Below are 102782 nucleotides of genomic sequence, written 5' to 3' on the forward strand. Positions count from 1 at the left end.
TGTCATTTTGAAATCTCTCTTAATTTTTATTAGTAAATAAGATGCGTTTTCCCTAATTCTCAATGGCAGCATATTCCGATCATTATGGTTACAGCCTTGACGGCAAAAGAAGACTTAGTAAGATGTATGGCAGCAGGTGCGGATGACTTTATCAGTAAACCCGTGAATGGTTCGGAGTTACGTGCTAGGGTTAACTCGATGCTGCGGATTAAGCACCAGCATGACAAGTTGCAAACATTACTACAGCTCAGGGAAGACATGGTAAAGATGGTCTTGCATGATATGCGTAATCCCCTGACCTCTATTTTACTAGCCACCGAAATCTTACTGTTACCTGATTTTCCGATTCACAAGCAGCCAAACAAAATTAATCAGATTATTTCTTCTGTGCAACATCTGCAATCTTTGATTGATGACCTATTGCTGATGGCCAAGTTAGAATCTGGCAAAATGATGCTAAATTTTCTAGAAATAGACTTAAATCAACTATGTTTATCAGCATTAACTAATTTTGAAGCGATCGCAGATCAAAAAAATCTCCGAATCCTCAGTGAATTAACCCAATCTCATCTGATTGTCAATTTAGATGCTTTGATATTTCGTAGAGTTATAGATAACCTTTTATCCAATGCCATCAAGTTCTCACCAAAAAACAGTCAAGTGATCCTGCGAACTGATGATTTAGATACAGGGGGCGTGATAGTTGAGATTGCTGATTCCGGTTCAGGAGTTACTGAAAATCTCAAACAGGTCATTTTTGAAAAATACGAAGTGGGAACACTAATGCCAGAAGTTACACAACTGGGTTTAGGATTAGCATTTTGTAAAATGGCAGTGGAAGCCCACGGTGGCAAAATCACCGTTAAAAATAACCAACCCAAGGGGGCAGTATTTACAGTCTTTCTGCCAAAAGTATGAGAACTGGGGACTGGGGAAAAGAAAGTAGGGGAAGCAGGGGAAGCAGGGGGAGAAAAATACAATGCCCACTCATTACTCACTACTCACTACTCATTACTCATTACTCACTACTCATTACTCATTACTCTTTTCCCGATTAATCCAAATCCCTCTGAGTCCAGCCGTTTTTGATCCTTGATAGTCTTCTACAATACTGTCACCAATATGCCATGCTGACCCAGGGGAACAGTCATGCTTTTCTAAAGCAGCCGCAAAAATTTTGGGGTTGGGTTTGGCTGCACCTACTTGAGTCGAAATGGTCACAGACTTGAAAAAATGACTCAATTCTAAAGCTTGCAAGACTGAGTAAATCCGGGAATCAAAGTTAGACAACACACCTAATTCAATCCCTAAATGTTTCCAGTTGCTCAGAGATTGCAAAACATCAGGATAAATAAACCACGGTTCGGCTGTACCAAAGTGAATGTAAAGTTCTCCAAAAAAGTTAGAGAAGTCAGCAAATTGATTGATGATACCTGCACTTTCAAAAGTGTTTAAAGCAATAGTTCGCCACCACTCAAATTCTCGTTGGGGAATATCTTCTAATTCAGCATCAGGAAATATTGGTGGTGGTGCAGCTTTAAAGCTGTCCTTAAATGCTTGATCTAAAATCTCTGTGGAAGCTTCCACACCAAACTCTAGGGCTAACTGACTATAAACTTTACCGACGCTGCCTTTGACACCAAAGAGTGTACCCACTGCATCTAAAAAAATAACTTTGGGTCTTTCCATTAAACTTGCTGACAATGATGAATTTTAATTTGGCTAGTGGAAATTATAGTGGTTAAGATTTATCATCTGCCACTGAAGAAAGTGTTTCTATAATAGGACGGACTAACCAATTAAAACCAACTTTTAATTGATGATCAAAAGTTGGCATTCTATACAAGTAAGCTAGACGACGGGCAATATAGGCTAAAGAACCGTCTAACTTAATTCCTAATCCTGTTAAAGTGGCGTTATCTTTACCTAGTGCCATCATTTCCCCTAACTGTTGATAGCAAAAAGGTAGCAAGGGGCGATTTGTTAAAGAAGCCCAGATGTTCCAGGCTGTATAATCGGCTTGTTGAAAAGCGGCTTGGGCTGTAGCGGGAATTTGTTGACCATTCACATCAAGACAGTCGGCTAAGTCTCCCAAAGCAAAAATTTCTGGATGGTCAAGGACTTGTAATGTGGTGTTAGTCGTGATTTGACCGCGCTGGTTTTGTTTTAAAGGCAGGGCTTTGACTACAGGTGCAACCCGTGTCCCCACAGTCCAAATGACCACATCTACAGGGATTGTATCTACTTGACTTTTATACTCTAGGGAGATGGTATCTTGGGTAATTGATTCAATTTTGGTTTCTAAATCGAGAAATACACCCCGCGCCTCTAAAGCTTTTTTAGCGGCTTCGCGGTTAAATTCTGGGGAAGTCCTTAAAATTTGGTCGCTAATTTCAATTAAGCGAAAACGTCCTCTGTCGCCTAGCCTATCTGCCAATTTACAAGCTAATTCCACCCCACTGTAGCCACCGCCAACAATAGCTACTCTAATTTTCTCTGCATTGGATTCTTCCAAAATTCGCAGCCGTTCTTCGAGGCGATAAGCATCATTGATAGTGCGGAAAGGGAAAGCGTAGGATGTCGCACCAGGAACTAAATCTAGGGGAGTTTCTCCACCTAGGGCTAATACTAAGCGATCATAGGGAATAGCTGGGCCATCTTGTAAGTTGACCTGTTTCTGGTCAAGATCAATTCCAGAGGCGACTGCTTGATAAAAACGTACACCTGTGCATTGTAAAAGTTCTGCAAAAGGAGGGGCAATTTCCCAAGTTTGCAGTTCCCCGGTGAGTAATTCGTACAATAAAGGGGAAAATAGGAAGCGATGGCTTTGATCAACTAGGACAATTTCGGGTTTTTGCTCAGATTCCCAAGGTAATTGACTTAAACGCAAAGCTGTGTAGAGACCACCAAAGCCTCCCCCAAGGATCACAATTCTCATAGTCTGTTCAGTCATGGTTTCTACGGGATATCTATCCCAGCAAGGCAACTAACTCTCAGTGTAATGATTTATCGCAGTCTGTGACCATCAAGCAGAAATCTCTAAATTGAATGGTAGCGATCGCCTAATTTTCTGTAAAAATAAAAGACGCTACCTCACGCCAACGCTATTCTTGAATTATCTCCTCAACCTTAAAAGTTTTTCCGGCTACTGTTACTTGGTCTGCTGATACTAATTTCCGACCTCGCCGGGTTTCAATCATGCCATTGACTTTGACATCACCATCATTGATCATGAGTTTGGCTTGACCTCCTGTTGAGGCTATACCCACAAATTTAAGAAACTGGTCGAGTTTAATCATGTTGAAAGTTAAAAAATAGTAACTCACTATAAATTTTACCGAAGCGATCGCGACTAAACCAAGCATCCCAGCCATGAGGTATGCTGAAACTTGCGATCGCACTCCTAAATAATGCACCCAGAACACCACTAAATACAGCAATCAATCCAGTTAAGCTCACAATTCTAAGCAAAACCATGATATGAATTGCATTTCCTCTGCTCAATCATGGTAAGCCAAAGAATTTAGTAATCAAAGGCAACAATTTACCGCAGGCTTCAACTAACTTCTCGGTTGTAGGTAAGTCAGCAATTGTACCTTTCAAGAATTTAAGAGCCGTTTTTGCTATTTTCTGCATTGCTCCATCTTCCGGTTTTTGACCTGCTTCTGCAATTACTTTTAACTGTTCTAAAGCTTCTTCTTTGTCTTCATCACCTAGGTTTTTATCAGCTTCAATAGCAATTTGTAATTCAGTTAGGAGTTCCTTTATCCCTGGTTTATCTGGTTCAGGAGATGCGGGTAACTGATTAATAGTATTTGTCACACTGCCACTAATTGCGCCAATAGCAACACCTGTCATTGCAGAATTTTCACCCACGGCAGAAATTCCACTGATGTTCCCTTGAGAGCCACTGATATTGATATTTCCTTTACTTTGTGACATAAAAAACTCTCCTTGATTTTGATATGTTTCTACATAAAACTTAGGCTGATGTATGGCATTCTCTAGAAGTCTTTCTAAGCTTTGAATCCGTTCTTCTTTTTCCTTAATTCCTAAAAGTAGAGTTTGTAAATCACTATAAGGCAAAGATTGAATTTCAGCATATTTTTGAAAATATTCTTGATAAAGTTCTGAGCGATTCGCATCATTATTTACTATAGCTTGCAGGCGAATTTTGTCTTTTCCTCTACCTTCTAAAGCAACGATTTCTAATTCAGCTTCTGGGTGATTCTCTGCTAGTTGTGTAACAGCGATCGCCGCAGCAGTTGGATCAATTCCTTCATAATGAAATAAATCAAGAGTTTTGAACTTATTAGCTACTTGACGCGGATCAATATTTTGCGTCTGGTAGAGATCAAGCGTTTTGATAATCGGGGCGATAAATTCTGCAAAGTCACCTGCTTGAAAAGTTTCCCGCCGATTATCTGGTTTGCGGCAAGGATCGGGATCATCCTTGGTTGGTAGCTGCATATATATGTAATCACATTTGATATCTTCAAGTTTAGTATCAGTGGAAATTCCCCAGTTTTGAATATAAGCTCCTGTTAAACAAGCTTGATTTAAAATAGTTTGATATAGCTGTGCTTGGGCAAGTTTTGCCCCTACTAAATTAGCATTTTGTAAATTGGCTTCACTCAAATCTGTACCAATAAAACTAGCATCTTGCAAATTAGCATTTTCCAGATTTAATTCTCGGAGATTTAAGCGATCAAAGTTTTGTTCTCTACCTTCTTTGGTAATGACTAACTGCTGTAATTGGGAATTTTCTAAGTATGTATCTTCTAAACGAGCTTGAGCTAAATTTTGTGATTGAAACCAGCAGGTGCGGGTAAGTATAGCTTGGCGCAAGTCTACACTTTTGAGGTTAGCTTGGGTAAAATTAGCATCTGTTAAATTAGCACCGCGAAAGCTAGTTCCACCTTGGGAAACAATACTAATTGCCAAGGAGCGAATCAGCAAGTATTTTGGATTTCCAGTTATAGCTTGTCTTCCTACATAAAACCCAAAGGCGATCGCTACTAAACCAACTATGCCAGCCATGATGTATGCTGAAACTTGCGATCGCACTCCCAATAACGCACCAACAAAAGCACCAATTACAGCGATTAATCCCGTTAAATTCACAATTCCCGGTAAAACCATAGCTCTGGCGACAGCTACAGCTAAAGCCATATTCATCACACCAACAATTGAGCCAGCTATAGCCAGTATCACTAATATTGCTCCGACTGCCGAAGAAGTTCCTATCTCATTTTCGGGAAACAATGCTAATAAAATAATCGCGCAAGCAGCTACTACTTCCGCTAATGTTGCTAGTATTAACCCTAAACCTTGCCAGAGAATAATAATTAAAAAAATCGTTACAGTAAATATTGCTATTACTCCAAAACCAGGGGATATGTTAGCATTACCACTTAACAAATCCCCAATAATTGCACCACCATAAGCGGCAATTAATCCGGCAAATAATGATACAATTAGTGACAATAAAGCAGAAACAATTACCCGGAAAATTGGCAATCCAGCCTTAGCAGAGGTGAAATTTACACAAACGAGAATAGCATTACTAAAATTTGCGCCACGGATATCAGCATGACTGAAATCAACTCCCGTGAGGTTTTTTCCCCGGAAGTCTTTGCCCCTTAAATTAGCATTGGTAAACTCATTTGCCATTACTATTCAACCGTACTACTGAGGGGCATTTCCATCTCAGTACAGACCTGATTACTGGGATTTTACACATAATCGGTGGGTTGTTGCTGACATGAGTAGATGTTGCTTTTTTTACTAAAAATACACTTGTGGCTTCTCTTTCCTCCAGGCTAATAATCGCATAAACTGCGCGATCGCGAACATAACTATCTGGATCTTTGCTTGCGTTATTCAGAGCCAGATAAACATCTTCAAACAGATCCGCCGGATACGCATATTCTGCATAACGGTTAAGCTTCCCTAAAGTATCAGCCGCTTGAGCGCGTACTTGAGGGTCAGGATTTTGTAGAGCCAGAATTAAAGAGAGAACATGATCTTCAATTCTGCTCAACGCATAGGCTACATGAGCGACAAAGTCACGATTTGGATCTTGGAGTGCGTTAATCAGCACCGGAACAGCTTTTTTTGCTTCTGCTTCCATACCAAATTCGCCTAGAGCATAAGCCGCATAAATGCGCACATCATTATCTGGGTCTTTCAGTGCATTAATCAAAGCCGGAACAACATCTTTTGCTTGTGTGCCAATTTCTCCCAGTGCATCAGCAGCATGAGCGCGAACACTACTATCTGAATCTTGGAGTGCATTAATCAGAGCCGGAACAGCTTCTTTTGCCTCTATACCAAGTCTTCCTAAAGCATCAGCAGCCTTTTCGCGTACAGTAGGATATGTATTTCCTAAAGCGCGAATTAAAGCGGGAACAGGATCTTTACCAATTTTTTTGAGCGCATTAGCAGCGACTACCCGGACATCTTTGCTTTTGTTATCTAATAAATTATTCAACAAAGGTACTGCTGGTAATGCTTCCGCACCAATTTCACCCAGTGCAGCAATCATAGTGATGCGGAAGTTTTCATCTAAGGTATTTAGACTTTTGATGAGAGATGGAACGGCTTTAGACTTACAGGCTACCACGGCATTAAAATTAGCAGGTTCAGCCTGATTTAATTGCTGGATATGCTTTTGAATTTCTACCTCACTGCATGAAAGCTGATTTAATGGAGTTTGCGCGATCGCTTGAGTATTTGTACTGATTACAATCCCAATGAAAGCTAGAGTCGTCAAGATAGCAGTTGGATATTTTCTGGCATTTTTCAGCATAATCAACTCCCGACAGTCAACCGTCAACCATCAACATTTTTATTTACGTTGCACGTTGAGCAAATATGCTACTTAACGCTTCTAAACCATTCAGTTATTCCCTCTGCTAAAGTTTTGGCTAACTTTTTCTGTTCTTGGGGATTTGTCACCCACTCAAACTCATTGGGATTGCTCATAAAACCCAACTCTAATAATACTGACGGCGCGGCGGCGGGGCGTGTCAAGGCTAAGTTATTCCAAAATACACCGTAGGAAGGTCTACCGAGTTTCTCTACTAGATAGTTTTGCATAAAAATAGCAATACTATGAGCTTGGGTATGATACCAAAACATACCCACACCTTTAGTATTTTCCGCATCACCAGCATCGGGTAGAGCGTTGTAATGAATCGAAAGTGCGATCGCCGGTTCTTCTCGATTGATAATTGCTTGACGCTCTGGCAGAGATACTTCTTGATCTGTTTCCCTCGTCATCACAACTGTTGCACCCTTTTTAACTAATTCATCCCGCAACAGCTTAGATACAACCAAATTTACATCTTTTTCTAAATATCCAGTCGGCCCAACTGCACCAGATTCTTTACCACCATGCCCTGGATCTAGTAGAATCTTGATACCAGATAGGGGTTTTTGCCTATTTTGCTTGATAACAGGCGGATGACGTAAAACCAAAACCAGGGTTGTACCGTTATATCTCAGCTTATATCCCCACTGTTGATTTTTTTTGAGGTTGAAGGTGTATTGAACCTGTCCGGGGGCTACCTGCTGCCAATCTAGGCGAGAAATCAGGGGGTCATCATCCAGGCGAATGATATCAGTTTGGGCAGTGGTGTTGTAGAGTGTCAATGTAAAAGAGTTATTGCCTTGTTGCACACTCACAGGTACACGAGTTTGTAGGGGGAAAACCATCTCTGTTGCACCGGGAAGTCTTCGATATCCGACACTGCGAATAATTGAGCGTGGCGGAATAGCTCCTGGTAAAATGCGGGTTTCCTTACTATTAATCCAAGCACCATAGTCTAAACGCAACCATTCACCTTCTTTTCCTGTGACAGTTGCCCGTGTTCCCTGGGGTAGTGGAGTAAGTCGAGAATGATCGGTACTAGCACCAGTACGAGCCACACCAGCCTCTACTGTCACCTCTGCCACTGGTAACTGCGCCGGTGAGAGGATGGTAATTTTGCCAGTTCCTGGTTGAGTTATCGTCTTACCATTCAGCCTGAGTTGAAATTCCGGTTGACCCAGATCGATATTTTGACGTGAATCTGGGACAACAGTACCAGAGATGATGTTATTGCCGACAATTTGGGTAAAGGAATCAGAAGCAGGTGCTGGAAATGTAGTACAACCCTCATATTTTCCCACGCTAGACTGGGTAGTGGGTTGATTCTGCCCCGTCAAGGCTGCCAAATTGCTGGGTAGTTGTGCCTGTTGTGGTTGAGGCAAAAGTGCCACAGTCTGACTTGCCAATTTCACAGAGACACTGGCGTTAGGGGGTGCGACTGCGCTAAAACAAATTAGTTCTCCCGGTAGTCTGGCAATGTCGGCGACTGGAGTTAGAGAACCTTGAGCAAAGGCTAACCCTTGGGGTATCTCAGGCTGGGTGCTGATTCTGTTCACCTTAATCTGAAGCACTTGATCTTGGTGACGTATCTCAAAAATATTCTCTCCCAACTTTAACGGGAAACTTGGCGCAAAATGGCCAGACTGACTGCGGGTAATTGGCGTACCATTAATGAGAACTTGTCCATTAGGTGGTGCTGTGCCAATAAAAAAGATTTTTTCTGCACTAGTCTGGTGGTTGGTTGGGGGATAAACAACTTTCAGAGATGGATTAGGTTCTGCCAATGCTACAGAGGAGGAGATAAAGCAGCTTAAGATTACTGGGAGTAGGAATTTTTTCACAGCAGGATCACAGATAATTCACTATGTCATACCAATTCACAAAAATTCTGCAACAGATTCAAATTCAGAAAGCCTTGTCAAATCTGGGTTTCTGAATTGCGTTAGCGTAGCAGGACGCTAGTCCATTGCGAATTGCGAATTGATATGACTGTGGCACAATGTCGGGATGTTTTTTCGGAAGGTATTTTTAGCAGTCGATGGCAACTCAAACTACTATGACTAAGTTTATCTTTGTAACTGGGGGTGTGGTTTCCAGTATTGGCAAAGGCATTGTAGCAGCAAGTCTGGGCCGTTTACTCAAATCACGCGATTATTCAGTGTCGATTTTGAAACTCGACCCATATATTAATGTTGATCCAGGCACAATGAGTCCTTTTCAGCATGGGGAAGTGTTTGTTACCCAAGACGGTGCAGAAACCGATTTAGACTTGGGACATTACGAACGCTTTACTGATACCTTGATGTCGCGGCTCAACAGCGTTACGACTGGTTCAATTTATCAGGCTGTAATTACGAGTGAACGTCGTGGTGACTACAATGGCGGCACTGTACAGGTGATTCCCCATATTACTAATGAAATTAAAAAACGGATTTTATTAGTTGCTCAAGCTACTAACCCATCTGTAGTGATTACGGAAATTGGCGGTACTGTAGGCGATATTGAATCACTACCGTTTTTGGAAGCTATTCGTCAGCTACGCAAAGAGGTAGGACGGCAAAATGTGCTGTATATGCACGTTACCCTAGTACCTTATATTGCTTCGGCGGGAGAAATGAAAACCAAGCCGACGCAACATTCAGTCAAGGAACTGAGATCCATCGGCATTCAACCTGATATTTTAGTATGCCGGAGCGATCGCCCCGTCCCAATGGGATTAAAGCAAAAAATGTCGGAGTTCTGTGATGTGCCTGTAGGGTGTGTCATCACCGCCCAAGACGCTAGCAGTATCTATGAAGTCCCACTAATTCTAGAACGGGAAGGACTGGCAGAACAAGCTCTAGACTTGTTGCAGATGGAACAACGCCAGCCAAATCTAGAAAAATGGCAAACGATGGTAGAAAGATTATACAGTCCCAAACACACCGTAGAAATCGCCATTGTTGGTAAATATGTCCGGCTGAGTGATGCCTATTTATCTGTCGTTGAAGCACTACGTCATGCTTCCTTTGCCACACACGGAGATTTGCGCCTGCGCTGGGTGAACTCAGAAGATTTGGAAATCGAATCAGCAGAAAAATACCTTGCAGGGGTAGATGGTGTACTTGTACCGGGAGGTTTTGGCACGCGTGGGGTAGATGGTAAAATTGCCGCTATTAAATACGCCCGCGATCGCCAAATCCCCTTCCTCGGTTTATGCTTGGGAATGCAATGTGCTGTCATTGAATGGGCTAGAAATGTTGGCGATTTAACAGCTGCTAACAGTGCAGAATTTGATCCATCTACTAATTACCCAGTTATTAACCTGTTACCAGACCAACAAGATGTCGTAGATTTAGGCGGAACAATGCGCTTAGGTGTATATCCTTGCCATATTCTCCCCAATACTCTGGCATCCCAGCTATATCAAGCAGAAGTCATTGATGAACGGCATCGCCATCGCTATGAGTTTAATAACACATATCGCCAGTTATTATTAGATTCTGGCTATGTAATCAGTGGAACTTCCCCTGACGGACGCTTAGTAGAGATTGTAGAATTGCCGCAACATCCATTTTTTATCGCGTGTCAATTCCATCCAGAGTTCCAATCCCGCCCTAGCAACCCCCATCCTTTATTTAAAGGCTTCATGCAGGCTGCGATCGCTCGCAATCATCCCACTGCTAGTTTTCAAACACCTGTAGAGGTATCTTAAACAATTCTCAATACCCTACAGTAGCTAAAGGGCATCTACCATCCAAAATTCAAAATCTATTATTGGCATTTTGAATTTACACACAACAACATTAACTTAGGAAGTCTACCATTTTGGATTTGAGATTGTTTTTCCAATTAGTATTAGTAGACTTCATAAAATACAGGGTAAGCATCATTCATAAACTTGGGACTTGAGGAGAGGTTGTGACGTACTGGGTAAAAATTATTTATGAGAGGAAACAATATGTGATCAATTTTGACCGTGTTAATGCCTTTTGTTATGAAAAAAACGGCAGAGTTACCTTTTGGTTGCCTGATAGTGCTATTCCCATTGTGATTATCCCCCAAAATAATCTAGCAGATTATCAAAAAATTCTAGATTATCTAGACAAAGTAACGGGGTTGGAAGTAGAAAATGCCTATTGGGTAAAAATTTTTTATGAAAGAAACGAATATGTAATTAACCTCAATTGTATTAGTTCCTTTTGTCAAGAAACCAACGGCAGGATAACTTTTTGGTTGCCTGATGGTACTATCCCCATCGTTATTAATCCTGCAAGCAACCCAGAGTCATATAATAAAGTATTGCAATACGTGCAGAAGACTACAGGCTATTCTTTTTCTTAGTCATTAATCATTAGTAATTACAAATTACAAATTAATTTCCATGCTAATTTAGCAGCACCTACCATACCTGCTGAGTTACCTAATTGTGCTGGAAGAATTTGTAACCCAGCGCGAGATGTTGGCATGACGCGCTGTGCAATTTCTGCTTTGAGAGATGGTAAAAAAAACTCAAAGCTAGCACTAACACCACCACCAAGAATAATCGCTTTTGGTGTTAAAACATAAATTAAACTAGTTAAACCAATACCTAAATACCTGCCATATTCGTCCCAAAATGCTAAAGCTTTGACATCTCCTGATTGCGCCAGCATTCCTAATTCCGCAGGTTCTTTCCCAGTCAGGCGACGAATAGCTTTGACTGAGGTGTATTGTTCTAAAGAGCCTTGATTTCCACTCTTACACATTGGCCCATCTGTTTGAAGTGTGATTAACCCCAATTCTCCAGCCGCACCTTGATGTCCCACAAACAAATTGCCATTGAGAATAATTGCACCACCAACACCAGTCCCCAAGGTTAACAGAATAAAATTGTCAAATTGGCGGCCAGCACCTAACCAAGCCTCAGCGACACCTGCACAATTAGCATCATTCTCGATAATAGTCGGCTTGCCAATTTTAGCTTCTAACCAATCGGCCAGAGGTATATTTTGCCACCCTGGTAAATTAATCGCAATTTGAGCAATGCGTCCTGTAGCATCAGCCGGGCCAGGAGTACCCACACCAATAGCTATAGTTTGATTATCCGGGTCAATTTGTGCGATCGCATCCACCATAACAACAAACACAGCCTCCGGTGTTGCAGGTTGCGGAGTGGCGACAGTCAAAGATTGCAGACAACTACCATCTTGACTAAATCGCCCTAATTTAATCGCTGTTCCCCCCAAGTCAATCCCAATTACTTGAGAATTCCCCACTTTTCCATCCTCACACCGCAAATTCTCAGCTAGCTTTGACTAAGCTGATCAGAAATTCCCCGACTTGGGGTAATTTACAAAAGCATATTAGCTTTTTTGTGTTTCTCGACCAAAAAATTCTAAGTTATCGGTCTTTTTAGGTGTGATTCTTAAATCAGTGACAATATTAGAACGAACATTTGAGTGTTCTTGCCAAGCTGTAACTGGCGCACCGCGTAAAATGCCAGCCAAAGCCACCGAAAGCATAAATCCACCAGCCGCCGCCGCAATTAAAGAAATGTTATCTTTCACTCTAATCTCTCAATCATTAATAAAGTTATGTATCCCATTCAAAACGCTAAAATTCAAAACAAGAACTCTTAATTTTGAATTTTGACCCTTCACTTCGTTCGAGGGCAGGATTTTGAATTCCCTATAAGGGGTTGACTATTTCCGGTTTCCATTTTCTCCCCGTAATCGGGGATTGACAAATTCATTTAACCCCTCACCAAGTAGTGATAACCCTACCACCATAAAAGTCATCGCCAAACCAGGGAACAGGGTAGTCCACCAAACACCTGTAGGTAAGGCTTCTAGAGCTTGTTTTAAATCGTATCCCCATTCTGGAACTTCTTCCGGTAAGCCTAGCCCTAAAAAGCCTAAACCACCTAATACCAAAATTGCATCGGCGGAGTTCAGGGTGAAGAGTACAGGTACGCTTTGAATAACGTTTAAGAATAGATACCTAGAAAGCACTACCCAAGTAGAAGCACCCATTGCTTGAGCCGCTTCAATGAACACTTCTGTTTTGACGCTAACCGTATGATTGCGGACGACACGGTAATATTGAGGTACATATGCAATACTAATAGCGATCGCAGCATTTAATATCCCTCGTCCCACCACAAACGCTAGTGTCACGGAAAGCAGCAGCCCTGGCAAGGTGTAGATACTATCCATCATAAACAGCAACACCTTATCTAACCGACCACCAAGGTAGCCACTCAACATTCCCAGAGGTACACCAATTATCATACTCAGCGCAGTAGCTAGAATCACCACTTGCAGAGCAGCTTGTGCGCCAAATATCGTCCGAGAGAACACATCATGTCCTAAACGGCTAGTACCAAACCAATGTTTAGCAGATGGTGCTTCTTGTATAGGGTTCGAGAGAAATTCTTTCGGATTTTGTAGCCATCCCCAAGATTGCAGTACAGGCGCAAAGAAAGCCAGGAAAATGAAGAACAAGGTAATAGCTAACCCAATGAGCATTAATTTTTGGGAAAGACTAGGATTTTTAGCAAAACTGATCAACTTTGGCAGATGACGTTTAGTAATGGTCATGGGCAACACAAGAAGCAAAATATGCTGACCATTTTACATACCAGATAGGGAATTGTTAACAATTCGTAATTCGTAGTTAGGTTGAAATCCAATGATTTTGCTCTACAGCTTGAATGACGCTGAGATATTTTTCTTGCAAGTCTTGGCGGTCTTGTGGTTCTGGTAATCCTTCTTTTCCTCCCCGTTCAATCATGTCAGCATGACGACGCAGGACAGCTAGGTATTCGGGATTGTGGGTATACTGGGCAATGTGGGCGATCGCTTCTAAAAGATGAATTGTCACGGCTGCATCAGTACGGGCATACTGGCGAATAGGGTTGAAAGCACTATCCATCACTCCAGCAAAGGTGACGGGTTCAGCGATGATGCGTAATTGGCGATCGCGATCGTAACGATAGGGTGAAGGACATTTTCTTTGGACTAAATAGCACATCCCCGCACACAATCTATCAACGCACCGGATAGCCGTAAAAGGATCGTTAATTCCCGGAGACAGCGCACGCACTGCTATTTCTACCAACTGATTCACCGGAAACTCTACATCTTGCTGTTCGGTGCGTTCTCTACCCAAGATAAAAGCTTTGTTGATTTCATCAATAAGTTTTTGATTGACTCGTTTACCAGGGAAAGCCAAGACGAGAATACTATCTTCAATCACAAACTTTCCTGGTCGTAATTCCAACCGTAGTAGTAAATTATGCTTACAGGCAACCTTCAGTAATTGTTCGTCATCGATAAATTGCAGATAACCACTGTGTTTAGCACCAATGGGACTAACCAAGGACTCGAAATCTTCAGGAAGTATTTCTGTGTGTTGTGGGTTTGGTGGTGGACTTATGCCAATTTTTTCGGGGAATAAACGATCAACGGCTTTGTTGAAATCCTCACTCACACTATGAATCACATGGGAAGCTTGAATGATTGTTGAGGCGTGATGGATGAAGTAAATTAACACTCCAATACTGAAGATAGCTAACACAATGCCAAATGTCACCGACAAATGAGGTATAAACGGGTTATAGTCTTCACCGTAGATAGTCCGCAGTACCAGTAAGCAGTAAATAAAGGTAGCAATAAATGTACCTAATACTACTTGATTACCTGTGTCCTGCATAAAATTGCGTAGCAATCGGGGGCCAAAGTTAGCAGCCGCTAGTTGCAGTGCAACAATGGTAATTGAGAAAGCTGTAGCCGCTACACTTACCATCGAACCGGCGATGGCGGAAAGTACCTCTCTTGCACCATCGGGGCCGCCTGTATAAATTAAACTCCAATCTCCAAACCCGATGGAGCGATCAAGGGTAAGCATAATAAATGATAAAGCGATCGCCATCAAAACCATCAAGCTGGGTAAAAACCAGTAGCTAGAATGGAGTGCATCCCATAACTTTCTCAACCGCACGTTATTCATGACTGTTCCTTGGCTGTGGGAGTATCTACCTTACCGTTACCCGCCTCAGCCAACCGTCGCAGCGAACCGCTAATACTGCGAGGTTTGGGAACTTCTTTCTTACCCGCCGGCCATCCTTCACGTTGACGGGAGCGATCGCCGTCTGTTTCTTCGGTTTGGTCATGGAATAAAATTTGTCTGGTAGGATAGGGCAAATCTATGCCATGTTCTACATACAGTTTTTGCTTGATTGCAGAGATGACTTTATCCCGTGACTCTAGTGCATCTAACCTAAAAGGCGGTTTTATCCACCACCTAGCACGAATATTCACACTACTTTCCGCTAGTTCCATCACCAATACATCCGGGGCTGGATCTTTTAACACTACATCTACACTATGTATTGCTTCCAGCATTAACTGCTTAGTCTGCTCTAAATCATCCCCATAGCCAACACCAATATCATATTCCAATCGCCGATGCTCAAAGGCAGTATTCACAGTCACAGAATTAGTAAATAACTCAGAATTTGGGATCACAATCCGGCGACCATCATAAGTTCTAATAGTGGTAGCCCGTGTTTCAATATTTTCTACTGTCCCCTCAAAGCCTTTAAAAACAATTTGATCATCAATTTGAAAAGGCTCTGTCAATAAAATTAAAATACCCGCTAAAAAATTTTGCAGAATATCCCGAAATGCAAAACCGATTGCTACCCCACTAATTCCCAACAACTGCACCAAATCCCCTGCTCTGAGTGAGGGAATCACAATAGATAAGGAGATAAATAACCCCACTAAAACCGTCGCACCTTGTGCCAATCTTCCTAACACCATACCCAAATTACGAGCATAACGGCGATGACGAGTTAAGCGTTTGACTAGACGCTTAATTTGCCTACCTATAAAAATAAATACTGCAAATACAATTAACGCCAGGATGATATTCGGTAGTAAGGCTATGAAGCCATTAAACATTTTTTGCACTTTCTCCAAAAGTGCAGATATCTCAACATTCATTCAGTTTCCTCACTCATCAATCGTAGCTGATGATACTGAAAAATACAGAAGATAGAATCTGTCTATGGTTTGTAAATCAGTGTTCCACAAGAAGTAAATGTAAGGGAACTCCAAAAAATCAATTATCCCAAGTTAGTAGGGTGCGTCAGGATAAGTATTTTTTTGGTGTAGTTAGAATCTATCGCACTGACGAACCCTACATAGTAAATATTAATACATGAAAAATATTCCTAGAATATTGTCTTTAAAAAAATGTAAGTTTTTGATAAAAATCTAGTGAATATAATAAAAACCTATTAATCATCTGTTAGCTTATGTACGTGTTCTACCAGAAATAGGATTTATCAGGTTCAAATCAATAAAAAATTGCTAATCTATTTGAACTGTGGATATTGATGAATTAAAACTAATTAAAAAATCAACCTAACTATGGAAAAAAGATTAGGAACACAGTTGAGTAACTTGTATCAAAATTGTAGTCAATATATCAATAAACTCTCTCGTAATAGAAATTTTCGTGGTTTAAAAACATATCTTTTTATACTAGTCTTAGCTATGGCAGTGATTGTTGCTCCCATAGGCAATCCCATATCTGGGACTTTAAATACAGTACCAGCCACTACTTATCAGGTATCAGCAAAACCAGCTTACAAAACATCTTGGCTCGGTAATACTTTTAGTGGTAAAAAGTGGGTACAGATTCAAATGGCTGGGATGTATGTTGCCCCAGATGGCACAGTTTATATCAACAGTCATTGGGATGAAGCTGGTAGGGAAGTAGGTATTTATAAGAATGGTGATGTCATCGGTAAAGTTGATGACTTACATGGCTGGGGAAGGCTGGGAGGAATAGCAATTACAGCCAATAAACAATACCTCTATGTAGGTATGCAGCAATCACCTGAAGGGAAACCAGAGGATGATTATCCCCCCAAGGGAACGACTTGGTACTGTGTCAGACGCTATACCTTATCTGGCAAACCAGCCCCATTTGCTGGGGGGCGTGGTTGGGATAAGAGTATGCTCATTATCAATACAAAAAATGAAGTCACTGGATTGGCAACTATCGGTAATGAGTTATATGTCAGTGATGTTGCTACTGATAGCATCCGGGTTTACAACAGCGACACCATGCAGGAACTACGCAGTTTTAGCGTGACTAATCCAGGTGCGATCGCCATTGATCGGCAAAATAATCTCTGGGTTGTTCACAATAAAAATAATAAAACTGCTGCCAAGATTGTTCGTTATACCCCCCAAGGCAAGCAATTACCGCAACAGATTACCGATGTAGTGCAGCCAACTGCGATCGCAGTAACTCCACAAGATAAACTGTTAGTTGCAGAAAATAACCAGCGTCAGCAAGTATTAATTTACAACATTGCCAAAAAGCCAGCGCAGATTGGCACTTTTGGCGACAAAGGCGGCATTTATAGCGGGATTCGGGGTGAAGCCAAAGATTCAAAACTGTACGGCATTACCGGAGTTGGTACAGATACAGCAGGCAATATCTACATTAGCAATCATGGTTTCAATAGCACTGGTGCAGATTTAAGGATGTTCTCGCCATCAGGAAAACTCCAGTGGCGTTTACTGGGTTTGCAATTCGTAGATAATGCCGATACCGATCCTGATAGTGATGGTAAAGATGTGTTTACTAAAAATGAACACTTCGTCATGGACTACAGCAAAAATAACGGCAAAGAATGGACATATAAAGCATATACCCTAGATAAATTCCGCTATCCCGATGATGGCAGACTACATACCACACCTACAGCCGCCTTCGTCCGCCGCCTAGGAGGAAAAAGGTTACTTTATCTCTCCTCAGAAATGATGGCAGAACGTCTATTAATTTACCGTTTTGATGGTGAAATTGCCGTTCCTTGCGGGATATTTGGCAAGAACCATCTCAACTGGCCAGCTAATCAACCCAAAAACGGTAGTTGGTTATGGCGAGATGTCAATGGTGATGGTTCAATTCAAAGCAATGAATACAAAACTCTAGGTGAAGAAGATGCTTCTGTCTGGGGTTGGGAAATTGACAGCAAAGGTGATATTTGGCAAGCAGCCGAAGCTGGCTACATCAAACATTATCCTTATCAGAAATTAGACACTCATGGTTGTCCGATTTATGGTCAAGGTACTGGGGCAAGAATACCCATGCCAGCACCTTTCAAAACCCTAACTAGGATTAAGTATATTCCCAAACAGGATGTTATGTATCTGGGAGGGTATACAAGCGATCGCCCCAACTTAGATGGTGATTGGGGGTTAGTTGGTACAGAGATAGTGCGCTACGACAACTGGAGTAAGAAAAAAAATCTACGTTGGCGGATAGCTTTGCCTTATGAAACCAAAACTAACCCCAAACTGCATATTAAATCAATGGATGTAGCGGGAGATAGAGTTTTTGCAGTAGCTAGTAAAATGGCGGAGGTTTACGCCTATAACGCCACCACAGGAAAACAACTACAAATATTAAAACCAGGCCCAGAAGTCAACGGAGAAAGTGGCTGGGTAGATATACCCTACGGCATCCGCGCTTTTCAACGCTCAAATGGTGAGTATCTAGTATTTGTAGAAGAAAATGCCAAAGGCAAAGTGATGATGTATCGCCTACCGGGGTGAAGAGTGAGGGTGTAGGGGTGTGGGGGGAGCAGGAAAAGCAGGGGAAGCAGGGGAAGCAGGGGGAGTAGAGGAGAAAAACTCCTTACTCATCACTCCTTACTCATCACTCCTTACTCATCACTCAGCACTCTTTACTCATTCAAACTGTAACTAAACACTGGCAAGTAAATGCGTGTACTACATATTTTGAACCACGTCCGAGAAATTGGTAACGGCATCGTCAATGTAGCTGTAGACTTAGCTTGTCTGCAAGCAAAAAACGGTCATGAAGTGGCTGTTGCATCTGCTGGCGGAGAATATGAAATATTATTAGCAAATTATGGTGTCCAGCACTTTCAATTAGATCAAACGAGGACACCAATCAATTTAATTAATGCGGTTAGACGTTATCGAGCCATTATCAAAGAATTTCAGCCGGATATTGTCCATGCTCATATGATGACAGGGGTTGTATTAGGGAGATTTCTCAAAGCTGCTGATAGTTATGGCTTAGTTGCCACAGTACACAACGAATTCCAAAGCAGTGCGGTACTGATGGGAATAGCCGATCGGGTAATTGCTGTCAGCAAGGCGGTTGCTAAATCAATGGCACGGCGGGGGATTCCAGAGCATAAATTACGGGTGATATCTAATGGGACATTAGGTAGCGTCCGCACCCGTAACATTCAAGAGTACCAGCCTGTAGAATTACAACAGCCAGCGATCGCTACAGTAGCCGGGATGTATCAACGCAAAGGCATTAGTGAGTTAATTGATGCTTTCGTACAAATCGCCGCAGAATTTCCCCAAACACATCTCTATTTGGTAGGCAATGGCCCAGACAGAGAAACTTTTGCAGACAAAGCCCAAAAAACAGGTTTTAGTAGTCGCATCCATTTTGAAGGTTTTCAGCCAGAGCCGCAACGTTACCTCTTAGCAGCTGATATCTTTGTTCTCGCCTCCCACCGTGACCCCTCCCCACTGGTAATCCCAGAAGCTAGAGAAGCCGGTTGTGCTATTGTTGCCACTAACGTAGACGGTATTCCTGAAGCCTTAGATGGTGGACAGGCAGGTATCCTAGTTCCACCTAAAGATAGTCAGGCTCTAGCAAAAGCTTTAGCGGATTTACTCAGGAATCCTCATAGACTGTACCAGTGGAAGAAGCAAGCACAACAAAATCTAGAATGGCTGACCGTTGGGCGTGTGAATCAAGAAACTTTAGTAGTATATGGCGAGTTGATTGCCAAGAACTCAGCAACATATATTGAGATGCCATCCAAAATCTAAAAAATCGAGGCACAAAACCCTCATGTAGAGACGCGATTTATCGCGTCTTGAAAAAGCAATTAACTATACTAGATATCTGGTGAAAAATAATGTTGTAGAGAGACATAGGATTGCTACGTCTCTACTAGGTCATCAAATGTGAATTGAGGCATAAGCAAGTTCGTAGTAAGGACTTTAGTCCTTAGAAAAATCAGGACTAAAGTCCTTACTACGAACCCTCAAAACTAACTTGATAGACTACTACACACTTGATAAGAGGCAGGTGATTTTTTCCCCGCTCCCTTGCTCCCTGCTCCCCTGCTTTTTCATTCGTCCCCAGTCCCTAATCGATTCGTGAACGTACATGATATTTATGCCCTGCCATAGCCAGAGCTATAAAACCCCAAAGCACCATACCAGGCATTCCCAACATCCCACTATTGCCTAATAGTGTTGACAACATACCGAGGCTAATAGCTCTAGAAGCAGCCATAAAAGTATCAAAACGATATTCAGAATATTGGAACGATTTTGCAAACGCCATAAATATTGCTACTAAATAAAAGACACCTCCAAACCAACCTAATGTAAAAAACATATCCAGAATGCCACTGTCAATTACAATCGGTTCTAAGATGCCTTTTTCATTAACAATAAAAGTATTACCTACACCATTACCTAAACCATTAGTTAAAGCACTATTAAGACCATCTTCATATATTTTTTGTCTTACTTTAGCACTGTCATCTTTCTCCAACTGAGAAAACGTTTCAAACCGATCAGAGATCGTCTCAGAGAATTGTTCTATTTGCGTTAGTGGAATTATACAAATTGCCATGAGCAAAATAGTGATAAACAGGCGCATTTGCAGGTGTGCCTTTAATGAAGTGATAAAAGTAATAAATGCTATAAACCATCCGCCCCATAATGTCCGGACTGTTGTGAGCAAGAAAGCCAAGTAAGCGATCGCAGAAGCCGGAATCCGAAGAAATGTTTTATTACTAAATAATAATAGTGACCCGGCCATCATCATAGCTGCATAGGGTGCAGGGGAAGCCATCGTACTCCAGATGCGTAGTTTCAACGGTTCAGGATCACCCATGCTAGTCAATTTTGTATTTACTAGCCAGAATACATCCCACTCAGGAGCAACTAAAAACTGGTAAATTCCATAGATTCCTGTCACCAAAACTCCCCAGAGGAAAGTACGCTCAATGGTACGACGGTAGAGGGGATAATCTCGCCAGTGGATAAATAGGTAAAAACCAAAAGTAATAGGAGTTAACCAATCTAGAAGTCCCCGCGCCGCAGTAAAGGGTGATGTTTTAATTATGCCTACGAGAAAGCCATAAAATACCCCTAGGAATGCTAAAACAAAGGGTAAACTGCCTTGGCGTAGCGACTTCGGCAGTTCTTTTAAAAAAGTATGTAATGTTAATAATGTCACCAAGTATTGCGACACTAGCATAAAACGCGTAGGGTCCCAACCACTCTTATAATCAACTAAACGAGTCACAAACGGCGTTACAAACCAAATCCACCAGGTAAAACCTGTGTAAAGTAAGGGGTATCGCACATATAGGAAAATACCAATAGCGAAGGAAATAATCACATAAGCTGTCCGCAGAATGCCAGCCGCACCTCCGAAAATGCACACTGCTGAAAACAGCACGAGGAATAGTATAGCCGCCCAAGCTAACGGCGGTTGCTTTCCAAAACTCAAGTTTTGTTTCGGCGGACTATTGGGAAGCGTATGTATCTGAACCACTGAAAATCTCCAAATAATTCGTAATTCGTAATTGGGCATTGGACATTAGTTACAGTCTCCCTGCCCCCTACTCTCTGTCTTCTCACCCTTGCCAAGTCTGCCAACCTTGCCAACGACCGCGCCAAGAGGCTAGTAATTTTTGTCCTGCTAACAGGCCTTCACTGGGGAGAAAGCGTAACCATTGAATAAAACCCATAGCGTCTCTTGTGCCTACGAATGTTGCCCAGAACAAAAATACTAATTTTTGAGAGGGTGACAAGTGTTCTAGCAATGCTAAGGTTTCGTTGTGTACAGCATTAACTACAGCAATGGGATTGAATTGGTGGCGTTGATCTTCGTCAAATCGTTGCGCTGGATAATGATTGACTCCCACCTGAGGATCGTAGATGAGTTTCCAACCAGCCCGCTTGAGGGAGAGACAAAAAGCTACCTCAAAGTGAACCTGTGCGCCTGTACCCAACATCCGCCGATCAAAATGCAATTGTTGAATAGCGGCGCGACGAAAGCTCATGTTGACTCCCTTGAGGACATCCACCTCACGCGGCGCACCTATACCTATATGGTGATTACCAATGATGCGCCCAAACCAATGCACTTGACCAACGACTGGGCAAACTCCATCTTCTAAGTTTTTGCCATGATATACCCAATCGCGTCCACCCACTCCGGCGATGCGATCGTCTGCGAGAAAATGGGATTCAATATGTGCTAACCAATTACTGTGGGGAGCAGCATCATCATCGGTAAAGGCAATAATGTCTCCTTGGGCAACATCCAGACCTGCATTCATTGCTGCAACTACGCCGGGAATGCTGACTGTGGTAGCGCGTAATGGCAAAAGTTGCGGGTCAAAGCTGGTGAGGAACTGCCAAGTTTCATAGTCGGAATCACGGACTACTATTACTACCTCATCAACTGGTCGCGCTTGCTTTTGTAGTGCTGCAAAACAGCGTGCTAGGTCTTGGGTACGGCGGTAAGTGGGAACGATTACTGTGATTTTCATCAGTTCTTTAACTCCTCAAATAAATCCACATAGCACTGTGCCATTCTTGTCCAACTATGTTGTGTGGCGATCGCTCTAGCCGATTCACCCATTGTTTGTCTTAAATGGCGATCGCTCGACAAAGAAAACATAGCTTTGGCTAAACCTTCCACATCATCTGAGTCTGCCAAAACTATCCCAGCTTCAGGTTTTACTAAATCGGCTGCACCTGTACTACTAGCGGTAATCACAGGTAAACCGGAAGCCATCGCTTCAATCACTACCAAGCCAAAAGGCTCATATCGAGAAGGAAAAACGACGAAATCTACTGCTTTCATCAGGTCGGGAATATCACGGCGCAGTCCTAGAAAATGCACTCGCTCTTTTAATCCCAAAGATTCCGCTAACTGAAGATATGGGCTACCTTCCGTAATTCCAGCTACCGCTAGATGTAAATCAGGAACTTGTACTAAGGCTTTGAGGACTGTATCTAAATTCTTGCGAGAGAGTCGAATATCACCTGCAAACAGTGCTAGGGGGACTCCTTCAGGTAAACCCCATTGCAGGCGATCGCTATTTCCTGGTGAAAATTCCTGCAAATCCACACCATTGACAATCACCTGAATACTCTGCGGTGATACGCCAATAGCTTGCAAATCCTTTGCCACTTTATTAGAAACCGCCACTACAACCCGCGCCTGACGAAAAGCCTTTTTTTCCCAACGTGCGTTTAAAGCTGTATACAACCACTGGTAAAAGTTATATAAAACTCGGCGTGACTTTGGTGCAGCCTTACTAGAGGAGAATTTTAACCAAGAACTATGGACAAAATGCGCCGCATTTACATCACCAGGAGCATGGGTAATTGCACCATTAATTTTCACCAAATCAATCTCAGCGCGATGTTTACGCAACCAATTTGTACTAAAAATAGCAAAAATGATATTGCGGAGTAATTCCGTTGGCAATCCTTTCACCGGAATAGCAACCCAATTAATTTGGTGACTCTGCTCTAGTTCTAAAGCTACCTGACTAGCTAATAAAGTAACGTGATGACCACGACGAATTGCTTCTAAGGCAATCTCATAGTTGACCCGTCCCTGACCATCACCTTTAATTACATTGTGCGTAACAATACATAGTTTCACAATTAACTATCCTGTTATAAAAGGACTGGAGATTGGGGACAAATCAAGTCAAAATTAAATAACTAGAGACTGGGGACTGGGGTAAAATCTCCCTCCCCTGCTCCCTGCCCCCCTGCTCCCTCATCCCCACTTCAATTGAGACGACTGCCATAACCTTTGAACATGGGAACGACGGATAATTTCAGGCCACGCTTGCAGTGAGCTACGTCTCCATAGATATACGGTCATATGCAGGAAATATACAAAACAAAAAACCGCTAGTTTTAACAAATTAGGAAATAAATTTTTATAGCGTTTAATGCCGACGTAGAGCCTAGCTGCTTCTATAGAAATTTCGTAGTAAGTTAAAGTGCCGATGTCCGACACCATCAAAGAACTTTTACCGTTGTCCCCAGTATTCAGCACTCGTAATTCTGGGCAGTGTAAAATCTTGTATTCCCGCTTCAAAGCCCGTAAACATAATTCTGCATCTTCGTAGCCAAAAAAGATATTTTCATCCCACTGTTCTTGGTCAAAAAACTGACGAGGGAAAATAGTGGCATGAATTGCTACAGTTTCGGGAATATCACTAGCACAGAAATAGCCTCGAAAAGACAACTTGCCAGAAGCCATTACACATCCTTCAGGACTGTGACTGATGCCCGACAGGATGGTAGAATTTCTCTGTTCTGGAGATATTTCTGTGTATTGCGCGATCGCACGCGTAATAAAGTCTGGTTCTACACAAATATCATCATCAATAAAAGCTACGAAGTCAGTTTCAGAGCTAAGGATGGCATTTACAGCATTGTTACGGTTAGCACAAACACCAATTCGGGGGCCGGTCAGATAGGTGATGTGAGGATATTGTTGAACAATCTGATAATTGCGCTCTTGTACTTCTAGATCAGGTGAATCATCTGATACAACTATTGAGTGAGGCTTAGTATCAGAATCCCATAGCGATCGCAGGCAATTTTCCAAGTATTGAGGGCGATTTCTCGTTGTGATGCAAACAGATACTCGCATTGTTTAGTGACCTTTGTGGCTAAGTTAAATTACTAGAACTATTACGTAAATCTTATAAGTGTTTCTCTAAGACGATTTCAGATAGCTGAAAGCTTCGGAAGTAGCTTTTGTTTTATGTCTTGGAGTACCAGTTAATCTTTTTAATAGCGATCGCGTCCCGTCCCAAACGATGATTCTAGCCACCGCTCTCATCACTGGGAAGGAAAAACTATACTTGAGTGCTGTTTGAATTTGCGCGATCGCTTCAGACATTTCATTTTTAACTAACAAGGCTTTCGCTAAATCTAAAGATAAAAATGCACAATTGAGCTTGGCTTTTTTGTGAATTTTGCCATTGATAGCTTTGGGTAAATAAGATGTAAAAATCGTTTCTACAGTATCAAAGGTTTCTTGAATGAAGCGTTTACTTTTAGCATTAACTCGCGTAGCAGACAAAAAGTGTCTACGCCACATAGCTAAAGGTTGAACTTCAAACCACATCGGGTAGTTATGAAAAATTCTCACCCACATCTCCCAATCACCACTCAAGCCACAGCGTTTGTCAAATCCCCCTAGTTGTTCATACACTTCACGGCGGACTACTGCAACTGATGGTACTGAAATACAGCAAAGCTCGGCAATTCGCTCCACCCAATTATTAGGTAATACACCACTTTCTGGCAGTTCTAAAGTAGAAAATCCTTGCCAATTGCTATGCTCATCAATATAAATACTGCGGCAAAAAGCAGCACCAATTTGTGGATTTTCGCTAAAAACTCCCTCCAGCTTTTGGTAAAAACCATCACACACACAATCATCACTATGGAGAAGATGAATCAAATGACCGCGTGCTAATTCAAAACAGGTATGAGAGTTGTTAATTAGACCAACATTTTGTGGTTGTCGATAAAACTCAACGCGACCCTTACCCAGTTCCGCAACGACTGCGGCTGGATCATCTTCTGTGGAGCAATTATCAACCACTGCAATTTGCATAACATCAGAGCCTGGATCTTGAGCCAACACGCTAGCTAAAGTTTCACGCAGATATTCTGCACAATTGTAAGTAGGAATCATCACAGACCAGAGTGGGCGTGTAACTCCTTCTGCAAGTGGTGCGATTGTTGGACGATAAGGATTTGCTTGACTCATAATCTTCATCACTAATAATCAGACTTACTACTAAATTGTTGTGCTTTCCGTATGAACAGTTGGACGAGCCAAAAACTTTGCACTTTTAAATAAAAACCGAGCTAGGTAATATACTCGCTCTTGTCCGGTGTAAAAAGGCCAACCTAATATCAACCGTGAGATTGACCACACCTCGTTACTATCCCATTTAGATTGCTGATAATACTTGGTGCGTCGATACTGGAGGTTGCGAGATAAGTCAACTCTTCCGGGATAACTAATACGTACTAAAAAGTCGTTAATATATTGGTTGGTCATCTCAATCCCTACCTGGGATTTGGCTTCTTGTTCATTAGTTACAGCACCTTTGGTGATGTGATTGTTTGCACCATGTATGCGATAACTCCCTAAATTTTCATGTAATGTTTTAATCTTGCCTAAGAAAGCTGTGCAGTAAATAATGCAACCATCTGCCCAAATCCGCCATTTAACAGGGTCGATAGGAAAAACTTTTTGTAACGCTTCACGGCGATAGGCTAGTCCAGATGTAGGAGGAAAACACCAAGCATTTCCTGTACTTAATATGACTGAAGCTAAATCCTCACTCAGTTTTGCCCCTTGGGTAGAAGCATTATTGATTGTATTGTCATCGCCATCAATTATCTCCAAATGGTGCATCACACCAACTACATCCGATGTATTAAACACCTCAACAATCCGTTGAATTTTATGAGGTTGCCAAACATCATCGGCATCTAAAAAGGCAATAATCTCTCCACTAGCAGCCTCAAAACCAGCATTAAAAGCACCTCCTTGTCCTTGATTCGCTTGGAAGATAGCTTTGATTTTATCTGGAGCTTGTGCTTGAATTTTGGTGATGACATCACGACTATCGTCTGAAGAACCATCATCTACTATCACTAGCTCAATATCTGAATAGGTTTGAGATAGAACAGAGTTGATTGCTCTAGAGAGATAGCGAGCGTAGTTATAGTTAGAAATAATAACGGAGACTTTCATAATAATTTCTTCCGAGAGATGTAATAGCTGAATAACTTCTAAAAAACAGTGCTGAGTAGTAAATTTTGTCAGGTGGGCAATGCTGAAAATTAGCTAAAGCCCTTATTTCTACCTCGTTGGTATTGCCCACCTGACGATTATTAAGAATCGTGCAAAATATCAGCCACCGACTAGCAAAAAATGAAAGAAACACTCTTACCCTCTACCCTGTCACCTATCACCTGTATTTCTTAAGAGATGAACCAAACAAATTAAGTCTGTAGTACATAAGCCCTTAATGATTCCCAGAATTTTCCTAGTCCTAGGGCAAATATCAATTTCCTAATTAAGACCTTCAGTTGCCAAGAGTAATATCGCAGAAACCATTTGGTAAACCAGACAATACTTTCTGTAGTTTGAAACCATCCACTGGCTTGGAGATGATGAATCCACTGCAACTGTGCTGGATGGTCACATCCTATTTTCCAAGGTTTAGCTACACCAGCAAAATGAACGATATCAGGTTTGTGGATGAGTTCATCTTTGATATGACGAATCTCTTCCTTAAAGGGTGAGTCTTTCCAGCTTTCATAACACAGAATATGTGATATAACATTCCACTTAGGATTAAGCTTTCCCCATTTATTAGCAAGAACGGCGTTTAGTCCCTCTTGATCTCCCATCCTCACGTAGTCTGCATTTTCGCTGAAGTAGTGCCATACTTTTTCACTAATCTCTTCCTCTCTCCATTTTGGTAAATTCATTACCAAGACTCCAGCGTTGAAATAAGGTGTATCAGGCGTTAGCCCTAATTCTTTGTAATTAATAATGCCTAAGCTTGAAGATACACATGGAATCACAAGATCAGTACAAGCAAGTAAAGCATAGTTAGCTATTTCCTGATTCCACAAGTTTTTTAGGTTTCCCTTGACCAATAAATCACTATCTAAGTAAATAGCTTTTTTAAATATCTCTGGTAGGATATCGGGAATTAGTAATCTCAGATAGGTAGCGACTGATACCCAATCAGGTGTTTTGATATGACTCAGTGATGTCAAATTACTGGGAGAAATCCACTGAAGGTGTAAATCAATGTGTTCAACGTTAAGCACTCGCTGAATGCGTTGCTTACTCTGGTCAGTAATACCGCCGTCAATGATGTAAAGGTAGAGTGTACACCCCTTTTCTAGATTTACCAGCGCAGAGTAGAGTGTTACAGCCAGGGGCATGGCGTAGTTGTTATCTGCCCCACACACTACAACTAAGGGATTGTGATCTAATTCAGGAGTTACAAAAGTCATTGGGTTATTTATGGTACTTACTTGAGAGGGACATTTCAGAAAAAATCTAGTCGATTGTGGTTCATAATTAGCCTAAATGACCTGATTCATGTTGCATTTGATGATATTTCCACAGCTTACCTTTGATTTCCAATAATTCTTGGTAGCCACCTTGTTCTATGATGCGTCCTTGTTCTAGGACGACTACTTTATCTGCCTTGGCAATAGTGGATAATCGGTGAGCGATCGCAATTACTGTTTTACCCACAGATAGCTTTTCTAAAGACTCTTGAATTAAGCGTTCAGAAACAGAATCTAAGGCACTTGTGGCTTCATCTAAAATCAAAATTTCTGGGTTACGTAATAAAGCCCGCGCAATTGCTAATCTTTGTCTTTGTCCTCCAGATAAGCGCACACCTCTATCTCCTAGTTGGGTGTCAAATCCTTCGGGCATTTCTAAAATAAATTCTAAGGCGTTAGCTAGGCTTGCTGCTTCTTTAATTTGCTCTGGAGTAGCTTCTGGTGAACCATAGCTGATATTATTCCAAACAGAATTGTTAAAAATAAATGTGTCTTGGCTGACAACAGCTATTTTGCGCCGGAGGGAATTAATATCAAATTTCTTGATATCAATATCATCTAAATAAATATAACCTTCGGTCGCATCATGAAAGCGAGGAATCAAATCAGCTAATGTTGTTTTACCAGCACCAGACGAACCAACTAAAGCTGTAGTTTTACCCTTTTCAATACTCAGAGTAACGTTATGCAATATGAAATTATCGGCACTATAACCAAAATCTACAGATACTAAATCTATTGATCGCTTTAAGGAATGAAATTTGATTTTGCCATTTTTAAAGTAAGGCTTATCATCAGTTCTCAAGAGGCTTTGAATAGTATCAGCAGAACCTTGTAAACTGCTTAAAAATGCTCTAGTACCATTAATGTCTTGAATAAAAGGCACAAGCCGGAACAATACAAAGAAAAAGGTTAATAGAGATGAAATTTGCAGCTTACCTTGAGCTACAAACATAGTAAAAGCTAGGATAATCATCACGACTAAAACAGTGGTAGCTATAGCTTCAGCTATTGGTCTAACTAGTGTCCAGGTGACGATAACTTTAGTTGCAGAACTGAGGACTTGGTTGCTGGCTTTGTTGTAGCGATCGCGCTCAAAATCTTGTGTGCCAAAGGCATGGACTGTACGAATACCATTAATAAACTCTACTGCTGAAGATGTAAAATTACCATTGGCTACCGACAAACCAAAACTGCTTTCTCTGACTCTGGCATTCAAATTAGATAAGCCAACTGCTAACAATGAAAATAACAAAATCGAAAGTATTGTTAACTGCCAGGACATGACAAACATTGAGATTAAATAAACAATGACTGTCAATCCCCTAGTGAATAAAAATGCTGAACCGCCAAAAGCTTGCTTGACTCTTTCAATTTCTGTGGTAATGGTGTTAACTAGTTCACCAGAGCGAGTTTTAGCAAAGTAACTCAACTGCATAGCTTGCAGTTGCTCAAAAATACTCTTTCGCAGGCGATCGCCAAGATGTAATTGTGCTAATTCTGTATATACTTGGCTAAAATAATTAAAGGCTGCTCGTAACCAAGTGCTGAATAAAATCAGGAAGGATATCCGATATAAGCGATTAATTTGCGCTTCTTTAGCACCCAATACTAAAATATCAAACCATTCTATACCAGTCTTGACTGGTGGAGTATCAGGGCTAGTTAAACTTTGTAAAAATGAAAGTAAAAATCCGATACTCACACCTTCAAATGCCGCCGCTAGCACAGAAAATATCACGGCTAAAATTGCTATTTTGCGAAACTTTTTTAACTCTTGCAAAATTAAATAATTATCTTTCCACAAGCTAGTAGCCTTAAATAGATTTCCGAGTGGTTTAGGTATTTTCAAAATCATGAGTATTTTCTAAAAATAATTTTGCTATATAGCGTTTCTTTGTCTGCTGATACCCAAATTTGTCTGCTTTCACCTAACTGATGTAGGAAACGCTATATGTACAGCCTGTACTAGTTAACTAATTTCTGCCGTAATTAATTGCAACAGTAAGATTTACCAATTACTAGACGTATTCTCAAGAAAACTTGTATATTTAAAGATGCGATAAAGTATCAGACGATAAACACAAAAATGACCGAGTTATTCACTGAGATAAGTAAGTCTTTGTAAATAATTCAAGTTCTGTAGTAAGGACTAAAGTCCTTACTACGAAATCGATTACAATGATGTTACATTACTGAACATATTTCGCTCGATTTGCGCCGACTTACTGAATGCAACTGATAACTTTTAAAGAGTTTGGCTATCTAATTGTAATATCTGGGATTCTGTCTCCATTTCCCATGACTTGGTAATTACTGTTAAAGTTATGGCCTCTTCCAAAGTCCAACAACGAGTTCCTATCAAACTCATTTCACCCCGCAGTACATTCCACAATTTTGGTAGATGTTCTAAACCAGATTTACGCAGCCAAAGCCCAAAAGCTTTGCTATTCTCCTGAGTCGGGATGGAAAATTTGATGGCACGAAATAATTTGCCTTTCTCTCCCACACGCCACTCACGAGTAAATAATGACTTTGGTGAGTAAACTTGCATGAGCATCATTAATATTGCCATGATTGGACTCAACAACAGCAGCAATACGCCAGCAATTACTCTGTCTATTAATTGCAACCACATTGCACCTTGACTACCTCGTTTGAATAATTTAGAGCCAGAGGATATGCGGAGAAATATGGGTTTATGAGCTTGTTCACAAGACTCAGCCCAGAAAATTAACACAGTTTTACCAAGTTTGGCATCTATACTTACCAAATCGACTGGTGAATGTTTTAAACACTCTATTAATAATTGCTGATTATTGAGAGAGGGAAAATATGGCTGTGGTAATTTGCTCAAAGACTTCACCAACAGTTGACCTCGCCGCCATTGAAGCGTGTATTGTGAAGAACGAGGCTCTTGTTGTTGTGGGTTTACAGGATAGTAATGATCAAAAGTTGGAACTATTGTGCTTGTCATATGTCTTTGGATTTATACAAATTAAATCACTGAGCTAATATCAAAGGCTATCAATGCCAAAGACTTCGATGGTAATTTGGTGTTTTGCTCAAAGCTGTAGATACTTGCGTGTAAAAATATCCTGGTTTAAATTAAATGAACAGTAAGTATCTCAGTTTAGTAATTCTGCTGGGTTTGAGATGTACAAACAACCTAGATTTTAAGTAGATAGGTAGTCACCCAAGTTGCTAACTACCAGTTATGACTTGATAACGAGCCACTTATGTTAGTAGTAAACATAATTAGAAAGTTCACTGGTAAATTTAGATTTCTCTCATACAAATAAGGGATGTTGGGGAGATGTAGAGGGAATTTACCCCATTACGACCTTCATAACTTTGTAATTGTGTTTAATTAGGTCTATCTACTTGGTTTAATAAATCTAAGAAAGCTATTCCACTATCGCCTTTGAGCCACCTGAAATCAATTTCAACTTCTAGGATATAAGACTCTGTAGAAATGACTATATATCTAGGCTAATTCTTTATTTATTCTTTAAATAGATAGTATTTTTTCAGCTAAATATAAAGCTGATATAAATATACTTAATAATTGAGTAGTTAAAATGGATTTATTTTTAACACTAAAAAAGTTTAATTATTACAAATAAAACAGTCAAGTTGGGGAATGTTTTTTAACATAGAATGCTAAAAATTATATGACTGTATTTTAGTAATTTCGTTTTGATTTATATCAATACCCAAACAAAAAATATGTGCGATCGCACCCATGAATAGGCGATCGCACTACCAAAACTATGAATGGGCATCATCAGTTAACTGTTAACTGATGTAACTCCCCTACTTCTCCACCGCTTGTTGCAGTGCAAATCGATATTCCTTAGCATACTGCACATACGTACTACCAGAGTTAGCTACCCCATTAGCGACAATCCCAATGAGGTTTAACCTAGTCAACATAGCTGTAGCTTCAGCAATTTGAGTGCGCGTGACCTTACCCATACTGGCTACCAACACCACACTCCGACAAGAAGAAGCGGTAAGCATCGCATCTACTAAACCCAGAACAGGTGACGCATCGATAATTACCAAATCATAGTTCTCCTCAAATGCGTTCATCAATTCCATCATCCGGGGTGAACTCAAAAGATTTGCGGGGTCAGCAGGTTTAGGACCAGCCGTCAAAATATCGATATAGGTTGAGCCAAGAGAATGAGTGCCAATCTGATGAGGTAAGGTGATTTCACTAGCCAATAGGGTAGAAAGTCCTTGCTCATTGGGCAGATTTAGCTGTTCATGCAAACTGGGATGGCGTAAGTTAGCATCAATTAGCAGTACCCGTTTGTGTAACCGCGCTGCACTCATCGCTAAACCCAACGCAAAACCTGATTTACCCTCATCCATCATAGGGGAGGAAATCATCAAAGACTTTAAGCTAGTGACAGAATTTAAAAGTTCGATATTTTTGTAAATCAGATCCAATGATTCCCAACGGGGAGGAGATTGTAAAACCTCAACAGTCCAAGGTGCAGGTATTTCTGGCTTACCAAAAGGTAATTTAATGATAGATTCTCTGGTTCTAGCAGGGGGTAGTTTAGGCGTAGTTCCCAACAAAGGCAAAGCAGCCTGTTTCTCTAACTCAGCCGTAGTATGAACAGAATCATCAGATGCTTCTCGAATAAAGGCAGCGATGCCTCCTAACATTAGTCCAACTACTGCACCTAGCAAGAGATTTTGCTTCAGGTTTGGCCCCAACTTCATGCCTACTTGGGGGTCTTCTACAACTTCCCAGTTAAAACCACCCTTGGCTAGTTCTTGGCGTAGTTGTTGTTCTGCCCGCAACAACTGCTCTAACCTTTCCCGGCTAAATTGTAACTGTGGTTTAATCCGATTGTAATAAGCCAATAGAGGCGGAAAGCGTCTAATTTCCAGACGTATCTGATTTTCTTTCTGTGCCAAAGTTTGGTCACGGGCAGTTAAAGAAACTATAGTTGTCTGGGTATCTACTAGTTGACTAGCAAGGTTCAGGTCAATGTCACCAAACTGTCCCTGTTCTAGAAGCGGTTCTCCAGAATTAAAAGCACTAGCAGACCTAACACCTAATGTTCTGCCTACTTCCTGTTGCAATAATTCTTTTTGGCTTTGCAGTTGTTCTTTCAGCTTCTGCACGCTAGGAGTCTCATCTGTAAAACGTAAGCGTTCTTGAGCCAACAACAGTTCAGTTTTTTGAATTTCGTTGAGTAAGCCTTGGTAGCGAGTAGACTGACTCAGACGAGAAGCTACTAAAGCATTTCTAGGAGAACGATTAAGTTGTTCTTCCAAAGATTTTTGCTTGGCCACAGCCTCTTGATACTGAGAACGAGTAGTGCGACGTTCTTGCTCAATATTGTTTAAACTATCTTCTAGAGCTTTTGCTTGTGCCTCTGGGTCAATTAAGTTTTGATTTCTGCGAAATCTTTGTAAGTTAGTTTCAGCTGCATTAACTTCTTCGCTGGCTTTACTCAACTGTTCTCTAACAACTTGCAACCCTTTTTTGAGGCGAAAATCCTGCTGTTCTTTGTTATATTGCACATACACTTGACGAATAGCAGTTAATACTTTTTGAGTCTTTTCTGGGTCTTCGTCTGTATAGTCTACTTGGAAAATTTTTGTAGCCACATTATCGTCTTTAGCTCTGAGTTGCTCTAAGGCTAAAGCACTTTTAATCTCAGCAATGCTAATATCTGGATATTCAGATTTGAGTTTATCAACTGCTTTTTGAATCAACCCTGAACTTTGCATCAGGTTAAGTTGAGTGGCAGTATCTATCTGCACATCAGGTTCGAGAAATAGATTGTCAGCTTTAGTTCCATCTTTTTTACCTTGATAGTTTGGTTCTACCAATAGCTGCATACTACTTCTGTAGGTTGGCTTGGTTCTAGAAGTGATGACAGCCGCTAGAGCAATGGTGGTGACAAATGCTCCTAAGAACCAAGGAAATCTGCGAATAAATACAGCAATAATCTGTCCATAACTTGGTTCTGTGTCATTAGCGGAATTGACTATATTGGTACTGAGACTAGTTTGAACCACGTTTACTATCCTTATCTGTGAGACGCTACACCAACTACTTGTGAGTGATGAGTGCTGAGTGCTGAGTGCTGAGTTGAAAGGCCGCCTAGTTTCAAAACTGGGTTTGTAGGAAGTGCATTAGTACCGAGTAAGAGTACACTCATTCATTACTCAAAACTCATTACTCATTACTCATTACTCATTACTCAGCACTCAGCACTCATTACTCCGTACTGAACTTGGGCAATAATTCGTTCAACTTTGCTAAAGAAAACTTGTTCTGAAAAATTATTCACGGCATGATTACGGATATTTTCATAATTCCAGGAGATTCCTCCGGACTCTATTAACGCAGTTTGTAATGATTCGGGAGTTTGTCTTTTAAAGAAGACTCCAGTTTCCCCATGTATTTGGGTGTCTAATACACCACCTGCACCATAAGCAATGACTGGTGTACCACTAGCATTAGACTCTACCGGCACTAAACCATAATCTTCTAGGGCGGCAACTATGACAGATTTTGCTCTAGAAAATAAGTCTTTACGTTGACTGTCACTCACATGACCTAAAAATTTAATGTTATCTAATGCTTTAGCTTCTAATCGTTCTCTTTCTGGCCCATCACCTGATATTAATAGCGGCCATCCTAACCAGTTAAATGCCTCAACTATAACATCGAGTCGCTTATAACTAATCATTCGTGCTGATGCTAAATAGTATTCATCTTTGGTATCAGAAAAAACAAAGTTACTTGTATCAATGGGATAGTTAACCATCATTGCTGGTTTACCATAAATCTTTTCAATTCGGCGAGCCACAGTGCTGGAATTGGCAATATAGATATCAGGTTCTTGAGCATATTTCAGGTCTACATCTCTCATTAATTGGAATACTTTTGTAATTAATGGAGCAAAATAGCGATAATCACTATACTCTCGTAAATAAGTTTCTGTATCCCATAAAAAGCGGGTGACGTTATGACAAAAGCAAACGTGTTTTGCATCTTGCCGTTTTCTAACTGCTTTAGCGAAACTGGTACTACTACTAATAATTAAATCGTAGTCTTGTAAATCTAACGCCCGAAAGGCTGGAAAATATAAAGGGGCTATTAAGCGAAAATATTTGGTTGCACCAGGAATTTTTTGCAAAAAAGTTGTATTAACTATGCGATCGCCAACGTCGATAGTTTTTTGTGGGTCATATAAAGATGTAAAAATATCTGCTTCTGGGTAGCGTTTACAAAGCAATTCAAAGACCCGCTCTGCTCCACCACGCTGGGTTAAATAATCATGCACTAGAGCGATTTTCATAGTTTCTCTAAACTTATTAATTAATCACCAATAAAATACATTTATTGGAAAAGAAAATGATATTAAGATGCCCTGAACCCCCCTTGTACAAAGGGGGGCTATTTTTTGGACTTAATACTGCCAATTAAATCTAGATGCTAGCTAACTGTTGCCAAAACTTTTTCTGGGGCAAAATATTTGTTTTGTTCGGCTCTGAGTTGGTCGCAAAGTCTGCCTTCTGGTAGTTCTACATCATCGTAGGTGAGGACTTGATCTTTAGGAATATCTCGTTTCAGGCGGCAGCCTTCTGCTAAACCCATAGGTAGAAGGTTTTGTTGTTGGACGATAGGGGAATTTTCACATTGTCCATAGGTCATATAGTAGCCGATGCCATCAAGAGTTTCCCCAGCTTTGAGGTCAATTTTTGCAGTGGCCACTACGTCTACGATGGGTTCACCTAAAGGAGACATCACCGCATCTTGGAATAGCACCGCACGGGCTACAGAGAGGGGAACTTCAAAATGGCAGAGGTGATAGGGGGTGTAGAAGCTATAGAGGGGGCCTTCACCTAATTTGTAGAGGTTGAGATAGTGCTGTTGTTTAGGATCGTCATGGGTTGCAAAGACGAATACCCCAGGGCCGGGTTTTGCTCCGACTACATAATCGACAATCCCACCTAGTTCTTTGAGTTGTTCGACATCGTACATATTGGTCATTTCATCCACATGACCTGTGTAGTCATAGCCCAACATTCCCCGTTTAGCAACTTTCATCCCTGTGGCGTTAGCAACGATCGCCTGCTCGAATGATATCTTTGTACCATCGGCAAAGCTTGTCACCATGTGGGCTTTTTGTCCCCAACGCTTGGCAAATCCTTCTTGGGTGGTGGGGTTGCGGTAGGGGTCTTGTAAACCTTTGATGTTACCGCACAATAGAGGAGTCAGACCAATACTCTTCACAAAGCGGTAAAGATTCATCTCTACCCCTGGCTGGTCGCCATCACAAGCGGAGAGAATCACGCCGGCTTTATCAGCGTAGACTTTGAGAATACAGCCTACAGTGCCGTCGAGTTCGGCATTCATCATAATAATATGTTTGCGATGAGCGATCGCTTCCATGACGATATGTGCGCCAAATTCCACCGCACCAGTCACTTCGATGATGGCATCGATGCCTTCCGCCTGACAGATAAGTTTAGCATCTTCGGTAATGGCATACTGACCGTGAGCGATCGCACTTTCTAATTCGCCGACACTATTCACAATGTGAATCTCGTCAATCCCAGCTTCTTGATAAGCGCGTTGAGCCTGGTCTATACTCCGGTTGAAAATAGCTACCAACTCCATCCCAGGAACGGAATTGATGATTTGGTTGGCAATTCCCCGACCCATAAAACCAGCACCAATCATCCCCACTCTTACGGGATTACCAGCAGCAGCACGAGCTTGTAAAGCGCGATCGATAATAATCATCTAAAAATCTCCGTTAATTTCTTTTATTTAACAAACTACTTCCACTGGGTCAGGGCTACCAATAGGGATATTTTCTAATAACGGCCAGTTAGCATCTTTATCAGAGATGACTGTGACTTCTAAAGGCCAATCAATATTAAAAAATGGATCGTTATAACGTAGTCCTCTTTCGTATCCAGGTGTGTAAAATTCACCTACTTGATACACAATTTCCGCATCATCAGTCAGAGCTTGATAACCATGAGCAAACATTTCTGGTACGTACAAAGCTCTGTGATTTTCTGCGGTCAGTTCTACGCCAATGTGCGATAAAAATGTTGGTGATTCAGGACGCATATCAATAATTACGTCATAAATAGCACCTTTAATGCAACGAATTAATTTAGTTTCGGCTGCGGGTTTGAGTTGATAGTGCATTCCCCGTAATGTGCCTTTTTGATAGTTATAAGAAAGGTTACACTGAGAAACTGCTGGTTTTAAACCGTGGGCTGCAAATTCTTGGGCGCAAAAAGTCCGAGCAAAAAAGCCCCGGTTGTCTGATTTTTCTTCTAAGTCAATAATAAATGCGTCTTTGAGTTCTGTAGTTGTAAAAATCATAGTTGGCTGGAATAAAAATTGAGTAATGAGTGTTGTTACCATAGTGGGAAGTAAGACCTTGTTAAATAAGGTTATACTTATACCCGGCTTCTAACCTTATTTGACTAATCATTTAGTATTTACACTAGATAAATTCCTCAACAGGAAGTTTATCTAAATTTGGTTTATTAGTTCATTACATTAGTTCTGAGTCTTTAGATGTGGTCGGTATTGGTTCGTACTTCTTACATAAATGCTTGACTGGCTTCAATAACTCTCACCTCTGAAAAAGCCATCATATTAAAAACAGATAAACCAACTATAGCTAGCAATGGGATAACCGTTTTGAGAGCAGATACAGGCCATCTTTTTAATGCACTTAAAAATACTTTGTTATCCACATATTGAGAATTTTGTAAAAGCATCTGTCGGCAAAACTGCTGAGAATATCCACATTTTTGAAGCTTTAAAATTACTTCAGGTATGTGTTTGTATTGCATTAATAGTGCAGCTTTTGGTTCTTTTTCCCAATAACTCACACCAATAATGAATTTTAAAAAGTTATCTTTAGTGACAATTACATCACCATGTGCTGCACAATAACCAGATAAATATGCTAAAGATATCCAATTACTAGCAGCATCCGGCCAATTTCGTAGTGCTTGTTTGACTAAATCAGTACGATAGATACTAGCCGCTAGAAAAATTACTGTCCCAACGCTTTTAGTAAAACAATGTTCAAAAATTGCTTTACCATCTGCACAACCATCTTCACAGTCAGCATTAAACCAGCGATTACCGATGATAGTTGGGGGGTAGACTGGTTGACCAGTGATTTTATTATGTCCTGAAAAATTGAGAAACAATAATGATAATTTATGCTGTTGTTTCAGCTTATTGATAACATACGCAATGGCTCTCTCTTGAATGATGTCATCATCACTAATAGCCCAGACATATTGAGTTTCTGCTGAATTTAGGCAGTACATAATATTGTTCATTACGCCTAAATTCTCTGGATGCTTATTAGCTGTAAACGTAATATTATTTAATTGTTCTTGCCATTTTTTAATGATTTCAGAGGTGTTATCACTGGAACAATTATCAGAAACTAAGATTTCACAATCTGATTCAAACCCTTTGATAGCTTTTGCTAGCCATGTTAACTGTTTATCAAGTAACTCAGCCCGATTATAAGTAGGAATGGCAATAGTCAATAATTTGCTCATACAATGATTGATTTTTCTGGGTTGTGAGATCCCGGATTTATTCTGGAAATCAGGGATCTGAAGACCTTAAACAATCAGAATTGGTAGTTACTTGATATTCCAGAAGAAATCTTGGTCGATTTGTTCAGTACGAATCAAATACTCTAGTTGTTTTAAACGTGTAAATCCTCTAAATAAGAAGGTATCTTCAGTCATATCAATTTGACTGAACAAATCGAATAGCTGTCTCGCGCCGCGTTGAGCGTCCCAATCACACTTAAATCCAGGTAGGATGGTGTTGATTTTCTCGAAGGATACCCGATAACTGCGGTTATCTGCGCCGTTGTCACCAAAGGATAATTTACATCCGGGGAAGGTATCAGCAATAATTTGGGCTATTTCTTTAACGCGGTAGTTGTTGGCTGTATCACCAACGTTAAAAATTTGGTTGTGAATAATATCGCGAGGTGCTTCTAAGGCGCAAGCTATGGCTTTGCAAATATCCAAGGCGTGAACTAATGGCCGCCAAGGTGTACCATCACTGATCATTTTGATTTCTTTGGTAGTCCAAGCCAAGCCAGACAAGTTGTTCAACACAATGTCAAAGCGCATTCTGGGCGAAGCACCAAAGGCTGTGGCGTTCCGCATGAAGGTAGGAGAGAAGTCGTCATCAGCCAGGAGTGTGACATCTCGCTCTACTAAGGTTTTGCACTCTGCGTAGGCTGTTTGGGGATTAACAGGGGATGCTTCTGTGACATCACCTTCGGTAGCTACTCCATAGACACTACAAGAAGACATATAGACAAAGCGGCGCACACCCATTGTTTTCGCTAGGTTCGCCAGACGTACAGAACCTAAATGATTAATGTCGTAGGTAATGTTGGGTGATAGTTGTCCTGTGGGGTCGTTGGAGAGTTCCGCCATGTGGACGATCGCTTCTACACCCTCTAAGTCTTCAGGGGTGATGTTGCGAATATCTTTATTAAGGGTTTTGGCTGTGGTTTGAGTCCCGTTGTATAGCCAGCCAACTTTATAAAACCCAGTATCTATACCAATTACGTCGTGTCCGCGTCCAGCTAACAAAGAGGGTAATAAACAACCAAGATAGCCTTCTGTTCCAGTTACTAAGATTTTCATTTGTGTCAAATTCTGTATATTGGGGACAAATCAAGTCAAAAGTCAAAAGTCATAGACGCGAAAGCGGCTTCCCGAAGGGTAAGTCAAAATTAAATAACTAGAGACAGAGGACTGAGGACTGGGGAAAATTTTTCCTTTGCCCTCCAGCCTTTCCCCTGTTTCTTATCTATGCAATAACTACATTCTCTAAGTGCGATCGCTCTGGAACTTGTGCGGCGATCGCTTTGCCAATTTCTAGGGAAGAGGTGGCAGCCGGTGAGGGCGCATTGCAAACATGGATCGCATTTTGACTAGGTACAATCAAAAAGTCGTCTACCAGTTTGCCGTCATCCATTAAGGCTTGGGCGCGTACCCCTGCATGGGTGGGAACTAAATCCGACTCTTGTACTTCGGGAATGAGTTTTTGCAAACTTCTGGTAAAAGCCGCTTTACTGAAGGAACGAATGATTTCTTGGATACCTTCATCGGCGTGTTTGGCGGCGAGTCTCCAAAAACCAGGGTAAGTCATCACCTCAGCAAAGTCTTTCAGGTCGAAGTCGGTTTTGTGGTAGCCTTCACGTTTGAGGCTGAGAACGGCGTTCGGCCCTGCATGGACGCTACCATCAATCATTTTGGTAAAGTGAACGCCCAAGAAAGGGAAATCGGGGTTGGGAACTGGGTAAATCAGAGTTTTCACCAGATACCGTTTTTCTGGGGTGAGTTCGTAATATTCGCCCCGGAAGGGTACGATTTTCGCTTTGGGGTTGACTCCACCTAATTTAGCAATGCGATCGCTATGCAATCCGGCACAATTAATGACAAAACGGGTTTCAAAGTTGCCTTGGTTTGTTTCCAGTACGTGATTATCACCACTGGGGGCAATTTTCAGCACCTTGGTATTGAGGCGTAAATCTCCCCCTTGCTGTTGAATTAATTCGGCGTATTTTAAACAAACTTGCTTGTAATTAACAATCCCAGTTGAAAAAACTTTAATTCCACCTACACAACTAACATGAGGTTCAATTTCTTTGACTGCTTCGGGGCTAATTTTTTGGACTTTAATGCCGTTATCTACACCACGTTTATAGAGGTTGTCTAGGCGTGGTAATTCTTGCTCATCTGTAGCTACAATTACCTTGCCACAAATCTCATGCTCAATGCCATGTTCTTGACAGAATGCCACCATTGAGTCTCTACCATCACGGCAAAACTTTGCTTTAAAACTCCCTGGTTTGTAGTAAATTCCAGAGTGAATCACACCACTATTATTGCCAGTTTGGTGAAATGCCCATTGGCTTTCTTTCTCTAACACTAGAATCCGCGCGTGGGGATAGCGTTGACCTAAAGCCATCCCCGTAGATAGCCCCACTATTCCCCCACCGACAATAGCAAAATCGTACATTGGTATTACTACATTAATGTTGAAATAAGGCAGAAGGCAGATCAGGAAATAAAAAGGCAAAAGTAAAAATTTCTCTCACTTTTGACTTTTGTCTACTTCTCTGTGTATGCGCCTTTCTACTCATATAGGTAAAAATTATAACTTGATGAAAATCAAAACTTCAAAATCAAATTATTTTTGAATTTTGAATTTCGCTTCGCGGTATTACCAAACTTTCCAAGGAGCTTGATTATTTTTCCATAGCTCTTCCAAGTAATTTTTATCTCTTAATGTATCCATTGGTTGCCAAAAACCATTATGTTTAAAAGCAGATAACTGGTCTAAATCTGCTAACTTTTCTAATGGTTCTTTCTCCCAAGCTGTAGCATCATCAGCAATAAAATCAATGACGGCTGGTTCTAATATGAAATAACCACCATTAATCCAAGCACCATCACCGTCTTGCTTTTCTCGGAAACTAGTAATTTTAGTTTGTTCTTGTCCTAGGGAAATTGCCCCAAAACGACCTGCTGGTTGAACTGCTGTGAGTGTTGCTAGGGTCTTTTGTTCTTGGTGTAACTTAATTAGTTCGGTAATATTAACATTACTGACACCATCGCCATAAGTAAAGCAAAAAGTTTCATTACCAAGATGTTCTCGAACGCGCTTTAAACGTCCACCTGTCATAGTGTTATCACCTGTATTAACTAGGGTGACACGCCAAGGTTCAGCATAACCAGAATGGACATTCATCTGATTAAAACGCATATCAAAAGTTACATCAGACATATGCAAGAAGTAGTTAGCAAAATACTCTTTGATGATGTAACCTTTGTAACCACAACAAATAATAAAGTCGTTAATGCCGTGGGCAGAATAAGTTTTCATAATGTGCCAGAGAATTGGTTTACCACCAATCTCAACCATTGGCTTGGGTCTGATGCTGGTTTCTTCACTGAGGCGTGTACCCAGCCCTCCGGCCAAAATCACCGCTTTCATGCAATTACCTCGGAGATGTGCAGGTCAATTATTATGGAAAATTTATCAGAATGAAGAGGATGCACATGGATGGGAGAAAAATTCATTTATTTTGTATCTTTCTCCGTACATAATCTAACTTTTATTCGAGGTAATTAAATAAAGAAATAGTAAATAAAAGTCTGAGATATGTGAAAGCTTAATAAATACAAATTAATCAGACAAAAGATAAGTCTAATGAATGTTTTCTGTGCAACACCATTAACTTTATCTAGTAATAACTCCGGTATTTATGTCTTTTTAAAATACGATTCAACAATAAATATATTAATAAAAATGCAAGCGGAATTAAGACATAATTTAATAGAATTCAGATAATCTTTGAGATGGAGACTTGATAAATTGCATCTATAAAGACAAATTTACTACTTTCTTAACTTATACATTGCACTAGAGATTGAGTCCGCAAAAAAATAAAATATCCACTAAAAATGGTGTGGTAAGGCGAAAATAAGTGGCACGACTTGAAAGAACTAAACTATGTTAAGTAATGTTAAAAAACTAGGATTGAGTTCGTAGTATTCGCGTAGCGTCTCGTAGAGAGGACTTTAGTCCTTTTTTGTTCGCGGAGCGTCCCGCAGGGAACGGAGAGAACGCAGAGAGAACTAAAGTTCTTACTACAAACCTTTAATTATTTACCCTGTTCTACTTAGAGCTTGTTTGAAAAGGGTCTTTCTGTGTCATATTGAACGAAGTGAAATATCTCAGTATGCGCCTGAAACCTAGATTCTTCGCTCCGCTCAAAATGACAAATTATACCTTCTCGGACTTTTCAAACATCCTCTTAGTCTAGACAGTCCACTAACGTCCATAACGCACTGGAAATGTCTGAGGGTGCGTTGTCGCGGCAACACACTCTATAAAAAATAATTGTCAGTTTCTGAAAATTGAGGATGAGTGAATTGGTCTTCTAGTCTTTGAATAGAAGGCATTCCCAATACCCAGTCCCCAATCCTCAATTCCTAATTGTTGCTGGCATATCCCAACATGACAGAACTTTGCAATAAAGCATTACATTTGCTTTCTTCAACGATACAGATGCTACTGAGTGCTTGCTGATAAACTTCTGTATCTTCTTGTTCTAAGGAAAGTTGGGCAGCTATTTTTAAATCTTCAACAGCTTGGACATAATCCGGGTTAGATTTATTATCCATTAGTTGGACAAGTTCATAGCGAACCATACCCCTTTTTAGGTAAACTTTGGCGAGTTTGTCGTTAATTTTTAATGCTTGGTCAAAGTCAACGATCGCCTGTTGGTATTGTTGCAGAGACTCGCTACTATATTGAGCGATGAGATAGCGGACAGAACCACGCTGAAAATAAGCTTCGGATTTGGCCGCATTAAGTTTAAGTGCTTGATCAAAATCTGCGATCGCTTCTTGATATTCTTTGAGAGTGTCGCTGCTATATTTAGCTATCTGGGAGTAGACAATGCCCCTCCTGATATAAGCCTCAGATTCTTTGGCGTTAATACTGAGGGCTTGGTTAAAATCTGCGATCGCTAGTTTATATTCTTTATCAGGGTCGTTGCTATATTCTGCCAGCATATAGCGAGCATTACCTCGATTTACAAAAGCTTTGGTTTCTTGGGGATTTAGTTGCAAAGCGGCACTGTAGTCTATTAATGCGCCATCGTAGTCTTTCAGATTATAGCGAGCATTACCTCGGTTAACGTAGGCTTTAGCGTTGTTGGGTTCTTGTTGGATGGCTTGGGTAAAGTTTTCTACTGCTTGTTTATAGTCGCGCACTTGGTAAGCAGCATGACCTTGCTGGTAGTAATCAGCAAAACTCAAAGTAATACTGCTAGTTGCAGGCTTTGTCATGAAGCTTTGTTGAGCATAGTTATTCTGAGACACCAAGGGACGCGTCAATTTCATCATTACGTCCAAATATCCCAAAGCCCCAAATCCCAACAAACAACAAACTATCGGATACAGTCTTTTTCTGCGTCGGTGGCGTTGAGGTGCAAAGCTAGAAGTGGGTATCTGCCAGTTTGTTTGATACAAAGGCATGACTGGCAGGGGCAAGCCAATCGGTGGAGTCGGTTGAGTGTAGCGTCTTTTTTTGGTTGTGACGCGGGGACGCAAATGTTCCTTTTTTTCTATTGCCTGTACTGAAGGGAATGGATCTCTACCACCCAAGCGTACCGCTCGTTCACACCAAGGGCAGCTGTGTAGGTGGTTGCTATAGCGATGCTGGGGATGAACACTACAAGTAGTTAGGGAGTCTTCAGCTTCCGCGAGGGCAGACAACCAAGCTTGAGCATGGGGACGCTGTTGGCGGGCATAATGTCCATCCTCAAAACACTGCACAAACAGTTCTTGTAACCTGGGATGGAGGATTTCCCAAGGTGGTGCAATAGGTGTAGGTAGGTAGGGGACTTTTCGCTTTTTACTGTAGGTGAAATGTCCGGCGGCAATTCTGACTTCGTAGGGTGGTGGTTCGGGAATACCTTGATAAATACCAGAGAAAGGATGTGTTCCTTCCATTAATAATTGAAAAATCAGTACCCCTAAACCAAATAAATCATGACTCAGATCGCGATCGTGGTGAGCAAAGATTTTATTCTGTAACTCTGGTGGGGTGAACTCTGGTTTACCCACCGGACAACGATAAACCACATCGTTTTCTGGATCACGCACTTGGAAGGAATCAGTATCTACCAAGGTGACTAGGGCTGTATCGCTGACGAGGATATTAGACTCGTTAACATCACCTACACAGTAACCACTATTATGTAGAGATGCAAAAGCTGCCGCTAAATTGCGAGCTGTGCGGAGAAGATACTGATAGCTGAATAATGGACAGTGTTGGCGGCGAGTCTTGGGGTTATAGAAATCGATAATGGGACGCATTCCGCGAATGCGAGGCATTAAAAAGCCAACAATGCCTTTATTTTCATCTGTCCCCCACAATAATTCTTGAGGCCAAGCAATGGAAATATGCCCCAAATTCGCCGTTGGGTTTTCTGGTGGATTGGCAAGCATAGCCCGTAGTTTATGGGCATGAGCAACTGTTGGTTTATGATAAACCTTCGCTACTAAATCGCCTGCGGATGGCACGGCATAAATACAGGCTTCACCACCACGGCCTAAACTGACGCTGAGGCTGGAAATTTCTTCCTGGGGAAGATAACGTAGTACCTTCATGAGCAATCACGGTTAAGGGTTTTATTGAGAATTGGGGACTGGGAATTTTAGATTTTAGATTGAATAATCTAAAATCCACTCATTGAAAGGCTGGGGACTGGAGACTGGGGAAAAATCTACCTTGCTCCCTGCCCCCTGCTCCCTGCCCCCCTGCCTCACAAATGGTTGAAGGCAGCTAAAATCAGCGTTAAATCATCGTCAGTACGTTGTGTAATTCGCTCAGAACCTAAAAACCTGACTAACTGTTCTTTCGCTTCTGTTTTATCTTCTACTTTTTCGACAAAATCGAATAAAGGAAAAAAGAAGGGTTTGTGAGGTTCACCAACAACCATATTTAAAGCCAGCATTTGTAGTCCATCGGTGAGGAGTCCAATGTTAACGATGGTTTCGCGCCATAGTCTCATCTGCGCTGTATCTAAAGCACCTGGTGAAGTTAAAAAAGTCGTTTCGTTGATATATTCGCCGTTGTTAGGTATGGTCAGTGCTAGTAAGTTGCCCATGTGATCCTTAGCCACTGCTAAACCGTCACCAATTTGCGCGGCTGCTACCATTTCGGGTGAGGCGATCGCAATAATTAAGGTAGTTGCTAAATCCTGGGGCGGTTTTTGGCAAGCCTCGGCTTCGTCTTCCACGGCTTTTTTAGCGGCTAGCAAGGCATCAGTTAACAGCAATTGCACAGTTTCATCATCAGCTAGGGAATCTCTAGTTATATCTTTGAGCGATAGGTTTTCTATGGCTGTTTCTACAGCTACCATTGCGCCGACTTTCCCCTGGCTGGCAGAACCTGCGCCATCTGCGGCCGCTGCTATCAACACGTTATCAGGCAATAGTTGCCAGTGGTGAGCATCCTGACACAGCTGCTTAGTTTTGACGTGGCTTGTACCACAGACAGAGGCGGCGACTACCTGCCAATGAGGGTTCTGTTTTGATGTTTTCATATATTTGTTTTGTCAGCTAGCTGTGAAAGTGTCAAGCCGCAATCCGCAAGCTATTTTAGATAGAACCCCAGCCAATGGGCGGTAATGCGATTTGCTCATCTATCTGCGAATGGGAAACTGCTGACATACTAGTCGATAACCAAACAAACATCTCAATAAAGTTCAGTCCTTTCAGTTTTAAGGGTGTCCGTACAGCGATTTGATTGAGGCGCATCATATTCGCATTTTCTACACCCACGCTAAAAAAGGCAACGCGTTTATTGGTTTCATCTCCTTGCAGGCGGATTGCTGCTTGTTCTACTAAATGGTCTAGTTCACCTTGTGGCTCACCATCCGTAATCATAAACACCCAAGGGCGATAGTAGGCAATACCATTGGCACGATACAGAGATTTACGCTCTTGCACCATATCCAAGGCTTTATGAATGCCCGCACCCATACTAGTTAATCCTTGCGCTGTCAAAATGGGGGGGTTAAATTGATCGGCTGTGACAAAATCTTGTACGACATTAATATGACTATCAAAGGTAACGATCGCAATTTCTACCCGTCTAGCTGCTATGGAATTTTTGACTAATTCATCCTTCAAACTCAGCAAGCCCTGGTTGAGAGCTTCTATTGCCACCCCTTGCATCGAACCAGATGTATCGAGTAACAACACACAAGGACAACGTGGTTCTGGATTTTCCGCAAACTCTACTACTTCATCTAGTGTTAATGTATCACTCATAACGTTTTGTGTTATGTTATAGTCCAAAGCTCTATGTTCCTTTTTTCAAAGTATATATTTTCCACAGCCGCAGCCGACAAGACCACAGGTAGATGTTTGATGGTAGCTGGTTCACTCTTCATTAAACAGACCATTTTTACCGCAAGTTCTACATATTTAAGGAAATCTTAATCAGGATGTAGATGAAATAAAGATATGATGAAGGGTTCTAATTGGAGACATTAATCATCTACCAAAATTTATATAGAGCAAACACAGAATATAATAAATAATTAGCATTTGCCTACATAAATTTTTAAAGATTTTGTGTGGGATTTTTATTTTTCTATATAGAAATTAAATTCAAAATCATATTGATCACTATGTTCAAAAATACCTATTGTAACTAAGAGAACTTAAAAGCAAAATTTGTTAAAAAATAGAAACCTCAAGTATAGAGTTAGCAATTTGACCAACTATTAATTAAGCACTCAGACAGACTGAATTCTACAAATTATCTTCCTGTCCCCTATCACCTATCACCTGTCACCTATCACCTATCCCCTATCCCCTATCCCCTATCCCCTATCCCCTATCCCCTATCACCTGTCACCTGTCACCTGTCACCTGTCACCTGTCCTCTTCTTCATATGAATCATTCCGGTACGTTTGCAGCAATACGTCCTCAGAATTTATTAAGACAACTATCGAGTTGTTTAGACACCACTTGTTTGCAAGCTGTAAGTAACTTCGTTACTTGGTCAATTTATCTGGAAAATGGGACAATTAGTTATGCTACCCATTCTGTAGAACCCTTTGACAGATTAGAACGTCATCTGCGTCACCTGAGTCAACAATTACCCCTAGTAACTGTGGAAGTCCGAGTACAGTTACGCTTGCTATTTGAAACTGACTTATACAATCAAATCAACGAAAATCAAAATCTTGATATTATTCAGCCACAGGATTATCAAGCTATCCAATGGCTTGTTAATCAAAGATATATAGATACTGAACAAGCTACTGTACTGATTCAACAATTAGTCAAAGAAGTAATTGAATCATTTCTGCTCATTAAAACTGGTAATTATCAATTAAGCGATTCGTTACAGAGATTACCTGTAATTTGCCTCCTAGATGTTGATAAAGTTATAGAAAGGTGTCAAACGAGATTGCAAAATTGGCAGACTTATGTACCCAGGATTACCTCTCCTCATCAACGTCCTTATTTACTACTAAATAATACAATCCCTGGTAAAAATTCAACTGAACTCCAGCCAACATTAACTTACTGGATGAAGGGTTTTAGTCTGCGCCATCTGTCCGTGATCATGAATCAAGATGAACTACAACTAGCACAATATTTATACCCTTACATCGTGACTGGAGAGATTATCTTACATGAACCAGATCCACCATTTGATCAGTTACCCAAGATAGTGGCAGAATTACCATCAACGCCTCAATACACAACTGCTTTATTAGATAAAAAGCTAGTTGATAGAGTCGTAGAACTTAGTAGTAATGCTACACCCATCACCCCAATTGTAGAGATAGAAAATGTCGCTATTGTCAAGCGATCGCCACAAATTTCCACTCATACAAAAACAACCAATAAAGAATTAAATAACACGAACTCTGTTCCTCAAAGAGTAACCCCTGCTACCGTCACCCCAGAAAAACTTTACAAAATTGTTTCTGTAGATGATAGCCCCACAATTTTAAAAGAAATTACTTATTTTTTAGAAAATGAAAATTTTACTGTCATAGCCATTAATGACCCCTTAAAAGCTGCTATGTCAATTATTAGGCACAAACCAGACTTAATCCTACTGGATCTCAACATGGCGGGGATTGATGGTTATGAATTGTGCCGCATTATCCGCAATAATTCTATGTTTAAAAATACGCCAATTATTTTCGTTACCGGGTCTAAGGGAATAGTAGATAAAGTAAAAGCTAGATTAGTGGGTGCATCGGGATATTTAACGAAACCGTTTACCCGTGCAGAATTGTTAAAAATGGTGTTTATGCACTTAACTTAATTAAAAAATTGGCTTGCGAGTTTTTAAATAGGTACATTAACACATCCAACTCGCACTGCTCTATTGGCATCCGCCAACTCATCAATCAAGACACCCTTGAGCAAGTAGCTAATTGCTCCGGCTTGCATTGCTTGCTGTACCAAGTCATTCTCTAGAAACCCTGTCAAAATTAAAACCTGAATTTCTGGGTATTTTGTGCAATGCCAGCAAATATACCCAGAATGGTTGGAACTAGATTCATTACTTATTCTAGGAAAAATCTATATCTAGCAATCAATAGGTAATATCACTTAAATAGATAAGTGAAAGGTTTCTAGAATACATTACTCATAATTAATAGTTATATAGGTCATTGATCCTAGTTAAAAATAGGACACTTATACGATGCGTTCACTAAGGCGATCGCTGTAGGATATACTACACCAATAATTAAACAAAATTCAGGCGATCACCTTACCTCACCGCTTGTAAAAAAATGACAACACAAATAGCCTTAAATCAAAAAGTATCCTTATCTGCAAATGTTCTGACTCAAGACTTAGCAGGGGAGTCCGTTTTGTTGAATCTGCAAAGCGAAGAATATTTTAGCCAAAACGAGGTAGCTACAAACATATTCTTTATACTCACTGAATCAGATTCTATCCAGACAGCTTACGACACCTTGCTAAAAGAGTATGATGTCGAGCCAGAGAAGTTAAAACAAGACTTGCTCAAGTTTATTGATAAATTAGTTAAGGCTGGACTAGTGGAAATTACTGATTCTTAAGTTGAAGCAAAAAATCAAATTATGCGTGTACTGATGATTGGTGCTGGGGGCGTTGCCTTGACAAGACCCTTAGATTGGGTAGTTAAAGCAGGTTATGAAGTTTGGCTACTAGGAGATGTAGACCCCTATGAAACAGAAGCTCCTAAAAATTACCGCTATTTCCCTACTGTTTGGCGAAACTATGCAGAAAAATATACCAACACCTTCCCTTATGAAGATCAAATGGTAGAGGAAATGGTAGAGCCGTTACGTCAACTTGCAGACGAATTACAGCCTGATATTATCCATGTACACGCCATTGGTTGGCACGCCCAGTGTTGTGCCTTAGCAAATCTTAACCCTCTTGTTGTCTCTGCTTGGGGCTTTTTAAATCATTTGCTACAACCAGAAAGGGAACAAAGCAAGCATAAAGATAGGGTTAGTCAAGTATTTAAGAATACTGGTGTGCTGATTGTAGAGACACCTAGTTTGATAGAGAAATCCAAAGCACTCTTGAACCATGAACAACGGGTAGAATTAATCCCTCTAGGAACCAACCCCCAACATTTTCGTACTGGAGTGACTAAGGATTTATCAAAGTGGCGGCAGGAAATATTGAAGATTGACGAAGAAGCTACAATTCTGCTTTCGCCTCGTGGCTGGTCTAAAGTATATAACCATGAGCAGATATTTGCAGCCTACGCTCAGGCTTATCCCCAATTCACCAAACCGACGGTACTCGTCTTTTCAAAACTAGGGCGTGCTGTTAGAGAAGAAGCACTAGCTATTTACGAAAGCATCAGCAACAAAGCAGAAGAACTTGGCTTATCAGAAAACCTGCGCTGGATGCCCGCCCTACCTTATAGTTTCATGCCTACAGGCTACAACTTAGCAGATGTAATTATCAATTATCCTCTCAGCGATGCCTTTCCTTCCACACTCATTGAAGCTGTTGCTTGTGAACGCCCAGTGATTACCTGTGATTTGTTAGCTTATCGGGGTACTTTTATTGAAGAATTTTGTACTGTGGTAGAACCTGAAAACCCAGAAGCTTTAGCAAAGGCAATGATTAAAGTCGTCAATCAGCCTCCCCAAGAGCGAGAATCACATCTTGCAAAAGCACGGCAATTTATTGTCGAGCAATATGACGAGGCAGTTTTACAAAGGCGGCTGTTTCAAATATATGAGGATGTGGCATCTACGACTAATACCAATTCAAAAAATGTTTACGACATATAATAAATAGGTTACTTTGAGGAAAGTGGCCGCTTTGCGGCTACTTTTGAGAGAACTCTTAGCCTGCACTAAGTAGGTAACCGGAAAAATTTATAACTAAAGCTCGTCCATTACGTTCTACCCAACCTACTATGCTACGCATTTACTGCATTCTTTTTTGACGTGAATTCGACAAACCTCATCCTCCCAACCTCCCTCTCCTAAAAGGAAAGGGAGGAGCAAGAAAATCATGATTTTACACCCCTCTCTTTGTAGAAGAGGGGCTGGAGTGAGGTCAGAATATCACCTATCGAATTCACGTTTTTTTTAAGGCAAGAATAGGAAAGAATAATATTTAAATTTTTATTAAACCTAATTATATAATTAGCCAATTTTTAACCGCAAAAACAAAAAATAGTAATTACTTTACACAAACTTTATAGATACAATAATCAGATAATTGTACTATATTCATAATCTGATAATTCCAAATCAGGGCAACACAAAACAATAAGGATTACTCAAATGTCACAATCTGAAAACGCGAAAAAGAACTATTCTGAACCTGAATTAAAGGCTCATGGTAAAATATCTGGTTTGACACAACAAGTGGGTGGTAGTGGTGGTTTTGGTACAACCACCGGAATTATCCAAACTACTTAGAGTGTTGGATTTTCCTCTTTTTCATCGGTATGAAAAATAAAAAACAATCAAGTTAACTCCCTAACATATAGATGATAGGAAGTAAAAGTTATTAGGCAGTTAGGAAAGAATTTATTAGGTAAATAAAATCGCCTAAAAATATAGCTTAAAAAGCTTTCCTACTTCCTTTTTTTGTAGTAATAAATATGTAGTGATAGCAGAGTATGAAACTCTTTTCCTATGAAGACTGACAAGATAATTTTGTGCAAAATTTCTTATCAATACCAATGTAGATATAGACGTAAATGTTGATTATAGGCGATAATTATTGTTATCAATTTTATGGACTCAACCTATCTGTTAATCGACTGCTTCCAGGGTTAGCTACTGTCAATAGCTCTACATCAATAGATGTGGCTATTAACCTAATTGGTGAACAACTAAGTCAACTGCCGTTACTCGAACAAGCTTTTTGGAATGTGCCGCTTGAGTGGTATCAAAAAATAGGCTTTCACCTGTGGACAACGCACCAAGATGACGGCATTTACTGGAGGATAAGGTCTTTTGATGGGGTTGATTGCTTGGAATTCATCTTAAATCCTGATGGTAGTCAAGTTTGGGGTTTTTGGTCTAGAGATGCACTATTTACAGATGCGGTATCTTTGCTGCTGGGTTGTGTACTTGGTCATCTGTTACGGCTGCGGGGAGTAACTTGTCTTCATGCCAGCGTGGTTGCGGCAGATGGTAGTGCGATCGCCATTTTAGGGCAATCAGGCGCAGGTAAATCAACCACAGCAGCAGCGTTGGCTAGCCGTGGATTCTCCGTATTGGCAGATGATATTGCTGCACTTATTCCTGATGAAAAAAGGTTTTGGGTACAGTCTGCTTATCCTCGTCTACGCCTGTGGCCTAATTCTGTAAATGCCATTCACGGCTCAATAGAAGAGTTATCACTAGTATCAACAAATCTAGATAAACGCTTTATAGATTTGCAAATAAAAGATAGAGAACAGTGGCAGTTTCAATCCCAAGCTTTGCCATTAATTGCTGTGTACATATTAGGAGAACGTGACTCAAACCTTACAGTGCCTATAATTAATTCTCTTTCTCTGCCTGAAGCAATGAAGCATCTAATGTTCAATTCCTATGGGCGTGCTTTCCTCACTTCTCAACAGTGTAAACAGGAGTTTCAAGAATTAGGTCAATTGGCAAAGACTGTTCCTGTTCGGGAGTTATTACTTCCTGATAATTTGGGGAGTTTGGGGCAAATTTATGATGTTATTTTAGAAAACTTACGCCTGATTCATACTTTGGTTTAGCAACACCAGTAATTTGAATATCTGCCTATATTTTAAGCAAATTTTTAAATATGCAAGTTTTTGAGCCAACCGTAAGTGTTATTATTCCTACTCACCAGCGTGGCCATCTTGTCAGTCAGGCAATTAACAGCGTTTTGGCACAAACCTACAAAGACTACGAAATTATTGTCATCAACGATGGTTCTCAGGACAATACTCCCCAAGTCCTGGCTCAATTTAGCGACTATCATCACATTACCGCTATTCATCAAGCCAATCAAGGATTATCTGCCGCTCGCAATGCTGGAATTCGCTCTGCTAGAGGGAAGTATATCGCCTTTTTAGATGATGATGATCTCTGGGAACTTCAGAAGTTAGAAAAACAGATTTCCGTGTTGGAAGCCAATCCACGCATTGGTTTGATCTATTCAGATTCACTCTTTTTTTCTGATCAACGGGGTTTGTTTTCAGGTTCGTACAATACAACGTTTCCTACTCCTAATCTTCAGGTATTATGGACTCTTTTTAGATACAACTACATTCCAGTCCTAACGGTTGTTGTGCGTCGAGACTGTTTAGATAAAGTGGGTTTGTTTGATGAAACTCTGAGATGTTGTGAAGATTACGATTTATGGCTGCGCGTGATTGAAAAATTCCCGATTTACTTTCTAAATCAACCCTTAGCACGTTATCGGCGATCGCCAAATAATCTTTCTCAAGATAAAGAGCAGATGTTCACTAGCCACCTGCGTGCTAAGGAAAAAGTCATCGATCGCAATCCAGAATTGCTAAAATTTCCTATGAATTTTCTCGATTCTTACTTTTACAATATCTACCTCGAACTTGCCAATTTACATATTCAAAATCATCAAATAGAGCAAGCACGTAGAGTTTTGCATCGCTATCGAGAAATGCGGGGTGAAACCGCTAGATATGAAAAGTTGCGATTATCTGTATATACTGAGCAAATTTAAGATCATGCATTTTATTGTCACTGGCGGAGCCGGATTTATTGGCTCTCATCTTACAGAACAATTGTTATCAGAAGGTCATCGTGTCACTGTAGTTGATAATTTGACTACTGGACGTTTAGAGAACTTACCCAAACATTGTCATCTTAGGTTTCTCCAAAAAGATATTTTAATATGTCAACCAGAAGATTTTACAGAGAAAGTTGATGGAATCGCCCATTTAGCAGCTATTTCATCGGTGACAGAATCTTTGTGTCGTCCCTTAGAGGCTCATCACAATAATCTTTCGGCAACCCTAGCTGTGATTCAACTTTGCCAAGCTTTAACTATTCCGAAGTTAGTATTTGCTAGTTCCGCATCTGTATACGGCAATCTCACTCAATTACCAATTTCAGAAGAGCAAAAAACCTCTCCTATGTCACCCTACGGCTTACAAAAACTTGCGAGTGAACAATACGCTAGTATGTTTGCTAAACAACTAGGTTTTTCATTTGTTGGCTTACGAATTTTTAACGTATTTGGCCATAGACAAGTTCCTGATTCCAGCTACTCTGGCGTAATTTCCCGATTTATTGATGTTATGCAAAGTGGCTTACCAATTACTATTTATGGCGATGGAAATCAAACCAGAGACTTTATTTATGTTAAAGATGTAGTGAGGGCTTTTTCTCAAGCATTTAAAGCGAATCTTACCCCTGGTTCATCCTTAATTTGTAACTTAGGAACTGGAAAATCTACTTCTTTAGTGCAGTTGATTGATATTCTCAAAAATCATTTTCCGCAATGGCAACCAGAGATTAATTTTTCTTCTAATCGTGCAGGAGATATTCAGCATTCACAAGCTGATATTTCCAGGATATCTTCATGTTTAGACTTTCATCCTCAGTGGTCAGCAGAGTCGGCTATTAATTTTTTTATTGCATCATCTTTGAGCAACAATGATAATTATTCAAAACCACGGTTGACTCTATCTGCTTAAGATTTAGAAAATGAAAACTGCATTGCCAATAAAAAATCATCAAATATTTAAGTAAAAATGAAGCACTTATCTAAGTTTTTCAAATTAGATTATCAAAAAAAACAGCTTTTAATTAGCACTTTTATTGTATTGACATTAGTTAGATTAGGGTTGTGGTTGCTGTCATTTAAAACCTTGCATCAACTTCTATTGAGGCTAAGTAACACCAAACCTAAATGCCAAAGGAAATACCACATCTCTATTGACAAAATAATCTGGGCTGTTGAAGTGAGCAGTCATTATATGCCTGGTGTCAAGTGTCTGGCGCGTGCCTTGACTTGCCAGGTTTTCATGAGTCGCCACGGTTATACATCTAATCTCTGCATTGGTGTTGCCAAAGGTCAAGAAGGAGAGTTAAAGGCTCATGCTTGGTTAGAAAATCAGGGACAGGTTGTAATTGGCAAAGTTGCAGACCTTTCTCATTTTAGCCAAATGGCATCTTTTACAAAAGAGTGTATTTAAAACATGAAAGCAGGTAAAACCTTAAGATATAAAATCCAGCAAAGCTTACGTATTCTGCCTGCGTTGCGCTTAGTTTGGAACAGTAGTCCTCGTTTGACTATTGCTTTCGTTGCACTTTTATTGATTCAAGGTTTATTACCTTTACTTTCTCTCTACCTCACCAAACTCATTGTAGATACAGTCGCCGCCAGTGTGAATCTTGCCGACAAAGAAGCAGCCTTTAGTCGAGTATTACTTTTGCTTGGCTTCTTTGCTGCTATCACCCTAGTGACTACCGTATGTTCTTCCCTGACTGAACTAGTGTATGCTGCCCAATCTCAGCGACTCACCGACTATATGCAAAACATCCTCCATGCTAAATCAATTGAGGTAGACCTGGAGTATTACGAGAACTCTGACTATTATGATGCCTTGCAGCGAGCGCAAAAAGAAGCTCCTTCTCGACCGGGGCAAATATTACATCGTTTGGGATGGTTAGGTTTGAGTAGTATCTCTTTGATAGCGATGCTGGGGTTGCTACTGTCATTGCATTGGGGAATAGGAGTTATCTTATTTATTGCTGCGATTCCGGCGATGGTGGTGCGGGTGAAATACTCCGGCATTATGTATCATTGGCAGCGTCAAAAGACAGCCCAGGAACGCCAAGCAGGATACTTGAGCCGGATACTAACTACAGAGCAACACGCTAAAGAAATTCGCTTGTTTGATTTGGGTTCTTTCTTTAGTCAGTGGTATTTGCGTTTGCGCCGACAAATATACCAAGAAAACATAGCTATGATCAAAAGACAATCTGTGTCTAATCTTGGCGCTCAAGCAACGGCGACAACTGTAGTTTTTGCTGCCTATGGTTTTATTATTTATCAAACTATGCAAGGTACTATCCGCTTTGGTGATTTAGTCCTTTATTACCAAGCATTGCAACGGGGACAAAATGACCTGAAAAGTCTCTTGGGTGGTTTGTCTGGTTTATATGAAGACAACCTATTTCTCACCAACTTATATGAATTTCTAGACTTGAAACCAAAGGTTACAGAACCGTTAAATCCAAAACCTTTTCCCATGCCAATGCAAAATGGTATTTTGTTTAATCATGTCAGCTTTCAATATGCAAATACGAAGCGTCAGGCACTTGAGGATATTAATCTGACTATTCGCCCAGGAGAAGTTGTCGCGTTAGTAGGAGAAAACGGCTCCGGTAAGACTACTTTAATTAAACTTTTGTGTCGCTTATACGATCCTACCCTTGGTAGTATTACCATTGATGGCATAGATTTACGTCAATTTGAAATTGCTGCCCTCCGCAGTCAAATTAGCGTAATTTTTCAAGATTATACAAAATATCATCTGACTGCTAAAGAAAATATTAGGATGGCAAATATCAATCTGCCATTCACTCACGACAAAATCATTGCTGCTGCTCGTCGTTCCGGTGCTGATGATGTCATCAGTAAGCTACCTCAAGGTTACGACACCATACTCGGTAAATTGTTTGAACAAGGGGAAGAATTGAGCATCGGTCAGTGGCAAAAAATCGCTTTGGCAAGGGCATTTTTGCGAGATTCACAGTTAATTGTGTTGGATGAACCAACTAGTGCTTTAGACCCTAAAGCCGAAGAAGAGGTGTTTCAGAATTTCCGCCAACTGATTAAAAATCAAGCCGCTATTTTGATTAGCCATCGCTTATCAACCGTCAGAATGGCTGACTGTATCTACCTGATGGCAAACGGTTCAATTATTGAAAGCGGCACCCATGAAGAACTGATAAATCTGGGCAGTAGCTATGCAAACTTGTTTGAAACCCAAGCCCAACACTATAAGTAATTTATGATTACCTTAAACAAGCCTATTACTCAATTGCCAACAAAGGTTAGCCGTCCGGAAATCGAGCTACTTCTGTGTTGTACCCGAACTCATATAGACCCCGAAACAGCAGAGCGAATTAATACCATACTCCAGCAAAATATAGACTGGACATATCTCATGGAAATAGCAACACATCATGGGACGATACCACTCCTGTACCAGAGTCTCAAGACAGTTGGGAAAGAAGCTATTCCCAAAATAGTTTTAACTCAGCTTCAGAATCATTATCACACTAATGCTAGTCGCAACTTATTTTTGAGCCACGAATTGCTTAACATCCTTAAGCTTTTTGAAGCTCACAAAATTCGGGCAATTCCTTTTAAAGGTCTTGTTTTAGCTATTTCTATTTATGGCAATTTAGCCATGAGACAATTTAGCGACCTAGATATTCTGGTGAGACAACAGGATATAGTCAAAGCTCAAGAATTATTGATTGCTCAGAAATATCAACTAGAAGCTGACTACTATGGTTGGCAACAAACTTTTGTCCATAGCCAGAAACCAGAAATAGTGGTGGATCTGCACTGTGAACTGACTCCCTTATCTTACTTCCCTTTTAAACTTCCTGATTTTGAAACTTTGTGGCAACGAAGCAGTCCTTTAACCCTCAAAGGTGAATCTATCATCAAATTCTCTTGTGATGATTTGTTAATCATCCTCGCTGTACAAGTTGCCAGAGGAGTTAATGAAGGTAGAGAGTCTTTGGCTCAGATTTGCGATTTAGCTGAATTATTGCGTATTCAACAGAGATTTGATTGGGAACAATTATTGCAGAAAGTAAACAGTCTAGAACTTAAAAGACCATTCTTTATTAGTCTATTGATAGTTAACACTCTCCTGAATACCCCTTTGCCAGATCAAGTAAAGCAGGCTATTCAACAACAGATGAAAATCGATCCAACAATTTTAATTTATGCTGTACGGATGCAAAAACATCTTTTCACAAAAATTAAAAGTCCACTGATAATTAAACTTTTTTTTCAGCACCTGATGATAAATGGTCCACTCAGTAGAATGCCAGATCGCATTTATCTGGTGTGGCAATTTTTGAGTTTTATAACCAGAAAAGTAATCACTGATACTAGCCAAGCAGACCGAGAATTTTTCGCATTGCCATCTAGTTTTTCTTTCCTATACTACTTAATCCGACCAATACGATTGGTAAGCAGATACATAACTAACGTCAGTTCGGGTTAAAGAAGATTTATTCAGGAACTCATCCCTATTTATATAATATGGTGTTGCGTTACACTGCGTTTTAATGCAACCTAATGAATATGTATACTAAGTAATTAAGCAAAATTAATACTTGAGGAGAAGTTTAAAGCCTTGTGTGTGGTCAGGAAATAAAAGTATCCCTTCAAGCTTTTATAGAACGGTAGCAATTATTGCTAATGACACTAGAAATTAGTAGTAAAATTTCTGGATAAACTTTGGTAAAAAATTTCAACTTTAAGCAAAAACTGAAATTCTCACTCACTATTTGGGAAATTTCATAGTAACTGCTGTGTGATACAACGCAAAATATCAATGATGAATTCCAACAATTTCCAGAAATTAGTAGCACTTGCCAATGAATACGGGATTAATTGCCAGTCAGCCTCAGAGGAGTGCTTGGTTGCATCCTTACCTGGATACGATGATTTCTTGTTAGCTTTTACTTGGTCTGGTGCGATTGAAGGAGAACCACCAGAGCATGAATTAATTGCAATTAGCGTACAGGATATTACTCAAGAAAGGACAGTTGCAGCTTGGCAGATTCCTGCATATTTATTTGGGAACGTTTTAAGGCAAGCACAGATGCTTGTAACTGCTCATATAGATTTTATTAGATGATTTTTGAGTTGACTAGATTGGATATAAGCGCGATCAAGTAGTGGTAATAGGCATTCGCTGTTGAATATTGCCGATTTAGGCGATCGCGCATTGAAATGATGGGAAAAGGCGATGGCGTAACCGCCTGCCGTAGGCGATCGCAAAGCATAATAGCCATCATTACCAATGCTCACCACTCATTTAAATCAACTGCCCATATTATAATGAATCAGTGAATCAGTCTCAAAATGAATTACACAGGTTTAGCGATCGCTAAAATAAAAAAATATCCTCATAGATATCTGTCATCGTTAGCGTTGACGGAGTTCGCTTTTAATCTCTGCTTCTAAATATTTGGCAACCGAGAAAATGGGAGAGGTTAATTCCATACCTAAAGATAGATACAAGAAACTTTAAAAAAGTTTACATTGCTTGTGTAACTTAATGAAGTTAATAAAAACTCATGGCTGACATTGTTGATACTGCTGTAAACGCTGGTTCTTTCAACACCTTAGTTGCTGCGGTTAAGGCTGCTGGGTTAGTTGATACGCTCAAAGGTGCTGGACCATTCACCGTTTTTGCCCCTACTGATGAGGCATTTAATAAACTTCCAAAAGGTACAGTAGATGCTTTACTGAAGGATATTCCAAAACTTAAGAAAATCCTAACTTATCATGTTGTCTCAGGTAAAGTTTTAGCAGCTGATGTAGTTAAGATGAAGTCAGCTACTACTGTAGAGGGTTCTGATGTAAAAATTGACGCTTCTAATGGTGTCAAAATAAATGATGCCACTGTGGCAAAACCTGATGTTGCTGCTGATAACGGTGTTATTCACGTAATTGACACAGTGTTGATTCCTGCATAAGCAACCACTTAAAAAATAGAGAATACTATTTATGGGGCGGTGATCTAGAATCACCGCCCCATAAATGTATTTACTAAGGTATATTTACATATTCGTCTATTACATATGATAATTTACTTAGAAAGTATTCTCAGAAATTTATTGTTTTAATTAGTTTACCTTTGTGATGAACGGCCAGGTTTTTACCTAGGTTGAATAATATAGCAAAATGCTAATTATATAAAATATTGCCAAGACTGAGAGAGATGCACTAGTAAGCAAATTCAAGTGTACTTTTTGACTGTATTTGCTCCTAAGAGAGTCAACTAAAATTACACAAAGGATTTCATGAAAGCACTATTAATTTACCCTCAATTTCCCCAGTCTTTTTGGTCTTACGATCGCTTTATGAAAATTGCCGGACTAAAAGCCGTCTTACCGCCCCTGGGAATCATTACAGTAGCAGCACTTTTACCGAAGGACTGGGAAATTAGATTTTGCGATCGCAATGTTAATCTGGAAACAGAAGCTGATTGGCAGTGGTGTGACATCGTTATCCTGTCTGCAATGCTAGTGCAGAAACCAGATTTTCATGCCCTGATTCAAAAAGCGGTGCGGTTAGGTAAAAAAGTCGCCGTCGGTGGACCTTATCCCACCTCTATCCCCCAAGATGCCCTGAACTCTGGAGCGCATTATCTGGTTTTGGATGAAGGGGAGTTGACAGTTCCATTGTTTCTTGAAGCACTCAAAGATGGTAAAGAGCGAGGCATCTTTCGTTCCGTGGAAAAACCTGATGTCACTCAAAGCCCGATGCCACGTTTTGACCTGCTGCAACGGGATGCCTACTTAATGATGGCTATCCAATTTTCTCGCGGTTGCCCCTTCAATTGCGAGTTTTGCGATATTATTACACTCTACGGTCGTAAATCACGCACCAAAGAGCCTCACCAAACCATAGCCGAATTACAATATCTTTATGATTTAGGTTGGCGAGGCTCACTTTTCATTGTTGATGACAACTTTATTGGCAATCAGCGTAACGTCAAACGCTTTCTCAAAGAATTGATTCCTTGGGTGAAGCAGCACAACTACCCATTTACCTTTATCACCGAAGCTTCTGTGAATTTAGCAGAAGACGATGAACTCCTACATCTGATGAATGAAGCAGGCTTTTATGCTGTCTTTCTCGGCATTGAAACCCCTGATCAAGATAGCTTGCAAATAACACAAAAACTGCAAAATACTCGTAATCCACTCATCGAAGCCTGCCGCAAGATCAATGACGCAGGTATGCTCATCTATGCCGGATTTATCCTCGGTTTTGACGGGGAACGGCAAGGCGCAGGAGAACGAATTCAAGCTTTTGTGGAACAAACCAGTATTCCTCAACCGATGTTGGGTATCCTCCAAGCTTTGCCCAACACTGCTTTATGGAATCGTCTGCAAACAGAGCAGCGTTTAGTAGAAGGTGTTGGCGTTACTGAAGTGGGAGATCAGAATTCCTTGATGAATTTTATCCCTACCCGCCCCCTGCATGAAATTGCGCGGGAGTATGCAGAAGGATTCTGGACATTATATGAACCTAGTAACTATCTCAGACGCTGTTTTCAGCAATGTCTCAGTATTAATTCACCTCCTGAGCGCAAGCAAACTATGCAATTTTCGCCAGGGAAGGGATTGCAGATTGTGGCTCAGGTTATCTGGCTTCAGGGCTTACGCCGACCTGAAATTCGCTGGCAGTTTTGGCGACAACTCTGGACAATTCTGCTCAAAAAGCCTCAAGTTCTCAATATGTATTTAGGTCTGTGCGCGGCGGGGGAACATTTTTGGGAGTACCGTACTTTAGCTAGGGAACGGATTACTCAACAATTAGGCTACGATCCACTTAACGTCCCTGTGTTACCAGAGCCAGAAAGAAGAACTCAAGCCCCAGTTTGTTGACAAAACTGGGGCTTGAGTCCTGAAAGCTTATACAATCACAGTCACATTACTATTAGTGAGTGCCGCTTTATTCGATAACAAACCTATCTGAATTTTGGCTGTATTGCCAATACCATCTTCATCAAAGAAAAGTTGACCTGTAGTATTGTCGTAGATAAAGCGATCGCTCGCTGCTACGGCACTACTACCAAGACGGAATAAACCAGGATCAAGTGTACCCAAAGCTTGACTGATTCCAAATTCTGACTTGGAGATCAAGATTGTATCCTGCCCAACTTTAAAGTCAGTAATGGTATCAAAATCTCCACTACGAGTATCACTCAAATAGAAGCGATCGCGGCCGTTACCGCCATTGAATAAATCGCTTCCCTTACCACCAACTAGTAGATCATCGCCATTACCACCGATTAAAGTATCATTACCATCACCACCAAACAAGGTGTCATTACCGTTACCACCATTTAGATAGTCGTCTCCGTCACCACCAAACAAGGTGTCATTGCCGTTACCACCATTTAGATAGTCGTCTCCGTCACCACCAAACAAGGTATCATTGCCGTTACCGCCATCTAGATAGTCGTCTCCGTCACCACCAAACAAGGTGTCATTACCGTTACCGCCATCTAGATAGTCGTCTCCGTCACCACCAAACAAGGTGTCATTACCGTTACCGCCATTTAGATAGTCGTCTCCGTCACCACCAAACAAGGTGTCATCACCATTACCACCTAGTAAAGTATCATTGCCACCCAGACCCCGGATCAGATCATTCTTGTTAGTACCTGTGAGAATATCGTTACCAGGAGTGCCAATAATGTCGCCACTGGCGTTGATAGTTACGTTCACCGATGCTGTTGCTGTGCCACCTTTACCATCGTTGATAGAGTAAGTGAAACTATCACTATCAACGTAGCCGAGATTCGGAGTGTAGGTAATAAAGTCATCAGCAAAGTTGCTCGGCGTACCATTGTCATTGACAACAGCAACACCATTAGCAGGTGTAGATACCAAACTCAGTTGTAGAGGATCACCATTGACATCACTGTCATTAGCCAGGACGTTAATATCAACTGCTGTGTTTTCATCAGTAACAGCAGTATCATTCCCCGCTACTGGTGCAGTATTGAGATTTAGCCCTACAATTACTGGGTCGTGGTCTGAAGAACGGAAAGCATCAGGACTGTATAAACTACTTTGTTGTCCTACTGATTTAAAGTTGGTGTTGTAGTCCAAAACATTTGGTTCATCGGCGTTAATGTGCCATTTTGCAGCACCAGTTACTTGGGATGTTAAAGAACCATTAGCTAAAGCATGGTCTAAAGAACCCCATTGACCATCAAACACATAGGAGTAGGAAGTATTGGGTACTAGATTGTTGTATCCGGCATTTTCCAAAGCCTTAATTGGGTCTTCCTGGGCGTAGGCGTTGATATCACCGAGAATCAGGTAATCTGTGTCAGTCGTACCTGTGGGATTGGTTGCTAACCATGTGGCTAAATCTTCAGATGCACGAGTCCTTGTACCATTAGATAAACCTTGACCATCACCAGCGTCAGCATCACCAGGATTCCCAGAACTCGAACCCTTGGATTTGAAGTGATTAATTACAGCAGTAAATTCTTCACCAGTGGAGTTTTGCAGGAAAGATTGAGCTAGGGGTTTACGGTTGTTGTTATCAAAAGCACCTTGACCAAAGCCATCAGAGACTGTGGCTGCTGCACCGATGGGCGTAACACTACCGGGTTTATAGATAAAACCAACTGCGATCGCATCCGTACCGAGTTGGGGCATTCCTGGATCAATTAAGGCATAAGTACCAGCACCGGCCACAGCATTTAGTCCATTAACTAAATCTTGAATAGCACTATTTGCACTATAGCCATCATTCTCAATTTCAATCAGACCGACAACATCGGCATTTAATCCCAAAATAGCAGCGATCGTTTTGTCACGCTGACGGTTAAACTCAGTCAGGTTTTCTGCACCCCGTTGTTCAGGACTGGTAAAGCCGCTACCAGTACCATTACCGTTGAAGTAGTTTAGAACGTTAAAGCTGGCAACTTTCAGCGTCCCACCGACATCTGGTTTATTCTCTGGACGGGGATTAGCTGGTGTAAAGTCCGCACCAGTGGAGGTTTGAACACGATAACCTTCAAAACGATGGTCTAAAACACCAGTGATATTAGCAACCGTATCACCACCCCGGAGAGTATTGCTAGGACTTAAAGGTTCACCACCACGACCAAAAATAATTGGGTCAGGGTTTTGAATCCCTCTACCGTCATCCAGGATAATCCGGCGTGTGGCAATATCTTGTAAATAAGCAGAGTAACCAGCAACACTGGGGTCATTGAATTGGGTATATTGTTCTAGTCTTGCGTCTGTACCTGGTTGGTCACTAGCACCAGTTGCTGACAGTACGACCTGACCAAAACGACCTAGTTGAAAATGTTCGGTGACAGTTAAATTACCACTCATAGCACTGACATTTACCAGCATCCCCTCGTAGCGTTCCAAATCTGCGACGCTAGTCACAGGAAACTGGATGTTAGTAGCTGTAGGTAATATGTCTGCACCCAAGTTAATCAAGCTGCTGACGTTAGAAAGTTGGGTGAGGCTACTGGTACTGCTGCTGGTAAATTCGCTCACAGTTCCAGTCACTCGGACTTTATCACCAACGCCACCAGAAAACTGTCCTGTGGGGTCGAAAACAAAGATCCCTTCGGAAGTTGTGGGGTCATTATCAGCATCTGCATCTTCTTCTTGGATAAAGAAGCCATTCAAACCAGAACTACCAGGGAACGCTGCAACGACAATCCCCTCAATCGTGCGAATCCCACCGAAGTCAGAATTGAAGGTTGCACCGCTACCTTGAATCTGGTGGATTTTGGTAACACTCAGGGAAACATCATTATCAGTAATAGTTGCAATGACTGAACCAATATTTAGACCGTTGTAGTTAGTATCTCCACTAGTCACAATATGGTTAATAACACTGCTGTGTGTACCTTCCACTAAATCATCATCAACTGCAATTACTGTCACAGGTTGGGGTATATTCCAGTTGAGAGGGGTGAAGGTGAGGATTGTAGCACTGGTTGTAGTTTGGGAATCGGGGGTGATGGTAACTATGACATCTGCCGTTGGCTGGGTATTCAGCACGATGGTATAGCTATCCGTTTCCCCACCTTCGGTGACATTGGTACTACCTCCAGACTCAATCAAGGTGATACTAGGTAATGGGGCGGTGGAAACTTGTAAATCATCAATTCCCAAACCATGATCTGTACCTGGATGGTCAATATCAACCCAACGCAACCATATTTCTTCACCAGGATTGAGAGATAAACTGCTAATCGTTCCTGAAATTAAACTGCGGTTGGTACTTAAATTACCATTGAGTGCGCCAGCAGCCGCGTTGTTGACAAGACTAGTAAAGTCGAGATTGTTGACATCAATCCAGTTACCACCAGTTAAGCTGGTTGCAGTGATTTGGTATTGGAAATCAATAGTTTGAGGATTGGAGGTAGCACCACCACTGCGCCATTGTTCGCCGTAATAGCTAACATACAGCTGATCAATTACATTGCTGGTGTCGTTGAAGAATCTTGCACCCCAGAAGAAATTACCTGCGGCTGCGTTACCTGAACCGATAGAACCTAAAGCGCGGTCTGAATCTAAACCGAAACTGTAGAGATTACCTGCGGTGCTGCTTCCAGTTGAGGCCGCAATTGTGGTGCCAGTTCCGGTTCTAGCAGTATACCAACCAGCGATTGTAGTGCTATCAGTCCAGGTTTCCAAACCCGAATTAATCAGATTATTAAAGTCTTGGGAGTAGGGAGTATTGAGGGAAATTGACCCGGTTGGTGTGGTCAAGATAGGAGAACTCAAGTTAATGACTTCGCTGCGGAATTTTTGGAAGTTGTCTTGAGATAAGTCTTTGGAAATTGTGCCGTTGTTGTACCATACGGTATCGCCGTTATCTACTAGTAGTTGAATTTGGGTAGTGCCAGTCAGGGAATCTGGAACTTCTACAATGGATTCAAAGCTACCGTTAGCAATCAACGCTGTTAAATCGGCAGTACGTAAGACAGGGGCATCAGTAGGATTACCAGTCCAAGTGTAGAGACGGAAATCATTAGGTGCATTTCCTGTAGACCCACCGGCGGGGCCAGCAATAATGATGTATTGGTTACTAGAGTTACGCTCGATACTGCGGATACCACGTCCGCCCAAATCTAAAAAGATAGGCGCACCAAAGTTTGCAGAACCAGATGTACCACCTGCAACATTGAGAATGGTGGTAAAGTTAGTAACTGGAATAATTAACGCTTGATTACGTTCTGGTATGGGTTGATTGGGCGCACGGAAGGCAATATAAGCAGTATTACCATCAGGTGCAATTGTCAAGCCTTCAATATTGAAACCGCTACGAATTTCTGGGGAAATGCCATTGGCTGCACTGTCCGCTAGTCCCAGATAACCAGCACCTAAACCATGACCGTTGCCATTATCCCAGGCAATTAAATCATCTTCGAGGAATTGGTAATATCCTTGGAAGGTGAGGGTGGTATTGACTCCTGTTCCAGAAATCTGAGTGGCAAAAATCCGTTCGCGATTGGGTGCGTCGTTACCACTACTGTTGTTGCTGTGAGAACCCATCCAGTAAATTACATCACCAATCCGGGTTGAGGCTTCAATGTCTACTTCACTAGAACCGGATAATCCCAGCAATGAGGTGAAATTAAAGCTGGCTAATGGTAAACCGGAATTATGGCGATCGTACAGCCGAATTGTTTGATCTTCGTCGTCGGCAACGAACATATAATTAGCATCAATAGCGATCGCACTAGAAGCGTCACTCGTACCTGTTAAGAAGCGGGTACTAGGATTTATAGATCCGGTTGAAGCAGCGTAGTTAATGATGTAGGAACTGCTGAGTGTACCGTCACTAACAGTAACAGTAATATTTGCTAAACCCACACCAGTCGGATCAATTTTCAGATTCCGTTCTGCACCTGTACCAATTAAAGTCAGGTTGGCATTAGGAACAACTGCTTGATTACTGCTGGTGACAGTGACTGTAAGATTATCAATTGCCGTATCAGGGTCACTCAGAGTAAAATCAATACCTAGTGTCTTTACTGGATCAGTAGGATCGTTAATTACCCCACTAATTGCACCAGCACCAGTGATAGGTAGGGGAACTGGTAAGTTTTGTCCATCTAGGAAATCAGTTGTGCTAAGATTTACCTCAATTCTTGGTGCGCCAACAGTTGATGTGGGATTAGGAATGTAAGTACCTGGGTTGCCAATATCGCCACCTATAGATACGCGAGAATTTTGGGCATCATTAACTGTGGAAAGCTTCCAATCATTAGTAATTGTGAAAGAATCGAGATTTGCTGCTTCCGTCCAACCACTGGCGTTCTGTGTACGAATAGTCCCTGCAAATCCTTGATCGTTGTAGATGAGGCGATCTATCAACTCTCCATTATTATCGTACAGGTTAATCTCATCCTCACGTCCCAAACCTTGGTTAGAGTTACCGATGATTTTCACTGAGTCAGATAATCCCCAATCTGTGCGGAATGCTTCGGCTGAGGCTTCTGTTAAAATTACTGATTCTCCCGGCTGGATAATACCAAAAGCACTCAGATTGAACGACCCAGGAATGCGAGTATTGTCGTCGTAACTCCAACCAGTAAAGTCTACTGCTGTAGTGCCAAGGTTGGTAAATTCTACAAACTCTCCATTTGCACCGGTGTACATATACTCGGTGATTTGGATATTAACGTTGGTGTTGGGTGGTGCGTCGTTGTCAGTTATGTTGACGATGATGTTAGCGATTGCGCCGAGCGCAGTGCCGGAGGCAATCGCCACCCCATTATAATTAGCGTCACTACTGCTAACATTATGAGCAATTGTACCTGTATGTGTACCTTCAATTACGTCATCATCGACAGCTGCAACGGTAACGATTTGAGCAACATTCCAGTTCTGAGGTGTAAAAGTCAATGTTGGCGAACTGGTTGTCACTTGATTATCAACACTGATGCTAATAGTGACATCTGCTGTGGGCTGTGTTTTCAGTACGATTGTGTAGCTATCTGTAGCACCATCTTCAGTTACATCAGTGCTACCCCCAGATTGAATAATGGTTATACCAGGGACGGGTGTAAAGTTAATGGTATAGAAGCCTGGGTTGCCAATATCACCACCAGATGAAGCGTAGGAACTCTGGGCATCATTTTCAGTAGAGAATATCCAATCAGTATTAATATTGACAGCATCTAGATTTGTTGGATCAGTCCAGCCACTGATTGCCTGAGTGCGAATTGTCCCCGGAAAGACTGTATCTCCATAGGTGAGGCGGTCTATCAGATTTCCGTTATTATCATATATGTTAATTTCATCAGCCCGTCCCAGATTTCTTGTCAGTCCGCCAATTATCTTAACGTCAGCAGACAATCCCCATGCTGCACGGAAAGCTTCTTCAGTCGCTTCTGTGAGGATAACTGATTCTCCAGGCTGAACAATCCCAAAAGCACTTAAATCAACCGTACCAGGTGTTCGACCACTATCATCGTAACTCCAACTAGTAAAGTCTACTCCCGTAGCACCAAGGTTGGTAAACTCCATAAATTCACCGTTAGTACCTTGGTACATATACTCGGTGATTTGGATATTTGGTAAAGGTTGAGAAAGCGTAAATAATGATGCCCAATTAGCAATGTCAGTTACGGTGGAACTAGCAGTCCAGTTTGCTGGGTTGGAGATAGCAGCTAGAAGTTCTGCCTGAGTTCCAGAAGTAGAACCGCTATAGTAGCCATTTGTGCCATTAGTAGTTATTGCTACTGTTGAAATACCAGTTTCCAATGTGCCACCATTAGCAGCAGTGGGTTCAGCAGATGTGGCCGCGCTAGTTGCATTAGTCCAGTTGCCAGAATTCAGTGCATAAATTAAAGTTGGACTGTTTAATGTCCCTGTATAGATAATTAGCGAGTCACCACTAGCATTGAGGGCAAAATTGCTAGGACTATTGGAGTTAAATCCTGGTGAATTATTGTTATTTACGTTTCCATTTGTCCACGTGAGAACCGTACCCGCAGCTATATCTGTTGGTGCAGTGTAGGTAAGAATTCCCTCTCCAGTTCTGAAGCTACCACTAGACTGCCAGCCATTATCTGTAATGTTGAAAGTTGTACCAGCACCAATATCTACTAGCACCACTAACCTGATGCTATCAGGATTAGTAGTGTTATAACCAGCGATCGCAATATCCCCAGAGTTCAGAATTGTAGCTGTCATGATTGTACGCCAGTAAAAAATCAATGCAAAATGTTGGCCTATGCTTGAATAGGTCTTACTAGCTTTTTATATTTTTGTTGACTACAAAAAATTAATGCCCAGTAATTTTATTCGTGTAAATAGGCACTAAAAATTTACTGAATAAAGATTAAGAGAATACTAGGAAAAGGTAAAATAACTAATTATTTACAAATAATATTTTGCATAAGAAAGTTCTGGTAGTATTAAAATACCAGAAGCCTACACTAACCTGTTATCAGGCGGTGTAGGTTGTTTACTCCGAGAAAAATTTGCTTGAGATTGGGTCTTGTTTGAGGGATTGAACAAAATCGCTTAAGGTCATTACTTTGCCATTTAAGGTGAACTTAGGAGTGCCATTTTGAGAAACAATTCTCACTTCACCGCCTTGAATTTGAATCTTATTTTTAATACTGTCCCATAGAGTCTCGAAGCTTTCATCATCTTTGCAACCATTAGCTTCCAGGAAATTTTGACGCACTTCTATTTTGAGCGATCGCGCTTCTGCTGCTTGGTTGCGCTCCTCAAAATGCTTAATTACATCTTCATCAACACTTTCTCTCAAGATTTTGTTTTCAGCCTGAACTTCCGCTAACTGAGTTTTTATAGCTTGCAGTTGTGAAATTAAAATGGCTGATCTCTGGTATTCAAGTTTTAACGCTTCCTTAGCAGCAGTTAATAAGGCTCTATAATCTAACGGCTTTTCTGGTTGAACTTTTTCGGATTCCATATTTATCTCGCGATCGTATTCATTCAGTATTACCCAGAACCAACATCAGTAACCAAACAGTATTGAAAACTGACTCCCGCTACAAACTGAATTAATCCTATCAGTATAGACAACTGCTTTGTAGAGATGTGATTAATCGCGGCTCTAATTACATGATGCTGCATTGGGAAAATTTTATAAATTCGATTGTAATTTGTATCCGTTTTGTATCAAAATTATCTGTAATTCTGTAATTATTCTGCTTTATGTATTTTGACATTCAAAACCTCCATACCTTGTGTTGTTGATGAATTTCAACTAATCAGCCACACAATTAACAATGATTATTATTGTTTGATGTGGGGAAGACACTAAAACATTGATGTTGTTGTACTTGATGGCATCTCAAGATTAGTGAGAAAAATTTAAATTTTGTCCAAATTTAATTATTAAAATTTCTAATGTTAAAGGCTAAGTTATTTTAAATAATATATATGTTTATGAAAAAAATTGACTAATGCTACCTAGTTGTGCTAACAATAAATATTTGTGACTACCTAATAAAACCTTCAAATTATGTAGCCTGTTGCATATAGTCACAGCCTAGAAATGCTGATAAAGTACAACTCCTCAGTACAGCAGCCATATAAAAACAAATAACAAAATAACAGTTAGCCTATCAACATGGGTGATAGTTCTTGGATGTTTATTATCTTTATACAGGCATCCAAAAGAATAGCCTGTGCTAAAATCAGCGTACCGGCACGACGCAGGTGATGGGAAAAATGCCATGTTTGAACGCTTCACAGAAAAAGCCATTAAGGTAATCATGCTGGCCCAAGAAGAGGCCCGCCGTTTAGGTCACAACTTCGTTGGAACTGAGCAGATCCTCCTGGGTCTGATTGGGGAAGGCACAGGAGTTGCGGCCAAAGTGCTGAAATCGATGGGTGTCAATCTCAAAGATGCCCGCATTGAGGTAGAAAAAATCATAGGCCGGGGTTCAGGCTTTGTGGCCGTGGAAATTCCGTTTACGCCACGGGCAAAGCGGGTTCTGGAACTATCCCTGGAAGAAGCGCGCCAATTAGGGCATAACTACATTGGCACCGAGCATCTGCTGTTGGGCCTGATCCGGGAAGGGGAAGGTGTAGCAGCCAGGGTGCTAGAAAACCTGGGGGTGGATCTATCAAAGGTCAGAACTCAAGTCATTCGGATGTTGGGAGAAACCGCCGAGGTTTCAGCGACCGGCCAGTCTGGGCGCACTAAGACACCAACTTTGGATGAATTTGGCTCGAACCTGACCCAAATGGCCACGGATAACAAACTCGATCCTGTGGTGGGACGCGCCAAGGAAATCGAGCGTGTAATTCAGATTTTGGGTCGCCGGACAAAAAATAATCCAGTTTTGATTGGTGAACCTGGGGTGGGTAAAACCGCGATCGCCGAAGGTTTGGCATCACGCATCGCTAACAAAGATATCCCCGATATCTTAGAAGATAAGCGTGTTGTCACCTTAGATATCGGTTTGCTCGTCGCAGGCACTAAATACCGGGGGGAATTTGAAGAACGCCTGAAGAAAATCATGGATGAGATTCGCCAGGCGGGTAATGTAATTCTCGTAATAGACGAAGTACACACCCTCATTGGTGCAGGTGCAGCCGAAGGGGCGATTGATGCAGCGAATATCCTCAAGCCAGCTTTGGCGAGAGGAGAATTGCAATGTATCGGTGCGACAACCCTGGATGAGTACCGCAAGCACATTGAACGGGATGCTGCGTTAGAACGCCGCTTCCAACCAGTCATGGTAGGTGAGCCTTCCGTCGATGAAACAATAGAAATTTTATATGGTTTGCGCGATCGCTACGAGCAACACCACAAGCTGAAAATCTCCGATGAAGCTTTAGTCGCGGCGGCGAAATTATCAGATCGTTATATTAGCGATCGCTATCTGCCAGACAAAGCCATCGACTTGGTTGATGAAGCAGGTTCGCGCGTGCGGTTAATCAACTCCCAACTGCCCCCCGCAGCCAAAGAGTTAGATAAAGAACTGCGCCAAATCTTAAAAGAAAAAGATGATGCAGTCCGTTCCCAAGACTTTGATAGAGCTGGGGAACTGCGCGATCGCGAAATGGAAATAAAAGGCGAAATTCGCGCGATCGCCCAAAACAAAACCAACAGTGCTGGTGGTGACGGACTAGAACCCGTTGTCACCGAAGAAGACATCGCCCACATCGTTGCTTCCTGGACTGGCGTACCGGTGAACAAACTCACCGAATCCGAATCCGAGAAGTTGCTGCACATGGAAGACACCTTGCATCAGCGACTCATCGGTCAAGAAGAAGCGGTGAAAGCAGTTTCACGGGCTATCCGTCGCGCTCGTGTTGGTTTGAAAAATCCCAACCGACCGATTGCGAGCTTTGTCTTCTCCGGGCCGACTGGTGTTGGTAAAACCGAATTGGCGAAATCCTTGGCTTCATACTTCTTCGGTTCAGAAGAAGCGATGATCCGCCTGGATATGTCCGAATATATGGAACGCCACACAGTCAGCAAGTTGATTGGTTCACCTCCTGGTTATGTTGGTTATAACGAAGGCGGACAATTAACAGAAGCTGTGCGCCGTCGTCCTTACACTGTGGTGCTGTTCGACGAAATCGAAAAAGCCCACCCCGATGTCTTTAATATGCTGCTGCAAATTTTAGAAGACGGTCGGTTAACAGACGCGAAAGGACGCACCGTTGACTTCAAGAACACCTTGCTGATTTTGACATCCAACATCGGTTCTAAGGTAATTGAAAAAGGTGGTGGTGGTATCGGCTTCGAGTTCTCCGAAGATCAAACCGAAACACAATACAACCGTATTCGCTCCTTGGTGAACGAAGAACTGAAGCAATACTTCCGTCCTGAATTCCTCAACCGCCTAGATGAGATTATCGTCTTCCGTCAATTGAGCAAGCTGGAAGTTACCGAAATTGCGGACATCATGCTCAAAGAAGTATTTGGTCGCTTGACAGAAAAAGGTATAACCTTAGAAGTTAGCGATCGCTTCAAAGACCGACTCATCGAAGAAGGTTACAGTCCCAGCTACGGTGCAAGGCCGTTACGGCGGGCAATTATGCGCCTGTTGGAAGATAGCTTGGCTGAAGAAATTCTGTCTGGTCGCATCAAGGATGGCGATGTCGCCCTAATTGATATTGATGAAAACGGCAATGTCCAAGTTACTTCTCAACAGCGTCGGGAATTGTTACCCCAAGGTGTTGAGTCTTAGTTAAAGTTTGAGATTTGATTCTCAAATAAAAATTAGCAAACGGTAGAGAAATTTATTCTCTACCGTTTTTCTTTGCTGCGAGTATCTTAATACGGTTCGGTTAAGTGAATAGTAGGTTGGGTTGAGCGATAGCGAAACCCAACAAAGTCTTGATAATGTTGGTTATCCTGCGGGAAGGCTGCGCCAACGTTCCTCAAACCTTACCCGCGCATCAAAAATAATTTCATTGGCCATATCCATGACATCATTAACTACATCTTCGGCAGTGAATTCATCATTGATATACTGATTTAGTGACTTAAACTTTTCTATGGAGATGTTACCCATTAGTTGGTTATCCCAATCTTGCAACATTTCATCAAAAACTCTTTTTGCATCACCACTAGTACACACAATCGGAATTACGGGAATTTTTTCTTGTTTGGCGTATAGATAAGTTTCATAAGTGCCGCCCAGTCCTCCTAGAAGGATGACTAAATCTGACTGTTGCAAACACTTGAGCCACTCATTTATTCCTGTTTCTGTATATTGTACAGTTCCACCTCTAAACATGGGCTGAGTTCCATGTAAAACTATTTGTGTTAGCTTCTGGGAAAGAGGAATATTTTTTTGTGCTAGTTTATTAGCAAAGCTTTCAGATACTATATAGTCTACGCCTTGCCAACCACCTGTAATCAGATTGTAATCATACGCTGCTATTTTTTCACCGAGTTTTTTGGCTGTCAGATGCACTTCTAGAGGTAGTTGATAGTTACCTGTACCAGCTACTAAAATGCTCTTTTTATTTCTCATCTTTGCAGCATCATTTTTAATAGCTGAGGTAAGCTGCTCGATAAACAAATCAAAATTTTTCGCTGGATCAATGCTGAGTTTATCAGCTACAAAAAGGATAAAATCATCAACTTTGTGAGAAATGTCTCTAATTTTATCAGCTACACTATTCATGGCTGAATCGGCATTAAGTTGCAAATCAGCATTGATGATATCATCTATTTTTTGTGCTTGTTTCTTCCAGTAATTTATATATTTAAATTGTCCATCTTTACTGTAAATATCGGCATCTTCTAATACTATCGGGAATATTTTTTGTTCATAATTTTTAGATTTCATAATCTCCATAGCTTCAAACATACAGTATTCTGATTGCAAATATTTGTCGCTGACAACTACAATTACATAGTTACCACACCCAATTTCTCGCATGAAATTCTGTATACTTTTGCCTAAAGATAAATGATTGCGATCGCGGATTAATTTATAGTTTTGAGCTAGCAGTGTTGCGCAAATTTTATCTACCAACTCTTCTCGCCGCTTACCTGATTCGCTTCTGTCGTCTTTCCAGGCATAAGATAGATATATTTCATTCATATAATTTACAAGATATATAATTCAAACAAAAATAAAAATGGTGGCTAGTTACCACCATGTTGTTAATAATGAATTTATTGCAAAAAATCCTTGGTGAGCTTATGATTAATAAGTATGTCCATATCATATTCAATATTGTCTAACATGATGGAAAAATTGGTTCTATCATATTCTCCCTCAGCAAAAGTTTCTAAAAATAAATCATTTTCTTCTCCATAAACATAGGCTTTCATAAATAAAAATTCTGAATTTAATTCATTGATATATTCTAAAATGTGTATCCTTTTAATATTTGCTTCACAGGAATAAATTGTTCTGATTAATACTCCTCTAGCATCAATATATCTAAGCATTAAATTATGCTTTCTAGGGTGACGACAAAAAAGTAAGTCGTCATCTTCTTCAACATGATATCCATTAAATTCCAAATGGTTACGGTATCTAGCTAAAGCATGAGCCACAGATTCACTAATATTAAGTTCTGACATAACTTATAGGCCTCAGAGATGTGTCTAGCTGATGAGCTAAATTTATTATTCCCTGAGAAGCGAATATTTCATCATCATTGACACTCTCACTGTCAACCACTAGTAGGTCATCAAATTTGAATTGAGGGATAAGCAAGTTTGTAGTAAGGACTTTAGTCCTTACTACAAACCTTCAAAACCGTCTCCTAGTAAGTTTGTGACTGTACCGGGAGGTAAAGTTGATAGTCAGTTGTGTCGTGGAAGCAAGTAGGGGATTGGGATTTAATCCAAAATCCAAAACCCAAAATCTAAAATTCTTTCCCCTACATTCTCCCAATGTCCTGAAAATTCGGGTTAATATTTCCTCTCTTGTGGCTCAAACATGGTGATTGCGACTGGGCGATATTGAATATCAATCCCGGCTGGTGAGTAGTAAGCCATTGTGTGTTTGAGAAAATTAGTATCATCTCGCTGGGGATAATCTTCCCGGAAGTGTGCGCCGCGACTTTCTTGGCGATTGATAGCTGAGGCTAAAATAGTCTGTCCCACTATCATTAAGCTTCGCAGTTCTAAGGCTTCTACAAGTTCTGTATTCCAACAACTACCTTTGTCATCTAAATAAATTTGATTATATTTCTGTTGTATTTCTGTAATTTTCTGCCATCCTTGACACATTAATTCTTCAGTGCGAAAAACGCCGCAAAATTCAGTCATCGCATCTTGAAAATCTTGGCGAATTTGGTTAATACGGTATTGTCCCGGCTGTGCAATTAAAGATTGGATTTCTTGCTGGGCTTGTGTGATGTAACTTTGTTCATCTATGGTGGGTAGCTTGCGTTTCTGCACATATTGCGCGATCGCAGCACCAGTTCGTTTACCATAGACTACACACTCCAATAGGGAATTACTACCCAAGCGATTTGCACCGTGGACAGAAACACAAGCCGTCTCGCCAGCTGAGAAGAAACCTTCAACGAAACCATCGCCACTACTGCGGACTCTACCATCAGTATTAACAGGAATCCCCCCCATACAATAGTGAATAGTAGGACGAACTGGCATTGGTTGCGTGACTGCATCTACCCCAACTAGACGGTGTGCTTCTTCCCAACAGAAGGGGACGCGACTCATGATTTTTTCCTTACCCATGTGTCGCAAATCTAGATAGACAAAAGCACCGCCAGCACTACCATCAGGATTTATCCCCCGCCCAGCGCGAATTTCGTAGGCGATCGCCCGTGAGGTGATATCACGGGGGGCTAGTTCCATCCGACTAGGTGCATAGTTCGCCATAAAGCGATCGCCTGCGGAGTTAATCAGATATGCCCCCTCTCCCCGTACCGCTTCTGAAATCAGCACGCCCACGGGATACAACCCAGTGGGATGGAACTGGACAAATTCCATATCTTCCAGGGGTAAACCTGCCAGTGCGGTCATCGCTAAACCATCACCAGTAGAAGCATAATCATTGGAGGTAGTGTTATAAACGCGACCATAACCCCCCGTGGCAAACATCACAGCCTTGGCCCTTAGTACCTCAACATGACCGTCTAGCAGACGGTACATCACCAAGCCTTTCGCCTCATTGTCTTCCAAAATTAGGCGCATGACGTACCATTCTTCATATATCTGCACGCCATAACGCCGCAAATTATTCACCAATTCATGTAAAATTGCGTGACCAGTTTTATCGGCGGCGTAGCAGGTGCGGTTGTGAGAATGTCCGCCGAAAGCCCGTTGTGCAATGCGACCATCGTCTAGACGGGAGAACAAGACCCCCATGTGTTCCAAGTCAATGACTACATCCGGTGCTTCTTGGGTGAGAATGGCTACAGCATCTTGGTCTGCTAGATAATCAGAACCTTTGACAGTATCAAAAGCGTGGGCTTCCCAAGTATCAGTAGAATCCACATTTTTTAATGCTGCTGCCATCCCCCCTTGGGCAGCAACCGAGTGAGAACGAATAGGATGGGTTTTTGCCACTACTGCAATATTTAAACTGGGGTCAGTGCGGGCAATTTCCACAGCAGCACGACATCCCGCCAATCCACCCCCAACAATAATCACATCATGTTCCAACATACTTAGCCCCTGGCTGCAAAACACTGTTGTTCCATTGTAGAGAGGTGAAATAAATCAATTCAAAATTCAAAATTCAAAAATTAAAAGGCAATAGGCAATAGGGGGAATCCCCATAAATAAATTTAGAGGCTTTCGTCCCAATATTCGGGCAGGTTTTTACCTATGCCCCTATCCCCATTCCCCATTCCCCATTCCCCGTTCTTCAGCTACTAGCTTGTACAGGTTGTTGCTGAGAAACATTACCAGGGATAGGTTCAGTTTTTACACCTGGCTCTACGGAAATTAATTCAATATGATTTAACAATGTAGTTACAAACGCAAACAATAAGAAAGGTAGGGACAACAGTACGACCAGACCCACTGTAGTTAAAGCATATACAGGTCGTCTTGCACCCATCAGTGCCAAAGCTGATGCCAAGCTAAGAGTAATGGTGATTAACCAAACGATTATTTGACCGTATATATCACCAAAAGTCAAGGTGCAAACAAATCGATAGTTTTGAATATTATTTTTGTTCATCATAATTCGCCTCAAGTCTAGCCTATAGGTTCTACGTTAGAGCCATGTTTGGCTGGCAGACCATTTCTCAATATTTTTCCAAGGTTTGTAATATCACTTTACAATTCAGTCTTTTTGTTACCCAATGTAATTTCTACATAACTATTATTTTACACTGAGCTATGTAGTCTATCATTCAATTAGTCTTCGCATTACTTTAGTATCTAATCATCTAAAACAGTTGCCAATAATTCCTGGACTCATTTGAGACGATTGGGCAGAATGAACACTAACTTTCTTTGTTGAATCAATATTGCAGTTAGTTTTGTCTTTACTAATAGAAGGACGTCTGTCCTTAGAAGAAAAATTATTGAGCAATATTCCCTATCCTTCTAGCAACGAGTTAATGAATTTGGCAGAGAATGGGCATTTGTTCAATTTTCTCTATGACGAACCAGATATTTATACTCTTGAGGATGGAGAATCTATCTAATGAAACTCAGTCATTTAATTTGAGAGGCGATCAGCTACGCTGGGCGGTTACGCGATCGCACTCGAACACCTATGACATAAAAAAATCCCCCTCTAATGGCAATAAAGGGGGATGATGCAAAATGGTCAGAGGAAATTGAAAACTTTATCCGAATTTACCGGCTGTTGAGGCTATGAGGAATGCCGCATAGGTCAACACATAGCCAACAGTGAAGTGTGCTAAACCAACTAACCAACCTTGGACGATAGATAAAGCTACAGGTTTATCTTTCCAACGCACTAAGTTGGCTAATGGTGTGCGTTCGTGCGCCCAAACCAGGGTTTCGATTAATTCTTGCCAGTAACCACGCCAGCTAATTAAGAACATGAAACCGGTTGCCCAAACTAGGTGTCCAAATAGGAACATCCAAGCCCACACGGAGAGGTTATTTGTACCGTAGGGGTTATAGCCGTTAATTAACTGTGCAGAGTTAGCCCAGAGATAATCACGAAACCAACCCATGAGGTATGTTGAGCTTTCGTTAAATTGGGCTACATTACCTTGCCAAACGCCTAAATGCTTCCAATGCCAATAGAATGTCACCCAACCCAAGAGGTTCAGCATCCAGAAGAAGGCGAGGAAAAAGGTTTGTTGCCAAGATGAACTTTGACAACTACCGCCACGACCAGGGCCGTCACAAGGGAAGTTAAAGCCAAAGTCTTTCTTGTCAGGGAACAGCTTACTACCACGGGCATCTAATGCACCCTTCACACAAATTAGTGTAGTCGTATGTAGACCCAGTGCGATCGCATGGTGAACTAAGAAATCACCAGGGCCAATGGTCAAGAACAGGGAATTAGTCCCCGCGTTAATTGCATCTAACCACCCTGGTAGCCAGACGTTGGCGTGGTTGGGATAGGCTGTAAACGCAATACTATCTGGATTAGATAACAGGGCATCCATGCCATACAGCAGTTTACCGTGAGCAGATTGGATAAATTGAGCAAACACCGGCTCAATCAAAATCTGCTTCTCCGGTGTACCGAAAGCAACCACTACATCATTGTGAACGTATAACCCCAAGGTATGGAAACCCAGGAATAAAGACACCCAACTTAAGTGAGAGATAATCGCCTCCTTATGCTGGAGGACGCGATCGAGTACGTTACCTTTGTTTTGTTCGGGGTCGTAGTCTCTCACCCAGAAAATCCCCGCGTGGGCAAAAGCCCCAACCATCAAGAACCCGGCAATATATTGATGGTGGGTATATAACGCTGCTTGGGTAGTGTAGTCCTTAGCCATGAAGGCGTAAGGCGGCAGGGAGTACATATGCTGCGCTACCAAGGAAGCGGCTGTTCCCAAAGCTGCCAGGTGAATACTCAACTGGAAGTGTAGGGAGTTGTTATAGGTGTCATAAAGCCCTTGGTGGGGCAGGTTAAACTGACCTTCGGTGCGGATACCAAAGAAATTTTTAGCGTTTAGCATTTCTTTGATACTGTGACCGATACCGAAGTTAGTGCGGTACATATGACCGGCGATAATGAAAATAACTGCGATCGCTAAATGGTGATGCGCCATATCAGTCAACCACAGAGATTCTGTCTGGGGATGGAAACCACCCAAAAAAGTCAAAATCGCCGTTCCCGAACCTTGAGAAGTCCCAAAGATATGTCCTGCTGTATCAGGATTTTGGGCATAGACACCCCAATTCCCACTCCAAAATGGTGCTAAACCTGCTGGGTGAGGTAAGGTGGTCAGAAAATTATTCCACCCCACATGAACCCCGCGAGATTCAGGAATCGCCACGTGAATTAAATGACCAGCCCAAGCCAAAGAACTGACACCAAATAAACCGGCTAAGTGATGATTTAAACGAGGTTCAGCACTCTTGAACCAAGTTAAACTAGGACGGAAGTTGGGCTGTAAATGCAACCAACCAGCAAACAGAAATACTGCTGCTAATAACAGAAGGAACACCGAACCAATGTACAAATCATTGTTAGTTCGCATTCCAATGGTGTACCACCAATGATAGACACCAGAGTAAGCAATGTTAACTGGGTAGTTAGCCCCACCTTGACTAAAAGCTTCTACGGCTGGTTTACCGAAATGAGGATCCCAAATCGCATGGGCGATGGGACGAATATGTAGAGGATCTCTAATCCACTGTTCAAAGTTGCCTTGCCAAGCTACGTGAAACAATAAGCTAGAAGCCCAGAGGAAAATGATCGCTACATGACCGAAATGAGTAGCGAAGATTTTTTGATATAAATTTTCCTCTGTCATCCCATCATGGCTCTCAAAGTCGTTACCTTGAGCCATTGCGTACCAGATGCGCCGCGTAGTTGGATCTTGAGCAAGATCCTGGCTAAATTTAGGATATTTTACTGCCATGTATTTTGATCACATCCTTTTTTGCTCAACTAGTTTGCTATTGCTAATCAGCTAGCAATTCTTGACGTTTTTCATAGCAAAACTGGTGTTTATAGAGATAAATCAGGCGGATTTCAGGACATTATATTTGTAGATAACGGGATGGATTCGTCTCTATAGGAGTAATAAACAAATTAACTACTACTACTTCCATCTCACCAGAGGAAGAGATTAGGATGAATCTCTTTTTTAGTTTGTTAAGCAATTAACAGCCGAAATAATTTTTGAGCATCGCTTACTTTACCGTAGGATACGGTGGTTTATTTTAAATAAACCATTCTAATTGCAAATTTAGCTCTAATTTTCAAGGATTGATAATGCCGTAGTAAATAGCAGCAACAAACAAAATGGCTAAAAATCCCAAGATAAAACTACTACGCAACAATAGAGTAAATCCGTCCTTTGTAGGGGAAAATATTGGCTCATTTGGAATACTTTGCTGATTCATATCGTTGCTTGGCATATTCCGGCGCAACACTAATTTTGTAGCATTTACACTAGATTTATCTTTTGATTGCATAGACTGTAGTCACGTTGTTCAAGTTAGGATATTGCTATTTATTTAAAAAATATTTGCTGGCTACATCATTCTTGAGAATTACTTTTCAACCTATCTGTAAATCCATTCATTAGAGAGAGGTTGAAATTGCTCAAAGTGATTAAAGTGCTAAATAAAAGGGTTAACCAAGAGTAATTTACTGATGTTTAAATTTCTCAATCAAGTTAGTGATTATGTCCAAACCTCATTTGCATCTGGGCGATATATAGGACAAGGACTATCAGTAACATTCGACCATATGAACCGCCGTCCTATTACTGTGCAGTATCCTTATGAGAAACTGATTCCCTCCGAACGTTTCCGGGGAAGAATTCACTTTGAATTTGATAAATGTATCTCTTGTGAGGTTTGCGTGCGGGTATGTCCGATTAACCTACCTGTAGTAGATTGGGAATTTGACCAAGCCACCAAAAAGAAAAAACTCAACCATTACAGCATTGATTTTGGGGTCTGTATTTTCTGCGGTAACTGTGTGGAATACTGCCCGACTAACTGTATATCATTTACTGAAGAATACGACCTTTGTACATACGATCGCCACGAATTAAATATGGATAATGTGGCTATGGGGAGATTACCTTACAAAGTTACTAATGACCCAATGGTGACACCACTTAGAGAGTTAGTTTACTTACCAAAAGGAGTATTAAATCCTCACGGCGTTCCTGATGATGCTCATCGACCAGGGTTATTACCATCTGAAATTTTAGAGCAAAATTTAGAAAATAATAATCATTAAGAAAATGAAATTATTAAAGACAAATGTTGCTAGTCTGATAGGAATTGTCGGATTAAGTACAGCGATCGCAGTTGTTAGTTATTCCCACTTACCAGCCACTGCTAAAATAATCACCCAAAATCCTCCTGAGACTATTAAAGAGCAAACCCAAATTACTCAACTTGATAGAGTATATATGACAGAAGCGGTTCAAGCAGGCATGGCAGAAATCGCAATGGCAAACTTGGCATTACAAAAGTCTCAGGATGATAAAGTTAAACAATATGCCCAGCAGATGATCAAAGACTATACACCTGTAAATCAAGAATTAATGCAGTTGGCTACCCAAAAAGCCATTACTCCACCAACGGATATGGGTATTAAATATCAAGCTTTAATCACGCAACTATCAAAATTATCTGACGCAAATTTTGATCAGGCATACGTTAATGAAGCTGGTATCAATAGAAACATGGAAGGATTGATCCTCAACAGTCGTCTGTTACAACTGGGTCAAGATACTGATTTGAAAGCCTTTGCTGCCAAAAGTATACCTCTGATAGAAGCGCATTTGCAATTGGTTGATCAACTGTTCGCAGCACCGACTCAGCAATAAAAGAGAGCGCAGGGGAGAGCTTTGAAACGCTAATTATTGCAACTGAAATTCATCAAATTTGACCACTTCCGAATCTGGCTTGCGGGTATCAAAACGATAGCTGCTAATTGTACCCGTTGCTGTTTCAAAGATACTAAAAACTGTAATATCATTACTGGCAAGATAAGGCATAGGTTTACTATGTTCACCCACCAAAGGATTAATTGTAGGTAACACAGGTTCTAAGCCATTGGGGTCGCCGATCGCAGTATAATCTTCCTGATAACCAAATGGCACTTCTCTCTTTTTCTCACCCCAAGCTGCACCATAAGAGTTACCAACATTAGATGTTTCTAAAAAGTGCATTCCCCTAGAATTAACAAAGCGATTCCATAAATGGGAATGACCATAAAAAACCAGTTGTACTTGAGCAGCTTCTAGTAAAGGGATAACATCACGAATTATATAATCTGATTGCTTAGGATACTCATAACGCACAGCTTTAATTTTGCCTTTAGTGTCTCGTTCAATAATTTGTACAGGTTCAGTGTAGGGGGGTACAATGTTATCACCCAAAGTATGGGGCGGGTGATGGAACATGACAATTTTGTATTTGGCTTGTTGAAAGTCTGGGCTATTGAGTTCTTTTTCTAGCCAATTATATTGCTGACTGCCTTTATTAATTAGTTCATAAATTACCTGCCCATAACCCCAATTTTCCGGCTGATTCAAATCTGTTGCTGCTTCCTTATATCTACCTTTATAGGAGGCATCTAAATTAGGAGTCCGCCACATATTAGTAATGTACAACACTACCAAGCGGACATCTCCAAAAGTAACTGCATAATATTTTTTACCACCCTCTTGACTTTGGGGTAAAGTTAAAATCTCTTCGTAGGTAAATGTATTAAATGAATTATCTATTAAAGATTTACCACTATATAACCTTTGGGCAACATCACGGGGAATCGTATCATTAAATTCACCATCTAAGCTGCCAGTTCTGGCTAATCTGCCCATGACTTCATGATTGCCAATGCAAGTATACATGGGTGCGTGTTGAATGATTTGCCCACCTTTGTAGGTTGTCTTCACGCCGTTGTGTTCTATTTCATAACTAGCGCGACCTTGCAACCCAGGAAAAAACCCATTCCCCCGATTATCATCAAACCATTCTGAGGCGCGGTCAGGGACATTCACTAAATCACCAGCGAACCAGACTGCATCTACTTGTCCGACAGTTTCCACAACCTTTTGCAGATTTGCTGGGGTCATGGGTTTGAGTTGGTGGTCTGAGGTGAGGAGAATTTTTAGCGGTGTGTTTGGTTGGGGGGTGGGTGCAAGGGTAAATACATCGCTGCTGATACTTTGACCGTCTTCTCTGATACTGGTGACACGATAGTTAACCCGCACCCCAGGAGTTAACCCAGTCACCTTAGCTTCATGTCGCCAGATATTGCGCTTGACTGGTTGTTGATAAACTTGTCCGTTTTGGGTTTGCTTGGCGACTCGTGAGTTTTGGTCTTCCCGTGTGCGGCTAAGTTTTGTGGTGCTGGCTGGGGTAGTTTGCTGTAAATTCTCGCCATAGGTGACTTGATGTTGTTTACCAGTAAACTCAGTAAACCACACTACTCTGACTGAATTTTCCGTTGGTAGTTGCAAAAATGGGTCGGTCAGCAGTTGCGGTTGTGAGGTCATAGTTGTTTGCCCAAATGAACGCACACTAATCAAGGTAAGGCATAGAAAAAACAAAATTACAGGGGTTAGCAGTTTCATAAGACCTCACAGTATGCGGGAAACTTCAGTCACGAAGCGTGCTGAGAGGGAAGCGACACGGGTGGTTTTAACCACTGTGCTTATTAGTCCGATAGAGCGTCTAATTAGTCGAACTTTGTTTTTACTAAATTGCCCTAACCTTTTCCAGTTTTGGTCAGAGACAGAGACTTGTTTTTCGGTATCTCCACTAACCCATCCTCTATATGTTTTATTGCCTTGAGTAGCTTCGACATAATCACCCTTTCTAAATCCGTGTCGGGTTACAGTACCACCATATTTACGTCTGCTACCACCTTTAGAAGCAGTCATTAAATGTAGTTGTCTGCGGCTAATTGGAGGACGACGTAAAATCGTAAATTGAGAACTAGTAATAGTTGCATTGCCTACCCAACTAGCACCATGAGTTTTAGCACTTTCCCATGATTTATATTGAACAAACTGTGAACAAGCTAAAGTAACAGCATCAACTGCATGAGTTTCTGGAATTTGCAAAGACTTGTCGGATTTTTCTTTATGCAAATCCAAATATTTACGAAGATTAGATGTTTCCCACCCTTTTCTTAATTCCACATTAGCCAGTTCAGATAGTCGGTTAATTTGATATCCTTGACCAACCATCACGGGACTAAAACTCTTACTCCCTCGTGCTTCGACCTCTTCAACAACAATTGTTTCTACTGGATAGATTTCACACAATAAATTGATTGTTCGGTACTCTAAATCTTTATTTGCTCGAATACTTGGAGGTAGTTTGCAGCTACGCCGATTATCAAATCTAGCTTGACGATGGCTACGTTTATTGAAGGATAATTTACGATTAATTCGTCTACCACGTCTACCACGACGCATCATAGACCGTTGTTCCATTCTGTCTTTAACTGTTTTAAACGGAAGAACTAGATGCAACATTTGTAGTGTGTATTTTTGAGATTGAACAGCTACACCAGAAAACATTTTTCCTGGGTCTAAACCAATTACAATCTCTTGAGTTTGTTTGTCAGATGGCACACAGGTCAATTGAACATAAAAAATTCCTAGTTTGTTGAATTTACCGATTGCTTTACCTTCTTTAATCCAACGTCTAGCGCGGCTAGGTTTTGTTGGCATTAATGGTGTATTGTCTGCTGAAATTACTGGTACTCGCATAAAGATATAATCCTTGGAGTAAAGTTTAAGTCCCCTCGCTCAACTAATCCAAAATGTCTTGTCTTTAACCAACGACTGAACAAACAGTCTTGCAGATAGTCCAAACTGGGGAAGTATTTGGAAGTGCGTATCAGGATTAGTCTCAGTGAGCTAGTCAAACACGTAAAGTTTGTTCTTTACAAGCTCAGTCCCTTTAGGGCTGAGTTATTGACTTTTAGCCTCGCTGCTGCGATCGCTCTTAGTATACTGTGAAGAAATACAGGGGACAGGGGACAGGTGACAGGTGACAGGGAAGAAGAGTGTTTCTTTTATTTTTGGCTAGTGCGTAACTGCGTTGGTTGGAGGGTTATTTTTTGATACATACTTCCTCATAACGCTGACCAGCAATCTGCCAAGTAAATTCTGTTTCTACCAGTTGTCTGCCGTTGTGAGATAATTCTGCCCGTAGTTGTGGATGCTCGAACAGTTGCTTAATGGCATCAATGTATTCTGCGGTTTGATTGGCTCTTAATGCTGCCAAAGGTATATTATCACCATCTACAGCCAGTCCTTCTAAACCGCGATCGCTGGCTACGACCGGCACACCTGCGGCCATGGCTTCTAAGGTTTTATTTTTAATTCCAAAACCCGTCCGCATGGGGACAACGCAGACGGTTGCTTTGTGGAGGTAATCTACCATTGAAGGTACACGTCCAGTTACAGTAATTCCTGGTTGGGTTCGCAGTGCTAAAACTTCCTGTGTAGGTCGAGAACCAACAATATCGAAAGTAGTATCAGGATAATATTTTTGAATTTCTGGCAATACTTGATTACCAAAGAAGCAGACAGCATCAATATTTGCCAGATTATCCATTGCACCGATAAATACTAATTTATGTCCATGTGGGTCAGTAGTGCGGTAGGGGAAGGTTACGAAGTCTACACCATTAGGAATGACTGCAATGTGACTTTTTGAGTTAAATTCCTGCAATTGGATTTTATCTTCTTCTGTCGTGACTACAATCGCGGAAAACTTAGAGCAATATTTCTGTTCATAGCGGCGTAACAGAGGCAAATTAATTTTATCTCGCAGCACATTTTCCGAAACACCGCTTGTTAGCTGATTGAGACAAGTACCGTAGACAGAACTATGAACATTCACTATAGTTTTGAGATGTTTTTGGAAATGCGATCGCACGTAAATTTCATTGACGCTGTGTTCGCAGGTCATCACATCATATTTTCCCTCCTCTACAACCCTATCAATCCACGCCTGCATCTCGCTGGAGTAGCGGGTAAGCACACTTGGTGGTGTCCCCTGTAGCCAGAATTGACTCAATCGCTGTATTTTCTTGACTATTCCCCCATTTGTGCCACTCTCTGGCGGACGATCAAAAACAACTAAGTGATCTACGCAATCCTCTAAACCGGCGATTTCTGCGTCTGTAACATCGCGATCGCGTTGAGTTACTAAAGTAATAGTATGATTTTGACTGAGATATTTTAGTAAATTAAACGTCCTCACCTGTGTTCCCCCCCGTGTAGGTGGATAGGGAAAGGTGGCAGATAGCATTAAGATATTCATACAACTAAATCAAATAATGATACCTATACCATGACCTGATTAACGCATGGATGTCATTTATATTTATCGGTTTTTGTGAAGTTTTATTAAATTTAAGCTACGAAAAGCCGACTAATCATAGCATTTCCTAGCCTGCTAAAGTACAGCTTTAAAGCTAATAACCTGCAATCAATATAAAAAATAGGGCGGTAGGGCATTCCGTTCTTAACTTAAAGCCAAGAGCCTCCTAAGCAATAGCCGGATTGTCTTGGAAGCCTACACTGTATGCGTTCGCGGAGCGTTCCGAAGGAAAGCATCAGTGTAGGAGATGTCACATTGTTATGTTAAACACCCAAACTTATGACAAAAAAACAATTTATCGGGTTGAAAACAGAGTTTTATGAGCATCCATTTGATCATCAAGCACTCGTCTCTTTAGAACGGACTCCAGTCCTACGTTTATTGTTGAAAAAAGTCAATGAATATGGCATCGATAAATTACTGCGGATGCAAATAACTGGTTGTGAATTTAAAGTCACGCCTCGTAATTTTCCCAGTCTCAATGATGCTTTTTTGGAAGCCTGTAACATCCTCAATATTAATCCTATTCCAGAACTGTTTTTATTTCGCGGCACAGGGTACATTAAAGCCTACGCCGTTGGGGTAGAAAAGCCAGTAGTAGGGATAAATCTGGAAGGGATGGAATGGCTTTCCCATGATGAATTGTTGTTTGTGTTTGGACACGAAGTTGCAAAAATTAAAGGCAAATATCTGGCATATCAACAAATGGCTCATGTTATGCCTGTGGTTAAGAACTTGATTAGTAGTACAACATTAGGAATAGGTGGACTAGCTGTTAATGGTATAGAAATTGCCTTATATAACTGGATGATTATGTCCAAATTTACTGCCGATCGCGCTGGTTTATTGGCTTGTCAAAATCTAGATGCGGCGATTACTGCTTTGATGAAATTGGGTGGCTTACCACAGGAATATTTGAATGAAGATACAATCAATGATTTTTTAATTCAGGCTCGTGCTTTTGAATTTAATAATCTCGATAGTTTGGATCAATTTGCTAAAACTTTTAGCTTTATGGAACATCTTCTACCCTGGACAGTAATGAGAGCATCTGAACTTTTGAAGTGGGTAGACTCAGGCGATTATGAAAATTTGCGAGAAGTAAAAGAACTAGGAAGTCAGCAACCTGAAAATCAGGAAGATGACGAAAACTGGAACTTTCTTACCGCCTGGGATGGAGACAGGGAAGAGGTAATAGGTGATAGGTGACAGGGGACAGGGGACAGGGGACAGGTGACAGGGAAGAGTTTTTTTGAATTTTGAATTCGGAGCGAAGCGACGTGACCATAATTTTAACTAATGATGACGGTATTGATGCGCCTGGGATTAAAGCGTTGGCGCAAGCTGTCAATGCTAAAAATGTGCTGATTGCTGCACCAAAGCATCATCAATCTGGTTGTGGTCATCAAGTCACGACTACTCGTCCAATTAATCTGAAGCGGCGTTCTGATTTTGAGTATGCGATCGCTGGTACTCCTGCTGATTGTGTCAGAATTGCCTTAACGCAACTGTGTCAAGATGCCAAATTTGTTTTGTCAGGAATCAACGCCGGCGGTAACTTGGGAGTTGATGCTTACATTTCTGGTACTGTCGCGGCTGTACGAGAAGCCGCCATGCACGGTATCCCCGGTATCGCCATCTCCCATTATCGTAAAGCCAAGCAAAATTTTGATTGGGAGTTGGCGGCTAAGTTGACGGCTGAGGTTTTAACCGACTTATTACACCGTCCCCTAGAATCGGGATGTTTTTGGAACGTGAACTTACCCCATCTACAACCAGGAGAACCAGAACCGCAGTTGGTGTTCTGCCAACCTTGTAATAAACCTTTACCAGTCAACTATCGCATTGATGGTGATGATTTTTATTATGTGGGGGAATATGGCAAACGCGATCGCACACCTGGCAGTGATGTAGATGTTTGCTTTTCTGGTAATATTTCAGTTACTCAATTAAAAGTTTAAGAGCATTGCGAATTGGGCATTGGACATTGGAGAAAAATTTAAAACTCACAACTAGCACTCAGCACTCATTACTCATTACTCAGCACCGGCTAAAAGCCGCGCTACCGCTAACACAACTCAGCACTCATCTAATCCCTGAATTAATGAAGTCAATTTATCTAAAGTTTGTGTGAGTTGAGCCAATTTTTGCAATGAGTCATCCTGCGATTCGGCCAGACTTTGGACTGCATCACACAAGGCAAAAATTTGATACCCTTGTTGCTGTAACTGCTTGCCTTGCGCTTCAACTTGGCAACTAAGATTTTCTAATCTGTCTGCCAGACGTTCAATTGTTTCAGTTGTAGAGAGTACAGCTTCTCCAATTTGCTCAACAATGGATTCTAGGCGGTTAATTTTTACTTCGACCCCAGATGAAATCATGTCTTGACTACCCCGATAGTGAGAGAGCATTTGTGTATTTGAATATCAATAATAAGTAATTTAATTTACTAAAAACAGCCTGATATAATCGCTGCGTTAATAATATTTCTAAGTTGTTTGTTACTGCTTCTGGCAAATGATAGAAGCATTTTTTCTAGTTAAGTGATATTTTCTTAGTTTTGTTTCACTTTTTAACCTATGTAATTTAGATATTACAAAAATGTAGAAGGTAGGAAAACTTATTGCAGAAGCTTTTCAACCTTTTTAAACTAAATAGTGATTTTTGCCCAGCTTATTTAGTTGTTTAAGCTATAGCATTTCCTCATCACATGAGGTATATCATAGTTCCCTCTTCGCGGCAGAGCGAAGTCTGAGCGGCCGTTTCCACCGAACAGAACTTCGGGGGAGAGGTTTGGGGGTGGATTTCTTCTACCTCACTCAACCGAGAAACGCTATTCTACGAATTTCCTTACCCGTCAAATTTAACTTGCTAGCTTGCACTAGGAACAATTTTTAAGCTGGATGAGTTCTTTTATACATATTAATCTGTGCCAATCATCCTCTATGAGATATATTTATCTCTCTTTATCTTAAATTCATAAAACTTAATGATTTCCTGAATTTAGATGAAGATCAAGTAAATATACTGTGAAATATCAGTTTTATATGAAGTAATGTTTATATCCTGAGCGAAAATCAGTAATACTACCATTGTTCCTAAACATTCGGCTAGAGAATGTACCATGTACCCAACACCTGTACAAAAAATCTTGCAAAGTGATACTTATCAAGACTGGAGATTAGAATTTACTCAACATCCATCAGTACAGTCAAAATTTAAGCGTTGTCTCGATATTTTAGGGAGTCTGGTGGGACTGTTGATTTTTGCTATTGTATTTATACCGATCGCGATCGCCATCAAACTCGATAGTCCCGGTGCGATTTTCTTCTCTCAAGAACGCTACGGAGTTTACGGTCGTCCCTTTCGCATTTGGAAATTCCGTTCAATGGTCAACGATGCGGAGAACCTCAAATCTTTAGTAGACAACGAAGCTAATGGACTCGTATTTAAGAACAAAAATGATTTCCGCGTCACAAAAGTAGGACGCTTTTTACGCAGCACCAGTTTAGACGAACTCCCCCAGTTTTGGAATGTGTTGATGGGCGATATGAGTTTAGTGGGAACACGTCCACCCACTGGTGATGAAGTAGCAAAGTATAACAACCGCCACTGGCAACGTTTAAACGTCAAACCAGGATTGACCGGTGAATGGCAAGTTCATGGGCGATCGCAAGTAAAAGATTTTGAACAAATAGTTGAATTAGACCTACGTTATCAAAGCAATTGGCATCCACTATACGATGTATATCTAATTTTTAAGACCATCTACGTCATTGTTGGCAGAATTGGAGCTTGTTAACGCAGAAATGAAGAGGATTTGACTTGTTTCTTCTTTTCCTAGCTGCTAGTGTGAGGCTGACATCTTGCACCTGGGTCAAAAACCGGATTTCTTGAGTATATTTGAGGTTGAAAGCCTTGATAGCTCTTGAGAAACCCGGTTTTTTAAGTTTTGTTGATACTAGTCCAAGGCATAAAAATTACCATTTCTACTCAGTTAACGGCAAAATTGTAGTTGAGAGCAATAACCAAAAAATTACAAATTAACGCGATGTGCAACTTATTTTTGAAACCCCTCTCCATAGCTTGCTTCTCTTACGTTCCCTGCGGGACGCTGCGCGTTGGCGTAGCCTCTCGTTCGCGTAGCGTCTCCCTTTGGGAGAAGAGAATGTAGGGAAGGGGTTGGGGGTTAGGTTTGAGAGAAAGTTGCACACGGCGTAAATTACGAATTACGAATTAGTGACGATGATTAGACCAAAATCTTGGAGAAATCGCCTAACTGGTGCCTGGAAGAAGACAGCCGGAGGTTTAAGACAACGTGTACCTGTAGACCAAGTTACACAGACAGTAGCACAGTGGTTTAGTGTTAGCGAAACTGAAATTACAGAAATTTTAGAGAGAGTCCGCAAAGAACTACCAACAACAGAGGCTTTGTTAATCGGTAAACCCCAAGCTGGCAAAAGTTCCATTATCCGGGGATTAACAGGGGTGTCGGCTGAGATTGTCGGACAGGGATATCGTCCCCACACACAACATACTGAACGGTATGCTTATCCTTCCAATGAACTGCCGTTGCTGATTTTTACTGATACAGTAGGGCTAGGAGATATCAACCAAGAAACCCAGGCGATTATTCAAGAGTTGGTAGGAGACTTACAACAGGAAACCAAACGTGCCAGAGTCTTAATTTTGACAGTAAAAATTAACGACTTCGCTACTGACACCCTACGCCAGATTGCTCAACAGTTGCGTCAGAAGTACCCAGAAGTACCCTGTTTACTAGCAGTTACCTGCTTGCATGAAATTTACCCTCCCAGCCTCTGTGACCATCCAACCTATCCCCCAGACTATGAGGAGATGAATCGGGCTTTTGGGGCGATTCAAGAAGCCTTTGCGGGATTATGCGATCGCTCGGTTCTCATTGACTTTACCTTAGAGGAAGATGGCTATAATCCTGTATTTTACGGCTTAGATGCACTTAGGGATAGCCTGGCAGAATTGCTCCCCGAAGCAGAAGCGCAGGCGATTTACCAGCTATTAGATAAGCAAGCATCAGAGAAACTGGGCAATATCTACCGAGATGCAGGCAGACGTTATATTTTATCATTCGCTGTGATGGCGGCTACCCTCTCGGCTGTGCCATTACCCTTTGCTACTATGCCTGTATTAACCGCCTTGCAAGTTTCGATGGTGACTATATTAGGGAAACTCTACGGACAGAACTTGTCGCCATCGCAAGCCGGTGGTATTGTAAGTGCGATCGCAGGTGGTTTTTTAGCCCAAGCCATTGGTAGAGAGTTAATTAAATTTGTACCAGGTTTTGGTAGTGCGATCGCGGCATCTTGGGCAGCTGCTTACACTTGGTCATTAGGGGAAACCGCCTGTGTCTACTTTGGTGATTTAATGGGTGGTAATAAACCCGATCCCCAAGAAATTCAGTCGGTAATGCAAGAAGCATTTGAGAAAGCTAAGGAACGCTTTAAGGGAATCAAGGGTTAATTGAGGGAGTAGGGGAAAAGCTCATGATTAATGACTAATGACTAAAAAAGCAATTTTAAGTATCTGCTTAGTGTTTTTATTTCTATTGGGATGGAATGATCATGCAATAGCTGGTGAATTGTCTGAACACTTGGCTAACTTTCCTCAGTGGAAAAAACTAACCTCTGTGCAAACAGCAACGGGAGATTTAGTTTACCCGGAATGGATGGCGGGAAATTGGGAAGTTAAAAGCACTTTGGTAGATTTAGCCGCACCTTTAGCACCAAATATAGTTACACCTGGATTTGAAGGAAATCGCCAAGAACTCAACAAACCTGTCAGTTTTTTAGTCCGGTTTATTCCATCAAAAATACCTAGTTCTGGCTTAAAAATAATTCCTAAAATAAATAATCATTCTAAAGATTTAGTTGCAGATAGAGCATTTAATAGCTTGAATTTAGCGCGGGCTTATTTGGGAGATGAAACGGTATTAACAGTCAAAGTTGATCCTGATTCTCCTAATCGTCAAATTACCTTTTTACGGGGAGAACGCCAATTAATTTCGATTGTGACTGCACGCGCCACAGAAAATACACCAGAGGGAAAATTTATCACTTCAGAGTTATTTCAACAAATATTTAAAGGTGGTTCTCGACCTTATTTAAACTCAGTTGAATCTACTACAGCTTATCATCAACTTTCTACAAATAATCCAGCGATTGAAGCAGATCAAGTTACTGCTGTCTATCTCTCACCCCAAGACCCAGATTATTTTCAGGCTGTTTCTCAACCCGTAGCTCTTTATCGCTATCGGTTAGAATTTTATCCCCAGAAATAACAGATGTAAAGATTTTAAACATCTACACCCCTACACCGCTCAAATCTCTCACCCATTCGGGTGATTTATTGATTTAGCTATTGACTACAATTGTATTATGTATGTAATATTATAACTCCAAGCGAACACTCGCACTCTTGGGCAGTGTGCATCATGGCTAAATTTCGAGACCTTCTCAATTACTTTCGTCCCGACTGGAAGCTGAGTGTTTTCAGTATTGCAGCGTCTAGTATTTACGAAATTGTGGATTTGCTTGTCCCTTATGCGATTGGACAGATTTTAAATGTTCTGTCTGGTCAACCTTTGGATCAACCATTGACGCAGGCGATCGCAATTTTTTCCGATTCTACTAATTATCCAGCCAATAAAACTCTATCATTAGGTGTGTTGCTAGGGATAATTTTCCTGGTGACTGTAATCAAAGCACCCACACAACCTTGGTTAACTAGTTGGTTTCACTGGGATATCGCCTTAAGATCGCGTCGGGATAAAACCCAAATTGCCATCGAAAAAATTCTGACTCTCCCACTAGAATTTTATGATGAAAATAACCCCGGACGGATAGCCGGCAGAGTTGCTAGAGGTATTTCTAACCACACTTGGACATATCCTGAAATCGCCGGACAGTTAATTCCTAAAATGTTTCGTGTGGTGGGAATTTTTGTATTTATTGTGTTGATTGAATGGCGAATTGCTCTGTTATATTTAATTTCTTTTGTAGCTATACTTGGCTTTAGCTTGAAGGAATTAAAACGGATAATTTGGCATGAAAGCAAATTAGATAAATACATGGAAGATACGGAAAGCCGGACTTCTGAACTAATCACTAATATCAAAACTGTCAAGGCTTTTGCAACGGAAGGCAAAGAATTAAAACGCCAAAAGCAACGTTTAGATCGAGAGCTAAAAGTAGTAGATCATCGCATTCACAAAGGTTATGTGAAACTGCTGACTTGGCAAAAAGCCGTAATTCAGTTTTGTGTATTTAGCATTTTGAGTTTAACGTTAGTAGCCACAGTAAATGGTAGAGTTTCCCTCGGTCATTTTGTCATGACTTTAACTCTTTCTAGTATGGCTTATGCTGAGTTAGAACCAATTAGCACCCTAGCAGAAGTTTTTGCTCGTCGCTATTCTTCCATGCTGCGATTTCATGAATTTCTACAAGAACCAATTGGTAATGAATCAGTTGGGATTTTAGGTAAAGAAGACGAGACAACATTACCCTATAAATTTACTGGCAAAGTTGAATTTGTTCACGTTGGTTTTGGTTATGATGCTAACCGTAAAGTGCTGCAAGATATCAACTTGTTGATTGAACCATACCAAACAGTCGCTTTAGTCGGACGTTCTGGTTCTGGTAAGTCTACCTTGGTGAAGCTACTGTTGCGTTATTTTGAACCCCAAGATGGACAAATTCTCATTGATGGTCAAGATATTCGCACCCTGAATGTAGGTAAGTATAGACGCAGGCTGGCGATCGTACACCAAGAAGTAGACGTGTTTAACGGGACTATTTTGGAAAACCTCACCTATGGTAGACCGACTGCTACCTTGGAAGAAGTTCAAGAAGCCTGTAGAATTGCCAGAGTTGATGAAGTAGTGCAGCAACTAACCCAAGGTTATTACACCGTTGTTGGGGAACGTGGCGTCAGGTTATCTGGTGGACAAAGACAGCGTTTGGGTATTGCGAGAGCCTTGCTAGTACAACCCGATGTGCTGATTTTTGACGAAGCCACCTCTAGTCTAGATTACGAGTCTGAGCGTTCCATTCAATTAGCGATGCGATCGATTCAAGGGACTTGTACCACAATCGTCATTGCTCACCGCCTGAGTACAGTCAGGGAAGCAGATAAGATTGTCGTTCTAGATCAAGGAAAGATTGTAGAAGTTGGTAGTCATGATGAACTCTTGCGTCATGAAGGCATTTATCGCCGCTTGCACTCCCTGCAAGAAACCGGAGAACTTCTAGATTAGACAGTTTTATAGTCAGGATTTTAGTGCTTAGAAACTTTCAGGACTAAAGTCCTGACTACAAACTTCCTAAAATTTTTCTAAAGCCCTTGCCATTTCTAAAATATGCTGCTATTATTGTAAATCGTGGGACATACGGGTCGGTGTCCGAGTGGTTAATGGAGACGGACTGTAAATCCGTTGGTTTACGCCTACGCTGGTTCAAATCCAGCCCGGCCCACCTTCAATTTTAGGTTTTGGATTTCATGCAAATTCAAAATCTAGAATTTTCAAAATTCGCCCGTGTGGCTCAGTGGTAGAGCACACCCTTGGTAAGGGTGAGGTCACGAGTTCAATCCTCGTCACGGGCTTTGTAAAATCCTTATGTAACGGTAATTCTATAGTTATTTATCACTGATAACACATTAGGATATGAATACAACTGCCCTAAGCCCTGGCATAAAACTGCCCTAAGTATAGAACGAATTGACTATCTCTTTTTAAGGACGATATCTTTAATATTGTCCAAGGTATCCTTGATCTCTTTAGCGGAGTCACGATACTCCCGTGCGAAATCACTAAATGTCTCGCTAAGAGATTTAATGGCTTCTGATTCTACGCGCTGCTTCTCAACCCAACTAGCTATAGCGGGTTTAAGATTAAGCCAATAAGCTATTGCCACAGCGCCACATACGGAAAGAACTATACCCAGACCCACGCCGCTTGATTGAACTAGTATTTGGTCAATGATTTTATCCTGGGCTTGAGGTGATATAGCTACGACAGATGTTATTGTCTTGCTGTTCATAAGAACACTCCTGTGATTTTTATGAAAAACCCCTTAACTCTGCCTAAAGAAGTTAAGGGGGTTAGGCGAGCGCCCGTTGATTAATTGTTCTCATAGTCTTCAGGGTTAAACAGTAAATCACCTTGTTCTGTGAAATCGTCATACATCACAATGGTCTTGTCGTACCTACTTGGCACAAACCCTTCTGGCATAAAAACCAATCTAAAGGGCGGGTAAAAGGTTTTAATTGTTTTCACACCTTTTTCCAGTGGTGAATAGCGATGAGGGATAAACTCTTCAACTCTTGAAAAATAGCGATAACCTTCTGCTGGTTCTGGGTATTCGTTCTGATCAAAAAATATGTTCCCTTGGTCATCAAAATCATCATATAGAACTAAGTCACCATTAATTCTTTCTGGATAAAAACCCTCTTCCATCAACTCTAAAGTAGAGGTAAATTCTACTATAATGCTTTCCTCTACGCCTAATGGAACATAGCGAGCAGGTTCACCATTTGCCTGCATTCTTGAGAAATATTGAAATTCCATGTTTTTCTCCTTAATTAAACAGATTTAAACCAAAGCAACGCCGCAGCACCAGAATTGGTCAGTGTGATTATTGCGGGATCTGGGAGAGCCGCAACGGTTTCCACATTTGTTCTATATCCCTGAAAGTTTGTCGTGCCAATACTGCTTGAGCCTAACTGGTATTGAGTAATAGGCGATGAGCTAATAGTTGTTAAGTTGACGTTAGTATCTGATTGGATTGCACCCCAATAGAAACCCCTAGGGATAAGTAATGAGCTACCTAAGACAATATTTTTCCCCCCGTTTGAAGTAGCTTCAACAGTACCAAAATCAACTACCAACTCATTGGGTTGACCGTTGGCATCTGTATAAAGACCGATTCTAACGGTCGAGCTAGCAGCGAAAGTTGTAACATTTATCCCGACCTCAGAAATCGTTAAGTCATCGCGCACAACAACAGGAGTATAAGTAATCCATCCGGCGTTAAACCCTGCGGTAGTTGTTGCGGTGGCTGGAAAGCTGTAATACCAAAGCCCACTCGTATAAGTGGCATTAATTATTGCGGGGGTAGACCCCCCACCAGATCCCTCTTCATCGTCAGCAGGAATCCAAATCGTTCCGTTGTATTTTAAAACTTGGTCAACCGTGGGCGTAGTGGTGCTAACAGAAATACCTTGGATTGCGCTAGCATTCCATTGAGCGGTTGCGTTACCCACCTGTGCAGCAGTTACAACGTGTGGGTTATCATCATCTGCTATGTGAGTAGTCAGTGCTGAAGCATCAGCTTTACCACTCAACCCTGAAGTTAGTTCTGAATCTCTAGTAATACTTGCCGGGATTTGAGAATCAGGGATAGTTCCACCACTATCTAAAGTAGCTAGTCCATTGTTAGCCCCCTTTTCTGTACTTGCGATCGCACCCAAAGCCGTTAGAGCTGCGCCTGCTGTAGTTGCCCCCGTTCCTCCTTTGGCTATCGAAAGAGTACCACCAATAGAAGTTAAGGTTAAGTTAGCTTGGTTAACATCTATATCAACTTCGTTATTAGTAGCATCAAGAGTTACGGTGATTCTATTTGAGCCTGCGTTGATGTTTCTTAGCTCAAAGTTAACCCCAGCTTTTTGTTTAAAGATACCTACGCCGCCAACACCTACATTAGAAGCAGTATTGGCTTCACCTCCCCCAGCCTCCCCTAATAGGTCATCAGCATAAATAAGGGTGTTAGTACCAGAGTTAAACTTAAGGACTCTTCCATTAGCCTTAGCTGAGTCATCAACAGTAACACCCTGAATTCTATCGGCATTCCACTGGGACGTATCCTTACCAACCTGAGTAGCATTAACAACGTGAGGGTTTAAAGCATCAGCAATGTGAGCAGATAAAGCAGAGCTATCAGCTTTACTTCCTAGGGCTGAAGTTAGTTCTGTATCTCTGGTGATGTTGGATGCAATCTGATTATCAGGAATAGTGCCAGAACCGTTTAAAGTTGCGACGCCGTTAACCACACCTTTTTCTGATGTTGGTATAGCTCCTACTTGGATGGCTGTGACTTCGTGAGGATTTAAATCATCTGCAATATGAGCAGATAAAGCAGATGTATTGGCTTTTGACCCAAGCAAAGTATCAACAGTAGATTTTAAGTAAACTACTGGGTCGCCTGCAACTGCGTCAATCTTTACCTTTCCTGACACTGTTGGAGAAGCAATAGGTGTTGCAGTGCCGCCACTACCAACATCTCCAATTTCACTCAAGATAAAACTAATTAATGATGTGTATTGTGGGTCGCTAGAATCCACGCCTCCATCCTCCAAAACAGACAACTCTAAGTCACTAGTGCCAACAGGCACGACAGTATCAAAGAAACTTTCATCGGGTAAAGTAATGCGATACTGACTTGCTACCTCCCCCTCTTCGTTACACCAAAGTGTAAACTCACAATCTCCGTTGAGATCCGTGTAGAAGGTATCAGCACTAGCTAAGAAAATCTCACCATCAGCATTATTCCTGCTAAGGTGTTGAACTTTAATAGGCGATCGCGCAACAACCCCGCCAACACCTTGAAGGTGAGCGACAATCTTTCTAAAAGTAGGCATAGCTTATATTTTTATAATGTGGTTGCAAGCAATGCTCGGCTGGATGTTGTTGTGCGCTCCTCCCCCACCTTGAGAATTAATAGTAATTCCCGTTGAACTGGCATTAACTGAAAGACCGGACTTAGCCCCCTGTACAGCAATACCAGTGGCAGAAGTACCAACCATTTGATTACCACTTGCATTGGTTGTAATCATCCCTTTTCCACCAGTGTCTTCACCAGTGATGGCTACGCCACCTTTAGACATAAAGCCATCGGTGCGATCGCGGTCTGCACTATTACCATCAGTGGTATTTGCATAGAAAGAGTGCAAGTGTCCAGGGTCTGATAATCCGTGGGTGTGGGGATTCTCGGTAACTCCGTGATTATGTCCTGAGTCACTAACTCCGTGATTATGGGATGGCATTTCACTAACGGTTAAGGTATGACTTTCGTTGCCAAAAGTTTGACCAACTGTTCTAGCAGTTAACCCAGTTCCAGCACCAGCACCTACAGAAGTTCTACCTCTTTTATCTGGCACTCTAAAGTTACCACCACCTACTTCAAATGTTGCTCCTAAAGCAGCAGCCAAAGCAGGATAAGTTGAGATTGCATAAGTAGCTCCATCACACCAAAGCCACCCAGCAGGAAGAGTTGCTCCCCAGAAATCAATACTCATTCCAGGTAAAAAGCTAGAAGTAGCGGGGATTGAGGCGGGAGTCACTCTATCAATGAGTTTGTCGCGTAGGTCTACAACTGAGCCGGATATAGTACCACTTAAAGTAGTAACCTTAGCTAATGGGTAACATTCATTGGGTAGAGTAGAAGCAGTTGCAACTACACCAACATTAGATACATAAATATAAGAAGTGGCGTTGTCTACTACCGCGATAGTAGCTGCTGAAATAGCAACAGTTACACCTGAAGAAAGTAAAACACTTCCTCCTAAATAAGAAAAAGTAAGCCCAGTTGAGTGACTTACTTTTAAGCGGTCGTAGAAGTTGTAAAATCTTGATTTAATCTGATCTGCACCATCGTCTAAATCAGTGTCAGGTAGTTTATCGCCCTTACCTATAAAATCAGTTCCATCTAGAGCGGGGTAGGCGATCGCGTTAACGTCCTCAGCAGTAAGTAGGTCGCCATTTTGGAAAATCTTACGCATAGTTCCATTCTCAAATATATTTAATTTTCACTATTAAACAGGGAGTCTAAAGCCCCAGAAATAAGCACTGTTGACGGTATAACTAAAACTCACTGGGATAACTACCGAAATGGTTACAATCTGCCCAACAGCCAAGCCGGGAATCAATATAGAGGATAGAGGTAGTGTTGCGCCACCGTTACCAATAGCTATCTGTCCTAATGTGTTGAACAGCGTACCATTGACATTAATGTTTATGTTGAAAGGTCTCACCACAGAATCATTATTTGTTAGTCCTACCCCACCACCAAATAGATATGAACCAGCCAAAGGACAAGTAAAACCATCATCAGTAAAAGCCGCGTTTGTATCTAAAGCTTCACTGTTGAATAGAATTGTGTAGTTCAACGTTGTGGTTGTACCAGTCGTTTTATTAACTCTAAATGCTGGTCTACATAGCGCCTGTGCAAAAGCTGTAGTGGCTAGGCTTGTATCGTTATCACCTATTGCTGGGGTTGGTGCTGTAGGGTTTCCTGTAAACGTAGGTGAAGCTAAATTAGCTTTTAATGCCAGACTTGTATTAACTGTAGTGGTATTAGCTTTAAGTGCTAAAGCAGATGTAGTTGCAGCGTCATCAGCCTTTAAAGCTAATTGAGTATTTACATAAGTCAAATCTGACTTAAGAGCTAAACCAGTATCAACATAAGCCGTATTAGCAGCTCTTGTGTTATTACTCCCAGCAGTTTGATTAGGAACAATAACATTTCCTGCAAAGGTGGGGGATGTGGTATTTGCTTTAAGCGCGATCGCACCTTGAATAATTTCAAGGATGTCATAAACAGAATCCTGAGAGGGTGCTAATCCTGAAGCATCCCATCCGGCACCATAAGTTGTAGAGTCTCCGAGTGCGACCGAACCTGTAGGCTGGATAGGGATTTCCATCCAGTACGCAACATTTGTTGGAATAATACCGCTAAAAGGAGCTACTTCACTGGCTATAAAGAAGCGGTCGAGATATGAAACCATATCGCCGCGCTTGTACGAGGCAGAGTTATTATATGCACCTTTAGGAAATACACCGCCGATGTTGGCAGCTAATGCAGGATCATTAGCAATGATTTTTGCAATCCGTAGAGCTCCAGTTGCTAAGACATCGCTAACCATTCCCGTAGGAACTAAATCGGCAAGGTCTACAGAAGCAATGTTAGGAATTATTGAATAAAAGGGAAACGGGCTTAACTGGTCTTCGCTAAAGACATCTGGTGATGTACTAATGCGAGGAAAGTATTCAAATAGATAACTAGTAAATTTAGTCTCCGTCTCCTCTACTGTTGTACTACCAGGGATAACTCCATCAGGGCAGAGGATTTCAATAGGTTTAGGCACAAATACTTTCTTAGGTGCTGTGTCTTTAACCGTGCCATTGGCTAATGTCAACACAAGCTTGCCGGGAACAACTACGCTCCCATTTTCAATAGTTCCTGTTAAAGTTGGCATATTAACTAATAATTAGTTGATCAACATAAATAACTTCGCTCTCACACCAGAGGTTGCCAAACAACCTATTTATCTTTCTTGTAAGTTGAAACTCGAATCCATTGAAGGCATAGCGGCGGGGTAGGAGGATTTTGTATCGCCACGAGCCGTCACCTAAAGTATTTATATCTAGCTGGCTCGTGCCTAAGATGAATGAACTCCCCTCCCAAATGGTGTGTTCAATGTTCAGGGCAGAGAGGACATAACTTAGTGATGCTCTTGTGCCTCGCTTATTCCAAATCTCTGTGTATGCTCCATCAAGTAGCACGCGCTTGCTAGCTTCTGGCCAGGCTCTATCCCAATACTCATCACTGAAACCAAATATAAGATTTATGCGGTCAAGCCAGACATCATCACATAGTAAAGGATCTAGTTGTCGGGGAATGCCGTCTACTTGCGCCTTAGCACCAACCAGCAGTTCATCAAAGAATACTGTTAACCAGTCTGCTACTTCATTTTCTTGATACACTCCAGGCAGGCGAGAGAATATAGGTCTGCCTGTATCCCAGGCTTCTTTAGTTTCCATTACTCAAACTCCCCGGCTCCGCGCAACAGCTCAAATACAACCCCTTCATCACTGACCAGACTCATGTTTAGACTAAAGGCAACCGGCAGGGTGTATTGATTAGGTAAAGGGACGTTTAGTGGTTGACCATTCAGAAGCAGGCTTTCAATATCTCTAATTGCACCAGTGGCTCGCAGGGCAAACTCCACTTCATTTAAAATGATGTCCTCATCAAGTGGATACTGTGAGGGATTTAGGAATGATTGGTAAGCCTCCCACAACTCATCTGCTGTAGCTTCGGCTTCCCTACCAGGGACGAGCTTGGCAATAAGATCAGCAGATATGGAAAGCAGTTCCATTGGGCTGGTATATAAGGATGAGCCGAGGGGAACGCGTTCACTAAACAACTGTTGTATTTTTATCAACTGTGCAGAGTTAGCTGGTTCTTGGTTTGCATTCAATAGGAAGAGATGTATAGCTCCCAACTGCTTACTCGTGCGATTTGCACCTAGTAAACCTATGGCTCGACAGCGTGAGCCAACACCTAACTCAGTCTCGGCTATAAACTCAAAATCAGCTTGGCTGATAGGCGATCGCACACGCAGTTCAACCAATCCTCTTGTAATTACCTGGTCATCTGACTCAGGGTCACTCCCTCCATTAGCTCCCTCTAGGTTAGTAACAGAGGAAAGGAAGGTAAGTGGATTAGGAATGCCTATGAGCGTGTAGCTGGCAAGGTTATATGAACTACCAGTGACTTCTGCCGTAGCGGTGACGCTGCCACTTACTAAACCAGGCGGGATACTCAGAGCAGTGTCAGTTAAGAAGGAATAATTACCTGTGGAGTCAATTACCTCAAAGTTTGCCGGGATATTAAAAGAAGTCGATAACGGGGCGCTGAGGTTGAAGGTAAGTATGGCTGTTGCTTTTGTGCCAAGCCGGCGCGTCACACCTAACACCTTTAAGAAATCAACGATGATTGCGATCGGCAGCTTATTGACGTAGGGAAAACGCATCTTATTTACTAATAAAAATTAAGAGAGATTTCAAAATGAC

82 protein-coding genes and 2 tRNA genes are annotated in these 102782 nt (G+C 41.3%); 30 read left to right on the top strand and 54 right to left on the bottom strand.

Annotated features, from left to right (window positions below; genetic code table 11):
* Positions 1-72 precede the first annotated feature (72 nt).
* Positions 73-918 (top strand): ATP-binding protein, encoded by an 846-nt coding sequence (locus ACM0OR_RS04985; RefSeq protein WP_414575327.1) that lies wholly within the window; start codon positions 73-75, stop codon positions 916-918.
* Positions 919-1032: 114 nt separating this feature from the next.
* On the opposite strand, the gene ACM0OR_RS04990 is transcribed toward ACM0OR_RS04985, so the two are convergent.
* The 7 genes from ACM0OR_RS04990 to ACM0OR_RS05020 all read right to left on the bottom strand — a co-directional run bounded on the left by ACM0OR_RS04990 (position 1033) and on the right by ACM0OR_RS05020 (position 8715).
* A complete protein-coding gene (locus ACM0OR_RS04990; RefSeq protein ID WP_414575250.1) occupies positions 1033-1689 on the bottom strand; it encodes an HAD-IA family hydrolase in 657 nt (218 codons plus the stop codon).
* A 52-nt stretch (positions 1690-1741) separates the two neighbouring features.
* Positions 1742-2953, bottom strand: coding sequence for an NAD(P)/FAD-dependent oxidoreductase (locus ACM0OR_RS04995; protein ID WP_414575251.1), 1212 nt, complete (start codon positions 2951-2953; stop codon positions 1742-1744).
* Positions 2954-3104: 151 nt separating this feature from the next.
* Positions 3105-3299 carry an RNA-binding S4 domain-containing protein gene (locus ACM0OR_RS05000; RefSeq protein ID WP_190696588.1) on the bottom strand — a complete coding sequence of 65 codons (195 nt, stop codon included), beginning with the start codon at positions 3297-3299 and terminating at the stop codon, positions 3105-3107.
* Entirely contained in the window at positions 3292-3477 is a 186-nt protein-coding gene (locus ACM0OR_RS05005; RefSeq protein ID WP_414575252.1) for a hypothetical protein, read from the bottom strand. The genes ACM0OR_RS05000 and ACM0OR_RS05005 overlap by 8 nt, the downstream gene beginning before the upstream one ends.
* A gap of 27 nt (positions 3478-3504) precedes the next feature.
* Positions 3505-5673, bottom strand: coding sequence for a pentapeptide repeat-containing protein (locus ACM0OR_RS05010; protein ID WP_414575253.1), 2169 nt, complete (start codon positions 5671-5673; stop codon positions 3505-3507).
* On the bottom strand, positions 5663-6811 hold the full coding sequence (locus ACM0OR_RS05015) for a HEAT repeat domain-containing protein (protein ID WP_414575254.1): 1149 nt from the start codon (positions 6809-6811) through the stop codon (positions 5663-5665). The genes ACM0OR_RS05010 and ACM0OR_RS05015 overlap by 11 nt, the downstream gene beginning before the upstream one ends.
* Positions 6812-6879: 68 nt before the next feature.
* The gene (locus ACM0OR_RS05020; RefSeq protein WP_414575255.1) at positions 6880-8715 is read right to left on the bottom strand and encodes an N-acetylmuramoyl-L-alanine amidase; all 1836 of its coding nucleotides are present in this window, start codon (positions 8713-8715) and stop codon (positions 6880-6882) included.
* A 215-nt stretch (positions 8716-8930) separates the two neighbouring features.
* Here ACM0OR_RS05020 and ACM0OR_RS05025 point away from each other — a divergent pair, with 215 nt between their 5' ends.
* Positions 8931-10568: a CTP synthase gene (locus ACM0OR_RS05025; protein WP_414575328.1), complete on the top strand. Its 1638-nt coding sequence runs from the start codon at positions 8931-8933 to the stop codon at positions 10566-10568.
* 206 nt (positions 10569-10774) lie between these two features.
* Positions 10775-11197 (top strand): hypothetical protein, encoded by a 423-nt coding sequence (locus ACM0OR_RS05030; RefSeq protein ID WP_190695604.1) that lies wholly within the window; start codon positions 10775-10777, stop codon positions 11195-11197.
* A 17-nt stretch (positions 11198-11214) separates the two neighbouring features.
* Here ACM0OR_RS05030 and ACM0OR_RS05035 read toward each other — a convergent pair whose 3' ends face one another.
* The 5 genes from ACM0OR_RS05035 to ACM0OR_RS05055 all read right to left on the bottom strand — a co-directional run bounded on the left by ACM0OR_RS05035 (position 11215) and on the right by ACM0OR_RS05055 (position 15843).
* Positions 11215-12111 carry an ROK family protein gene (locus tag ACM0OR_RS05035; protein WP_414575256.1) on the bottom strand — a complete coding sequence of 299 codons (897 nt, stop codon included), beginning with the start codon at positions 12109-12111 and terminating at the stop codon, positions 11215-11217.
* An 87-nt stretch (positions 12112-12198) separates the two neighbouring features.
* The gene (locus tag ACM0OR_RS05040; RefSeq protein WP_190695597.1) at positions 12199-12402 is read right to left on the bottom strand and encodes a hypothetical protein; all 204 of its coding nucleotides are present in this window, start codon (positions 12400-12402) and stop codon (positions 12199-12201) included.
* 135 nt (positions 12403-12537) lie between these two features.
* Complete coding sequence (locus tag ACM0OR_RS05045; protein WP_414575257.1) at positions 12538-13434, bottom strand: ABC transporter permease; 897 nt, start codon at positions 13432-13434, stop codon at positions 12538-12540.
* 76 nt (positions 13435-13510) lie between these two features.
* Positions 13511-14845, bottom strand: a complete 1335-nt coding sequence (locus ACM0OR_RS05050; RefSeq protein ID WP_414575258.1) for a DUF2254 domain-containing protein — start codon at positions 14843-14845, stop codon at positions 13511-13513.
* Positions 14842-15843 (bottom strand): mechanosensitive ion channel family protein, encoded by a 1002-nt coding sequence (locus ACM0OR_RS05055; RefSeq protein ID WP_414575259.1) that lies wholly within the window; start codon positions 15841-15843, stop codon positions 14842-14844. The genes ACM0OR_RS05050 and ACM0OR_RS05055 overlap by 4 nt, the downstream gene beginning before the upstream one ends.
* A gap of 429 nt (positions 15844-16272) precedes the next feature.
* On the opposite strand from ACM0OR_RS05055, the gene ACM0OR_RS05060 reads away from it, so the two are divergent.
* Positions 16273-18474, top strand: coding sequence for a hypothetical protein (locus ACM0OR_RS05060; protein WP_414575260.1), 2202 nt, complete (start codon positions 16273-16275; stop codon positions 18472-18474).
* 168 nt (positions 18475-18642) lie between these two features.
* Positions 18643-19740, top strand: a complete 1098-nt coding sequence (locus ACM0OR_RS05065; RefSeq protein WP_414575261.1) for a glycosyltransferase — start codon at positions 18643-18645, stop codon at positions 19738-19740.
* A gap of 322 nt (positions 19741-20062) precedes the next feature.
* Here ACM0OR_RS05065 and ACM0OR_RS05070 read toward each other — a convergent pair whose 3' ends face one another.
* The 21 genes from ACM0OR_RS05070 to ACM0OR_RS05170 form a co-directional block, all read right to left on the bottom strand.
* Complete coding sequence (locus tag ACM0OR_RS05070; RefSeq protein WP_414575262.1) at positions 20063-21526, bottom strand: O-antigen ligase domain-containing protein; 1464 nt, start codon at positions 21524-21526, stop codon at positions 20063-20065.
* Between the two features lie 43 nt (positions 21527-21569).
* Positions 21570-22490, bottom strand: coding sequence for a glycosyltransferase family 2 protein (locus ACM0OR_RS05075; protein WP_414575264.1), 921 nt, complete (start codon positions 22488-22490; stop codon positions 21570-21572).
* A complete protein-coding gene (locus tag ACM0OR_RS05080; protein ID WP_414575266.1) occupies positions 22490-23617 on the bottom strand; it encodes a glycosyltransferase family 4 protein in 1128 nt (375 codons plus the stop codon). The genes ACM0OR_RS05075 and ACM0OR_RS05080 overlap by 1 nt, the downstream gene beginning before the upstream one ends.
* A 120-nt stretch (positions 23618-23737) precedes the next feature.
* Positions 23738-24625, bottom strand: a complete 888-nt coding sequence (locus ACM0OR_RS05085) for a glycosyltransferase family 2 protein (RefSeq protein WP_414575267.1) — start codon at positions 24623-24625, stop codon at positions 23738-23740.
* 66 nt (positions 24626-24691) lie between these two features.
* Complete coding sequence (locus ACM0OR_RS05090; RefSeq protein ID WP_414575268.1) at positions 24692-25756, bottom strand: glycosyltransferase; 1065 nt, start codon at positions 25754-25756, stop codon at positions 24692-24694.
* A gap of 30 nt (positions 25757-25786) precedes the next feature.
* A complete protein-coding gene (locus ACM0OR_RS05095) occupies positions 25787-26755 on the bottom strand; it encodes a glycosyltransferase family 2 protein (protein WP_414575269.1) in 969 nt (322 codons plus the stop codon).
* Between the two features lie 251 nt (positions 26756-27006).
* Positions 27007-28035 (bottom strand): glycosyltransferase family 8 protein, encoded by a 1029-nt coding sequence (locus tag ACM0OR_RS05100; RefSeq protein ID WP_414575270.1) that lies wholly within the window; start codon positions 28033-28035, stop codon positions 27007-27009.
* Positions 28036-28102: 67 nt separating this feature from the next.
* Complete coding sequence (hepA, locus tag ACM0OR_RS05105; protein WP_414575271.1) at positions 28103-29953, bottom strand: heterocyst formation ABC transporter subunit HepA; 1851 nt, start codon at positions 29951-29953, stop codon at positions 28103-28105.
* A 390-nt stretch (positions 29954-30343) separates the two neighbouring features.
* Positions 30344-31072 carry a heterocyst development glycosyltransferase HepC gene (hepC, locus tag ACM0OR_RS05110; protein ID WP_414575273.1) on the bottom strand — a complete coding sequence of 243 codons (729 nt, stop codon included), beginning with the start codon at positions 31070-31072 and terminating at the stop codon, positions 30344-30346.
* A gap of 839 nt (positions 31073-31911) precedes the next feature.
* Positions 31912-34143 (bottom strand): polysaccharide biosynthesis tyrosine autokinase, encoded by a 2232-nt coding sequence (locus ACM0OR_RS05115; protein WP_323268487.1) that lies wholly within the window; start codon positions 34141-34143, stop codon positions 31912-31914.
* An 11-nt stretch (positions 34144-34154) separates the two neighbouring features.
* Complete coding sequence (locus ACM0OR_RS05120; RefSeq protein WP_414575274.1) at positions 34155-34286, bottom strand: hypothetical protein; 132 nt, start codon at positions 34284-34286, stop codon at positions 34155-34157.
* 42 nt (positions 34287-34328) lie between these two features.
* Positions 34329-35432: a glycosyltransferase gene (locus tag ACM0OR_RS05125; RefSeq protein WP_323268486.1), complete on the bottom strand. Its 1104-nt coding sequence runs from the start codon at positions 35430-35432 to the stop codon at positions 34329-34331.
* Positions 35433-35569: 137 nt separating this feature from the next.
* Entirely contained in the window at positions 35570-36883 is a 1314-nt protein-coding gene (locus ACM0OR_RS05130; RefSeq protein ID WP_414575275.1) for an NAD(P)H-dependent oxidoreductase, read from the bottom strand.
* A 27-nt stretch (positions 36884-36910) separates the two neighbouring features.
* Positions 36911-37480 (bottom strand): dTDP-4-dehydrorhamnose 3,5-epimerase, encoded by a 570-nt coding sequence (rfbC, locus tag ACM0OR_RS05135; RefSeq protein ID WP_414575330.1) that lies wholly within the window; start codon positions 37478-37480, stop codon positions 36911-36913.
* Between the two features lie 224 nt (positions 37481-37704).
* Complete coding sequence (locus ACM0OR_RS05140) at positions 37705-38688, bottom strand: glycosyltransferase family 2 protein (protein WP_414575276.1); 984 nt, start codon at positions 38686-38688, stop codon at positions 37705-37707.
* Positions 38689-38775: 87 nt separating this feature from the next.
* Complete coding sequence (locus ACM0OR_RS05145) at positions 38776-39804, bottom strand: SDR family oxidoreductase (protein ID WP_414575277.1); 1029 nt, start codon at positions 39802-39804, stop codon at positions 38776-38778.
* Positions 39805-39970: 166 nt separating this feature from the next.
* Positions 39971-41185 carry an L-2-hydroxyglutarate oxidase gene (gene lhgO / locus ACM0OR_RS05150; protein ID WP_414575278.1) on the bottom strand — a complete coding sequence of 405 codons (1215 nt, stop codon included), beginning with the start codon at positions 41183-41185 and terminating at the stop codon, positions 39971-39973.
* Positions 41186-41389: 204 nt separating this feature from the next.
* Positions 41390-42163 carry a glucose-1-phosphate cytidylyltransferase gene (gene rfbF / locus ACM0OR_RS05155; protein ID WP_414575280.1) on the bottom strand — a complete coding sequence of 258 codons (774 nt, stop codon included), beginning with the start codon at positions 42161-42163 and terminating at the stop codon, positions 41390-41392.
* 1001 nt (positions 42164-43164) lie between these two features.
* Positions 43165-45351 carry a tetratricopeptide repeat protein gene (locus ACM0OR_RS05160; RefSeq protein ID WP_414575281.1) on the bottom strand — a complete coding sequence of 729 codons (2187 nt, stop codon included), beginning with the start codon at positions 45349-45351 and terminating at the stop codon, positions 43165-43167.
* Between the two features lie 155 nt (positions 45352-45506).
* Positions 45507-46289: a PP2C family serine/threonine-protein phosphatase gene (locus tag ACM0OR_RS05165; protein ID WP_414575282.1), complete on the bottom strand. Its 783-nt coding sequence runs from the start codon at positions 46287-46289 to the stop codon at positions 45507-45509.
* 55 nt (positions 46290-46344) lie between these two features.
* Positions 46345-47019 carry a vWA domain-containing protein gene (locus ACM0OR_RS05170; RefSeq protein ID WP_190695526.1) on the bottom strand — a complete coding sequence of 225 codons (675 nt, stop codon included), beginning with the start codon at positions 47017-47019 and terminating at the stop codon, positions 46345-46347.
* Between the two features lie 629 nt (positions 47020-47648).
* Between ACM0OR_RS05170 and ACM0OR_RS05175 the strand changes: the two genes are divergently transcribed.
* The gene (locus ACM0OR_RS05175; protein WP_414575283.1) at positions 47649-49043 is read left to right on the top strand and encodes a response regulator; all 1395 of its coding nucleotides are present in this window, start codon (positions 47649-47651) and stop codon (positions 49041-49043) included.
* Between the two features lie 23 nt (positions 49044-49066).
* Here the strand turns inward: ACM0OR_RS05175 and ACM0OR_RS05180 are convergent, their stop codons facing one another.
* Positions 49067-49210: a hypothetical protein gene (locus ACM0OR_RS05180; RefSeq protein WP_414575284.1), complete on the bottom strand. Its 144-nt coding sequence runs from the start codon at positions 49208-49210 to the stop codon at positions 49067-49069.
* A gap of 308 nt (positions 49211-49518) precedes the next feature.
* Here ACM0OR_RS05180 and ACM0OR_RS05185 point away from each other — a divergent pair, with 308 nt between their 5' ends.
* From ACM0OR_RS05185 to ACM0OR_RS05230, 10 genes are all read left to right on the top strand, one after another.
* A complete protein-coding gene (locus ACM0OR_RS05185; RefSeq protein ID WP_414575286.1) occupies positions 49519-49809 on the top strand; it encodes a PqqD family protein in 291 nt (96 codons plus the stop codon).
* Between the two features lie 21 nt (positions 49810-49830).
* Positions 49831-51027 carry a glycosyltransferase family 4 protein gene (locus tag ACM0OR_RS05190; protein WP_414575288.1) on the top strand — a complete coding sequence of 399 codons (1197 nt, stop codon included), beginning with the start codon at positions 49831-49833 and terminating at the stop codon, positions 51025-51027.
* A gap of 501 nt (positions 51028-51528) precedes the next feature.
* Positions 51529-51666, top strand: coding sequence for a hypothetical protein (locus ACM0OR_RS05195; protein WP_414575289.1), 138 nt, complete (start codon positions 51529-51531; stop codon positions 51664-51666).
* Positions 51667-51950: 284 nt separating this feature from the next.
* Positions 51951-52964: a serine/threonine protein kinase gene (locus ACM0OR_RS05200; protein WP_414575290.1), complete on the top strand. Its 1014-nt coding sequence runs from the start codon at positions 51951-51953 to the stop codon at positions 52962-52964.
* Between the two features lie 50 nt (positions 52965-53014).
* Positions 53015-53917 (top strand): glycosyltransferase family 2 protein, encoded by a 903-nt coding sequence (locus ACM0OR_RS05205; protein WP_414575291.1) that lies wholly within the window; start codon positions 53015-53017, stop codon positions 53915-53917.
* A gap of 4 nt (positions 53918-53921) precedes the next feature.
* Positions 53922-54893 carry an NAD-dependent epimerase/dehydratase family protein gene (locus tag ACM0OR_RS05210; RefSeq protein WP_414575292.1) on the top strand — a complete coding sequence of 324 codons (972 nt, stop codon included), beginning with the start codon at positions 53922-53924 and terminating at the stop codon, positions 54891-54893.
* 57 nt (positions 54894-54950) lie between these two features.
* On the top strand, positions 54951-55394 hold the full coding sequence (locus ACM0OR_RS05215; RefSeq protein WP_414575295.1) for a lasso peptide biosynthesis B2 protein: 444 nt from the start codon (positions 54951-54953) through the stop codon (positions 55392-55394).
* A 3-nt stretch (positions 55395-55397) separates the two neighbouring features.
* A complete protein-coding gene (locus tag ACM0OR_RS05220; protein ID WP_414575296.1) occupies positions 55398-57215 on the top strand; it encodes an ABC transporter ATP-binding protein in 1818 nt (605 codons plus the stop codon).
* A gap of 3 nt (positions 57216-57218) precedes the next feature.
* A complete protein-coding gene (locus tag ACM0OR_RS05225) occupies positions 57219-58454 on the top strand; it encodes a nucleotidyltransferase family protein (RefSeq protein WP_414575297.1) in 1236 nt (411 codons plus the stop codon).
* A 333-nt stretch (positions 58455-58787) separates the two neighbouring features.
* Positions 58788-59093, top strand: coding sequence for a hypothetical protein (locus ACM0OR_RS05230; RefSeq protein ID WP_414575298.1), 306 nt, complete (start codon positions 58788-58790; stop codon positions 59091-59093).
* Here the strand turns inward: ACM0OR_RS05230 and ACM0OR_RS05235 are convergent.
* A complete protein-coding gene (locus ACM0OR_RS05235) occupies positions 59072-59266 on the bottom strand; it encodes a hypothetical protein (protein WP_414575299.1) in 195 nt (64 codons plus the stop codon). The two genes, ACM0OR_RS05230 and ACM0OR_RS05235, sit on opposite strands and share 22 nt — an antisense overlap.
* Before the next feature lie 269 nt (positions 59267-59535).
* Between ACM0OR_RS05235 and ACM0OR_RS05240 the strand changes: the two genes are divergently transcribed.
* Positions 59536-59937, top strand: a complete 402-nt coding sequence (locus tag ACM0OR_RS05240; RefSeq protein ID WP_414575300.1) for a fasciclin domain-containing protein — start codon at positions 59536-59538, stop codon at positions 59935-59937.
* 327 nt (positions 59938-60264) lie between these two features.
* The gene (locus ACM0OR_RS05245; RefSeq protein ID WP_414575301.1) at positions 60265-61857 is read left to right on the top strand and encodes a B12-binding domain-containing radical SAM protein; all 1593 of its coding nucleotides are present in this window, start codon (positions 60265-60267) and stop codon (positions 61855-61857) included.
* 27 nt (positions 61858-61884) lie between these two features.
* Here the strand turns inward: ACM0OR_RS05245 and ACM0OR_RS05250 are convergent, their stop codons facing one another.
* Positions 61885-69168: an ExeM/NucH family extracellular endonuclease gene (locus ACM0OR_RS05250; protein WP_414575302.1), complete on the bottom strand. Its 7284-nt coding sequence runs from the start codon at positions 69166-69168 to the stop codon at positions 61885-61887.
* Between the two features lie 274 nt (positions 69169-69442).
* The gene (locus ACM0OR_RS05255) at positions 69443-69916 is read right to left on the bottom strand and encodes a hypothetical protein (RefSeq protein ID WP_414575304.1); all 474 of its coding nucleotides are present in this window, start codon (positions 69914-69916) and stop codon (positions 69443-69445) included.
* Between the two features lie 769 nt (positions 69917-70685).
* Here ACM0OR_RS05255 and ACM0OR_RS05260 point away from each other — a divergent pair.
* Positions 70686-73157, top strand: a complete 2472-nt coding sequence (locus tag ACM0OR_RS05260; protein ID WP_190696579.1) for an ATP-dependent Clp protease ATP-binding subunit — start codon at positions 70686-70688, stop codon at positions 73155-73157.
* Positions 73158-73319: 162 nt separating this feature from the next.
* On the opposite strand, the gene ACM0OR_RS05265 is transcribed toward ACM0OR_RS05260, so the two are convergent.
* The 4 genes from ACM0OR_RS05265 to ACM0OR_RS05280 all read right to left on the bottom strand — a co-directional run bounded on the left by ACM0OR_RS05265 (position 73320) and on the right by ACM0OR_RS05280 (position 77594).
* Positions 73320-74525, bottom strand: coding sequence for a TIR domain-containing protein (locus tag ACM0OR_RS05265; RefSeq protein WP_414575305.1), 1206 nt, complete (start codon positions 74523-74525; stop codon positions 73320-73322).
* Between the two features lie 74 nt (positions 74526-74599).
* A complete protein-coding gene (locus tag ACM0OR_RS05270) occupies positions 74600-75013 on the bottom strand; it encodes a DNA mismatch repair protein (protein ID WP_190695466.1) in 414 nt (137 codons plus the stop codon).
* 333 nt (positions 75014-75346) lie between these two features.
* Complete coding sequence (locus ACM0OR_RS05275; protein ID WP_414575306.1) at positions 75347-77074, bottom strand: succinate dehydrogenase/fumarate reductase flavoprotein subunit; 1728 nt, start codon at positions 77072-77074, stop codon at positions 75347-75349.
* Between the two features lie 202 nt (positions 77075-77276).
* Positions 77277-77594 (bottom strand): hypothetical protein, encoded by a 318-nt coding sequence (locus ACM0OR_RS05280; RefSeq protein ID WP_190696577.1) that lies wholly within the window; start codon positions 77592-77594, stop codon positions 77277-77279.
* A gap of 304 nt (positions 77595-77898) precedes the next feature.
* Between ACM0OR_RS05280 and ACM0OR_RS05285 the strand changes: the two genes are divergently transcribed.
* Positions 77899-78066 carry a hypothetical protein gene (locus ACM0OR_RS05285; protein ID WP_414575307.1) on the top strand — a complete coding sequence of 56 codons (168 nt, stop codon included), beginning with the start codon at positions 77899-77901 and terminating at the stop codon, positions 78064-78066.
* A 144-nt stretch (positions 78067-78210) separates the two neighbouring features.
* Here ACM0OR_RS05285 and psaB read toward each other — a convergent pair whose 3' ends face one another.
* Both psaB and ACM0OR_RS05295 read right to left on the bottom strand, forming a co-directional pair.
* Positions 78211-80439, bottom strand: a complete 2229-nt coding sequence (gene psaB, locus ACM0OR_RS05290) for a photosystem I core protein PsaB (RefSeq protein WP_414575308.1) — start codon at positions 80437-80439, stop codon at positions 78211-78213.
* Positions 80440-80782: 343 nt separating this feature from the next.
* Positions 80783-80998, bottom strand: coding sequence for a hypothetical protein (locus ACM0OR_RS05295; RefSeq protein WP_323267727.1), 216 nt, complete (start codon positions 80996-80998; stop codon positions 80783-80785).
* A gap of 181 nt (positions 80999-81179) precedes the next feature.
* On the opposite strand from ACM0OR_RS05295, the gene ndhI reads away from it, so the two are divergent.
* Positions 81180-81776: an NAD(P)H-quinone oxidoreductase subunit I gene (gene ndhI / locus ACM0OR_RS05300; protein WP_414575309.1), complete on the top strand. Its 597-nt coding sequence runs from the start codon at positions 81180-81182 to the stop codon at positions 81774-81776.
* A gap of 4 nt (positions 81777-81780) precedes the next feature.
* Positions 81781-82371 carry a DUF4142 domain-containing protein gene (locus tag ACM0OR_RS05305; protein WP_323267729.1) on the top strand — a complete coding sequence of 197 codons (591 nt, stop codon included), beginning with the start codon at positions 81781-81783 and terminating at the stop codon, positions 82369-82371.
* 33 nt (positions 82372-82404) lie between these two features.
* Here ACM0OR_RS05305 and ACM0OR_RS05310 read toward each other — a convergent pair whose 3' ends face one another.
* From ACM0OR_RS05310 to ACM0OR_RS05320, 3 genes are all read right to left on the bottom strand, one after another.
* A complete protein-coding gene (locus ACM0OR_RS05310) occupies positions 82405-84048 on the bottom strand; it encodes a metallophosphoesterase (RefSeq protein ID WP_414575310.1) in 1644 nt (547 codons plus the stop codon).
* Between the two features lie 84 nt (positions 84049-84132).
* Positions 84133-85272 (bottom strand): RRXRR domain-containing protein, encoded by a 1140-nt coding sequence (locus ACM0OR_RS05315; protein WP_414575311.1) that lies wholly within the window; start codon positions 85270-85272, stop codon positions 84133-84135.
* 346 nt (positions 85273-85618) lie between these two features.
* Positions 85619-86836 (bottom strand): glycosyltransferase family 4 protein, encoded by a 1218-nt coding sequence (locus ACM0OR_RS05320; RefSeq protein ID WP_414575312.1) that lies wholly within the window; start codon positions 86834-86836, stop codon positions 85619-85621.
* Between the two features lie 339 nt (positions 86837-87175).
* On the opposite strand from ACM0OR_RS05320, the gene ACM0OR_RS05325 reads away from it, so the two are divergent.
* A complete protein-coding gene (locus ACM0OR_RS05325) occupies positions 87176-88105 on the top strand; it encodes a M48 family metallopeptidase (protein WP_414575313.1) in 930 nt (309 codons plus the stop codon).
* 71 nt (positions 88106-88176) lie between these two features.
* Entirely contained in the window at positions 88177-88857 is a 681-nt protein-coding gene (gene surE, locus ACM0OR_RS05330) for a 5'/3'-nucleotidase SurE (protein ID WP_323264569.1), read from the top strand.
* 117 nt (positions 88858-88974) lie between these two features.
* On the opposite strand, the gene ACM0OR_RS05335 is transcribed toward surE, so the two are convergent.
* Positions 88975-89307 carry a hypothetical protein gene (locus ACM0OR_RS05335; RefSeq protein WP_414575314.1) on the bottom strand — a complete coding sequence of 111 codons (333 nt, stop codon included), beginning with the start codon at positions 89305-89307 and terminating at the stop codon, positions 88975-88977.
* Between the two features lie 713 nt (positions 89308-90020).
* On the opposite strand from ACM0OR_RS05335, the gene ACM0OR_RS05340 reads away from it, so the two are divergent.
* The 6 genes from ACM0OR_RS05340 (at position 90021) to ACM0OR_RS05365 (ending at position 95533) form a co-directional block, all read left to right on the top strand.
* Positions 90021-90698: a sugar transferase gene (locus tag ACM0OR_RS05340; protein WP_323264568.1), complete on the top strand. Its 678-nt coding sequence runs from the start codon at positions 90021-90023 to the stop codon at positions 90696-90698.
* A gap of 443 nt (positions 90699-91141) precedes the next feature.
* Positions 91142-92395 (top strand): GTPase family protein, encoded by a 1254-nt coding sequence (locus ACM0OR_RS05345; RefSeq protein WP_414575315.1) that lies wholly within the window; start codon positions 91142-91144, stop codon positions 92393-92395.
* 37 nt (positions 92396-92432) lie between these two features.
* Positions 92433-93212, top strand: coding sequence for a DUF6816 family protein (locus tag ACM0OR_RS05350; protein WP_414575317.1), 780 nt, complete (start codon positions 92433-92435; stop codon positions 93210-93212).
* A 153-nt stretch (positions 93213-93365) separates the two neighbouring features.
* Positions 93366-95186 carry an ABC transporter ATP-binding protein gene (locus ACM0OR_RS05355; protein WP_414575318.1) on the top strand — a complete coding sequence of 607 codons (1821 nt, stop codon included), beginning with the start codon at positions 93366-93368 and terminating at the stop codon, positions 95184-95186.
* Between the two features lie 134 nt (positions 95187-95320).
* Positions 95321-95403, top strand: a tRNA-Tyr gene (locus ACM0OR_RS05360).
* Positions 95404-95461: 58 nt separating this feature from the next.
* A tRNA-Thr gene (locus ACM0OR_RS05365) sits at positions 95462-95533 on the top strand.
* 119 nt (positions 95534-95652) lie between these two features.
* On the opposite strand, the gene ACM0OR_RS05370 is transcribed toward ACM0OR_RS05365, so the two are convergent.
* The 7 genes from ACM0OR_RS05370 to ACM0OR_RS05400 all read right to left on the bottom strand — a co-directional run bounded on the left by ACM0OR_RS05370 (position 95653) and on the right by ACM0OR_RS05400 (position 102742).
* Entirely contained in the window at positions 95653-95970 is a 318-nt protein-coding gene (locus tag ACM0OR_RS05370; protein ID WP_414575319.1) for a hypothetical protein, read from the bottom strand.
* Between the two features lie 80 nt (positions 95971-96050).
* Positions 96051-96497 (bottom strand): hypothetical protein, encoded by a 447-nt coding sequence (locus tag ACM0OR_RS05375; protein WP_414575320.1) that lies wholly within the window; start codon positions 96495-96497, stop codon positions 96051-96053.
* Between the two features lie 14 nt (positions 96498-96511).
* Complete coding sequence (locus ACM0OR_RS05380) at positions 96512-98566, bottom strand: hypothetical protein (protein WP_414575322.1); 2055 nt, start codon at positions 98564-98566, stop codon at positions 96512-96514.
* A 3-nt stretch (positions 98567-98569) separates the two neighbouring features.
* Positions 98570-99706, bottom strand: a complete 1137-nt coding sequence (locus tag ACM0OR_RS05385; RefSeq protein ID WP_414575323.1) for a tail fiber protein — start codon at positions 99704-99706, stop codon at positions 98570-98572.
* Positions 99707-99739: 33 nt separating this feature from the next.
* Positions 99740-101182, bottom strand: coding sequence for a hypothetical protein (locus ACM0OR_RS05390; protein ID WP_414575324.1), 1443 nt, complete (start codon positions 101180-101182; stop codon positions 99740-99742).
* Between the two features lies 1 nt (position 101183).
* Positions 101184-101747: a phage tail protein gene (locus ACM0OR_RS05395; protein WP_414575325.1), complete on the bottom strand. Its 564-nt coding sequence runs from the start codon at positions 101745-101747 to the stop codon at positions 101184-101186.
* Positions 101747-102742: a baseplate J/gp47 family protein gene (locus tag ACM0OR_RS05400; RefSeq protein WP_414575326.1), complete on the bottom strand. Its 996-nt coding sequence runs from the start codon at positions 102740-102742 to the stop codon at positions 101747-101749. The genes ACM0OR_RS05395 and ACM0OR_RS05400 overlap by 1 nt, the downstream gene beginning before the upstream one ends.
* Between the last annotated feature and the right edge of the window lie 40 nt (positions 102743-102782).

Source organism: Anabaena sp. CCY 9402-a (genome assembly GCF_963920945.1).
In the GTDB taxonomy this organism is placed as follows: Bacteria; Cyanobacteriota; Cyanobacteriia; order Cyanobacteriales; family Nostocaceae; genus Trichormus; species Trichormus minutissimus.

Coding starts and splice junctions, on each gene's coding strand:
- ACM0OR_RS04990 (WP_414575250.1), bottom strand. CDS start 1,689: ATGGAAAGACCCAAAGTTATTTTTTTAGATGCAGTGGGTACACTCTTT.
- ACM0OR_RS04995 (WP_414575251.1), bottom strand. CDS start 2,953: ATGACTGAACAGACTATGAGAATTGTGATCCTTGGGGGAGGCTTTGGT.
- ACM0OR_RS05000 (WP_190696588.1), bottom strand. CDS start 3,299: ATGATTAAACTCGACCAGTTTCTTAAATTTGTGGGTATAGCCTCAACA.
- ACM0OR_RS05005 (WP_414575252.1), bottom strand. CDS start 3,477: ATGGTTTTGCTTAGAATTGTGAGCTTAACTGGATTGATTGCTGTATTT.
- ACM0OR_RS05010 (WP_414575253.1), bottom strand. CDS start 5,673: ATGGCAAATGAGTTTACCAATGCTAATTTAAGGGGCAAAGACTTCCGG.
- ACM0OR_RS05015 (WP_414575254.1), bottom strand. CDS start 6,811: ATGCTGAAAAATGCCAGAAAATATCCAACTGCTATCTTGACGACTCTA.
- ACM0OR_RS05025 (WP_414575328.1), top strand. CDS start 8,931: ATGACTAAGTTTATCTTTGTAACTGGGGGTGTGGTTTCCAGTATTGGC.
- ACM0OR_RS05045 (WP_414575257.1), bottom strand. CDS start 13,434: ATGACCATTACTAAACGTCATCTGCCAAAGTTGATCAGTTTTGCTAAA.
- ACM0OR_RS05050 (WP_414575258.1), bottom strand. CDS start 14,845: ATGAATAACGTGCGGTTGAGAAAGTTATGGGATGCACTCCATTCTAGC.
- ACM0OR_RS05055 (WP_414575259.1), bottom strand. CDS start 15,843: ATGAATGTTGAGATATCTGCACTTTTGGAGAAAGTGCAAAAAATGTTT.
- ACM0OR_RS05060 (WP_414575260.1), top strand. CDS start 16,273: ATGGAAAAAAGATTAGGAACACAGTTGAGTAACTTGTATCAAAATTGT.
- ACM0OR_RS05065 (WP_414575261.1), top strand. CDS start 18,643: ATGCGTGTACTACATATTTTGAACCACGTCCGAGAAATTGGTAACGGC.
- ACM0OR_RS05070 (WP_414575262.1), bottom strand. CDS start 21,526: ATGCCCAATTACGAATTACGAATTATTTGGAGATTTTCAGTGGTTCAG.
- ACM0OR_RS05075 (WP_414575264.1), bottom strand. CDS start 22,490: ATGAAAATCACAGTAATCGTTCCCACTTACCGCCGTACCCAAGACCTA.
- ACM0OR_RS05085 (WP_414575267.1), bottom strand. CDS start 24,625: ATGCGAGTATCTGTTTGCATCACAACGAGAAATCGCCCTCAATACTTG.
- ACM0OR_RS05090 (WP_414575268.1), bottom strand. CDS start 25,756: ATGAGTCAAGCAAATCCTTATCGTCCAACAATCGCACCACTTGCAGAA.
- ACM0OR_RS05095 (WP_414575269.1), bottom strand. CDS start 26,755: ATGAAAGTCTCCGTTATTATTTCTAACTATAACTACGCTCGCTATCTC.
- ACM0OR_RS05100 (WP_414575270.1), bottom strand. CDS start 28,035: ATGACTTTTGTAACTCCTGAATTAGATCACAATCCCTTAGTTGTAGTG.
- hepA (WP_414575271.1), bottom strand. CDS start 29,953: ATGATTTTGAAAATACCTAAACCACTCGGAAATCTATTTAAGGCTACT.
- hepC (WP_414575273.1), bottom strand. CDS start 31,072: ATGACAAGCACAATAGTTCCAACTTTTGATCATTACTATCCTGTAAAC.
- ACM0OR_RS05120 (WP_414575274.1), bottom strand. CDS start 34,286: ATGAGTGTACTCTTACTCGGTACTAATGCACTTCCTACAAACCCAGTT.
- ACM0OR_RS05125 (WP_323268486.1), bottom strand. CDS start 35,432: ATGAAAATCGCTCTAGTGCATGATTATTTAACCCAGCGTGGTGGAGCA.
- ACM0OR_RS05130 (WP_414575275.1), bottom strand. CDS start 36,883: ATGATTATTATCGATCGCGCTTTACAAGCTCGTGCTGCTGCTGGTAAT.
- rfbC (WP_414575330.1), bottom strand. CDS start 37,480: ATGATTTTTACAACTACAGAACTCAAAGACGCATTTATTATTGACTTA.
- ACM0OR_RS05140 (WP_414575276.1), bottom strand. CDS start 38,688: ATGAGCAAATTATTGACTATTGCCATTCCTACTTATAATCGGGCTGAG.
- ACM0OR_RS05145 (WP_414575277.1), bottom strand. CDS start 39,804: ATGAAAATCTTAGTAACTGGAACAGAAGGCTATCTTGGTTGTTTATTA.
- lhgO (WP_414575278.1), bottom strand. CDS start 41,185: ATGTACGATTTTGCTATTGTCGGTGGGGGAATAGTGGGGCTATCTACG.
- rfbF (WP_414575280.1), bottom strand. CDS start 42,163: ATGAAAGCGGTGATTTTGGCCGGAGGGCTGGGTACACGCCTCAGTGAA.
- ACM0OR_RS05160 (WP_414575281.1), bottom strand. CDS start 45,351: ATGAAGGTACTACGTTATCTTCCCCAGGAAGAAATTTCCAGCCTCAGC.
- ACM0OR_RS05165 (WP_414575282.1), bottom strand. CDS start 46,289: ATGAAAACATCAAAACAGAACCCTCATTGGCAGGTAGTCGCCGCCTCT.
- ACM0OR_RS05170 (WP_190695526.1), bottom strand. CDS start 47,019: ATGAGTGATACATTAACACTAGATGAAGTAGTAGAGTTTGCGGAAAAT.
- ACM0OR_RS05175 (WP_414575283.1), top strand. CDS start 47,649: ATGAATCATTCCGGTACGTTTGCAGCAATACGTCCTCAGAATTTATTA.
- ACM0OR_RS05185 (WP_414575286.1), top strand. CDS start 49,519: ATGACAACACAAATAGCCTTAAATCAAAAAGTATCCTTATCTGCAAAT.
- ACM0OR_RS05190 (WP_414575288.1), top strand. CDS start 49,831: ATGCGTGTACTGATGATTGGTGCTGGGGGCGTTGCCTTGACAAGACCC.
- ACM0OR_RS05195 (WP_414575289.1), top strand. CDS start 51,529: ATGTCACAATCTGAAAACGCGAAAAAGAACTATTCTGAACCTGAATTA.
- ACM0OR_RS05200 (WP_414575290.1), top strand. CDS start 51,951: ATGTTGATTATAGGCGATAATTATTGTTATCAATTTTATGGACTCAAC.
- ACM0OR_RS05205 (WP_414575291.1), top strand. CDS start 53,015: ATGCAAGTTTTTGAGCCAACCGTAAGTGTTATTATTCCTACTCACCAG.
- ACM0OR_RS05210 (WP_414575292.1), top strand. CDS start 53,922: ATGCATTTTATTGTCACTGGCGGAGCCGGATTTATTGGCTCTCATCTT.
- ACM0OR_RS05215 (WP_414575295.1), top strand. CDS start 54,951: ATGAAGCACTTATCTAAGTTTTTCAAATTAGATTATCAAAAAAAACAG.
- ACM0OR_RS05220 (WP_414575296.1), top strand. CDS start 55,398: ATGAAAGCAGGTAAAACCTTAAGATATAAAATCCAGCAAAGCTTACGT.
- ACM0OR_RS05225 (WP_414575297.1), top strand. CDS start 57,219: ATGATTACCTTAAACAAGCCTATTACTCAATTGCCAACAAAGGTTAGC.
- ACM0OR_RS05230 (WP_414575298.1), top strand. CDS start 58,788: ATGATGAATTCCAACAATTTCCAGAAATTAGTAGCACTTGCCAATGAA.
- ACM0OR_RS05240 (WP_414575300.1), top strand. CDS start 59,536: ATGGCTGACATTGTTGATACTGCTGTAAACGCTGGTTCTTTCAACACC.
- ACM0OR_RS05245 (WP_414575301.1), top strand. CDS start 60,265: ATGAAAGCACTATTAATTTACCCTCAATTTCCCCAGTCTTTTTGGTCT.
- ACM0OR_RS05250 (WP_414575302.1), bottom strand. CDS start 69,168: ATGACAGCTACAATTCTGAACTCTGGGGATATTGCGATCGCTGGTTAT.
- ACM0OR_RS05255 (WP_414575304.1), bottom strand. CDS start 69,916: ATGGAATCCGAAAAAGTTCAACCAGAAAAGCCGTTAGATTATAGAGCC.
- ACM0OR_RS05260 (WP_190696579.1), top strand. CDS start 70,686: ATGTTTGAACGCTTCACAGAAAAAGCCATTAAGGTAATCATGCTGGCC.
- ACM0OR_RS05265 (WP_414575305.1), bottom strand. CDS start 74,525: ATGAATGAAATATATCTATCTTATGCCTGGAAAGACGACAGAAGCGAA.
- ACM0OR_RS05270 (WP_190695466.1), bottom strand. CDS start 75,013: ATGTCAGAACTTAATATTAGTGAATCTGTGGCTCATGCTTTAGCTAGA.
- ACM0OR_RS05275 (WP_414575306.1), bottom strand. CDS start 77,074: ATGTTGGAACATGATGTGATTATTGTTGGGGGTGGATTGGCGGGATGT.
- ACM0OR_RS05280 (WP_190696577.1), bottom strand. CDS start 77,594: ATGAACAAAAATAATATTCAAAACTATCGATTTGTTTGCACCTTGACT.
- psaB (WP_414575308.1), bottom strand. CDS start 80,439: ATGGCAGTAAAATATCCTAAATTTAGCCAGGATCTTGCTCAAGATCCA.
- ACM0OR_RS05295 (WP_323267727.1), bottom strand. CDS start 80,998: ATGCAATCAAAAGATAAATCTAGTGTAAATGCTACAAAATTAGTGTTG.
- ndhI (WP_414575309.1), top strand. CDS start 81,180: ATGTTTAAATTTCTCAATCAAGTTAGTGATTATGTCCAAACCTCATTT.
- ACM0OR_RS05305 (WP_323267729.1), top strand. CDS start 81,781: ATGAAATTATTAAAGACAAATGTTGCTAGTCTGATAGGAATTGTCGGA.
- ACM0OR_RS05310 (WP_414575310.1), bottom strand. CDS start 84,048: ATGACCTCACAACCGCAACTGCTGACCGACCCATTTTTGCAACTACCA.
- ACM0OR_RS05315 (WP_414575311.1), bottom strand. CDS start 85,272: ATGCGAGTACCAGTAATTTCAGCAGACAATACACCATTAATGCCAACA.
- ACM0OR_RS05320 (WP_414575312.1), bottom strand. CDS start 86,836: ATGAATATCTTAATGCTATCTGCCACCTTTCCCTATCCACCTACACGG.
- ACM0OR_RS05325 (WP_414575313.1), top strand. CDS start 87,176: ATGACAAAAAAACAATTTATCGGGTTGAAAACAGAGTTTTATGAGCAT.
- ACM0OR_RS05335 (WP_414575314.1), bottom strand. CDS start 89,307: ATGCTCTCTCACTATCGGGGTAGTCAAGACATGATTTCATCTGGGGTC.
- ACM0OR_RS05340 (WP_323264568.1), top strand. CDS start 90,021: ATGTACCCAACACCTGTACAAAAAATCTTGCAAAGTGATACTTATCAA.
- ACM0OR_RS05345 (WP_414575315.1), top strand. CDS start 91,142: ATGATTAGACCAAAATCTTGGAGAAATCGCCTAACTGGTGCCTGGAAG.
- ACM0OR_RS05350 (WP_414575317.1), top strand. CDS start 92,433: ATGACTAAAAAAGCAATTTTAAGTATCTGCTTAGTGTTTTTATTTCTA.
- ACM0OR_RS05355 (WP_414575318.1), top strand. CDS start 93,366: ATGGCTAAATTTCGAGACCTTCTCAATTACTTTCGTCCCGACTGGAAG.
- ACM0OR_RS05370 (WP_414575319.1), bottom strand. CDS start 95,970: ATGAACAGCAAGACAATAACATCTGTCGTAGCTATATCACCTCAAGCC.
- ACM0OR_RS05375 (WP_414575320.1), bottom strand. CDS start 96,497: ATGGAATTTCAATATTTCTCAAGAATGCAGGCAAATGGTGAACCTGCT.
- ACM0OR_RS05380 (WP_414575322.1), bottom strand. CDS start 98,566: ATGCCTACTTTTAGAAAGATTGTCGCTCACCTTCAAGGTGTTGGCGGG.
- ACM0OR_RS05385 (WP_414575323.1), bottom strand. CDS start 99,706: ATGCGTAAGATTTTCCAAAATGGCGACCTACTTACTGCTGAGGACGTT.
- ACM0OR_RS05390 (WP_414575324.1), bottom strand. CDS start 101,182: ATGCCAACTTTAACAGGAACTATTGAAAATGGGAGCGTAGTTGTTCCC.
- ACM0OR_RS05395 (WP_414575325.1), bottom strand. CDS start 101,747: ATGGAAACTAAAGAAGCCTGGGATACAGGCAGACCTATATTCTCTCGC.
- ACM0OR_RS05400 (WP_414575326.1), bottom strand. CDS start 102,742: ATGCGTTTTCCCTACGTCAATAAGCTGCCGATCGCAATCATCGTTGAT.